Source organism: Rhizobium sp. P1_B8, from assembly GCF_056406515.1.
The window spans coordinates 1-89,214 of record NZ_JBFTZZ010000028.1 but is presented as its reverse complement, the minus strand read 5'-3'; the positions used below and the strand labels follow the sequence as shown (position 1 = coordinate 89,214).

The window sequence follows — 89,214 nt, the reverse complement described above, 5'->3', positions numbered from 1 at the left end:
GTGCTAACGCTTTCGGGTCGGTCCATGCCCTGAAAACCAGATCGCATGGGGCATCAAACCTTCGTACAAGAACCAGGTCGCGGGCGTTGTCGGTGTCGGTCTCTGGATTAGTCATTTTCGTATCCTTGTACCTTGGACAGATAGTCATCGAGACGATCAAAGCTTTGATCCCAGAAGCGTCTGTAATCGGCGATCCAATCAGCAATTGTCTTCAACGCAGCCGGCTCGAGGACGCGGGGACGCGAATTCGCTTCACGGCCGGAGCGGATCAATCCGGCCTGTTCCAGGACCTTGAGATGCTTTGAGATGGCAGGCTGAGACAACTCGAAGGGATCAGCGAGCTCGGCCACCGTCGCCTTGCCGTTCGCAAGCCGCCCAAGAATTGCTCGCCTCGTGGGATCGGCGAGTGCGGAGAAAATCGCATCGAGCTTGTCGTCCATATATCACCATGTAGCTATATAGCCAAATGGATATATTCTGTTCAGCGAAATGTCAACGGTTTTGCATGGGCGAAATCACGGGGCAAAAATCGGCGTTGATGACTCCCGATCATGTCGGGATACGTCGCTGTTCCTGCTGCAGACGCCACCCCGCGCTCCGTCCTCCTCGGGCTTGACCCGAGGATCCGCTCTGGCCTCCTCAATCAGCAGCGGGCATGGATCCCAGGCTCAGGGCCTGGGATGACGGAGGGTGGGGGCGGGTTTTCGATAACCAAAGCGGTATAGGGTGAGGCTTGAGGCTGATTACCGCTACAATCAGGTGGCGCCAGGAACCACATGATAGTGCTTCGCCCACGCCTGTCGGTGAAAGCGGCCGATCGTGCTCAAGTTGAGATCGCGGCAAGAGCAATCAAGGTGACAAAGACACTGAGCGGCGCCAGGTGCGCATGGTCGCGGTGGCGTAGAACCGTGAAAACCGCAGCCCCGATGATGACCGCCCCAAGCGCCACGCCGACAATGCGGCTGGCAGGAAGCGCAATCAGGACGGCGCTCGATATCTCCAGCCCACCCGTCACGATACCCCACCAGCGCGGGTAGCCCCACCGAGCGAATTCGCTTCGCGTCCCCGCCGTGCCGATGGCGTTGACGAGACCTGCGCCAGCGAAGGCGACAACCAGGAACCAGATGGAAAGAACGTGAACCATCTTAGTGCGCCCCGATCATCATGGGGATGGCGACCAGCACCATGATCACCGCCGTCAGGCCGTGAATGCCGAAGGCGCTTCTGGTGGAGCCTTTCGCTGCGAGAACGAGCAGCATGTCGCCCGCAGGGATCATCGCTTCGATCAAAAGCACGATGCCGACCTCCCGTTGGGAACCCCACACCATGAACGCCAGCACGAGTAATCCCGCGACGATATCGCGAACCCCCTTGAGGCGGAGCCACCAAGCGACGTTTGGGCCTTCTTCGGGAAGCGGCAGGCCGAAACTGCGCATCGTGGTCGTCGGGCTCGCAATCCGATCGCGATAATAGCGAGGGCGAGCAGCAACCCAGCCCCGTTGGCAAGCCAAAGCATGAGACAATCCTTCTATCGTTGATACAAAATCTAGCGCTGCTAGATAAAATGCCTTAGCATTGCTAGTTAGTCAAGCATTGGTATAATCTTTGATGGGTGCTGGCCCTGCATGGAGATTGAGCAATGGGGATCGCAGAGCGGAAAAGCCGGGAAAGGGCAGGGCGCGAAGAGCGCATTGTCGCGGCAGCACGTGCCGTCGCGGAGAATGAAGGATGGGATGCTGTGACGATCCGCCGCCTGGCCAAGGAAATCGAATACAGCCAGCCAATCCTCTATTCGCATTTCGCCAACAGGGACGCCATCGTTGCCGCGGTTGCAGTCGAGGGCTTCAAGGAGCTCGCAACCGTTCTTCGGGACGCGGCAGGCGGGGCGAACGGGCGACGAGAGGCCCTCATGGATGTCGCCATGGCCTATTTTGCCTTCGCACTCAGTCGCCCAGCACTCTACCAGGCCATGTTTATCCTGCCGACCCAACTGCAGTTCGCCGAGGCCGAAACGAGATCGGAACTTCGGGCCGGTTTCGACGCCATTGCAGCAGCCGTGTCTCCGTTCTGTGCGGATGTGGAGATCGTGACCGAGACCTTCTGGGCAGCCCTTCATGGGCTTGCCGAGCTCGAACGTTCAGGCCGCATTCGGCCCGGCATGCGTGACAAACGCATCGCGCTTGTGGTTCAGGCGATCGTGGATGCGGGAGGAAACGCGCCCCGTCGCGGCTGATGACATCAGTCGCTTGGTGCATCGGCTACCGGATGTGGACTGCGCATCTTCAACAGAGAGCTGTCGCCGATCATGTCCGGATCTGTCGCTGTCCTTGCTCCACACGCCACCCCACGCTCCGTCCTCCTCGGGCTTGACCCGAGGATCCACTCCCGTCTCGATCAGCAGCGGGCAGGGATCCCAGGCTCAAGGCCTGGGATGACGGAGGGTGCGAGGTGCCCAAAGGATGATTCTGGCTACGGATTTGCAAGGCGCACACCGGCAACTTCCGGCCCGATGCGGACATCTGTTCGTTGTCGAGGGATGCGGCTGCTTTGCGCCTTCATGTCGGCCATAGAGGGCGGCTTCGCAGCTTCCTGAAAGCAGATCTTTGCTGGCGATCACGCTGGAGGTCGTCGTTGCGCCGGCACTGGCTATTTCATCCTCTGTGCAAATAGCGGCAACACGTTCAAGATCGGAGATTAATCACCGTCATTGTACGACACCGGCCCTGCGTAGCCCCTCCACGACGAGCTCGAAATCGGCGGGGTTCTTGAAGGGCAAGACTTTGCGACGGTATTCCAGGGAGTAGTCGGGATTGACGCGCATCACCTCTTGCCACGTCGCGCGAGCCTCTTCGAAACGGCCGAGGTGCCCGTAACAGGCGGCCAGAAGCGCGCGCGAGACATCGGTGACGGGGTTGCGGCTCACGCGCTGCAGCAACAGTTCGACGGCCTCTTCGTACCTTCCCAGTGGAAACAAGGCCAAGGCCTGAAAGTGAAGAACGACATCCGGAAAGTACGGGTTCAGGACCTTCGCCCGATCGAAATAGGCGAGTGCCTCCTCGGATCTGCCTGAATAGATGAGTGCCTCGCCGAGGCCGACATGCCCTTCGGCGAAGTTCGGATTGAGGACGATCGCACGCTCGGCCTCGCTGATGGCTCTATCGTGCTGTCGCGAGTAAAGCTTGACCACACTCAGTGCCCAGTGCGCCACGGGATCGCTATCATCCTGCGCTACCGCCAGGGTCGCCGCCTCTTCGGCTTGCTCGATCGAGCGCTGCGGCAACGCGCTCCACCGGTTCAGGTAGTCGAGCCCGTGGGTAAGGGCGAGGAAGGCGTGCGCCGAGGCGAAGTTCGGGTCCAGTTCGACGGCACGTTGCAAAAGGTCGCGGGCGTCGCTGTTCGTTTGCTTCGTCAGTCGGTGCCACAGCTCCCGGCCACGCAAGAAGCAGTCATACGCCTCGGGGTGCCGCGTCTGCCCCGGCGCAAGTCTTTGCCGATCGCCCTCTGTCAGGTTGACCGCCAGCGCGCCGACGATCTGCTGCGTGACATCGTCCTGAACCGCGAATATGTCGGTGAGGTCGCGATCGAACCGCTCCGCCCATAAATGCCCGCCGGTGGTCGCGTCGATGAGCTGCGCGGTGATGCGTACCCTGTTCCCCGATTTGCGTACGCTACCCTCAAGCACATATCGCACGCCGAGCTTCGTGCCCACCTCCTGCACATGGACGTTCTTGCCCTTGAAAGTGAACGACGAATTGCGAGCGATGACGAAGAGCTGCGACAGCTTCGATAGCGCCGTGATGATGTCCTCCGAGATGCCGTCGGCGAAGTAGTCCTGTTCGGCGTCACCGCTCATGTTGGCGAACGGCAGGACGGCGATCGACAGCTTCGGTAACGCTGCCGTCGCCGGTCGGCTCGTCGCGGTTTCCGAGGTCGCGGCTAACTTGGTCGCTGCGCTGCCGACTTGCAGCGAATAGACCCGGATTGGCTCGGCGATGTTCTTGAGCTGCGTGCTGCCGAGATCGCTGACCGAGAGGTCGAGCCTCGCCTTGACTTGGCGATAGGCATCCTCGGACAGGCAGATCGCGCCCGCCGCGGCGACGCCCTCCAATCGCGAGGCGATGTTGACCCCGTCGCCCATCAGATCGCCGTCGCTTTCCTCGACGACGTCGCCCAAATGGATACCGATCCGGAACTCGATGCGACGGTCCTGCGGGACGCCGTCATTGCGCTCCACCATACCGTTCTGCACCTCAATGGCGCAGCGCACGGCGTCCACCACGCTACGGAACTCGACCAGCGCACCATCGCCGGTGCGCTTCACGACGCGGCCGTGGTGCACGGCGATCGTCGGATCGATGAGATCGCTGCGCAGTGTGCGCAACCTCGCCAGGGTGAGGTCCTCGTCAGCGCCGGCAAGCCGACTGTACCCGACCACGTCCGCGGCCAGGATTGCAGCCAGCTTTCGGTTCTCGCTCATGGCGCTGTCTCCTAACTTCCACGATAACAGGGAGACAGAGGGCAAGAAAGAAGTTTTAGCCGCTGCTCAGAGCGATCTTGGTTGGCCATGGTTCATGGGGACGCCGCCGACGTTACAGCCCCACGCAATGACTGCTCTGTCATGGGGCCGAACGGAAGATCCCGCCCCCGATCGGCTCAGGCCCGCTTCCGCCGCATCTCTGTGACGCTCCGCCAGGCGGCCGAGACCAGGAAATAGAAGGCGCCGAGGCCGGCATAGCCGGCGATGTTGGCAATGGAGGGTGGTTCCGGCATTTGCGCCTGGGCGATGAAGAAGGCGCCTGCCACCGCGGATTGGCCGCCGCTGAGGATCATCGCCCACTGGCCGCCATTGGTCTTCCAGCGCCGGACAGCGGTTCTAAGCTGCAGCAGGCCGGAAAAGATCGCCCAGAGGCCAAAGACGCCGAGAACCCAGTTCATGCTCATCGTCAGGGCGACGATCACGGCAGCTGTCGTCACCGCGCTGACGGCGACGTTGATCGCCTGGCTGCGGTTGTTTGCAAGGCCACCATTGCGCACTGCGTCGATGAGGTTGACGGCGGCATCCCAGGCCGGGTAGAGGATCAGCAAACCAGCCGCGACGGCAAGCGACTGGCGGCCGGCCGTCAAGGCGGCTGCGACCCAGATGGCGGAAAAGGCTGCGCGGGTGAAGTAATAGCGCGTCAGCCACTCTTCCCTGTCGCCAGACGCGACGGTGGTTTGATCGTTGGTCATCAAGATCTCTTTCCTGTGTGTGATGGTGTTGGTCCGATAGGGGCGGCTCACCGTCATCTGCGGCGTCATCCCTCATCGCGATTGGGTTTTTTTGGGCTTGCCGGGAGCCGCCCGGCACCGCCGGGCTGCTGCCGAGACGACATTCTCCGTCGTTCCAGTCCATCGGCTGCCGGTCAGGCAGCATTCCCTGGTAAATCGCCGGTCGAACCGGGGGCGGCCCAGCCGACCGGCGACGACGTGGTCACATGGGCGGCACCACGCCATTTTTGCCGACAAGCACCTGATGGGCGAGGGGACCCGAGGCAGCCTTCTCGGCGGGGATGAAGACGACGGCGCCGGGAACGAGATCGTCATTGCTGGCCGGAGCGATGGTGACGACCGGCGTGCCGTCCGGAATGGCGATCTTCTTTTCCTTGCCGTGATAGGAGACGGTGACGGTGCGGCCATCGACGCCCTTGACGGCGTCGGCCACGGTCGCGTTGGTCATGCTGCTGTTGGGCTTGAGGTCCCAGCCGTAGCTGCCTTCACCGGCACCCTTCATCGCCGGCGGGAAGATCAGCACTTCAAGCGCGCCGTCGCCACCGCCTTCACTCGGCAGCGATGCGATGCCGACGAAGTCGCCCGGCTTGATGTCGGTGACCGCAGCGTTTGCAACGCTCGCCAGTTTCCAGCCGTCGGCGAGGGTGACATCGACGGTCTCTCCCTCGCGGGTCTTCACCTTGAGAATGGAGCCGCTGTAATTGACGATGCTGCCCCTGACATGGATCTGCTCGGGCTTCTGGTCTTCGGCCTTCTGGTCTTCGGAATGGACAGGCGCCGCGGGCAGGGCCGCCGACGCGATGGCGGTGAGCCCCAGCATGAAGGCGGGGAGAATGTTCTTGATCATGTCGTTCTTCCTACTAGTTGGTAGTTTCACTGAACGTCGTTGTCACTCCGGGCTTTTATGCCGCCCGGAGCTCTATTGAGCGGCGGTCGGAGACAGCCGCTGCAAGGTGGGGGCCAGAATGGTGGCGAAGATCTCCGGGGCACCGTAAGCCCGGGCTGAAAGCATAGCGCCATGGACGGTGGCCATGAAGGCTTCAGCCTCGACGCGCGGTTCGCTCGACAGTTTCAAACTGCCGTCCTGAGCGCCCCGTTCCATCACCGAGGTCAGCCATGTCGACGCAAAGCGGAAGAAAGCCTTGACCTCGGCTGCGACCTCCGGCGGCAGCGCCGGCAGTTCGCTCGCCAGCAGGGCGCAGACGCAAAACGGTCGGCTGGCATCCTCGATGCACTGGGCCCAGTGGCCCGAATAGGCTTGGAGGAGCGCCAGGGGATTTCGCACCTGTTGCTCCAGGCCGGCGATGCCCGCCTCGGCATCCTCGCGATATCGCACGACAAGCGTGCGCACCAGGTCGGTCTTGCTGGGAAAATGGTGATGGATGCTGGCCTTGCGAATGCCGACGACGGCAGCAATATCGGCATAGCTGAAGCCGTTATAGCCTCCAGTCATGATCAGAGCTCGGGCGGAGGCCAGGATTTCGTCGGAGGTCGTCAAAACATTGCTCATGGGCTCCATCTACCTTCCAGTAGGAAGGCTGTCAAGCGGGAAGCAGATTTCTACCGTCAGCCGTCGTCGAGACGGTGACAGGCTTCACCTTGACTCTGGTGAAGCGATGGCGGCATCGGTTGTAGCGACCGGCCTTGACTCGCCTCGAATACCCAGAACATAATCAGAACATCTAATATGCGGGATGGAGTTCCGGATGTGCGGTCGCGTCTATATCAAGACATCGCTTGAGGAGTTGGTGCGCAATTTCGCCTTCGCAGAGCGGGGCGCGATCGATGCGCTCGGGAACCGATTTCCCCGCTATAACGGCGCGCCGACGCTGGATTATCCGATCATCATTCGCGACATGGTCCGCGAGCCTGATGTCATGGGGCCGGTGTTCGCCTCGGCGCGCTGGGGTCTGATGCCGGCATGGATGAAGCCGGGTGGGCGGCCGCCGCCGATCAATGCCCGCTGCGAGGGCATCAGTACCAACGGCCTGTTCCGCTCGGCCTACAGGTCGCGCCGCTGCCTGGTGCCGATCAACGGCTTCTTCGAGTGGAAGGATATCTTCGGCACGGGCAAGAACAAGCAGCCCTATGCGATCGCCATGGCTGACGGCTCGCCCTTTGCGCTCGCCGGCATCTGGGAGATTTGGCGCAGCCCGGAAGGTGTCGACATCAGAAACTTCGCAATCGTCACCTGCGAGCCGAATGCGATGATGGCGCAGATCCATGACCGCATGCCGGTCGTCCTGCACCGCGAAGACTACGAGCGCTGGCTATCTCAGGAGCCTGATCCGGCAGACCTGATGAAGCCGTTCCCGGCGGAGCTGATGACCATGTGGCCGATCGGCCGCAATGTGGGTTCGCCGAAGAACGATACGGCTGACATCATCGATCCGATCGACCCCGATCCGGAACCGACGCTGATCTGAATTCACCGGCTCGGGCGGGAGCCATCCATCAACCATGCGGTCAAAGAGATACCTCGCGAGAGGACAGGACGACGCATGCCAGAACAAATCACATGGAAATCGTGGGAACATGTCAGCGGCCGGGAGATCAAATACAAATGGCGGCACGCCTGGAAAGAGAAACCCGGCGACGATTACGTCGCTTTTGACGGCGATACCCAGATCGGCAGGATATTCCGCTCACAGGCGGGCGGAGGGATCGATAATCGATGGTTCTGGATCGTGGCGGCTGACGGCAGCCATCGATTGGATTGGCCATCGGCCGGATACGAGGACAGTGCCTATGTCGCCTCAAGACGGCTGGAAATGATCTATGAGAGCATCAAGAGCGGGAAACGGAGGACGCACCCATGAGCATCGAAGGCCATTCGAGCGCACCAGGCGCCAACGTGATCGTTGAACATTATTGCGAGCACCGGCTTGCTGACGGCACACGCTGCAAGGAGTGGGGAGGCTGGGGAAACAGCCCATCCCCGGCCGTGCCGACTCGCTGGTGGTGTTGGGAACACTTCCCGCACAAGACATTTGAACAGGAACAGGCGCTCCGGCGAAAGCAGGAGGCGGCCGGGGGCGAGAAAATCATCCAATAAGAGCGGGCTGATTATCTCGATATCGTTGAAGCGGCATACAGAGCTTCTGCTATCAGCCGTCGGTCGAGACGGTGAGGGATTTCCATGCCTCGATCTCCTGCTGGAGGCGAACAATCCTGTCCGACACGTGCTTGAGGGCGTCGCTGCCGAGCAGAAGCTGCGGCGGCGGATTATCGGATTCGATGAGCTCTAAAACCGCGGCGGCCAGTTTGGCGGGATCGCCGCGCTGCTTGCCGCTGACGGCCTGGCGCGCCTTACGGATCGGATCGAAGAGGGCATCATAATCGGCGATCGACCGCTCGGTGCGGACCATCGATCGTCCGGCCCAGTCCGTCCGGAAGGAGCCGGGGCAAAGGGTCGTCACACGGACGCCGAATGGGGCCATTTCCGCACGCATTACCTCCGATATGCCCTGGAGCGCAAATTTGCTGCCGCAATAATAGCCGATGCCCGGCATGGTGATCATGCCGCCCATCGAGGTGACGTTGACGATGAAGCCGCGGCGTCGTGCGCGAAACCCAGGCAGAAATGCCTTGGCAACGGCGACGGCGCCGAAGACGTTGACGTCGAACTGCCGCCGCATCTCTTCGATCGGCGACTCCTCGAGCACGCCCTCGTGGCCGTAGCCGGCATTGTTGATCAGCACGTCGACAGGCCCATGCTCGTCCTCCGCCTGGCGGACGACATCATCAATTCGGTCGAACTCGGTGACGTCGCAGACGACCGGCCGCAGGCCAGGCAGGGTTTTGGCGAGCGCTTGGCGCGACGCTTGCGAGCGCACGGTGCCGATCACCGTGTGGCCCGCCTGAAGGGCCGCAGACGCAATGGCGAGCCCGAAGCCGGAATTCGATCCGGTGATGAAGAAGGTCTTTCGTGACATCAGCGATATTCCTTGATTGAGGATGGGACTTGACAAATAGTATGGAGAAACCGGCGCATCGATTGCGGATTCTCTCAGAATGTTGCCAAATCCTATGAAGGCTGATCGCGGCCTATCCAGGCGAGAGGAGATGGTCGCGTTGGCCGGGCGTCTCGCCCCGCGTCACGGATACAATCCGACCGCGCTTGCTTCCGTCCGCATATTGCGCACGGAAGCCGTGCTCCACGACATCCCGGTGCTCTACAAACCGGGCGCGGTTTTCGTCTTGCAGGGCAGCAAGCAGGGCATCCTCGAAGGCGAAGTCTTCCTCTATGATGAGGAGCATTATCTGGCGGTGTCGCTGCCCGTTCCGTTTCGGATGACGTCGACGGCCAGTCCCGAGCGGCCCTTGCTTGCGGTCTATGTCGAGTTCGATATGCAGATGGCGGCCGAGATCGCACTGCAGGTGGAAAAACATGCCGAACTGCCAGGCGACGAGCCGAGAAGTCTCGTGTCGAGCAGCATGGCTGACGATATCGAGGATGTCCTGCTGCGCCTGCTGACGGCGCTTGGCAGCAGCGTCGAGACGGATGTGCTTGGCGCCGGCATTCTGCGCGAACTGCACTACCGCGTCCTGGTCGGTCCGCAAGGCGGCGCGATGATCGCCGCCCTCCAGCAGAAAGGCAGATCCGGAAAGATCATTCAGAGCCTCGCCTGGTTGCGGGAAAACTATGGCCTGGAGATCGCCGTCGCCGATCTGGCAAGAGAGGTGGGCATGAGCGTTCCCTCCTACCATGTTCAGTTCAAGGGGCTGACCGGCAACAGTCCGATGCAATACGTCAAAGCGATGCGGCTTCACGAAGCAAGATTGATGATCGCGCGCCAGACCAGAACGATTGCCGAGGTCGCGGTTTCCGTGGGCTATGCAAGCCCGGCGCAGTTCAGCCGCGATTTCAAACGGCATTTCGGGCGCACGGCATCGGAAGAGATCAAGTGGGTCCAGCGCCACCTTGGCGAACTGGGCGACGATCACGGTTAGGCCGCTTGGTCGGCCGCCTGCGCAGCCGTTGGCTTCGCCCATCGCGACGGGAGGGTCTCACGCGCCCGACGGTGCAACGGCCCGCAACGCGGTCCTGACGATCGCATCGCCGAACTCCGGCGAGACCGGGCGATGGCCGACCAGCAGCCGGAAGAAGACCGGTCCGTAGATCATGTCGAGCAGCGCCTCCATATCAAGCGGCGGAACGATCTCTCCCCGAGCCAGAGCCTCCTCCAGGATGACACGACCCGCGTTGCGGCTCGACAGGATCACCCGATTGCGGAAGGCCTTGGTGAATTCGCTTTCCGGGTCGGCGGCCGCAAGTGCCATAGTGATCTGCCGCCCGCGCGTGCTCGCAAAGGCAGTCACCAGTCCGCTCATCTGCGCGCCGAGAGCCGCCTGCGCCGTGCCCCCTCCAACCTCCGCTTCCGGTAGCCGGTTGACCAGAAGAGCGGCCATCGCCAGTTCCTGCGCATTGGCCCAGGAGCGGTAGATCGTCGGCTTGCCGACACCGGACCGCGCCGCCACGGCTTCGATCGTCATGCGGCCAAAACCTTCGGCCATCAGGATTTCATGGGCGGCCTCCAAGGCACGCTTCTGCGCGGCAGCGCTTGGCGGCCGCCCTCGTTTCTTCGGTATTGCATTACTCTCTTGACTCATATCTTTACGATACGTAACGTTAATATATAAACCAGTCAAGGAGATCATCCATGCCGAGTTTTGCCCGAAAAGTGAGCGCCTACTTCATCGTCAAGGATGCGGCACGGGCCATCGACTTCTACAAGGAGGCTTTCGGCGCCACGGAAGTCTTCCGCATGACCGATCCTTCGGATGGGCGGATCGGCCATGCCGAGCTGCGTTTCGGAGAGACGCTGATGATGTTGGCAGACGAATATCCGGACTTCGGCGCCCTGTCTCCCGATACCGTCGGAGGCTCGCCGGTGACCTTCCACATGGACACGGTGTCGACCGACGAAGCACTGGCGCAGGCGCTGTCGGCTGGGGCGACGATGTTGCGCCCGGCGACTGACCAGAGTTTTGGCGAGCGGGTGGCGCAGGTGCTTGATCCCTTCGGTCATCGCTGGATGTTGTCGCAAACCATCGAGCAGGTCACGCCTGAGGAGATGCAACGCCGCTGGAACGAGGACATGTCGGCGTGAGTGCCGGAGCGACGAGATCAGGCTCGGGAGGCATCGATCAGAGCCAGAAAATGACGGTTGTGGCGATACGGATCGCCGACTTGAATCTGATTTGCAGCCCCTTGGAAATCCCTCCGATTCAAGACAAACTCATCCCGCTCTAGCTGGGGGACTCTGATGGAAAACCACGAGCCGTTTTTACGCGAGGCGATTGCGCTCTCGAAATCCGCGATGGACCATGGCGACGAACCGTTTGGCTCGGTGCTGGTGAAGGACGGGGAAGTCATCTTGCGCGCCGAAAACAGCGTCTTCACCGGCCGCGATATGACGAACCATGCCGAGATGAACCTGGTTAAACTGGCGGCGCAGCACTACGACACTGCTTTTCTCGCGGAGTGCACGCTCTACACCAGCACGGAACCGTGCGCGATGTGCTCCGGGGCGATTTACTGGTCGGGCATCGGGCGCATGGTGTTTGCCTGCTCCGAAACGCGGCTTGGCGAGATCGCCGGGATCGGGTTGAACGTGCCGAGCCGGGCGGTGTTGCAAACCGGCGCGCGCAACGTCACCGTGGTTGGCCCAACGAACCTCGAAGACGAAGCCGCCGAAGTCCATCAGCAATTCTGGCCGAAGCATCTGGGCAAGGCTTAGAGCGCCGTGCGTCCTTTCGGACGCACAACGGAGGCACTCTAACACTTTCAATCCTCGCATCGGGCTTTCGGTCTCGACATATGCGGGGACGGTCACCGCCGGGCCAGGCGCGATCGTCTAGATGCCCAAGGGTGAAGCGGTGACCATCCGCTCGAACGAGGAGGGCGCGCTCACCGCCTATGTCACCTATCCGCATTGGCGGCCGGCGCACGACTAAGCCGCGGTCTGCGGATCAGCGCTTGTATTCGGGCTCGCTGCGATCGAGTGCGCGCTTGACGGACTCCAGATGGAGCCGGGCCGACTCCGGGTCTCCCTCGCGCATTTGCCGATACGCCGCTTCGGCGATCTCAGGCGCGACGGCAAGGACTTCGCGTCCGGTCGACAGGGCGAGCGTCTGCACCTCGCAGGCGCGCTCGAGGTAATAGAGGTCGTCCCAGGCCTCGGCGATATTAGGTCCACAGACCATCACGCCGTGGTGCTTCATGAAGACGATGTCGGCATCGCCGATGGCGGCCGCGATGCGATCGCCCTCGCGCGCGTCGAGCGCCAGGCCGTTATAGTTGCGGTCGACGGCCGTGCGTCCATAGAATTTCAAGGCGGTCTGCCCGGCAAAGATGAGAGGATCGCCCTCCGTCATCGAAAGGGCGGTGGCATAAGGCATATGGGTGTGGAACGCCGCCTTGGCGCGCGGAACGTTTTTATGAATCCTGGCGTGGATGTAAAAAGCGGTGGCCTCGGGCTGACCGCTGCCCGACACCACGTTGCCGTGAAAGTCGCAGATCAACAACATCGAGGCGGTCAGTTCGGCGAAAGCGTAGCCGTAGGGGTTGACGATGAACAGGTCATCATAGCCGGGAACGACGGCCGAGAAATGGTTGCAGATCCCTTCCTCCATGCCGAGCCTTGCCGCCATCCGGAAGCAGGCAGCAAGATCGACGCGGGCCTGCCAGATGTCGTCCGTATCAAGTTTCGGCTGGTTGGGGCCGCCGGCGGGCGATGGGGCTGTGTTGAGGGAGTGCGCCATGGGGTCGTTTCAAATTGGTGTCGAAGGAGAGGGTGGCTATCTATCCTGAACTACGCCCGGATTGGCTTGGCATCAAGCCGGCTGGCGGCAAACATGGTTCGGTCATTTGCATATTTTGGGCCGGTACGCGGCTCGGCGGCTGCGCCTTTCCGTACCCGCGAGCCTGGAACGGTGGTCACGGCGAGTGAGCTATCGGCGCGGACCATCGGGGCGGTCATGGATCCCAGACTCAGGGCCTGGGACTTAGACACCGTTCTCTGGCGATTGCACTGCAAGGTAGTTCACAGGAACGAGGCGGCTATGCAGATCGGGGCCGTCGGGTTGCCCCGGATCATAGAAGATGCCGTTATCGGCGTCATAGAGGATGAAGTGGTCTCCTTCGACATGGACGACCGCTACCCCGCAAACATCGCCCCAGCTCTCTGCCTTGCGTAATCCGCCAGTCTGCCAGCCCAACTCGGTCAGCACGCCGCGCAGTTCTGTCCACGTTGTGTAATGATTGGTCTGAGCGCCCCAATCGATCATGCCGGCAATCTGGTCGTAGGGTTTGCCCGTCAGCATCTGCAAGACGAATACGCCGCAGCCATCATCCCTTGGACATTGCGTGACAAATTGAAAGCGGACCCTGTCGGCTGCGGGTTGTGTCAATGTTCAGTTCCTCAGCGCTTCACCGAGACGATGGCGGTCGACGACGTCCTGATCATCCTGGAAGCTTGTCGAAAAACCCTTAACTTGCCAACTCAGTCGTGTTCCCGATCGACAGCAGATGAGCCATCGCATCGGTAATTGCGTGGTTGTCATAGGGTTTCGAGAAGGCCCTGCTTCCCGTGGGGAGATCGCTCTCTTCGAGGATGGCCGCGCCGGAGGCAACGATCAACCTGACTGGTGGCCACCGATCCCGGATGTAATGAGATAGCTTGATGCCGTCCATCGTGCCCGGCATCTGAACATCGGTGAAAACCAGATCGATGTCGTTTCGCGACTCAAGGATGCGAATAGCTTCATCGGCATCGCATGCCTCAAGCGCTTCATAGCCCGCAGAGAGTACCAGATCGACGGCACTCATCCGAATAATCGTGCTGTCTTCGACGACCAGGACGACCGCTTTGCCATATTTCATCGCTCACTCGGTCAATTTGGAGTGTGAGCCTCGCAGGCTCCGATGGGATAGCGTTTCGCAAGCCATTCGGTTCCTAAGCGGCCGTAGAAATGTCGGTTCGCAAACCGGCGCTTTCCCGGTGGTTGATTGTGACGACGGCGCCGGGACCCGCGTCGCTCAACTGAATGTCGCCATTCAGGCTCTTTGCGAGCGCCTCCACAATGCCAGTCCCGAGGCCCGCCTTTAGTGCTTCGCGACCAGCAGGCATGCCGATGCCGTTGTCGGTAACGGCGAGAGTCCAGTCCTTGCCGGATGAGTGATAGTCGATGACGATTGCGCCCGGTCGTTCATCGGGAAAGGCGTGCTTGAGGGCGTTGATGACAAGCTCGGTCACGACAAGCCCCAAGCGAACGGAAACATCCGCTTCCACGGCGCTGTCGTCGACCATCACCTGAATCGCAAGCCTGTCGGGGTCGGCGATCATCGACGCGCCGAGGCTTTGGCAAAGCTGAGTGAAATAGTGACGGAGTTCAACCTTGCCGCCGTTGGACATGGAGAGTTGGCGTTGCAGGGCCGCGATCGACATGACCCGGTGATGGGCGTTGTGGAGATGCCCGCGCGCTTCCTCCGACTGGACCCGCCGGGCGCTCTGCATGAGAACGCTGGCAATGATCTGGAGGCTGTTGGCGACCCTGTGCTGGACCTCCTGCAGCAGGATGGCATTATCGCGAACGAGATCATCTTTCAGCCGAGCCTCGGCGCGCGCATCGGTCACGTCGGTGATGGCGAGCAGCAGGCGAATATGATCGATGTCGCCGTCGTCGAGCGTCCGTGCGTTGACGACCAGGTGCCGTGTCTTCTGGTTTGGCCGTTGAAAGTCGATTTCGTATGCCTCGATGGTGGCGCTGCCCGAGGCGGTGGCCGTCAGCAGTGACGCAAGCTGGGGCATCGCCCATTCACCGTTTCCAATTTCGCTGAGGCTTTGGCCGCAAACCGTCTTGGGGTCGATGTCGAAGGCCCGGCAGAAGGATGCGCTCGCCGCGATGACCTTCTGGTCGTCGGATAGGTACAGCAACGGCTCATTGGACGATACCACCACAGCAAGAGTGCTCGCCGCTTCGAAACGCACTGTGGGTGTCTTTTGCATGGAGAGGCCCTCAAGGGCCGGAGACTCACGAAGCAAGTCATCACTCGGCAACAATGCCAACCGGCCGGAAGGCTCAGCTGGACAAAAAGACTTTAACACGCGTGACGCGCAATCGCTTCATGCTAAATATCGTGGGCTGCATGCCGGGCGACGCCGATGCCGAATGCATGCCCGCCCAAAAGTGTGCAGCAGTCTAGGGACAACGACATGCATCAAATAACAGACCTAAAGCCGATCGGCTGAATCCAATTCGATGCGACGCGCGACCGCAATTGGCGCGTTCCGGACGACGGCGGCCTTCCGCATTCGGCTCTTCGACCGGAAGGTTCGCGATCAAGGCGGAAAGTCGTTCGGCATCGCAAGTCGTGGACCTCTGGCTTAGTCGGCCGACAGTTCGCTAACTCCGTTAGTCCGCTTAGGCCGATCCTGGCCTTACGCTTGCCACCTGTCGACCCGAAGTGGTCGTTACATCGTTTGCGCTTACGTCGACCATTGATGCGCTAGACCACGTCATCGGCAGAGATGTGCTTAACTTCGGTAATTCTCACCAGCGGGATCTCTGCGCGTTCGTTTGCCTCCATCACATCTTGTTCCGACGAAGCGTCGAACAGACAGAATGATCGTTCCTCGGACGGTACGAATGTCGAGCGAAGATAGCGCACTGGCTTGCCCTGGCTGGTCATCTCTGCTGTGACGTTCTTCGCGCGGGACGCCGCCGCACTGAGTTGATCGGGAGTGATTCCAGGCAGGTGTCTTTCGACCATGTACTGTGGCATGATGGTTGTCCTTGGGTTGAGCGACGACAGCAACCGTTTGAACATGTTGCGCGATCGCTTTGAACTTCCGGCCGTTGCGAATGGACATCTACTTTGCCGCCGTATTCACAGACCTCGTCCGACACTCAGCGGTTTGGAACAGGGTTTCGCGCGATACGATCACAAGCGCAATTGCGGAATATCGATACCTGTCTCAGACGCTTGCCAGCCAATACGGGCGGCGGCACGAGAACTTTACAGGCGACGGGCATCTTTATCTATTCGAATCTGCTGATGTAGCCGTCCATTTCTCGTTGAAGCTAATCGCCTATTGGAAGCAACGGCGACGTCACTTGACATCCGACCAGGCGCATGACCTCCCAGTCCGGGTGGGCTGCCACTTCGGTGAGTGCTCCCGGATGCACGATGACGACGCCTGGATCGGTCGTGCCTTGAACATCGCGAAGCGCGTGGAAACATGTGCCGAGCCCGATACCCTCTTCGTCACGCAGACCGTACTCGATCTCATCGATCTGCCGGTCTATCTCTTCCACGAGGTTGACGTATTCGAACTCAAAGGCGACTACCTACCGAGGCGGCATCTCTATCGGGTCGTATCAGTGAACCACACGGCACTTGCTGCACGGTCCGAAGAGCGGATGACGGCCGAGGACTGGTTCTTAAAGGGGGCCGGGATCGCAAGTACGGATACACGGGAGCTGGCAAAGGAACTGCATTGCTACGAAAAAGCATTGGAGCTCCGGGCCGACTATCCGGAAGCGCACAACAACCTCGGTGTCATCCTGAAAGCCGCTGGTGACAGAACCGCCGCCGAAGCCCGCTACCTGGATGCCCTTCGCCTCTGGCCGCAGTATCCGGAAGCTCACTACAACTTGGCGATACTTCTTGAGGAAACCGACCGCCCTGATGAAGCTGCAGCACATTATCGGCAGGCTCTGAAGTGCCGACCAGACTACGTGGACGCCCTTCTGCGCCTCGCTGGTCTTTTCGACGAATGGGGCGATCGGTTCGAAGCGCATCATCACTTCCAAGAGGCGCTGCGACTTCGGCCGGGTTTTGCCGAAGCCCACAACAATTTCGGAGTCTTCCTCGAGAAACACGGCGATGCGGAAGAGGCTGAATCGCAGTACAGACAGGCGCTGCAGCTCAGGCCGGATTACGCTGAGGCTCACTACAACTATGCGATGCTTCTCGAAGGGCGAGACGTCGAGGCGGCAGAATCACACTATCGCGCAGCGCTGAGGTCGGCGCCGGAATACGCGGAAGCTCACAATAATCTGGCGGTGCTTCTTCACGAGAAGGGCGCTTTATCGGATGCAAAGTCACATTATCTCACCACCATAAGATTGCGTCCTGTTGACCCGCAGACGTATCGGAATCTCTCCCTTCTGCTGGCAGCGATGGGCGAGGAAGAGCAGGCTGATCGATATGCGCGGAAAGCAAGCGAGCTCTCTTCAGGTTGAGTTTATGCGGTGGCCGGAAGAGGCGACATCAAAATCAATCATGGCAACTGGGAGGTCCGCTCTTCGCGCGTTTGAGACCTCCGCGAAGTTTTTCATCGCCGAGCCACCTCCATGCAGCAACGATGTCGCAAGCCGTTTGTCGTAACGCCCGCATCCATCGATCCACCGTAATCGTCAATCCCTTGACTCTCGAAGGCGACCCAATAATCGTTGGCCTATGATCGTTCCGCGTTCCGCACACGCTTCACGCTCGCCAAGGATCTGGACAATCTCGGGATTTCCGCCGGCGACATGGTCATGGTGCATGCCGCGATGAAGAGGGTAGGGCATCCGCTCAATGGTCCTGATGAACTGATCGATGCGCTTCGTGACGCCGCAGGTTTCAGACGCTCCGAGCAACAGGGTTTCTTATGATAGGCAACCCCTTGCAAAGCGATATCCGGAAACACACGGTACGATCCGATGCAGAAAAAGCGCGCATATGTGCCGCTAACAATGCAGACCTGTATCAGGCGATGTTCCGTGCCCATGGACTGCCTGATCAGCGAACCAGTGCATTTTGGTCAAGCGATGCGATCGCACCTCCATACTATTCCAACATGACGACACTCGACCCGGACGCAACAGAGGAACAGCTGGTTGAAATCGGTCGGTTGACAGATCGGTTAGGACGGAGACCCGGTCTGAAAGATGGGTTTTCCAGGCTCGATCTCGTCAACAAAGGATTCCGGTTGTTGTTTTCCGCATCATGGATTTGGGCTGAACCTCACGGAATTGCAGCGCGTGCGCCTGAAGATTGGACACGCATTCGCGATGCGGCGGCACTGGATCGCTGGGAACATTCCTGGAAAGAGTCTGGTAGCCAGACCGATGCCAACGTCTTCACACCGGCCCTGCTTTCCGATCCCAACATACATATCTATGGCCGATTGGCCGGCGACGGCTTTGATGCGGGCTGCATCGTAAATCGATCACCCGAGGCTGTAGGGATTTCCAATATCTTTAGCTTGACCGGTACGCCGCAGGCCTTCCGGGATGCCATTTCGTTGGCCAACATCGCCTTTTCACCCGATGTGCCGCTAGTCGGATATGACAGTGGCGCCGCGCTAAACGAAATGACAAGGCTGGGCTTCAGGTCGGTCGGCAAACTGAGGATTTGGCTATCTGATGACGGTTCCTAAGCGTCTTTCTCTATTTGCTCCCCAATAGCATTGTTTAATGGGAGACCAACGCTACGCCCTCAATATTCGGCTGCGGATCGGCAGGGCAGAGATTCCTATCGAATGAATTGTCCGGTCGGGCTTTCTGCGAGCGTCAGAATATCTGTGGCGAGCGCAGCACCAGAAAATCGATGAAGGTGCGGACTTTGGCGGAAAGGTATTTCCGGCTCGGGTAGACGGCATGCAGAGTGTTGCTGATGCCGAGCGCCCCGGCAAGCACCACCTCCAGCCGGCCTGCTTTCAGATCCTCCTCCACCAGCCATTCCGGCAGGAAGACCAGCCCCATTCCCCGCAAAGCCGCCAGGTGCAGAAGCGTCTCGTTGGCACTCAGCAGCACATTGCGGAAGGTGACCTTACGCCGGTCGTTTTGGCGGCCCAACAGCAGGCTTTCGCTGACATTGATGCCATTATAGCGAAGCAGCGCATGGCCGTTCAGCTCGGCGATGCTCTGGGGTCGCCCGGCGCGTTTGAGATAATCCGGCGATGCCATCAGGCGGAATTCTATCTTCGCCAATGGGCGCGCAACGAGACCCGGATCGAGCCGCTCGGACGACATTGCCCGCAGCGCAAGGTCAAAGCCTTCCTCGACCAGATTGGCGATCCGGCCGCTCAGATCCATATCCAGGCTGACATCCGGATAACGCTGGTTGTATTCGGCCAGAATATTGACAAAGCCTGAACTGGCCGCCCACACGGGAGCACTGAATTTGAGCGTTCCGCGCGGCGCGACCGTGACATTGCCGATCGACGCTTCCACTTCGTCGAGCCCTTCGAGCATCTGCCTGGTCTGGTTGAAATAAAGCGCGCCGGCTTCGGTAAGGGTGACACTCCGGCTGGTGCGGTTCAAGAGCCGGCTTCCCAGGCGCGTCTCCAGATGCATCACGTGTTTGCTCACCATCGCCGGCGACAGATTCAAACGGCCTGCTGCCGCGGTGAAGCTCTTCAGCTCCGCGACCAAGCAAAATACCCGCAGGCTCATCATCGTATCCATGATCATCAACGTAGAGGAAATGATGCATGTTGGCAAAGCCGATTGATCAATCCAGGGAAAACCAAGACAGTCGCTGACAAGACCGGCGGACTGAGGTGATCGATCCGCCGGACGTTCAGCCGCAGCGGCGGTGCCGAAAAGGAATGGCGACGTGAAGACATCGAGACTGCCCACCTATTTCCTCAGCCATGGCGGCGGCCCCTGGCCCTATATGACCGGTGGCTTTCGCAGCAATTTCGACAAGCTCGAGCAATCCCTGATCGAGATGCGGGCCGAGCTTCGAGATCTGCCCAAGGCGGTGCTGGTCGTTTCGGGCCACTGGGAGGAGAGGGGCTTTGCCGTCTCTTCGGGCAGCAACCCGGGCATGGTCTACGACTACAACGGCTTCCCCGACTATCTCTATCAGATCAAATATGGCGCGCCGGGCTCCCCCGAGCTGGCGCGTCACGTGCAGGATCTGCTGCATTCCGCCGGCATCGACGCCAGGCCGGACCCCACCCGCGGCTTCGATCACGGCACGTTCAGCCTGATGAAGCCGCTCTATCCCAACGAAGACATCCCTGTGGTCCAGCTGTCGCTGGATGCCGGTTACGATCCGGCGCTGCATCTCAAGGTCGGCCGGGCGCTCGCGCCGCTGCGCGAAGAGGGCGTGCTGATCATCGGCAGCGGCCTCAGCTACCACAACCTGTCGGCCATACAGGGCACGGCCGGACATGGCCCCTCCCGTCAGTTTGACGCCTGGCTGCAGGAGACGCTGATCCGGTCGCCATCCGAAATGCGCACCGAGCGGCTTGTCGAATGGGAGAAGGCGCCCGCCGCCCGCGCGGCGCATCCGCGTGAAGACCACCTGATCCCCCTGATGGTGGCGGTGGGTGCGGCCGAGGACGAACCGGGCGCCGTCACCTATCACCAGAAAGACTTCGCCGGCGGCCTGACCGCATCGAGCTTCCGGTTCGGCGATGTCCCCTCTGCCCCTCAATCAAAAGGAGATGCGTATTGACCAGCGCAACGTTCAAACCGATCGTCTATCTCAAGGAAAACTGCCCCTTCTGCCTCAAGGTTCGCCTGTTCCTTCTGGAATCGGGACTGGCCTCGGACGTTGAAACCCGCGACTTCGTTCCCGACAGCGAGCAGGAGGCGAAGATCCGCGCCGAGCTTCAGCCGCATCTCGACAAGGTGAGCTTTCCCTCCGCGCAGCTTGAGCCCGGCCGATACGTCACGGAATCCGACGACATCGTTGCGTTCTTTGCAGCCAAGGCAGGCCGCGATCCGGCCGGCATGACGGTCTACCGCAACTATGTCGACGGCGTCTTCGCCATGTCGATGAAGCTCTGGAAAGAAAACCAGGAACTGAAGAAGGCGGCATCCGCCGCCTGATCTCCCATAACCAACATTGGAAAGCCTCGATGACCGATATCAGCAAATGGACGCCATACGTCCTCGCAATCCTGCGCATCATCACCGCGCTTCTCTTCCTCGAACACGCGACCATGAAATTCCTGCAATTTCCGGGTCCGATTCAGGGCGTGCCCTATCCGCTTCCGACGATCATGATCATCGCCGGCGCCATCGAGGTGATCACCTCGGCTCTGATGCTCATCGGCTTTCAAACGCGCATCGCCGCTTTCATCGCCTCGGGCGAAATGGCGGCCGCCTATTTCATGGGCCACATGCCCTATGGCTTTTGGCCGGCGCTGAACATGGGCGAAGTCGCCATCCTGTTCTGCTTCATCTTCCTCTACATCGCCTTTGCCGGTGGTGGCGCATGGACGCTGGACACCGCGCGTCGTCCGGCTACGGCTTAACGGCGGGAACCGGCCGAGACCGGGCTGCCGGCCGGCAGCCTGGTCTCACGCCCAAACGCGACGACAAAATCTGGAGACCACAATGAAAGCGGCCCTTCTCAAATCCTACGGCGATGTCGACCAGTTCGAAATCGGCGATATCCCGACGCCGACGCCCGGACCGGGCGAAATCCTGATCAAGATCGAGGCATCCGCCGTCAATCCTTTCGACCTCATTCTCCGCCAGGGCTTCATGGCCAAGTTCATCCCGCTTCCGCTGCCGGCCGTGCTCGGTGGCGACGCAGCCGGCACCATTTCGGCACTCGGCGACGGCGTCACCGGTTTTGCGGTCGGTGATCGGGTCGTCGCCGATTTCGCGGCAAACGGCAAAGGCGCCCATGCCGAATATGGTGTGCTTCCCGCCACCTCCGTCGCCAAGCTGCCGGCTGGCCTGAGCTTCGAAGCGGGCGCGTCGCTGGTCAAGGCCGGGCTGACCGGGCGCCAGGCCGTCGAGGCGCTTGGCGTCAAGGCTGGCGACCGGGTTCTGGTCTCCGGCGGCCTTGGGACCGTCGGCCGTTCGGCCATCCAATATCTCAAGCAGATCGGCGCCCAGCCGGTGGCCGGCGTCCGTCCCGAGCGGCTGAGCGAAGGCCAGGCCTTGGCCGGCGAAGCGCTTGACATCACGCTCCCTGCCGCAAGCCCCGACTTTGCCTATGGCATCAGTGCCGCCGGCCCGGTGGCAGCCAACCTCATCTGCCATATCAGTGATGGCGGCACGGTCGCCAGCATCGTTCCGGTGCCGGAAGGCGCCAATGCCGGAGACCGTGTCACCATCCATGAACTCTTCCACCGCACCGAGGCGGCGACGCTCGACGCCGTGCTGGATGCTGCCGTGCGCGGCCTGCTGGTCATCCCGATTTCCCATACCTTCACTCTGGAGGAGATCGGTGCGGCGCAGAATGCGGTCGCAGCCGGAGCCCCGGGCAAGGTTGTGCTCAAGCATTGAGGGTTCAAGACAGGGCCGAAGCGTGGTGCAGATCTCTCGATCATGCACCATTCTCCGGCGGTTGCCCGAAAGGTTGCTCACAGCAAAACATCCGTCTTGACACTCTTCGCTATCAGAACATAATAAGAACATCGGCGCGGCGGCCGCCATCTGAAGACCGAAGATGTGGAGAGCGGATATGCGTGAGCAGCCGATTTGCGAAGCCGTGGAAGATGATGCGTGGCCTGCAAGTGATGTGATGTGGCCGCCGGAGAAGGAGATTGGGGTCTCCGAGGCGCATGCAAGCCTGGTCAAGGCCGTGGCGGGGAGCCGCGGCGTGAGATTTTTCACCGCCTCCATCATCGACATCCCCAGCGATACCTATCTTGGCGATGTCCAGATGGCGATCGACGAGGCCGCCGGCGCGGCCTGCGGCATCCTGCTGACGAAACATGTCACCGGCCGTGACGCCGCAACCGGCGAGCCGGTTCTGACCGAGGAGGCCACGCGACCGTTCAAGTTTCCCTGCAGTGAGGGTGTCGCGAAAGCCATAGCGAGCTTCTGCGGCAAACTCAAAATGGCGGGCATCTTCTCTTGAGCGCCGCCATGGAAGCCGAAGCGTCGTCGCGGCCGGTCGAAAATGAGCTTGCCGAGGTGGTCGCCTATCACAATGGCGATATGCGGGCCGCAATAGGCACGCTGCTGGAGGACGTCCGACATTTGCGCCGGCAGTTGATATTGGCAGAGGGCGCCATGGGCGGCGGCATGACCCGCGGCTGGCGGCCGAGCTACGATCGGGACTAAAATGCCCGAAATGGGGCTGGACGCTCAGCCGACGGCTGCTCACCTATGGCAGGTCGGCATCGAGGATCTTGGATCCGGCGATGGGATGACAACTGCGGCGGGACGCGGCCGCTGACCGTCGCGGTTCCTCATTCGGCTTTTGCCGGTGCCGAAGCAGGTCGGTCGGCTCCGTCATCGATCCAGGCCAGCGTCTCCGTCAATATTTCCTTCGACAGGGCGGGATCGACTATGACGCGAGCGAGGATCGTTGCCCCGACCATCGCCGACCAGTTGGCGATTGCCCGGCGTCGGCGGTCGGCGTCCGGCCCTTCGTCCTTCTCGCTCATCCAGTCGATCTGCGCCCGCACACCCTCCGTCACCGCCGCACGGGCCTCAGGCGTCTGGCGCAGCGTGTCGGCGGCAAGTCCGGAAATCGGGCAGCCACCGGCCCTGTTGTCGCGATGGCGCGGCGACAGGTACTCTTCCATATAGGCGCCAAGCGGGAGTGACGCGCCATTGCGCTGGCCAAGCGCATGGGCGAGCGCCTGGACGATCAGGTCGTCCTTCGAGCTGAAATGACCGTAGAAGCTGCCATGCGTCAGGCCTGCGGCCTTCATCACCTCGGCAACGCCGACGGCCTCGAATCCTTTCTCCCGAAACAGCCGGCTTGCGACTTCCAGGATCCTTTGGCGGTTTTCGGCCATCTGCTCACGGCTGATTTTCATGTTGAGATTTCTCCCTCTCTGCCATTGACTTTTTTATGATAGCCATCACTTTAAACCCGTAATTAGGATCGCCATCATAATTATATAACGCTCATTCGAAAGAGAACAAGACAATGACTGACACTCCCACCGTCCTCATCACCGGCGCCTCCTCGGGTATCGGAGCGACCTATGCAGACCGTTTCGCCCGTCGTGGGCACAATCTCGTACTGGTCGCGCGCAATAAGGCAAGGCTGGAGGCTCTCTCGGCGCGACTTCGCGAGGAAACCGGCGTAACGATCGACATCCTGCAGGCCGATGTCACCAAATCCGATGAGCTTGCGGCGGTGGAAAACCGTCTGCGCGACGATCATCGGATCGGGATTCTCGTCAACAATGCCGGCACGAGCCTCGAAGGCACGTTCGTCAATCAGCCCGTCAATGATATCGCCCAGCTGATCGCGCTCAACGCGACGGCGGTTGCCCGCCTTTCCAGCGCCGTTGCGCCACGCTTCGTCGAAGCGGGCTCGGGCGCCATCATCAACGTCTCCTCGGTCGTCGGGCTCGTCCCGGAATTCGGAATGACGGTCTACGGGGCCACCAAGGCCTTCGTGACCTTCCTTTCCCAGGGGCTCAGCCTCGAACTCGGTCCCAAAGGCGTCTACGTCCAGGCAGTCCTGCCGGCGGCGACACGGACGGAGATCTGGGAGCTTTCCGGCATTGACGTCAACACGCTCTCCGGCGTGATGGAAGTGGGCGAACTAGTGGACGCCGCCCTGGCAGGCTTCGACAAGCGCGAGCCCGTCACCATCCCGCCTCTGCACGATGCCGCCCAATGGGACGCCTATCAGTCCGCGCGCCAGACGATGATCCCGGGCTTTTCGCAGTCTGAGCCGGCAGAGCGCTATCGCGCCGCCTCGTAGCGCTTCCCGCGGAAACGCGCCGTCACCAACACAGGCTGTGTCGCAAGGCCGGCCTGTGCCGTGTTCCGGCGCGAAACTCCGAGATGTGACAGAGACCCCCGAAATCCTGACGAAAGAAACGAAATGACTGACAACGCACTTTTTGAACCCTACACACTCGGCGCCCTGACGCTGGCGAATCGGATCGTGATGGCGCCCTTGACCCGCAACAGAGCCGGCGCCGGCTTCGTGCCGGGCGATATCGCCGCGACATATTATGCCCAGCGGGCGACAGCCGGCCTGATCATCTCGGAAGGCGCGCAGATTTCGCAGGAAGGGCAGGGCTACCAGGATACACCGGGAATTTATACGCAAGCCCAGATCGACGGCTGGCGGAAAGTCACCGACGCGGTGCATGCCAAAGGCGGACACATCTTCCTGCAGCTCTGGCATGTCGGTCGTATTTCGCATGTCGATCTGCAGCCGAATGCGCAGGCGCCGGTCGCGCCATCGGCCATCAAGGCCGAGACCAAGGTCTTCGTGAACAAAGCCTTCGTCGACGTGTCCGAACCTCGCGCGCTCAAACTGGATGAGATCCAGGCCATCATCGCCGATTTCCGTCGCGCCGCCGCCAACGCGATTGCCGCAGGCTTCGATGGTGTCGAAGTCCATGGCGCCAACGGTTACCTGCTGGAACAGTTTGCCAAAGACGGCGCCAACACCCGCACCGACGCCTATGGCGGCTCGGTCGAACATCGCGCCCGGATGATATTGGAAGTCGCTGCCGCCGTGGCTGCCGAGGTCGGCGCAGAGCGGACGGGAGTGCGGATTTCGCCGGTCAACAGCGTCACCTCGAGCGATCCGCAGGCGCAATTCAACTATATCGCCGAGAAGCTTGGCCAGATGGGGATTGCCTATCTCCATGTCGTCGAAGCTGGGCGCGGCGGACCCAATGAGGCTGCTGCCTTTGACTACGCGGAGCTCAGGGCCAAGTTCGCAAACACCTACATTGCCAATAACGGCTACGACCTCGACCGCGCAACGTTGCGATTGACGGAGGGCGCGGCGGATCTGTTCTCGTTCGGCCGGCCATTCATCGCCAATCCTGATTTCGTCGAGAGACTGAAGACCGCTGCTCCGCTGGCGGAGGTGAACCCGGCGACCATCTATGGCGGCGGCGCCCAAGGCTATACCGACTATCCCTCGATCGCCGCGTGACGCGCGCGTGACGCGCGCGTGATGCACCGGCGCCGTGCTGCTGCACGGCGCCTTTTCACCATGCCGAATGGGGGAGGCGGCGGGGCTAAGAACGCCCTTGCCTCAGGTTTCACCAGGACGGACTGCGCAGGCCGAGGCGAATTTCTGCATTACCAGCTGACACCGTCCGCCAGCTTTAGATGTTTAGACGCCGGATCATGTTCATTGGTGGGGCAATCGCCCGCATTGGCTCGACCTGGCCGAGCCGATCGAGCGTCTTGCCGGAAATTGAACTCTCCTGGCATCGCTTGCGCCAGGTCAGGTGGGCATGGGGTTCACTGACACACGGGGACCCAGCCGATCGCACCATTTTGCCAGGGCCGCTGCCCCAGTTTTACATCGGCGGCATCGTCTCGAATTTCGGCACCGCCGGATCGACCCGGTCCCAGGCGACGCCGCGCACGGTGTAGGTCACCATCTGCGGCTGGTATCGGGTGGGATCGTCGAGGCTGGCGGCGTGAATGGTGAAGAGATCGGGCATGGCAGAGAAGGTCAGATAGACGGGCGCGCCGCAGGCGGGGCAGAAGCCGCGCGTCTTGACGTTGCCGCTGTCGGCGACTATCTCCCAATGCGTCGCCTGGCCCTCGAGCTTCACCGCCTGCCGGCTCGGGAAGGTCAGGTAGGATCCGTGCCCGGTGCCGCTGGTCGCCTGGCAATCGCGGCACTGGCAGTCGTTCATCGCAATCGGCTCGGCCGAGATTTCATAGTGGATCGCACCGCAGGCGCATCCGCCGGTGTAAGGCTTGCTCATATCTCTCTCCTGATGAAGCGCCGCCGAATAAAACGCTGCGTCGGCAAGCGCGATGTCGGTCGCCTCAGTCCGTCTCGTCGACGATGGCGCCGATGTTCTTCACGACCTTCTTCCAGCCTTCGCCCATTTTCTGGAAGGCGGTTTCATTCCTCGGCAGGACGAAGCCGGAATGGATGAGGCGAAGCCGCGTGCCGGCTTCGACCTCGGACAGAATGAAGGTGACCACGGTGTTGAGCGGGGAGCCGTAGCCGGCGTTTCCCTCATGCCCGCCTTTCCAGGCATAGGAGAGACGCTCGTTCGGCCTCACTTCCAGCACCTGGCAGTGAATGGTGCCGTCCCAGGCGCCGGCCGGTGTCGTCTGGTAGGTGAAACGTTTGCCTTCCACCGGCTCGAAGCCCGCCGGCATCATCAGCCAGCGGCCCATCAGATTGGCCGTGGTCAGCGTTTTCCAGATCGTCTCCGGCCGATGCGGGAAGACCTCGTCGACCAAGATCTCTTGCGTGTCGGGCTTCAATGCGGCGTCGCTCATGGATCGATTTCCTTCAGCAATGTTCTGAGATTGGCAAAGCGGTCGCGCCAGAAGACGCCGTAATGGCTCATCCAGTCGACAAGGGGCTCCAGGCCTTCCGGCTCGGCGCGGTAATAGACCTTCCGCCCCTCGGGGCGCTCTGCGACCAGGCCCGCCTGTTTCAGCGCCTTGAGGTGCTGCGAAATGGCGCCCTGCGTGACGCTGCTTGCCCGGGTCAGTTCGACGACGGTGATCTCGTCGGAATTGACGATCTGCTCAAACACGGCCCGCCGTGTGGGATCGGCAAGGGCGCGCATGACGGCGGTGATGGAGGCGGCTTCGATCATGGGGTAATCAATAGCGTGGGCTAATTGATGAGTCAAGGCTAATTTGTTTGCTCGCGGTGCGCCACTCTGGCTTTGATAAGCTTCTGCTCAAGGCCAGGGCCTTCTTGTTGACAACATCGGCAACACAGGGTTGTCGTGAGTGTCGGCGCAGGAGGAATGCCCTCGGATGAACTTTATGAGATTTATTGGTTTTTTGGTTTCGGTGGCGTCGATTGTTTACGGGCCGTCGGCCAACGCTGGCTCCTTGGATCACGACGCTTTGAAAAGCATCCCAATTGGCAAAGCCACGGAATTTTCGAATCTATCGTCCTTTGATGCTCAGGCGGTTTGCCTGCTTCAGCCCTACCAGGATCGATTGTCGTCCAAAGATGCGTTGGCCGTCCGAGTGAACACGTATCTCGCGGCGAATAAGTATGTTTCGGATGAGGGCCATTTTGCATTTGTGTTGGTTGGGAAGGACGGTACCGAGATTGTACAGATCAAGCGGTCTCAAAACCTTGATGTCTTGGCCAAGCATGAGGTTTCTTCATCAGTCGATGAGCTGTTGCCGAAGGGTTTTGCCCCACATGACTGCGCCAGCGGTCAATCCGCAGTTTTTGTGAAGATTGGATTGCGAGCAAGAACCTATGTCGTGCTTGGTGAGATACGTTAGGCATTCCACCACTGCCGCGACTGAGATAGCCGGTGGCCATCTCCGCCGGAGACATGTTCGTCGGATGAAGCTATCGGCCGCCACCCTCCGCCATATGCTGATGAAGAAATGCTGTCGAAATGGAAAGCCAAAGTGACCAGGAAAAACCGTAGCAAACCGCGCTCGGGAAAGCCCATCTCCGACACTGCAGCGGTCAACGCGTTCACAAGCAGCGCACTCTCATCGGATCTGACGTGGCTGCCGGATATGATGGCTGTTGGAGAGCCACCGGTTACCGCTGAAGTCTATATACCGGCCTATCTCGCAGATCCCGGCGAATGGTATTGGTCGACACTATTGCTTCACGATCCGACAGAGATCGTCTTGAAACGCGTTCTCGCCATTATCGAGCAAGCCCAATTACCCGGCCACGAGGAAGCGCTCGGCCAATTGGGCGCCGGCCCGCTCGAAGACATGATGTCCGATGAATTGCTGGATCATTTGCAACATTGGCTGCCGTTCACGCCTGCCATGCGGTATGCGCTCGGTCAGGTTCGAATGTCTAGCGAACCTCCTGCCTTGCAACAGCGTCTCAATGCTATGTTTTTGCGGTAGTGCTCTCGGCGGTAGCGGGCATGGATACCAGGCATCGAGGCCCGGGACGGGGATGCTACAGCGGACAGACTTCGGGCTCTAGTTCGACAGGTACGTTTGAAGGAATGTTCGAACGCTGCGGATGGATTTTCCTGCGGCGTCCGGATTGTATTTTTCGATGTGACCAAACACCCGCCTTCCCACCTTAAACTCCGGAGCATCAAAATCGTGGTAAGTGCCCTTGTAGACATTGAGCTCGATGGGCGGGCCATTGTCACTCAGACGGGCAAGCCTCTTCTGGCATCGGTCAGCCGGGCTCCAATTGTCTCGTTCGCCGCTCAAAATCAGGGTCGGCACCGTCGCGTCACCCTGACTTGCCGCGCAGAGCGGATAGTAGGCAACCGCTGCCTTGAATTTGTGGTCCATGAGCTGTTCGTTGCCTTCGATTTTTGTTCCTTCCAGCGTCGCAGTGCCGCCGGTTGAAAAGCCCATCAAGGCAACGCGCCGCGCATCGACAAAGCTTTGTTTCGATAAAAAATTCAAAGCGCCATAGGCGTCGAAGAGGCGATCGGGGAGAGAACCCTGGCACGTGTCCTTGATGTTGCGGGTAGTGAAGCTATCGACGACCAACACGACGTAACCCCACGAAACCAGCCGTTTCGGCCAAAGGTCTTTGACGCTCAACCGCATGCCCTCGCATCCATGCAGGAGGACGACCGCCGGGAAGGGGCCATCACCCTCCGGGCGGGACAAATATCCCAGCAGGGGTGTGCCTTGCGGTTGAGAAATAATTTCTCCCTGTTCTCTAGCCTTGCTTATTCGAAACGGGCTGAGCTTGACGGGCGCGCTTTCGAAGTGAACCCGTTCGTCGGCATCAGCCGGGTTTCCAGCGAGCGTGACGCTGAGAAAAGCGACGAGGCACAGAAAAAGTCTCGTGGTTTTCACTGAACTTCTCCGCTATTTGATCAACAGCCTGCTCATTGTACGCCGGACCCGAAGGCTCGCAAAGCGGGTGAGGGTTTTGCCGCCGATTGGGTCGGGCAGATTATCTGCGCGCTGCGGTCAGAAGCGCTTGATCACCCCCTGGCAGGTCGTTTATGACTACCGTAAATCCAGGCTGCGAGATTTGAATCCAGAGGGGATGTCGGCCACGTCGGCACCGCCCGCCGACCAACGGTGACATGCCGAACCAGATCGCGAGACCGGCCAAGACCACGCCGATCGAGCCATAACATTCGTCAGCATCACCGAGCCATCACCTCGGATTTGACACAGAGCCTACCCCTTGCTCCGTCATCCTCGGCCTTGAGCCGAGGACCCATGTTGGCCTCTACCAGCAGTAACCCCTCAACCGGCGTCTATTCCAAGGTCATCGATCAGCTGCTTGCCTTCACGGCGGACACTGATCCGACGAAGTCGTCGGCCGCTGAAATGTTTCCGCTCGGAAGCGTCGTCGGGCATCCTGGAAATCAGGACGGCGTGACGACGTGGGACACGATCAAGCTGCCGGCTTCAGTGCCGGACGGCACCCGCATCATGTTCGAATATCAGCGTGGTCAATGGACTTCGAGAAACACCTATGGCCGCATCGACAATGGCGACGGGACGGCCGACTATAAGGTGCAAGAGATATTCGCCACCAACGTCCAGGACAATGCCGCGCTGCTGGCTCACGGCATGAACCTCGATACCACGTCTTATGTCCATCCGACGCTGCATGGGATCTTGCGATTTGTCGGCCGCTTGCCACAATCCGAAAAGCTGAAATTTTACCCCTAGTCGAGCGCTGAGAGATGACATCCAATGACGATATTCTCCGCGCTCTCGGGCGCGTCGAGGGAAGGCTGACAGGCATCGAGGACAACGTCGCGCCTCTGCGCAAGGAGGTCAGCGACGAAAAGGCCAATGCCCACAATAGCCGCGCCGTGATCCACCAGCGGCTCGACGAACAGGCCAGGCAGATCGCCCATCTCGATACCAGGGTGGCGATCAGCGGCGGTGCGGATGCGCAGATCCGCGAGGAAATCAAGACCCTCAAGGAGACCGTCGAGAAGAACCGGGAAGCAGTCGGGCCGTCGCTTGAAGAGTGGAAACGGATGAAATCGATCGGCTATGGGATATCGGGGCTTATCGCGTTTGCCGGCCTGACGATTGGCGGGATGATCTCCTATGCGAGCGACGGCGCGGTGGCGGCGCTTCGGCATTGGTTGAAGATCAATTGACGCGGGTGCCGGTCATTCCTCGGCCGGTCTTGGGTGTGCCGTGCGCAGATGCCTCTCGTGCTCTACAGATAGCCTACTATTGCGGCGGCGATGGCTTTGTTTCGTTTTATGAAAATGAACCCGTTGATGATCCCTTAACGCGCCGCCTTGGCGCCTGGCAGACCGATACTCATGCTCGCCCCAGAACCGAAGCAAACCAGACTCCTAAATTTTAGGCATCACTAACGAACAAAACGGCGGCCTGTTGGTTTTCCTCTCAGGAGGAAACGGTCATGAAAACCATGAGCAATCGCCAAGTTCGCATTCCCGGCCCGCGAGAGCACGATGTTGCGGAACATTGCCGCAAGTTTGGGATCGGCCCGGCCGAGGAGAAGAAGCTGAAGAAACTTCTCGGCTCCCGGGCGCCACTCCATGAAATCCAGGCCAATGCTCCGCCGCGGCAGCCGAGGTGGCGTTAGATGGCGAGGATCGCGGAAGACGTCGCAGGTGATCAATACACGCCACATTACGGCAATGATTCAAAGATTGAGCGGAACAGAGCAGCGCCGTGAACGCTCGCGAAAGAGGTGCTTTTGCCGGGTTTTGACATGATCGATCTTGTTTAAGACGTGGGCCGAATCTCCGGCTTGCTCCACTTGGACCTGCTGAAAGCCCTGCTCCGGCGGGGTTTTTCGTTGGCGTTCTAATGAGCCTGTCGGTTTTCGCCCGGCGGGAGCTTATCGGTGTGACGGTCGCAACGTGCCCGGGCAGGTTGTCGATGATCCCCGGCGGAATTTCCGGGATCGTGGCGTCGTATCTCTGCCGGGGAACTTCCGACAATATCAGGGGTTTTGCCGGCGGATCGCGCGGCAGGTCTCGTCTCCTGTACCTACTGCTACCCCTGCAGTTGCTGCGCGGTCCACTCATGCAAGTATGATGATAAGGCGCCCTGCTGTCGTCAGCGGGCAAAGTCATTTGTCGTTTGTCGACGTTGGAAGTTCACACGCTCGAAGACGCATCGATCCGAGTCGGCGCCAGCATCTGCGATGGATCAAGAAGGCACAGCTGCGCGCCAGGAAAGCCTGTCAATGCTGCAGTTGCCGCGAGAGCATGAGAATGTAATCGTCGGCGATATCGGCAACCACCATGGCGGCTTCCGCGGCCGTGTATCCCTTGCCGATGGCGTCGCTGACGATTTTCATCACGGCCGGTTCAAGCGCTTCCCGGCAGTCGGACAGACTTTCGTCATGCGGGCATTTTGGACGAAATTCCAAGACGTTGTTCATGGCATACCCTCCATTCGATCTAGCTCGGGGCCTCTGAAGGCAAGCCAGCCTCTCCAGGGAAAGGCGGGGCCACGGTTCCGGCGAGCTGCTTCAGGAACCAGAAGTGTTGTCGTTGAAGCTACGATGGCATAGGGGCGGATGTATTCAAGCGCATGCTGATATTAAGGTAAGCCAGTAGGGTTAATTCGTCCGCTGATGTTGCATCGTGGCATCGCAAGCAGATGCAAAGCCAGCCGCGGCCAATGCATGTCGCTCAAAAGTGTGCGCGGTTTTGGGATAATGACATGCATCAAATAAAGCATGTCGCCCAAAAGTGTGCGCGGTTTTGGGATAACGACATGCATCAAATACTGCATGTCGCCCAAAAGTGTGTGCGGTTTTGGGAAAATGACATGCATCCAATAAAGCCCTTAGAGTTTAGCACCTGCGAGGCTATTTTTTGCGCTAGACGCTGATACGGCGGCCGGCTTTATCAGCCTCTTTGCGATTGGCGCCGTGCTTCTCGATGATGTCCTTGGCATCCTCGTTGGAAATGCGATGTTTCTTGGCGAAATAGATGACTTCGTAGGGCGCCTCAGTGACGGCCTCTCTGGCGGGTTGGATCTTTTTCGTTTTGTCATTGGACATGATTTTTCCTTCCATGGAAATGTTGAGCTGGACGTGCCAACGCCGTCTCCCGGACAAAGGATCGGAGAACCGGCGTTCTCAAGTCGGCATCAATCGAAGAATGGGCTCCGTGCCGTCTTATCGATGCGCGCGGGCCGTCATATGTTTTTCCCAGATCTGCGTCGCCTGCGCTGCCGTGCCGGTCTTGTGGAAGCGCAGCAGGTGCAGTCCTTCCGCCCGTCGTTTTTCGTTAAAGGCGCTGTTTTCGTAGTCGGTGCCTTCGACAATGCTCTCGCTTTGAAGAACGGCCTTCAATTCCTGCACATAGTGTCCGGTGATGTTGAAAAGCGCTTCATTCTCAGGTGCGTCTGTCATCGTTTTCCCTATGGGTGGTCGCGTGGCATTCAACGCGGTGCCGGTTCGGCAGGCCACGTTGGTAAGATGCATCAAGCAATCCGCGCCCCTATGGGAAAGGCTGGTATCGGACAGCGTTTAGCTGGGGGTGTCTGTCTGGAGTTCCATATATCATGCAGCAGCGCCGCCTTGCGAATCAAGGATCAAGGCGCGGCCAGTCTGAACGCCCGCATATTAAACCACTTGCCTCCCCGATACCATCTCAATCGAAATACCGAAGAATATGGAGGGAGCAGGGCTGTCTTCGATTTCCGAATTTAAGGCAAGCGATCCGGGTTCCCACCAGAACGGTTGCTTCTGCAGGAGGGACCAGGCGTGGATGCGTTCGTCATGCCGGGCCGGCGTATCGGTCAGCTCATCATAGGTGCCCTGAACAAGCACGCTCTTCCACGTTCGGCTTTCGCCGAATTCTTCAACCTGAACGCAGGCTGGTGAATGGGCCCGCAACAGATCAATCTTCAGGCCCGGCATGGAAAATATGAAAAGCCGGCCTTTTTCATAGGCATACTGAATGGGAACGATATAGGGATATTTTTCGCCCAGGCATGCCAGATGGCCACGGGTGTGGCCTGCCAGAAAGGCGAGGCAGTCTTGTTCACCCATTTCTCGCAGTTGCATCGCGTTATCCAATTCCGTCAGCGTTTCAGCCCTTCGTTTGATAGGCAGCAAAGCGTCCTGGCTCGCCGCAACAGTCTTGCAGCGCCTACCAGAACACATCCTTGAGGATGATATAGACGATAAAGGCCAGACAGATGGCCGGTGTCGATTTCACCAGAAAGTCGATGTACCGGAACTTGCCGATATGCTGAGCCAGGCGTTTCCACGAATGGATGTTTACCGTGGAAGACATCATGCCCTCCTTTGGTTGGGGCCGGATAACTCTGATCACCCGGGAAGCAGCGCCCGTTCACAAACTGCCACTACACCAAATATGGGCGCCAATCCTCTGCGCTACAAGGCGTGGCGGATTGCCGGTCCGGCAGAGAAATCCCGCTGCTGTGCACGATCGCCAATGGCGGCGCGGAGGGGGCAGGATTGCGGGGCACGTCCATACAGGATTGCGCTTCGACCTCAACCATTGCTTCGATCAGTTTCAGTCGATCGAGTTTCCGCCGTTGATCGTCGTAGAGCCTGCTGAGCAGCGCATAGGCCGATCCGGAGGGTCTGCCTTTGCGCAATAGTTTCCTGATCAGCATTTCCTGATCGGCAACGCGATGCGCCGCCTTCACGATATGGCGACGCGCCAGCTTCAGGTCTTTCAGGCGGTATCGTGTGGCAACCATATGCTTTGCTCCCCCTGTCTCATCCGGCAGTAGCAGGATGGTGGCCGTTTCAGTTCACCGGCCATGAGCCTTCTCGCAATCAGCGAAAATCTGCAGCCGTGAGCGTGAAGTTGTTTCCGCGTCGATGCTGATAGACTCTCGATGCAGCCTCCTGAATGGAAGAACGCGCCGCATCGAAGGCATTGAGATAGGCGGCTTCGGAAGAATTCTGGGTGATCGCGCTGCCGAGGGCTGCTTCTTCGACCAGAAACCTGACCTCGAACATGCCGTCATAGCCGGTGAATCGGACACCTTTTCGCGCTTCGTCGAAGCTGCGGCTTCTGTTGGGAAAGATAAGTGCCATTGCGGTTGTCCTTGGAAGTGGGCGGGAGCCGCTGCGCGACCCTCGGACCCGGCGATGATTGTCGATGCACGGCTGGCCGGAACGGGCAGCTTGATGCCAGATGGTTGGCAACCAGCCTGCCGCCATGCCCGATCGTCGGCAGGTCTCAATGGATCGTCTGCACGATGACCCGGTCATCGAGCAAAGCCTGAGATGTCTTGATCAAGCGCACCGTACCAGTGATGATGTCGTCGGAATAGACCGGGTCCGCACGCGAAATTTCGTCCGTCATATCGCGGAGGACTTTGTTTATCTCAAGCAGAGGCGGCACAAGGTCCAGCAATCCATCGGCGGCCAGCCCGTGAGCCAGGCCTGCGATCACCTCTCTGAGGTGATCTATGAGCGCACGCCGTTCTGAAACCGCCAGTGCCGACGGCTTTGTGAGGGTCGCTTCACCGTTGAACTGCATGATGCGTATCCTCCTCTCTCTAAAATGGGTTCCGCCACGCCATTATCAATGGCTACCGCCGAATGAGGTTGCGGTCAGATGGCAAAGAGCGCAAGCTGAACTATCGGCGGGCACGATACGGGCACCGCTGCTTGGGGCGCGCCAGTAAGCCCTGGCGCCAGCGAACCCTAGCCCCAACGAAGGAGGACACAATGTCTTCCACATCAGATCAATTATTCGATATCCACAATTTGAGAATGCTGGACCGTATCCTCCGAAAGGCCGGCTTTCGCGGCGGCGAAACCTACGCGACCGATGATGGCGAGATCAGCGCCACAAGTTTCCTCATTCATTGTTTCCAGATGGGAATCGTCGATGAAGCCGCGTTGAAATCGGCTCTGAAAATGTATCTCGCGACACAGTTGAGCTCAGGCCCGCTTCCGCAGGCCATGGAAGACGGCTCCTTTGCCAGATGGCAGGATGACGGCGGCGCCCCGGTGAAAGCCTATCGGATCGCGCGGTATACGGCGTCTGGTCGCGCGGACGCACCGCTGCGGCCGCCAGCTTACCGCTTTCCCAAAACCAGGCTGCCTGAACGATTGTCCGAGATCCCGTGAACGCGCCTGCTGCGACGTCACCGGCAACGCCCGATCGATCGTCGCGATGACATGACGAACAAGGAAGAAGACATGTCTGGGATTCACGCCGATCAAAAGGATCGGGCCAGGAAACGCGAGACCATCGCCCCCGTGCGGAAAAACGCGACGTCAAGCTCGACTGCCGACGATCTGATAACGCAGGCTCGTCAAGCGCGCTCACCGTCGGCGGAGCAGGGGATCGATAGCGCTGATAAGCAAGCCTATGGTCTGGCGCGTCCACACAAAGGTCCGTTCGACAACGCGACGGCATTCAGCGCTGCCACCTACGACCATGATCTCCCGACGCGGCAACAATTGGAGGCCGCACAACGCAGCCAATCCGACGCGATAAAGCGGCAAGAGGCAAACCGCCAAAAGGGCAAATCCCGTATGCGCGCAAAGACAACGACGCTGAAATCTCCCTGAGCAGGAATAGAGGGGCGGACGGCGCCCTATAGATTTCTTGCTGACTGAGCGGTACTTGGCTCCAGGGCCTTTCCGCTCAGGCCTGTCGAAAAGCCCGCCTCAGGCGGGCTTTTCCTTGTTTGCGGCAAAAGCTCGGACGACCGTCAGGCCGCCCCAAACGGCACGGCGACGAAGGTTTTGTTGCCATCGCGTTCGACGAGCAGCAGCACCGACTTGCGGCCGGCCTTGCCGGCATCGGCGATCGCGGTCTTGACGTCGCGGGTGTTATGGACCGGTCTGTCGTTCACCGAGACGATGACATCGCCGGACTGAATTCCGGCGGCGGCGGCCGACTTGTCCGGGTTGACACTGGCGACCACCGCACCGTTGACAGAGCGCGGCAGGTTGAGCTGCTGGCGCACGTCGGGTGTCAGGTCGGCAAGGCCGATGCCGAGGCTCGGCTGGCCGCTGCTCTCGCCCTTGCTGGCGGGACTTTCGGCCGCGGCCTGTTTCTGGCCTTCCTCATTGGTGCCGACGGTAACGTTGAGATCGATCGTCTTGCCGTCGCGCCAGACGCTGAGCGCTTCCTTGGCGCCCGGCGAAAGGTCGGCGACCAGGCGCGACAGATCTTTCGGCGTCTTGACGGTCTCGCCGCCGACTGAGGTGACGATATCGCCCGGCTTCAGGCCGGCATGGGCGGCCGGCGTATCCGCCGTGACGGCGGCAACCAGCGCACCCCCTGTTTTATCAAGGCCGACGGCATCGGCGACATCCTTGGTGACCGGCTGGATCTGCACGCCGAGATAGCCGTGATCGATCGAGCCGTCCTTCTGCAGCTTGGCGACGATCGCCTTGGCCTCGTCGGAGGGAATGGCGAAACCGACGCCGACGCTGCCGCCATTCGGCGAATAGATGGCGGTGTTGATGCCGACGACATTGCCGCTGCGGTCGACGAGCGGGCCGCCGGAATTGCCATGGTTGATCGGCGCGTCGATCTGGATGAAATCGTCATAGGGGCCGCTGTGCAGGTCGCGGCCGCGCGCCGAGACGATGCCAGCCGTCACCGTGGTGCCGATGCCGAAGGGGTTGCCGATCGCCAGGATCTGGTCGCCGAGCTTCAGCCTGTCGGAATCGCCCCAGGCAATCGTCTGCAGCGGCTTGCCCGCCTGGATCTTCAACACGGCGACATCGGATTTCGGGTCGGTGCCGATCAGCTTGGCCGGCAGTTCCGTGCCGTCATCCAGCGTCACCTTGATGTCGACGGCATTGTCGATGACGTGGTTGTTGGTGACGATCACGCCGTCGGGGCTGATGATGAAGCCGGAGCCGAGCGCCATAGCCTGCTGCGAAGGCCGGTTTTTCGGCGCCTGGCGCGGCAGCGGGATGCCCTGGTCCTCGAAGAACTGGCGGAACTGCTCGTCCATCGGCGACTCCTGCTGGTCGGCACTGACATCGGTCGCCTTCATTGTCGTGGTGATGGTGATGACGGCCGGCTTGTCGGCATCGACGATGGACGCGAAGGAGCCGCTCGGCGCGAGAACGCCGCCGGCATCGGACGGCGCGGCAAAGGCGCTGGACGAATTGATCGTAAAGGGCAGGCATGCCGCGCCGGCGATGATGGCGGCTCCGACAAGCGCTACGGTGCGATGTTTGCGTAAGATGTGTGACATGGTGGTGATCCCTTGGGCGGTGGTCCCTTGCGAGAGCGTTGGCTTTGGATGGCGTCGTGGTTCCATGTCCTGGGACCTGGCGTCGATTGGCGTTTGGCGGCAATTCCTCTTGGGAACGCGCAGTCGTCGAGGGCGGCGACCGGGGGGAAGAGAAGAATTGGCGCTCGGGATTCATATGATCCCACCAAGCGGATTTACAAATTAAAGTTTGATCATGTTTATATTGCCGATTTGTAAGTTATGACGGGAATTTAATCTTCTCTGCCCGTGCGTTCCGGCCGGCTGCCCCGCTGCAGAACTTCCGGCCCGTTTTTGCTTCGCTTCGCGTCCTTCGCGATGTTTTCATTCGAAAATAAACGGACTTATTCCCGATGGCGGTGATCCGATCGCCGCAGACGCCCGTAATTTGCCGACAGACGATCCCGTGCTGTTTCTGGAAATTCTATTCCCGGATTCTGTTGCGAATATAAAATGTTAGTAGACTCTAAATTATTTCTTCTTCAGAAAGTAAAGATCGCGATTCGAGGGCAAGCGAGTCTCGCGGGCGAGATATAACGGGGCGGTGAGGACGGCAGTGGAGCGGGGGCGGAAGGCCAGGCGCGGTGCGCATGTGAAGTTGAGCGATGTGGCGAAGAAGGTGGGGGTCAGCCCCATCACCATTTCGCGCGCGCTTCGCAATCCTGAAATCGTCTCGGAGGATCTGCGCGAGACCATTCTGCGCACGGTAGACGAGATGGGGTACATCCCCAATCTTGCCGCCCGGGCGCTGGCCGGCCGCCACAACGGAACTGTTGGCGTCATCACGCCCGCTTTGCACCAGCACGGCTTCGCCGGCCTGATGATCGGTATTGAGGATCGCTTGCGCACCACCGAATTCGGCGTGCAGTATTCCAACACGCTCCACCATGCCGACGGCGAGGCCGGCCAACTCAGATCCTTTCTGATGCAGAAGCCGGCCGGCGTCATTATCGCGGGCGCCGAATCCTATCATGATCTTCTGCCGCTGATCGAAAACGCCGCCTGTCCGATCGCCCATATCACCGATCTCAGCCAGGAGCCGGAAAGGCTGGTCGTCGGCCTCGATCATCATGCGGCCGGCGCCGAACCCACCCGCTTCCTGCTATCGAGGGGTTATGAGAGGATCGGCTTCATCGGCCGCGGCACGGATATTCGCTCGCGTCGCCGGAAGGAAGGCTATGAGGCCGCGCTGGGCGAAGCCGGCCGTTTCGATGCTGATCTCGCCATTGGCGGAAATGAGGGAAGCAGCACCGGCCTCGGCAGGGAATTGTTTGCCCGCCTGTTGCAGCGCGTGCCGGATATCGATGCCGTCTTTGCTCAAAGCGACGATCTGGCGCTCGGCGTCCTCATCGAATGCGGTGTGCGCGGCATTCGCGTGCCGGAGGATGTCGGCATCTGCGGATTCAACGATCTGGAATTTTCGGCCTTCACCGAGCCGTCGCTAACGACGGTGCACATACCGCGCTACGATATCGGCTATCGCGTCGCCGACATGCTGCTGCGCGCCGTCCGCGACGAGCCGCCCGGCGAAGACAAGGTCGATTGCGGCTTCTCCATCATCCCGCGCGGCTCGACGCGCTAGTTCGGCACGATTCGCCAGCCTTTCGTCTGCCGATGCGGGCAGTCAAAAATGCCCTCAAAATATCGATATCAGCCCAGTGTTCCTGCAAATCGTTCCGGCCATCGCTCACGTTGAAAAACCTCCGTCAGGAAGTCGATGAACACCCTTGTCTTGGAGGGCAACAGGGTGCGGTTTGCATAATAGATCGAAATCGGGCCTGCGTCGGCATACCATGCCGGGATCAATCGGATCAGTTCTCCGCTCTCCAGATAGGCAAGAGCATCCGCCTTGGCGATCATCGCGACACCAAGGCCGAGAAGGGCGGCGGATCGCATGGCCGCGGGATCGTTGACGACGATCTTCTCTTTGAAGGCCGCAGGCTGCTCATCTCCAGCAAGATTGCGCATCTGCCGCTGGTGAATTCGACCGGTCCGCATCGAACGCATGACGATACCGTCGAGTTCGTGCAAGCCGGACGGATCATGAGGCGGAACCCGATCGCCCAGATATCCCGGTGATGCCACGGGGATAATATGAGCAGGGGCCAATGGCCTGGCGATGACACCAGGCGTCAACTCGAAACCCCCGCCGATCGCAGCATCATAGCCCTCGGCGATCAGATCGACCTGTCTGTTTTCGAACATCCATTCCGGCCGGATCATCGGATATCGCTGCATGAACTCCGGCAATAGCGGAAGGATGTAGCCTATGCCGAGTGTCGGGCTCATGCTGAGTTTCAGCACGCCGGATGGTTCGGACTGTTCGTTTGATGCCTCGGAGATCGCTCCCTGCAGGCTTGCCAGGTGGTCTCGGATTGAATGAAGAAAGCGCTCGCCTGCTTCCGTGAGCGTCAGACTTCGGGTGCTTCGTTGAAACAGCCTGAGCTTCAGGTTGCTTTCCAGTGCTGCGACATTCCGGCTGACCGCCGCCGGCGTCAGGCCGAGCCGCCGTGCCGCCGAGGAGAAGCTCCCAAGCTCGGCGCTGCGCACGAAGGATTCCAGGTTTGCAAGTGTCTCCATACCATCACTTTCAATGAATGCTTGAAATTGATAACAGGCAATACCGTCTAATCACAAGGGAATAACAAGGCGATATTCGCTCCATCGAAACCAAACAATGGAGTTATCGCAATGAACATCGGCATCATTGGCGCCGGCAATATCGGCTCCGCCTTCGCCCGAGCCCTTGCCCGCAACGGCATCGCCGCCACGATCTCGAACAGTCGCGGCCCCGACACATTGCAGGATCTGACCGAGGAACTGTCGCCGCACATTACGGCGGGGACGATCGAAGAGGCGGCGAAAGCCGACCTCGTCCTTGTCGCTGTCCCTTGGTCGAAGCTACACAAGGCATTGGCGGGTCTTCCCGACTGGGCGGGCCGCATCGTGATCGACGCCAACAATCCGATCGAAGGGCCGCTGTTCAAACCGGCCGAGCTGAACGGTCGTTTGTCGACTGAGGTCTTCGCCGGCCTGGTGCCGGGTGCTCGCGTTGTGAAGGCATTCAACCATCTCCAGGCGCATCTGGTTTCAACCGATCCCCGCGCCGAGGGCGGCAGCCGCGTGCTCTTCTATTCCGGCGACGATGCCCAATCGAAGGCCGAAGTGGGGGCGCTGATCTCCAAACTTGGCTTTGCCGGCATCGATCTCGGGCCGATTTCGATCGGCGGCAAGCTCGCGCAATTCCCCGGCGGGCCGTTGCCTGTCCTCAACCTAGTCAAATTCGGATGAACGACGATCGGCCGGATCAATCCGGCCGATTTTCTCGAACGACAGCGCCGCGCATTTTTTCAGCCGTGCAAAGGACGCTGTAACGCTTTGAATTGCTGCATAGTTTTATCCTTAAATCGGTTCCGATTTAAGGATAAAACTATGCAGTAGGCACAGTCCAGATTATTCCCTATATGGAATGAATGAGGATCACTGTGCTTAAAAATGGATAGTGCGGGACTGTCGCTGGACAGAATGCGCACCTTTGTCCGCGTCGCCGAACGCGGCAACCTGTCGATGGTCGCAAAAGAGCTGGGTGTCGGTCAATCCACCGTGACGCGGCACCTCAATGAACTCGAGGAGGCTGTCGGCGTACCGCTTCTCAGCCGAACCACGCGACGCGTCACCCTTACCGACGAAGGCAGCCGCTACTATACGAACTGCCTTCAGATATTACGCCTGGTCGAACAGGCTGCGGAAGAAGCGAGAGATGCCCGCGGGGCTCCTGCTGGGGCTGTTCGGCTTTCCTGTACGGCAGCACTCGGCGTGATGCACATCACCGGCCTCATCTTTGACTTTCAGGACAAGCATCCGGACATCCGGGTTGACCTCAACCTGACGGACGAGCGGATCGACTTGGTTCGCGAAGGCGTCGACGTCGCACTCCGTCTTGGGCCTCTCGCGGACAGCGCGATGAAACTTCATGCGCTCGGAGAAAGCCATCGGCTGCTGGTGGGCGCTCCGGCGTATTTGTCCTCCTACGGAAGGCCGGAACGCCCGGCCGATCTGTCACGCTACGAAACCGTCGTGATGTCCAATGTGGCGGGGAGCGATCAGCTCGTTCTGTCCTCTCCCGACGGCACAAGCCTGATGATCCCGGTCAGTGGCAAGCTGCGCGTCGATCACGGGCTCGCGGCGCGCGAAGCCTTTGCCGCCGGACGCGGCATTGGTCCTGCACATCTCTGGTTGGTCCACGATCTTCTGGACGACGGCCAGCTCGAGGTCGTGCTTGGCGACTATCGTCCTTTACCGGTTCCGGTGAGCTTGCTGATTGTTCCAGAGCGTGCAGCCATTGCCCGCGTTCGGCTTCTCGTCGACTTTCTTGTCGCCGAGGTTTCCAAATTGCCGGGAATTCGGCCATCATAAGCCCTTGTTTTCAAGCATCTCGTTATCGCAAAACTGTTACACACATTTGCGCGACATGCTTCAAAGTCCGAAAGACCGCTTATCGCCACGCCACCCCGTCGTCCTGAGATACTGCTCCCAGTTGAGTGTGTCGGGGTTCAGGCGACTGCTCCATTCGAGGTCGTGCTCCTTGCCGAAATAGCCATGGTCGACAGCATATTCGACCATCCCCAGAAGCTCTCGAACGAGAAGTTCGTTGGCGCCAAACTCCGGAAAATAGTGCAGCAGGCCATCCCTGGTGAAAGCGTTTCGATACGCGGCCTTGAGCCCGGTCACGCGCTGAAAGGTTTCGACCATCTCGCGCGGAGAAATGATATCGCCAACGATCGGCAGCGTTTTCCCGTTGTAGCGCTCGGGATTTGAGAAAATTTCAAGCACGACCGGCCCTGTCGCCGTCAGCGGATCGACAAAAGGCGCTCGGAAATCTTCAGGAAGATAAATCGGCAAGAGGAGCGTATCGCCCTCCATGCGTGGCACATAATATTCGAGAAGATTCGTGTAGAAGAATGCCAGCATGACGAAGGAATGAGAGACCGGCAGGCCGCGAATATGGTCTGCAACGCGCGCTTTGTCGGTAAAATGCGGCGCATATTTCGTCCCGTTGGTGATCTTGTCGACATTCTCAAGCGTGCTGAAAACAATATGCCCGACGCCGGCCTCAACGGCGGCATCCGCCAGTTGTCGGCCGAGAGGGGCCTCGATTGTCTCAGGCGGGGCGATCGGCGGCGTCATCAGAAATGCGCCATCCGCGCCTTTGAAGGCGGCGACGAGGTCCTTTTGACGGCCAAGTTCGAGAGGGACGGCTACGATTTCAGCGCCGCGTTCCTCCAGGCGCAAAGCTTCAGGCGAATCCTTTTTCCGGGTTAAAGCTCGCACCCGGAAACGTTGGCTCTGAAGGAGGGTCGCGGCGACGCTGCGCCCCTGTTTGCTCGTTGCACCGACAATCGCGATCAGTGGCTTTTCATGTGCAGACATAGGGCTTTAAACCTTTCCCTGTCATTGACGCCGCTACGGTGGCAGGCGTCGTTTTGCGGGAGAGCGGTCGGCCTGTGCCGAGAGCCCACTCGATGGCGGGCACCCTATCGCAACAGGTTCTATGGCTGTAGATATCTGAAATGCATAACGTAATGCCATTTTCTGGATAAATGGCGTCCCGGCTGGGCCTGGATACAAATCGGTTCGCCATCCATCGCGACGGCGCAAGTGTCGTTCTTGAAACCACTTCTCAAATGCCGGCGTTGGCTCAGACATCTCTTCGCCGATGGCGGCTCTGATGGACTAATGCTGAGAGCTGCATGGCAAAGACGCAAGTTCACCCTGCAGATCGTCAAATAAACCGATAGGGCCAAAGGTTTCGAAGTGCTGCCCAGTCGCCGCAAGATATTACTTTTATTGAATTCTTTTCAACGCAGACTCTTGGCCTGTCCGGCAGATGTATTAATCATTGTTAAGTACTATTGAATATGGTTATTATTATGTTAACCTTAAAGAGATCGGACAGTGTTCAGCGCTTTCAAAGCGGAAATTCGAAACATGAAGCTTTCGAAGATAATATCGCCAGAGATGCCTCAATATAGGTCGAGAATCGGTTCTCGCCTGCATCAAACAATACTGTGCATGGTGTTTGCAGCAATTGTTCCATTGACGTCGGCAGCGGAAGATTTACCTGCGTCCACAGGTTCGGCCCCGGTTGTGACCTCTGGCGAGACTTCGGCCCGGCAGCCTCAATCGCTGCGTGATGGTCTTCGCTCAGGCGATAAATTGAATCTCGCATTTTACGAAAGCTTGGCCTCTGTAGAAGATCGCTGGACGGGCTCACGGGGCACTGTTCCCTGGAACTTTTACCAGCGCCCCGAGCTCACTGGCGAATACGTCGTTGAAGCGGACGGAACCATTTCGCTTCCGCTTTTGGGACGCTTCCCGGTTCGAGGGCTTCCTCCGGCGGATGTTGAGGCGATAATTCTTCCTTCGTACGAAAGTCTGGTCGGCAGAAAGGGGTTCGTCAACATCGTCAGGATTGAGCACCAGCCGATTTACATTACCGGCCCGGTTCGTAATCCAGGCTCGTTTCAATATGTTGATGGCATGACTGTTCTGCATGCCGTTGCGCAAGCGGGTGGCATGACGGCGAAGACTATCGAGCCATGGCAGAGTGTGGAGATTACACGCCAGATCGAGCGGTTGAAGGCTGGGCTGGCCGATCTGAAGCGGCTTGCGTCGCGAACCGAGGTGCTGAGGGCGAAGCGCGATTCCGTGCAAATTGCCAGCATTGGCACACCTGTTCTTGGTCCCGATCCCGATGCTCAACAGTTGTTGGATGATGAGACATGGCAGCGCCAATTGGTAACGACGAGCAAGGATGCGCAGAGCAGTGCTTACGCAAAATCTGTTACCGATGCTCAGGCCGATCTCGATCTGCGTCAGGCCCGCGTCGGCAATTATGATGCCACAATTCGGGTCCGTCAGGATCGGCTGGCAAGTATCGAGAATTTGGCCAAAAACAAGCTTGTCACCAGCATCGAGTTGACCCGGGCGCAAAGCGAACTGACTGAGTCTGAAGATCGAAAGCAGCAGGCCGTCATCGATGTCGAGAGCGCAAAGCAACGGTTGGCGGCAGCGAAACAGGACGTCGAGCGCGATCGTATCGAACGCAAGATCGAGATCGAAAAGTCAGCAGCGGATGCCGAAAGAGGCCTATCCACGGCGTTGAAGACGACCGAGAGCGATCTTGAAATTTTCCGGTCCATGGTATCGTCGGAGGATACCGCCGATGTTGAATTCGAAATCGTTCGGCCTGGACCGAACGGTGTCATCGTCGAACCTGCGACCGAAGAAACGGTCTTACAGCCTGGCGATCTGATCAAAGTCCATTGAGACTTAGCCGCATACTCCTCCCGACTGGGAGAGTTTAGTCCTCCTCTCGGCCCAAGAGCTCAGGGGCATCGTTGATTTGCGATTTGTCACGCGGTCCAAAACGCCATGGAGAGCTTATGTCTACAATCGAAGCTTTAGAATCCTCGCATTCCTCAATGCCGGTCCAGGGTCCGATGTTCAATTTGCCAAGGACCTCGCTCGTCATTCCAACCTTGAACGAAGCGGAAAACATTAAGCTGCTTTTGCCCCGCATACCGACCTGGGTGCATGAAATCATCATCGTCGATGGGCGATCGACAGACGGAACGCCTGACATAGCGCGAAGCATGCGCGACGATGTCAAGATCGTGCTCCAGCCCAAGAAGGGCAAAGGCATCGCATTGCGGACCGGCTTCGAAGCCGCATCGGGTGATATGATCGTGATGCTTGATGCTGACGGGTCGATGGATCCCTACGAAATCATCTTGTTCGTCGCGGCTCTTGTTGCAGGTGCGGATTTCGTCAAGGGTTCTCGTTTTATGCAGGGTGGCGGCACCAGCGACATGACGGTCATCCGCCGTTTCGGCAATCTCGGCCTGACCCTCCTGGTCCGGATGCTCTATGGCAGCTCTTTCAGCGATTTGTGCTACGGCTACATGGGCTTTTGGAAACGGCATGTTCCCTTGCTGCGTGCCGATTGCGACGGCTTCGAAATTGAGACGCTGATCAATTTGCGGGCCCTGAAGAACAAGCTCAAAATCATGGAAGTCGCGAGCTTTGAATCGGAGCGTATCTACGGCGTCAGCAATCTGCGTGCCCTTCCGGACGGCTGGCGCGTGCTGAAGACGATCTTCCGAGAACGCGTCAGCACGCCGACGGGCGTCCAAGTCCTCGAGCAGGGCATGTCCTGAGGTCTGGATTTAATGGGCGAGGCCGCATGATGCGCATATTGATGCTCAGCGCGAGATACCTGCCTTTTGCCGGAGGAACGGAAACCCATGTAAGCGAGGTCGCAACCCGGCTCGTGCACAAGGGGCATGCGGTGACGGTCTTGACGGGCAATCCCGACGGCCTTCTTCCGGCAGCGGAAAGCCGAGACGGCGTGCAGATTGTCAGGCTGAAGACCTTTCCCCGTGGGCGGGATTGGTGCTTCGCCCCCGGCGTCTTCAGTGCGGTCGCCGACGGTGATTGGGACCTGATGCATGTTCAGGGCTACCACACCTTCCTGGCACCGCTGGCAATGGCCGCCGCATCGCGGAACGGGCTTCCTTTCGTGGTTACCTTTCACAGCGGTGGCCATTCGTCACGATTTCGGTCCTCGATCCGGCGTTTCCAACATAGAATGCTTGCGCCTCTGGCCGCCAGAGCAGCGCAACTCATTGGCGTGTCGCGGTTCGAAGCGGATCTGTTCAGCCATAATATGGCAATCGCGAGAGACCGGTTCATCGTTATCCCCAATGGCGCGCGCCTGCCGGAAAAGTCCGGGCGGCGAACGGCTTCACCTCACGACAGGCCGCTGATTGTCTCGCTCGGCAGGCTGGAGCGCTACAAAGGTCATCATCGGGCGCTTGCTGCATTTAATGTGCTGGCAACGAAATTCCCCGATATGCGCCTTCGGATCCTGGGAGAGGGCCCCTATGAGGCGAAGCTGCGTCAGCAGGTGTCCGAGCTCGGGCTCGGCAACCGTGTCGAGATCGGGGCAATTCCGCCGACCGACCGGTCCGCAATGGCCGATCTTTTGTCTTCGGCCGCTCTTGTCGTGCTCCTCAGCGATTATGAAGCTCATCCCGTGGCGGTTATGGAGGCGCTTTCGGTCAAGGCTCCCGTACTGACCACCGACACATCCGGCTTTCGGGAGCTGGCTGAGGAGGGCCTCGTGCGATCCATTCCGCTCAACGCTTCGCCAGACTTCACCGCGCGTGAAATGCTCGCCGCCATGGAGGCGGGGCCGATCTCGGTTGAGACGAGCTTGCCGGACTGGGACGATTGCACGGACCGGCTGCTGAAGGTGTACAGACGCGTACTTTCGCATCCGCAGCCTGAACTGCGAACCGGTCCGGCACTGCTTGGAGATTTGAAGCACGATGACCGTTGTTGAGGGGCGGACGTCTCCAGACCAGCAGAAGGCCTACCAGGACGGAGCTTATCGTCATGGCTATACGGTAGGGATTTCCATTCCACGCGTCGATCTTTGGATCGCCGCATTTCTGGGCCTGCGCAGGCAGGACAGCGCGGTCGGGGGTGTTGCCGATCCTTCGTCGCTGGGGATGTCGCCGGCCTTTGCCTTCCTGTGCAGTTGCGCCCTTATTGTGGCCGCTCTTGCTGCAAATGCCAGTCGGCTGGGAGAGGGCTGGGCGGTTCCCACGTTCTATACCGCCATCGCCGCGATCTTTCTCCCCGCTGCGGCGCGAATCATCCATCCGGGGGCCAGCCGCCTGGAGCGGTTGGCGCTCATCGTGATCGTGACCTCAGCCCTCTTCGTGGTACGCCTGATCCGCGCGCCCGTCGCCTTCATAGACCATGACGAATTCCTGCACTGGGCGACGGTTAACGACATTCTGGAGGCGGGGCGACTGTTCCTGCCCAATCCCCTTTTGCCGGTCAGCCCCCTCTATCCCGGGCTAGAGCTCGTAACGTCCGCCTTGGTTAACCTGTCCGGACTGTCCGTCTTCGCGGCAGGCCTCATCGTGTTGGCGGCAGCACGGATGATGCTGATGCTCACGCTATTCCTGCTCTTTGAGAAGATCACGAATTCTGCACGGATCGCCTCCATCGCCTGCCTGATCTACATGGGTTCGTCCACGTTTTTGCTGTTCGACGTCCACTACTCGTATGAAAGCCTGGCGATCCCCATGCTTGCGGCGGTGCTGTTGGCTTCCGAAAGCCGACGCCTGGAGCGAGGCGACACGGCAGGCTGGCCGACGGTCGTCGCCACCATGGTCCTGATCGTGGCGCTCGCAGCTACTCATCATCTCACCTCCTATTTTTGCACGGCCCTTTTGTGCGGCACGGCGGTGATGGAATGCCTGAGGCAGGGCGCTTCCGCTATGCAGAGGCGGCAGGCGATCCTGCTGGCCTCGATCGCCGTGATTGCTCCGGTCGCCTGGTCGAAGATCGTCGGGAACCCCACCGGCAGCTACATCCTTCCCGTACTGGCAGGCGGCATACACGAGGTAGCGCAACTCGTATCGAGTTCGACCTCGACGCGTAAGCTTTTCGTGTCGGACACGGGAGCCCTGGCGCCTGCTTGGCAACGTTACCTGACGATGGCGGGCGTCGCGCTGATCTGCCTGGGACTTCTCACCGGCTTTCTCCGCTCGCTCGTTTTCAATGGGCAGCACCCGAATGCGAGCATCCTCTGGCCGCCGACCAGATGGCGCCTATGGCGGTCAAGCCTTCTCGAGATCCTCGTTTTGGTGACGCTGGCCTATCCCGTCAGTATCATCTTCCGGCTGACGCGCAGTGGGTGGGAGATCGGCAACCGCATCGGCTCGCTATCTTTCCTCGGCGTCGCAATCGTCGTCGCGGTGGCCGTCGCGGCATTCTGGCACGGCACCTCGCGTGGCTGGCTGCGCGCAACGTCGCTTGCCGCCGCCGCAACGACGGTGCTGATCGCTGGCGTCATCAGCTCCGAGGGGCCACGTATCCTGGTTCCGGCCGGCTATGAAGTTTCGGCCGACTCCTCGTCGATAGAACCGATGGGGATCAGCGCCGCAAAGTGGACCAGGGAATGGCTGGGCGGCGAGCAGCATTTCGCAACCGACCGGATCAATCGCCTGCTCCTGTCCACCTACGGCCGGCAAAAGGTCTCGACCACGCTTGAGAGCGGGCAGGATACAGGCATGGCCATCACCGCTGCCGATCTCGGCCCGATGGAACGCAAGCTGCTGATCGACTCGGGCGTCGGTTTCGTCATGGTCGATCTGCGCATGACCACCGGCCTGCCCGGCGTCGGCGTCTATTTCGACGGCGGCGCGCAGGACCGAAACCACACGGTCCCCCTCCAGGCGTCGTCGCTGCTCAAGTTCAATTCCGAGCCCGATGTCGACCGCACCTTCGACAACGGCTTCATGGTCATTTTCGATGTCGAGCGGCTCGGGAAAACACGGCAGCCCGCCGCCCCTCCTAGGCGGACCGGAGAGCCGGTGCAATCCCTGGGACGACCAGACGGAGATTTACAATGATCGATAGCCGTATCGACGCTTTCATGTGCGTCCATTCGCGGGACATCGAATATTTGCTCGAAGCGTCCCTTCGCTCCTACCAGCAGCATTTCCCCGACAAGGGAAACCTAACCATGGTCACGGACAACCCGGTCGCTTTGAGAGCCTTCCTCGACGGGAAGGGTCTCGTGCCTGGCGCCGCCGTCACCGGCGACAACGACTGGCTTTCAGCCAGCGAACTGGAACTTCCCGGCTGGTTTCGGCAGCAGATCATCAAGCTGCGCGCCTTCGAATTCTGCCGCACCGAGCATTTCTGCAATCTCGGTGCGGATACACTGCTGCTGCGGCCCATCGCGACGACCGATCTGATCGACCGGCGCGAACCGGTTCTCTATTATTCCAGCCACAGGCTTCCCGATCTTCACTACCGTTTCGAGAAGAAGCGGTTGCGCAATGTCGCAAGGATCCTCGGCGTCGAGCCGGCCCGGTCTTTCCGCTATGTCGATTTCATCAACGATTTCTTCTGCTTCAAGCGTGAATGGCTCATCGCGCTGAATGACTACATCGCGTCGAAATACGGCTCAACACCCTACGTCGAGCTGCTCAAGGGTCTGAGTGCGTCAAAAGACCAGACGCGGTTCGGAGAATGGACACTCTATTCCGTCTTTCTGCTCGATGTGATGCACCTGTCGCCGACGATGCGCGATGCGCGCGGGGCCTATCTGACGCAGATCCATAGCCGCCTCGGCCTCACGCTGAGCCGGCTGGACAGCAAGATCGTTCATCTCGTCCAGAAATCCTTCGACCCGAACGTGATCCGTCAGAAGCTCGTGAAGGTGAACCCGGGCGCCGCTCAGATCATCGGCGCGACGGCATGGGCGAATGCAGGAGCTCGTCCCCGATGATGGCCCGCCGTGTCTTTCTGGGAATCATTCCGCTGTGGGTTCTTGCCGCTGCGTTGGCCGTAACGTGGCTGCCCGAAACCTTTTCGACCTGGGAGAAGCTGGTCCGTCTGGCGCTCTGCGCGCCGCTGATACTGTATTTCCCGGGCCGCATGCTGGTGGACACCCTGCGCATCGAGGGCGATGGGGTCACCAGGGGGACGTTCGCGGTGTTCCTGAGCTTCGCGACCTGCATTTTTCTGGGGCTTCTGCTGCATGTCGTCGGGCATCTCGATGCGCGAGGCTGGGTCTACGCGCTGGGCCTGACGACTATCGCCGTTCGGTGGCTGAATGTCGTTTTGCAGCTCTCAAGGCCGGTTCCAGCCATTCCCTGGGCTTGGCCCGGCCGCCGTTTTGCGATCTTCGCAGCTTCCATGATCTTGGCGGCGAGTTCCGTCCTCGTGGCGCGCCCGGTCGCGCTTGAACGCAAGCCGTTTCATTTCACCGAGCTTTGGATGGTGCCCAAATGGAACTGGACGAACAATGTGGTAACGGTCGGCGTGCGCAATTCGGAAGACGCCAAAACGCTTTACAGTTTTGACCTTGTTCTGGGCGGCACGTTGATTGGAAAGATGCCAACCTTCGAACTGGCGCCTTCCTCCAGCCAAACCTTCGAATTCTCCGTACCCACAAAAACGCGCCCACCCGCACGGCTGGAAGCCTGGCTCTACAAGGGCGGCGACAGGGGAACGATCTACCGCAAGGTCTGGATGACCATCGACACGCTCCAGTCCCCGGCACCGACCGGAATAACCCTTCAGTTCGCTCCGGAGACGAAAAATGGATAATTTCCAGCACCCCGTGCTCGGCAAGCTCACGACGGCAATCGTCATCTGCTGTTATTCCGACAAGCGTTGGGACATTCTCAACAAAGCAATCGCGGCGGCAGCGCGCCAGGTTCCGGCCGCGGACGAGATCGTCGTCATCGTCGATCACAATCCGGCACTGGCGCTGCGTCTACGGGTCAAGCGCTTCGAAACCCCGGTCAGGATCGTCGAGAATATTCATCCGCCCGGCCTCTCCGGTGCCCGCAACACCGGGATTTCAGTCAGCCGCGGTGAGGTCATCCTGTTTCTCGACGACGACGCCGTGTCGGATCAAGATTTGCTGGCGACCTTGGTGCGGCAACTCGAGGATCCCTCGGTGCTGGGCGCCGTGTCGGCTATCCGCCCGTTGTGGGAAACAGACCGTCCGTCCTGGTTTCCCGACGAATTCCTGTGGACTCTCGGCTGCACCTATCGCGGTCTTCATCCAGGGCCGGTGCGCAACCTCATCGGCGCGTCGATGTGCATCCGCCGCTCCGTCTTCGATCATACCGGCGGCTTCGATTCCGTCCTGGGCCGAACGGCCAAGGCTTTGCCGCTCGGATGCGAGGAAACCGAACTCTGCATCCGTGCAACCAAAGCCCTGCCACATGGCCGTTTCGTCTTCGAGCCATCGAGCGGCAGCGATCACGCCATACCCGCCGATCGCGCGACGTGGAAATATTTCCTCCACCGCTGCTGGGCCGAAGGGCTTTCAAAGGCCTGCCTATCGTTGATGGCGGGCTCCGGCGAGGCGCTGGCGTCGGAAAAGACCTATATGACGAGGACGTTGCCCCAAGGGGTTATGCGGGGATTCGCTGATGTGCTGCTTGGCCAGCCGAGCGGCCTTCTTCGGGCCGCCGCGTTGGGCGCCGGCCTGGCGGTCACCGCGGCGGCCTTCGCTCTCGGCAGGATCCGCGCTGCGCTTACGCGACCGTTCACCTCCGTTCCTGCTCGCGCGCTCGAACCGGTGGAATAGGCATGATGACCGTCAGCGCCGCCATGACCAAGGTCCGCAGCCTCCTGATGAATCAGGCGGTCTTGCTCCTCAATGCAGGCATGTTGGGGCTTGGAACGTTGATGACGGCCATTCTCGGCTTCGTCTACTGGTGGTTCGCGGCGCGTTCCTTCTCGGCCGAGGCTGTTGGGCTCGCCGCCGCCGCCATATCGTTGATGAACCTCCTCGCGAATCTCGGGGAAGTCGGTCTCGGACCCTTCCTGATGGGCGAGATAGGCCGCCAGAAAAGAGCAGGTCCTTTTTTGACGGGCGCCCTCCTGGCCTCGTTCAGCGCCTCCATCGTGGTGGGGCTGATCTATCTTGCTATCGCTGCCTTCACATCGACGCAGCTTGGCTCGATCGTCGGCTCCTCCGCGACCGATCTCTTCTTCGTTGCTGCTTGCGCTCTGACGGCCGTGACCCTCGTGCTCGACCAGGCCCTGGTCGGCCTTCTGCGCAGCGGCCTTCAACTGGCCCGAAATGTCGTCTTCGCCGCCAGCAAGCTTCTTCTACTGATCGCTCTCGGCCTGACACTTGGCCGCGCAAGCAGCGAATTGGCGATCTTCACCACCTGGTTTACCGGGCAGCTTGTCTCGCTGGTCGTCGTGGCCGGGCTTCTTGTTTATGCCGGTGGGCGCGTTTTCCACCGGCCAGACATCCACGCCTTTCGCCCGGCGCTCGGACAGGTTTTAGGCCATCATGCGCTCAGCATGGCTGTTCAGGCGCCGGCGCTGCTGCTGCCCTTCGTCGTCACGGTGATGCTGTCCGCTGAGATCAACGCCGCCTTCTATGCCGCCTGGACGGTGCTGAACGTCGCGCTTCTAGTCCCTGCGTCACTCGCCTCGGTGTTGTTTGCCATCGCTGTGCGGGAGCCGGAGCTGTTTCCCGCGCGCCTGCGCCTGTCGCTCGGCTTGTCGATGCTGGTTTGCGCGGCGACCGCCTTGGCGTTCCTGTTTCTGTCGCGCTTCATGCTCTGGATATTCAATCCGGCCTATGCGGTGATTGCAGGAAATAGTCTCCAGTTTCTTGGCTTTGCCGCTTTCGGTATGGCGTCCAAGTATCATTATCTCGCGGTTCAACGTGTCCGGCGGCGCCTGGGTTTTGCCACGCTCGTTCTGATCGGCGGTGCGGTGCTGGAGATCGTGGCCGCTGCCGCCGGTGCGCAATTCGGGATCGCAGGCACAGCCAACTTCTGGGTCATTGCTGTTTCGCTAGAAGGCCTCCTTCTGTGCCCGGCATTGTATTGGGCTGCATGGCGCACTGCGACGCCGTCCACTACCGCGCCATCAGCGGCTGCCGGTGTCTCGACATATGGCAATTCCCTCGACCAGACCGACCAAATCGGAATTGCGTCACGGGCTTGAAAGGGAGTTCTTCGCATGAGGCCTATTCAACGCTTCCGGAATTTCGCTGTCGGCGCTGCGGCTCTGGCGCTTTTTTGGTCTGCTCAGGTCGGATCTACGGCCGCGCAGTCATCTGGGCAGCAATCTTTCGTCACGACGAAAGGGGAGGGCTTCCTGCTGGACGGCAAGCCATTTCGCGTGGCCGGCGTCAACAACCATTATCTGACATTTGGCTCACCAGGCGAAGTCACCCGCGTGTTGGACGATGCCACGGCAATGGGTGCCAATGTGGTGCGCACCTTCCTCCAACCGGTAATAGGGTCGCTGGACGGCCGGGTGCCGACGATCTGGAACTCAAAAAGCACGTCCGATTCCAGCAATCTGGGTACCAAGGGCATCTATATGATGAGTTGGGATCCGACAACCAAACGGATGGTTCCCAACGATGGACCTGACGGCCTGCAAAAGGTCGATTACCTCATCGCGGAAGCGGCGAAGCGCAGACTTAAGCTGATTCTCGCATTCGTCGATTTCTGGGCCTATACGGGCGGTGCCCAACAGATGAACGCCTGGTACGGGAGTTCGGACAAATACACCTTTTTTGCCGCTGATCCGCGAACCCGACGCGATTACAAGGAATGGATTCGGCATGTTTTGTCGCGCGTCAACACGATTACTGGTGTCCGCTATTCCGATGACCCCACCATATTTGCCTGGGACCTGGCCAACGAACCTGACATTCATCCCATACCGCTCCTTCACGACTGGGTGTCGGAAATGTCAGCCTATGTCAAAACCCTGGCACCGAAACAGCTCGTAACGACGGGCCATGGGAACATGGATCAGAAGCTGTCGGATATGAACATTCCGAGCGTCGATTTCGGCACATGGCATGGCTACCCATCCTACGTCAAAATCAGCCATTCCGATTTCGATGCTCGCATTCGCGAATACTGCGAGATCGGACGAAATATCGGGAAACCGGTGATCCTGGAGGAATTTGGAGTTCCGCGATCCGATCCCGATCAGGCAAATGCCTATCAAACTTGGCTGAACACGATCGCCACGTCGGATTGCGGAGGCTGGGTGGTTTGGCGGCTTGTCAGCACACAGGACTCAGGCCTCTATCCCCAGGACGACTACGACAAATTCGACATTCATAACGATGGAGGCCCTGCTTGGCAGGCTCTGCGCGCCGCCGCCCTCAAGTTTCAATAATCAGGGCTCGCTCGAAGGCGGAAACCGATTTCAAGAAGACAATATGCGTGACACGAAGATCGGAAGCGCTCCTGCGGACCGGAACGGTTGCGCGTTCTTTACCCTGGAGCAGGATGATTTAGGCCGGTCGGCACGAAATCTGAATCCGGTTTTTATGCAGCATGATGTCTTCCGAATACTGCGGGCACTTTTCGGCATCATGCTCCGGAGGCTTTCCACCCTCCACAATCGTCGCATACCGATAGACGAGTGATAGCGATCTCGACACGCCAGAGTATTGACTTAAAGCTTTCATATTTTGTTGCGATCTAAACTGGCTTTCCAGCTTCGCCAAATATTCGCGGTCTATCCAGGATATCGGGGACAAGCCGGAGATTTTCGAAGGTCAGCATTCGTTAATATGAATAATGCGGACGGCTCGCACGCAGAAGCGGTATCGTATAATGAAACCTCATCGGGCTACCCCGATTCGAAATAGGGATTGCGGCAGTGAACTCTTCACGCTTTCTTCAATCAATCGTCGAAGCCGAATCCCATGATACACGCTTGAATTTCGCCCGCGCCGCGATTTTCCAGCTTTATAGTGCTTGCCTGCCAACCGGTTCTGCGCCGGCTCAGTTTTCAGTCAAACTCTCTTTATCTGAAGAAGACGCGGTCACGCTTGTCGTGCGGCCGTTCGTCAATAAGGTCGAAGCCCTCGGCGGGCTTGTGAAATCCCTGTTTTCGACAAACGCGGAGACCGTACTGAGAGCCCTGCCGTGCAGGGTGGAGGATAAGGTCGGATCCGGCATTGGATTGATACTTTTCGTCGACGATGAGCCGATGATTACCATCGGATCTCTTGCAGATGATAGCGGACTGTTTCTTCGCCAAATCGAGCCTGCATCCAGGAATACGTCCGGGGTTGCCACAATCGGTACCGTGGTAGGCCAACGACTTGCCAGTGTGGTTCCTATTCCGACAGGATCTCTCCATCTGCGCAAACCGAAATAACGGACGCTGACCGATCAAGGTATCAGCAGGATACTGCCGGCCGAGCGTCCGGATTCCATCTCTTCGTGCGCCTTGGCAACATCGGCCAAACGATATTCGGCACCGATCTGCGAAACGATCCCCGCTTCCATCGCCCCGACTGCAGCGAGAGCAGCCTCGCGATATTGTCCGACGTCAGCGCACCAGGCCATGATGCTCGGATGGCAGAGCGCCTTGCCCGGTCGAAGTTCCTCGACAGGCACCGGTGGAATAGCACCGGCGGCCTGACCGATGGTGACAGCCATGCCGAATGGGCGGACAGAACGAATGCTTTTGAGAAGCGTGTCGCCGCCTATCCCGTCATAGGCGACGTCGACGCCAAGCCCGTTCGTGAGCCGCTTCACGTCCGCAACGATATCGGCGCCTCGTCCAACAATAAGGTGATCGGCGCCATAAGATGCGGCGAGGGCTGCCTTTTCGGAAGAGCCGACCGTCCCGATCACGGTGGCATCGAGCGACCTGGCCCAACGCACGAGGATGCTGCCAAGCCCACCGGCGGCCGCATGGATCAGAACCTGAGTGCCTGCACGCACATTATAGGTCTTTTTCAACAGCATGTAGGCGGTCATGCCTTTGAGCAGCGAACTCGCTGCCGTCTTTGCTGAAACGGCATCCGGAAGCTTGATCGCCCTTTCAGCGGCAATATTCCTCGTGGAGCGATAGGCTCCAACCGGAGGCCCGGCATAGGCAACGCGGTCACCCTTTTGGAACAGGGAGACACCAGGACCGACATCGTCGACGATGCCCGCCGCCTCCGCACCGATCACCGCGGGGTAGGAGGGCATGGGGTAGATGCCCTTTCGATGATAGACATCGAGAAAGTTGGTTCCGATCGCCTGATGACGGATTTTTATCTCGCCATCACCGGGAGGCTCACAATGGTGATGCTCAACGCGGAACTGGGTGATGTCACCAGGGGCGTTCAGCCATATGATTTGGTCGGTCATCTCGTGCTCCTTCATGGGCACAAATTAAGCGATGGCATGATGTGTGAAAATTCCCTATTGCTTCACAATGATTGGGAGAGAATTCACAAAGATCGACTGGGACGACCTTCGGCATTTCCTGGCACTCGCGCAGTCCGGAACATTGCTTGGTGCCGCAAAGCAGCTCGGCGTCGAACACGCCACGATCAGTCGGCGGGTCTCGTCGCTTGAAGCCAGCCTGGGGCGTAAACTCATAGACCGCCGCGGACGGCGCATCATGTTAACCGCGGACGGAGAGCAGGTTGCCAGGCACGCAGCTCTTGTCGCGGCGCAAACTGCGGCAATCGAGCAGCTTGGTCGCAGCAGCGCCACGGAATTGCGTGGCCATGTGAGGATCAGCGCGCCTCCCGCTCTCTCAAGCGTGCTCCTGGCAAAGCCGATCGCGGCCGTCAGGCGAGACCATCCGGGTGTTCAGATCACGCTTGTCGGAGAAAAGCGCCTCGCGTCCCTGAACAGACGAGAGGCGGATATTGCGGTGCGAATGTCGCGTCCCGAGGACGGCGATTACGCCATCGTCAAGCTCGGCGAGACAAGCTTCCATCTCTACGCATCCAAGACCTATCTCGAAACGGTTCCACCGCCGGACTGGACCTTCATCGGTTACGACGAAACCATGAACGCCTCGCCGCAACAGTTGCGGTTGATCGAATTGGCCGCCGGCCGGCCGATCGCTGTGAGGTCATCCGTTCTGGAGTTTCAGGCCGCAACCGCAAGCCTTGGCGCAGGTGTCGTCATGCTCCCCGATTTCGCTGTCCCGGAGTCCAGCGGTCTCCAGCGCATTGAGAACGAATATGCTTTGACAAGAGAGGTCTGGCTGGTTGTCCATTCGGACATCAAGGACATCCCCTCCGTTCGCGTCGTCGTCGAGGCGCTGAAGAATGCTCTGGGGAAGTAGTCCGTTCAGTTGGCTAGGGCCGCAAAGCGGCAGAGGCAGTCATTGAACTGATCGCCACAAAGAGGCATTCTGCAAGCCTTCACAAGCTATCGAGAGATCGTTGCATGCTCCGAAAAGCGGTTGCGAGTGACCTCATGGCGCTCAAAGTTGTCCGTTCTTCAGTCGTCGAAAACGTATTGGCTGACCCCTCTAAGGTCACCGATCACGATTATGAATGGTATGTAAGAAATCCGGGAGTGGCCATTTGGGAAGAGAACGGCAATGTGGTCGGCTTTTCCGCGGCTGACCCACGCAACGGAAACATTTGGGCGCTCTTTATCGCTCCCGGATTTGAAGGAAAAGGGATTGGCTCGATTCTGCTGGCCGAAGCCTGCGCCTGCCTCAAATCTGCGGGCATCGAACGCGCGTGGCTCACCACCGATCCAAACACCCGAGCCGAGAGATTTTATCGAGCGGCTGGTTGGGAGCATGTCGGCGAAAAGGAGAATGAGCTTCTTTTCGAACGATCACTCTGAGTTTTGCGCGACTATCTGCCGAGAGGGCTCGGTCCGGAGGCAACGGTGTTGTCAGCGATCAATGGTCTGCGCGAAAGGGTTATCTAGCAGGCAGCGAAAGAGCTTCCGCTGCCGATGATCCAAAGTCCGCTTCAGGCCGAAAGCCCGTGTCGATTCATTCCAATTGGCTGATTGGATGGCTCTGAAAGTGCTCTACCGCTTCGTCAAGCTTAACCCACTTATGTTTCGATTGTTCGAAGACTGATATGGCAGGAGGGGCGAAGGCCGGGTCGGCAAGGGAACCTACCGCCACCCCGATCCAGAACGGCGCAGCATCGGCCTTCCAATAGACGGTCGAGCCGCACGTTGGGCAAAAATGCATGCGGACCTTGCGACCGCTCTCGGCAGTGCGAATGAATTCTGTAGACGTTCCAGATATTTCGACGCAGCCGATCGAATAGAAAGCATTTGCGCTGAACGGCGCACCGGTTCTGCGCTGGCAGGCCAAACAGTGGCAGAGAGCTGTCAATTGTGGCGGCTCGCTGAGCATCAGTCTCAGAGCGCCGCAGGCGCATTGGGCATCGGCCATGGAAACTCCTCCCGCTTGCACGGTGAAATTACGTTGAATGGGGGGTGAAGCGCAGGCCCGAACCGCAAATGGTGAGGGTGGGCGATGCGAATGGGCTGAGAGCTGATATAATTCCAGGCTCACAGAAGCTCAAATGTAGATCGCGGAAATGCCGAAGTCTAGAGGAACGCCATCTGACCGCTTCGGGCCGGAGCGGATGTGGAGCCCTGATCGCAAAGTCTCAGGTTCTGACCAGTCCTGTAGCCAGCGGGTTCGGTGAGCCCGCATTTCGGTGAGGGGCCAGTCTTGCTGGCCCCCCTATCCTTTATCCCTTGTCAGATATCGCTTGCATTGCTCGACCAGAGGTCTGCCGCTTCGGCGGCCGTCGTGCACCGCACCGGCAGGCCGAATGCGGCTGGTGTCGTCGAGTTTTTTCGTTGTTAATGTACGACTTGGGAAGCTACCGACATCAATTCCTCGGAATTCGGTGCCTTGAATGTCTGGAGCCCAGCCTCCAGAACTTCAGTGAAGCTCCAGCGTACGATGCCCTCCCGGTCGATTAGGAACTGACCGACAAGCTGCCCGTGGTCGGCAGTCATCATCTGCTGATCGGCTTCCGTAATCTGATATCCTTCCTTCTCGTTGATGAACTCGTCCATTGCCATCACGCCCATCGGCTCGGGCAACTCGCCCGGAAGATCGATCCGTATCGCCATGACCGTGTCGATCCCGACCTCGCGTAAGCCGAAGGCTTGGTGCGAAGCCCGTACCGGGTCGGAAGCAGCAAGAAGATCGGGTATCGGATGGTAACGGAAATAGAGCCGCGCGCGTTCGACCGGGGTGTTGACCACCGCCAGAGATTGGACGCCTTTCTCACGCAGCATCGGGTTGAGATATGCCATGGCCGCGACATGGCGCCGGCAGAACGGACAATGCAGGCCTCGAAACAAACCGATCAACAATGGGCTGCGGCCGCGAAAATCATCAAGAGCGATCTTCCCCTCGCGCGAGATCGCATCAAACACAACGTTCGGGACCCGGTCGCCCGGTTGTAGCGGATGGTCGACAAAGTGCGTGGACATGGACAACCTCCTCGCTCGGGGATCAGTCGAGAAAAGGCGCCACGTGCTTCGAGGTCGAGATTGAGCGTTGCAAGGCCTGACCTCTCGTCTTACCGCACCGCCAGGATCCGATCTAAGAATGGCCCCACATTGGCCTGCGGGCAAGCGTTAAACAGCGAATCGTGAATTGAAAAAGTCCGTTTTCTGCAAACTCTGATTTTTTTAGCGGCCGTAGAGGCGGACACAGAAAATTGAGCGGGGGGACCTGCCGATTTTGCGTTCAAGCAGCGTGGGGCCGCGTAGTGGAGAGCCCCTATCGCAAAGTCTCAGGTTCTGATCGGTTCTTTGCCGCTCGACAGGGAATCCGCCGGCCCTGCAGCCAGCGGATTCGGTCTCGGTGAGGGGCCAGACTTGCTGGCCCCTTATCCCTTAGATATCGCTTGCAGCGCTCGACCAGAGGTCGGCCGCTTCGGCTGCCGTCATGCGCCGCACCTCGGCCTCGTGGCTGCGGCTGGCGAAGAGTTCGCTTGCCATGATCTGCTCGGCAAGATCGGCCGGAAGCGAGAGGATGACGCGGGCTTCGCCATTGTGCAGGCCGCCGAGTTCCGTGCGTTTGCCGGTGACCATGCCGCCGGCAACAGTGTTGTTGGTCTCCGGATCGATCAGGATGAAGGAGCCGGAAAGCCGGTTCTGCTCATAGGGGTCGAAGATCGCCGCTTCGTCGAAGACGAGCCGGACTTTGCCGATCGCGTTCATGTAGAGCCGCTGGGCGGCGTTCCAGGTGCCGGTCTTCAGCTCCAGCTGGCTGAGTGGCTGCACCTGCACGCGCTGGCGGCGGCTGCCGCTCTTCAGCCAGTAGCGCTTGCCGGGCTCGATACCCTCAGGCTGCAGCGCCACGATCTGCGCGTCGAAGGCAAGGCCGACCTGCGGCTGGGCGTCGATCGAGACGATCATGTCGCCGCGCGCCACGTCGACCTGGCGGTCGAGCACCAGCGTGATCGCGTCGCCGGCAACGGCGGCATTGCGGACGAGATCGAAGGTGACGATCTTGGAGACGTTGGCGACCATGCCGGACGGCAGGATCATGACGCTGTCGCCCGGCTTGACCGAGCCGCCGGCAACCGTGCCCTGATAGCCGCGGAAGCTTTCGCCGGGACGCGAGACGCGCTGGACGGACAGGCGGAAGCCGACCGTCTGCGACGAGCGCACGGTGGCAAGCTCCAGTGTCTCCACCAGCGTCGGGCCGCTGTACCAGGGCATGGCGGCCTGGCCGGAATAGACGACGTTTTCGCCCTTCAGCGCCGACATCGGAATGGCGGTGATCTGCTTGACTCCGAGCGACAGGGCAAATTCCCGGAAGTCATGGCTGATCTTGTCGAAGCCGGCGCGGTCGTAGCCCGTCAGGTCGATCTTGTTGACGGCGAGCACGAACTGCTTGATCCCGAGCAACGAGGCGATCGTCGCGTGACGGCGCGTCTGCTCGAGAATGCCGAAGCGCGCATCGACCAGCAGGATAGCGAGATCGGCGGTCGAGGCGCCGGTTGCCATGTTGCGGGTATATTGCTCGTGGCCGGGCGTGTCGGCGACGATGAAGGAGCGCTTGTCGGTCGAGAAATAGCGATAGGCGACATCGATGGTGATGCCCTGTTCGCGCTCGGCCTGCAGGCCGTCGAGCAGCAATGCGAAGTCGGGCAGGCCGAGATCGTTCTGCTTGCCGGTGGAATCGCGCTGCAGGGTGGCGGCCTGGTCTTCCTTAACGGCCTTGGTGTCCCAGAGCAGGCGGCCGATCAAGGTCGACTTGCCGTCATCGACGCTGCCGCAGGTAATCAGGCGCAGCGGGCGCGAGTCGCGCAGAGCTTTCTGCTGCTCGGCGGCGGGCAGGCTGACGACGGTGGCGGCCGAGACGGCGGTTTGGGCTGCGGTCATCTCAGAAATATCCTTCACGCTTCTTCTTTTCCATGGAGCCGGACTGGTCGCGATCGATGGCGCGGCCCTGGCGTTCGGACACCGTTGCAATTTCGAGTTCGGCAATCACCTCTTCGAGGGTGGTGGCCTGTGAGCGGATGGCGCCGGTCAGCGGGAAGTCGCCGAGGGTTCGGAAACGGATCATGCCTTCCTGGCGGACTTCACCGGGCAACAGTTCCAGGCGCGGATCCTCGGCGAGGATCATCATGCCGTCGCGCTCCACGAAGGGCCGTTTCTTTGCGTAGTAAAGCGGCACCAGCGGAATGTCCTCGGCCTGGATGTAGCGCCAGATGTCGACCTCAGTCCAGTTCGACAGCGGGAAGGCGCGCACGCTCTCGCCCTTGCGGATCATGCCGTTGTAGATGTTCCAGAGTTCGGGCCGCTGGTTGCGCGGATCCCAGCGATGGTCCGGCGTGCGGAAGGAATAGATGCGCTCCTTGGCGCGGCTGGCTTCCTCGTCGCGCCGCGCGCCGCCGAAAGCGGCATCGAACTGGCCGGCATCGAGCGCTTGACGCAGGCCTTCGGTCTTCATGATGTCGGTGAAAGCAGCCGATCCATGCGTAAACGGCGTGATGTTTTCGGCCTTGCCGCGCGGATTGATGTGCTCGATCAGATCGAGATCATACTTCTTCGCGGTCTCGTCGCGGAAGGCGATCATCTCGGAAAACTTCCAGCCGGTATTCACATGCAGCAGCGGGAAGGGCACGCGGCCGGGATAGAAGGCCTTGCGCGCCAGATGCAGCAACACCGAGGAGTCCTTGCCGATCGAATAGAGCATGACGGGACGCTCGAATTCGGCCGCAACCTCGCGGAAGATGTGAATGGATTCGTTTTCCAGCGCTTTCAGATGCGGGTCGAGCGGCGCCTTGGCGCTCTGCGGATTGCTGAGTTCCGTATCCGGACGGCTGTCGGGCATGTTTTACTCCAGGCTATCGGTCGTTTACGGCTCGCCGCAAAACAATTCCTTGATGTTGGCTCTCCCCGGGAATGTTGGCTTTCCCAGGGAATGTTGACTTTCCCAAGGCTGCGGCGGTCGCCGCGCCCCGATTGGGAAAGCCGTGGGGTGATTTACTGTGCGGCGATCGCTGCGGCCTCTTCGGCGACGTGCAGGCCGCATTCGCGCGTTTCGTCCTGCTCCCACCACCAGCGGCCGGCGCGTTCCGGCTCACCGGGCTTGATCGCCCGGGTGCAGGGCTCGCAACCGATCGAAGGATAACCACGCTGATGCAGCGGATTGACCGGCACGCCATTTGCGGAAACGAAGGCCTTGATCGCCTCCAGGTCCCAGTCGGCGAGCGGATTGACCTTCAGCAGGTGCCGTTCGGCGTCATACTCGGCAAAGGGCGTTTCGGCGCGATTGGCCGATTGGCCGCGACGCAGGCCGGTGATCCAGATCGCAGCACCTTCGAGCGCCCGTGCAAGCGGCTTCAGCTTGCGCACGCCGCAACAGGCATGCCGGGCCTCGACGCTCTCGTAGAAACCGTTGAGGCCGTATTGTGCCGCATAGGCGTCGATATCGGCCTTCTCGGGCTCGTAACGATGAATGCGGATGTCGTACTGGCTTTCGGTCTCTTCGATCAGTGCCAGCGTTTCGGCAAACAGCCGGCCGGTCTGCAGCGTGGCGACATCGATCGGCAGGCGGTGCGTGCCGATCTCGGCGGTGATCACCTGGTCCTCGACGCCGAGTGACGTTGTGAACACCACGCGACCGCCGAGGCCTGAGACCAGCGACAGGCGTCCGGCAAGGTCGAGGCCTGCCAGTCTGTCATTCAGCGCCTTGGCTTCCGCAATCGGATTGATAGCAGTCATGAGAATCCTGTCCTTTGTTGACCGGAGTATCGCAGTTCACACAGGGATCGGACAGAAAAAGGGATTTCGAAAGCTGCGGCCGGAAGAGCAAATATCTCTCCGAAGCTGCCGCGATGCAGAAAAGCAGCCGCCTGCGGATGAAAATCCACATCGGCAGCTCGAATGTCTATAGAAATAGTAGAGTTACACGCAGCCTGTCAATCCGAAATCTGAAGTGATGCCGAAAATGGTGCAGAAGGCGCAGTTTTGGCATAGATTAAGAGAGCTTGGCCGAGAGCAAAAAACAAGGCCAAAACGCTTGTCTCTCAAGGCTTTCTCCGGCGCGTTCAAATTCCGTTCATGCTGGTTGTGCCATAGAGGTGAAAGTACTTCCGTAGCAGTGCGGAAATTCGCACTGCCTGTGTGTGTCGATGGTCAAAAATGATTACGCAAAAGGCGAAATATGCGCTGCGGGCGCTCACGGTCTTGGCTGATGCCGATGCCGACGAACCGGTGATGATTTCCGATATCGCGGCGCAGCAGAAGATCCCGAAGAAGTTCCTCGAACAGATCCTGCTCGACCTGAAACATCACGGCGTCGTCGCCAGCCGCCGCGGCAAGCAGGGCGGTTATCTCCTCCTCAAGCCCGCCCACACCATCACCTTCGGCGAGATCCTGCGCATCATCGACGGCCCGATCGCCCCGCTTCCATGCCTCTCGATCACCGCCTACCGCCGGTGCGACGATTGCGACGGCGAACAGAACTGCCAGATCCGCCACGTCTTCGCCAAGGTGGCGGACGCCACTCGCAAGGTGCTGTTCTCGACGACCATCGCCGATGCCGTCGCCCCAGCGCACAGCGCCGAAGTCACCCGTCTGCTGGCCTGAGCATCAGGGTGAACTGACGCCCGCATCTTTCTTCAAGATTTGGTGAAATCCCTTTTCTTCCGGTTCTCATGCTCCACCTGCCCGTCAATACGGGTAGGGAGGATATGATGTTTAGAATTTCAGCGCAGCGGCTAGAGCAATTCCAGCAAAAGTGCAGCGCGGTTTTGCGTCCGGAATTGCGTGAAAACAAAGAGATAGAGCATTTCCGTGGTGCGAAGAAAAACGGAAATACTCTAGTGGCTGCAGCCATGCTTTCTGTGGCTTTCGCCACCGGCGCAATGGCCCATCACGGCTGGTCCTGGGCAGAGGCGGATCAGATCGAGCTTCGCGGCACCATCGAGAAGATCTCCATGGGCGGGCCGCATCCGACCCTTAACGTCGCGACCGCCAATGACGGCGTCTGGCTCGTCGAGCTCGGTAATCCGCGCCAGACGGAACGCTCCGGCTTCGTCGAAGGTGTCGCCAAGCCCGGCGACCAGGTGGTGGCCCTTGGAAACCGTTCGCAGGATCCAAAGGAGAAGCGGATGAAGGCGGTGCGCCTCACCATCGGCGAGAAGCGCTACGATATCTATCCCGACCGCATCAAGACGAACTGACCTCTGGGCGAAGCGAGCTGTGATCGACATTCTCGAATGGCTGTCAGCCACCACGCCTGCGGCCGCGCTCCGGCGCTCCGGAACACTCTACATGTTCGTCAACGCAGCCCATATCCTGGCGATCGGTCTTCTCATCGGCGCCATCCTGCCGCTCGATCTCAAGCTCGCCGGCTTCTTCCGCAAGCTGCCTGTTGAAGTCGTTGCCCCGTTTCTCTCCCGCTCCGCCGGCGTCGGCCTTGCCGCGGCTATTCTAACCGGCTTCTGTCTCTTCAGCGTCCGGGCGGTCGAATACGCCGCCAATCCCGCCTTCCTCGCCAAGCTCGGGCTGATTGCCTTCGGATTACTCAACGTGCTGGTCGTGCACGCTGGGCAGGGTTGGCGAACGGTAACCACGGTCGGCATTCTTCGCCCTGCCATAAGAGTTTCGGCGGCTCTTTCGGCGGCGACATGGATCGCCGCACTTGTGGCGGGACGCTGGATCGGATTTCTCTGATGGGATCGCTCCCGATTTTCTCAACCGCGGCGCATATGAATTGCGTCAGGTGGAGGGGAGTTGAATATAACACGATGATCCATCATATTGCATTGCAATTGCAACGCATGAGGAACGTCATGAAAACGGCATCTCTCCCGTCCCTTCGCGTGGATCCTGAATTGCGCGCTGCCGCCGAAAGCGTTCTCAAAGAAGGCGAGAGCTTGTCGTCGCTGATAGAGGACTCTCTTCGCCGCCAGATCGATTACAGAAAGACCCAAGCGGAGTTCATCGCGCGGGGTCTGGCTGGCTTGGCGGACGCAGAGCGCACCGGTGTGTTTTACACAACGGACGACATTCAGGAGTTGATGCGCAAAAAGCTTGAAAAGGCGAAAGCTCGTAAAGCTGCACAGCAAAAATGACCTTCGAGCTAAAGTATACCCAGACCTTCTATGAAGATCTGGACCGGCTCGCCGATTTTCTGATCGAACGTGATCCGGATTTGGCGGAACGTGCCATCAACGCCATCCAAAAAGCTCTGATGATACTTCAGGATTTCCCGCTGATGGCCAGACGCGCCTCTGCGGATGATCCCTTGCTGCGCGAGCTCGTCGTACCATTCGGCTCAGCCGGACATGTCATTCTTTTCAAAGTGATGAGCGAAACGAGCGTCATTGTCATCGCCGTCCGTCACCAGCGCGAAGAAGACTACCACTGACTATCTGTCGCTGACCGCCGCGCGCGGGTTGACCCAGGGTTCCTGGTTCGAGCGCGCCAGCGGCTGTTTGCCGAGGATATGGTCGGCCGCCTTCTCTCCGGTCATGATCGAGGGTCCGTTCAGGTTGCCGTAGGTGACGTGCGGGAAGATCGAGCTGTCGGCGACACGCAGGCCATCGACGCCGATCACCCGCGTTTGCGGGTCGACCACCGCCATCGGATCGTCCTTGGCGCCCATCCGGCAGGTGCCGCAAGGGTGATAGGCGCTTTCCAGATGTTCGCGCAGGAAGGCGTCGATCTCTTCGTCGCTTTGCACGCCTTCGCCCGGCTGGATCTCCGGCCCGCGATAGTCGTTGAAGGCGCTCTGGCCGAAGATCTCGCGGGTGAGGCGCACACAGTGGCGGAACTTCTCCCAATCCTCGGCATGGCTCATATAGTTGAAGCGCAGCACCGGATCGGCCTTGGGGTCGGCCGAACGCAGCGTCACGCTGCCGCGCGACTTCGACAGGTTGTAGCCGACATGAACCTGGAAGCCGTGGCTCTTCGCCGCCGCCTTGCCGTCATAGCTGATCGCCACCGGCAGGAAATGGTATTGGATGTCGGGCTGCTTCAGCCCCGGCGCCGAGCGCAGGAAGGCGCAGGCCTCGAACTGGTTGGAGGCGCCGAGCCCGCCGCGCGAGAGCAGCCATTGTGCGCCGGCCACGCCCTGCCAGAACCACGGTAGCCAGGAATAGAGCGACACCGGCTTGGTGCTCACCTGCTGGAAGTAGAATTCCATATGGTCCTGCAGATTGGCGCCGACGCCCGGCCGGTCGGCCTTCACCTCGATGCCCATGTCGTTCAGATGTTCGCCGGGGCCGATGCCGGAGAGCATCAAGAGCTTCGGCGAGTTGAAGGAGGAGGCCGAGACGATCACTTCGCGGTTCGCCTTCACCACCTCCACTTTGCCGTTGCGTTCGATCTCGACGCCGGTCGCCCGCCCGTCCTCGATCACGATCTTGCGGGCGAAGCCATAGACGATCCCGACATTTTGCCGCTTCAGCGCCGGCTTCAGATAGGCATTGGCGGCAGACCAGCGGCGGCCGCCGAAGATGGTCTGTTCCATCAGCCCGAAGCCTTCCTGCTTGCTGCCGTTATAATCCTCCGTCGTCTCGAAGCCCGCCTGTTTGCCGGCCTCGACGAAGGCGCGAAACAGCGGATTGGTGAAGCCGCCACGCTGGACATGCAGCGGCCCATTGGTGCCGCGCCAGCCTTCTTCGCCGCCATGCGAATGCTCCATCCGCTTGTAATAGGGGAGCACGTCGGCATAGGCCCAGCCGCTGGCGCCGAGCTCCTCCCAGCGATTGAAGTCCTCGGCATGACCGCGCACATAGACCATGCCGTTGATCGACGAGGAGCCGCCGATCACCTTGCCGCGCGGCGCGGTGATGCGCCGGTTATTGAGGTTCGCCTCCGGCTCGGACAGATAACCCCAGTTATATCGCTTCATGCTCATCGGCCAGGCAAGCGCTGCCGGCATCTGGATGAACGGCCCGAAATCGCTGCCACCCGCCTCGATGACGAGGACACTGTTCTTGCCGTCTTCCGACAGACGGTAGGCGAGGGCGGAGCCGGCGGAGCCCGAGCCGATGATGACGAAATCTGCTTGTTGCATGACGTTCCCTTAGATTCTTTTGCAACGGTGCCAAAGACCCCGCCCCAAACCCCTCCCCAAAAGGGGGAGGGTCTTCACTTCCTCAATAAGGCGCCACCACCGGCCCCATGCCCACGTAAACCGTCTTCAGCTCGGAATAATGCTCCAGCGCGGCCAGCGAATTCTCGCGGCCGAAGCCGGATTGTTTCGAGCCACCGAAGGGGATTTCCACCGGGCAGAGATTGTAGGTGTTGATCCAGAGCGTGCCCGCCTCCAGCCGGTCGACGACGCGGTGGGCGCGGGTGAGGTCGGCGGTGAAGACGCCGCCGGAAAGGCCGAATTCGCTGGCATTGGCCCGCGCGATCACCTCGTCCTCATCGTCGAAATCGAGCACCGACATGACCGGCCCGAAGATCTCCTCGCGGGCGATGCTCATGTCGTCGGTGACATCGGCAAACACCGTCGGCTGCACATAATAACCCTCGCCGGAGACGTTGTTCGGAATGCCACCGCCAGCAATCAGTGTTGCGCCCTCGGCCTTGCCCTTCTCGATGTAGGAGATCACCTTGTCGCGCTGCGCCCAGGAAACCATCGGGCCCACCTGCGTCGCCTCGTCCATCGGATCGCCGATCAGCATCGCCTCGGTGCGGACCTTCAGCCGCTTCAGGAATTCGGCCTTAACAGCCTTCTGCACGAAGACGCGTGTGCCGTTCGAGCAGACTTGCCCGGTCGAATAGAAATTGCCGAGCATCGCGCCGCCGACCGCCGAATCGAGATCGGCGTCGTCGAAGACAACAAGCGGCGACTTGCCGCCGAGTTCCATCGTCACATGCTTGAGGTTGCCGGCGGCGGCCGCCGCCACCCTGCGGCCGGTCGGCACCGAGCCGGTCAGCGACACCTTGGCGACATCGGGATGGTTGACGAGCAGCGGCCCGGTGTCGCGGTCGCCCTGGATCACATTGAAGAGGCCCTTCGGCAGTCCTGCCTCATGCAGGATCTCGGCGATCTTCAGCGCCCCGAGCGGCGTGTTCTCGGACGGTTTGAACACCATGGCATTGCCGCAGACAAGCGCCGGCGCAGCTTTCCAGCAGGCGATCTGCTGCGGATAGTTCCAGGCGCCGATGCCGACGCAGACGCCGAGCGGCACCCGCTTGGTATAGGCAAAGTCCTGGCCGAGCGGGATCTGCGAACCGTTGAGACCGGCCGGCGCAATGCCGCCGAAGAATTCGAAGGCATCGGCACCCGAGGTCGGGTCAGCGACAACAGTCTCCTGGATCGGCTTGCCGGTGTCGAGCGTCTCGAGTTCGGAAAGCGCCCGGTTTCTCTCGCGCATGATGTCGGCTGCCCGCTTCAGGATGCGCCCGCGCGCCATCGGGCTCATCGCCGCCCATTCCGGCTGGGCGCGCTTGGCCGCCGCGATCGCCCGTTCAACGATCGCGGGCGTTGCGGCATGCAGCCGGGCGATCACCTCGCCGGTCGCGGGATAGAGGCTCTCGATGACGGTGCCGTCGGTATCCTCGACATATTCGCCGTCGATGAAGTGCGAGGCTTTCGGCTGGGCTTTCATGTCATTTGTCCTTGGGTGGTTCGATGTGGTCGTCCCTTCTCGCTCCGGGGAGAGGGGGAGGCGGTGGCCAAAAGCGCATTCAGATAATCTTCCGTCAGCGCGATCGAGGCTTCAATGCCGATCGGCGCGGATTTCAGACTTTGCCTGATATAAAGCCCGTCGATCATCGCCGCAGCGCCTTCGGCGATGCGTTCTGCGGCGTCAGCTGGCAACAGCGCCTTGAGGTCGGCCAGCAGATTGGAGCGCAGCCGCCGCGCATAGATCACCAGGAAGCGTCGCGTCTCTTCCGAGCGCTGCGCTTCGGCGTAAAAGGCAAGCCAGGCGGCAATCGTCTCCGGCGCGAACTGGTCGGCGTGGAAGCTGACGCGGATGATGGCGGAAAGCCGCGCCCGCGGCGTCCTGGCGGCCTTAAGTGCCGCCACCGTATCGCTGCGCAGTTGTCGGAGAAGCGAGCGGATCGTCTCGATCAGCAATTGTTCCTTGCTGCCGAAATAATGATGCGCCAGGGCTGGCGACACGCCGGCCTGCCGGGCGATATCGGACATGGTGACGGCAAGCGAGCCGTGATCGCCGATCACCCGCAGCGCTGCATCAACAAGCGCCTTGCGGCGCACCGGCTCCATTCCGACTTTCGGCAACAAACCACTCCTTGAAATCAGCGGCAGGTTATTTTTGATTGACTGATCAATCAATAAAAATCTTTCGCTATTTGACTGGGCGCGGATCTTTCCCTGTCAAATTGCTGCAACATATTCAGAATCTCAGGAGGTGCATCATGACCGATGTCTTCGAGGGAACGCCGACATCTTCGCTACAGTCGAAATGGATCTGGTTTGCCGGCCTCGGCGTGTTGTTGCTCGTCTGCGGTCTGATCGCGCTCGGCAATCTGATGCTCGCCACCGTCGTTTCGGTCTATTATGTCGGCATGCTGATGCTGTTCGGCGGGGTGATCTATCTCGTCCATGCCTTCCAGGTGCGCGGCTGGGATCATGTGCTGTTCTGGATACTGAGCGGCCTGCTCTATGTGCTTGCCGGCATCTGCGCTTTCGTCAATCCGATCCTGACCTCGGCGGCGTTGACGCTGTTTCTCTCGCTCGCACTGGTCATCGCCGGCGTCTTCCGCACCTGGGTCGGCATGCGCATGAAGCCCACCAAGGGCTGGCGTTGGATCGTCGCAAGTGGCGTCATCACCGCTCTTGCCGGTTTCGTCATCGCGCTCGGCTGGCCGGTGAACAGCCTGTGGATCCTCGGCCTGTTCCTCGCCGCCGATCTCATCGTCCAGGGCTCGACAATGATTGCCTTCGGCCTCGGCATCCGTGGCTGAAACTGATGCCGCTGACCGTTCTTTTTTGACAAGACTATGACGGGGGATTAGACTTAACGGGTTACAGACCGGTCCTAAGCCAAGTGAACGGTCTGAGTGCGAATGCACCAAGGCACCGGCGAGATCGCCGAGAATGCTGAAAATGGTCATGCGTCCCCCAGAGGCAGGGTTCTGCCTGATCAGAAAAGGGAGGAAGTTCATGCCGATGGTCACCGTTTCCATCTCTCCGCAACAGGCAGCGGGCATCCGCGCCGCCGTCGACAATGGCGGCTATGCCTCGAGCAGTGAGGTTGTTCGCGAGGCGCTCCGCCTCTGGGATACCGCCCGCAAGCTCAATGAGTTCCGGGACGATATTCTTGACGACGGCGCTCCATCCGGCGGCAGATGCGTCGCCGACATGTTCGCCGATCACGAGGCGGAGCGCCGTCGCTCCGCCTGAGCAAGCATTTGATTGCATTGGAAAAATTGAATGAACGCGGAACGCGCAGGATGCTCTTGCGCGTTTCATAAAACTTTCACACTGGCGAAAGAGTTCATTGACCCTTCTGCGGCATGTTCCGGACGAAAAGAACAAGTCACAGTGGAGATCAGCCACAATGAAGACCGGCCACGTGAAGACTGGGGTGTCCTTGGCTGCCACCGTCGCGCCGGATGTCCTGCGCCGCTACGCCAGCGATCAGATCGTCACCCTTGCCAAGCTCGTCGTCGAGAATGCCTTCCAGCCGATCGTCGAAGCCGGCACCGGCACGGTTTTCGGCTACGAATCCCTGATGCGCGGCCAGGAACGCATCGGCTATGATACGCCCCTCGAGATCCTCGACGAGGCTCACCAGGCCGGCCAGCTGCTGCAGCTCGAACAGATGGTCGCCAGCCGCGCGCTTGCCAAATTCGCGACGCTGTCGAATTTCTCCACCTCGACGCTGTTCCTCAATCTCGATGTCCGGCTGATCCCACATGGCGAACACCTGGTCGAGAGCCTGCTGCAGCATCTGCGCAAGGCGAATATTCCGCCGTCTTCCGTCTGCTTCGAATTCTCCGAGCGTTTCGACAATACCAGCGTGCCGGAATTTTCCGGCCTCGTTTCCAGGCTTCGCAAGGCCGGTTTCAAACTGGCGATCGACGATTTCGGCGTCGGTCATGGCGAGATGAAGCTGCTCTGCGATTATGCCGTCGATTATCTCAAGATCGACCGCCATTTCGTCGCCGAGATCGACCGCAGCCCGCGCAAGCGCCATCTCTTGAAGAGCATCGTCAACATCGCCCATGTGCTGGGCACGCGCGTCATCGCCGAAGGCATCGAGACCGAGGCCGAATTCATCACCTGCCGCGAATATGGCGTCGACCTCGTCCAGGGATGGTTTATCTCCCGTCCGACGACGCATATATCCGAGCTGGCGCCGTCCTTCCCGCATCTGCAGGAGCTCGGCAAGAGCAAGCGGGGCAGCCAGTCGCTCGACGAAATCCTCATCCGCAAGCAGATCGAGCTGCTGCCGACGGTCTATGAGAATGACAGCATCGACAGCGTCTTCGAACTCTTCCGGCGTAATCCGCGCCAGGCCTTCTTTCCTGTCCTGAACGCCAATGACGAGCCGCGCGGCATCATCCACGAGCATCACCTCAAGGAATATATCTACCAGCCCTTCGGCCGCGATCTCCTGAAGAACAAGATGTACGAGCGCAGCATCTCGCATTTCGTCGAGATGGCGCCGATCGTCGGCCTCGACAGCGACGCCGAGCAACTGATGGCCATCTTCGCCAATATGGAAGGCAGCAACTGCCTGATCCTGACCGACAATATGCGCTATGCCGGCGTCGTCTCCGCCGCGTCGCTGATCAAGGTCATCAACGAGAAACAGCTGAAGACCGCGCAGGACCAGAACCCGCTGACCGGCCTGCCGGGAAATCGCGCCATCCGCGATTTCATGCGCCAGTCCGGCCGCGACGGCGATGCGCTTCGCCACTTCTGCTATTGCGATTTCGACAATTTCAAGCCGTTCAACGATGCCTATGGCTTCCATCTCGGCGACCACGCGATCTCGCTGTTTGCCGCGCTGATGCGCCGCTATTTCTTCGCCGAACGCCATTTCCTCGGCCATGTCGGCGGCGATGATTTCTTCATCGGCGTCGTCGGCTGGACCAAGGAAGAGCTGACGGAAATCCTCGAGCGGCTGATCAGCGATTTTCATGACGACGTGCGGGATCTCTATTCCGACGAGGACCGCGCCGCCGGCCGCATCCTCGGTCACGACCGCACCGGCGCCGAAGCTTTGTTCCCGCTGATGCGCTGCTCGATCGGCGTCATCGAACTGCCGGAGGGCCTCGTCATCGACGATATCAACCGCGTCAGCGCCGAAATCGCCATCATCAAGTCGGCCGCCAAGGACAGCGAGGAAGGCCTGGTCTTCCATCTCCTGCAGCGCCGCGCGTCATTTTAGACGCGCAAAGGACGCTGTAGCACTTATGCAGTGGGCGAGGCGAATTGACGCCTCTGCCACATCAAGTCTTCCCAAGCCTGCGGGGCTGATTTACTTCCTGTGTTTTAGACAAAAAGCCAGAGCGGTTCCGCGCACTTCCACCAAAAGCTGAACTGCTCCAGGGAGGAGCCGGGTCATGCCATTGCCTCAGGAAATGCGTTTCGTCGATCTGCCGTCCTTTGGCGGGCCGGAGGTGATGACGATCGGCAAGCGACCGCTTCCCGTACCGCAAGACGGGCAGGTTCTGGTGCGCGCCGAGGCAATCGGCGTCAACCGCCCCGATATTGCCCAGCGCCAGGGCAGCTATCCCCCGCCCAAGGATGCGAGCCCGATCCTCGGTCTGGAGCTATCAGGCGAAATCGTTGCCGTCGGCCCCGGCGTCAGCGGCTATGGCGTCGGCGACAAGGTCTGCGGGCTCGCCAATGGTGGCGCCTATGCCGAATATTGCCTGCTGCCGGCAGGCCAGATCCTGCCGTTCCCTAATGGCTATGACGCGGTGAAGGCGGCAGCTTTGCCCGAGACCTTCTTCACCGTCTGGGCGAATCTCTTCCAGATGGCTGGGCTGACGGAAGGCGAAACCGTGCTGATCCATGGCGGCTCCAGCGGCATCGGCACGACGGCGATCCAGCTCGCCCGCGCCTTCGGCGCCGAGGTATACGCGACGGCGGGTTCGAAGGAGAAATGCGAGGCCTGTGAGAGGCTCGGCGCCAAACGCGCGATCAACTACAGGACCGAGGATTTCGCCGAGGTGATCAAGGCCGAGACCGGCCACGGCGTCGATATCATCCTCGACATGATCGGCGCCTCCTATTTCGAGCGCAACATCGGCTCGTTGGCCAAGGACGGCTGCCTGTCGATCATCGCCTTCCTCGGCGGCGCGATCGCCGAAAAGGTCAATCTCTCGCCGATCATGGTCAAGCGGCTGACGGTCACCGGCTCCACCATGCGGCCGCGCACGGCAGAAGAAAAACGCGCCATCCGCGACGACTTGCTCTCCGAGGTCTGGCCGCTGCTGGAAGCCGGCACCGTTGCGCCCGTCATCCACAAGGTCTTTGCCTTCGAAGAGGTTATCGAAGCCCACCGGCTGCTGGAAGACGGCAGCCATGTCGGCAAGGTCATGCTCACCGTCTGAGGTCAGCTTCGGACCAGCATTTGTGCGCAAGGTGAAGCTGATCCTGGCCGTTTGTGAGTCTCCCCGGGTCGTTGAACAGTCGTCTGATCGAAACCCGGCCCCGAAACTGCGCATCTTGATGTGGTGTTGCTTGCGCAATGTACGGTCCCTACGAGGAATGCAATGGCTCTATTCCACGCCTGCCCCATCTGCCGCAGCAGAATTCCGCATTTCATACCGCTTCCGCGCTACTACATCGACAAGGCGGTCGAGCACGGCTTTCCCTATCGCGTCGATGAATTCGAGACGATCAACCATCAGGCCTATAGCTGCCCCAATTGTCATTCGTCCGATCGCGACAGGCTCTACGCGCTGTTCCTGACGCCAGTGTTCCAGCGCCTCAACCAGGCGCATCCCTTCCGGTTCCTGGACATTGCGCCGGGACGGGCCTTGAGCTTCTGGCTCAAGAGCCACCCGCATATCTTCTACCGCAGCTGCGACATGTATATGCCCGAGGCAGACGACAAAGCTGATATCCACAACCTGCCCTACGCCGACGAGAGCTTCGACTTCGTGCTTTGCTCCCATGTGCTCGAACATGTCGAGGATCCGGTGCGTGCCACCGCCGAAATCCGGCGTGTTCTCAAGGAGCACAGCATCGCCATCCTGATGGCGCCGATCTGCCTGTCGATCGAGGACAACTATGAAAATCCCGAAGTGACGACGCCGGAAGGCCGCTGGGCGCATTTCGGCCAAGACGACCATGTGCGCCTCTTCTCAAGGTCCGGGTTCATCGATGTGATCCAGCGCGCCGGTTTGGCGGTGCAGCAAGTTCCGGTCACCGAATTCCTGACGCCCGAGGTCTGCGATACCTATGGCATCGGCCGCAGCTCCGTCCTCTATCTCGGCGTGAAGCAGCAGGCCGTCCAGCAGGAGCCGGAACCGGAGCGCAACGTCGCCTAATGCATGTCGCCCGGAAGTGTGCAGCGGTTCCGGGACAACGACATGCATAAAAACAAAGAGCTAAAGCGTGTTGCATGAAGCAAATTTGATGCGACGCGCTTTAGAGCATGATGTCGTCCGAAAAGTGTGAGTGGTTTTCGGACGACATCATGCTCTAACTCTTGAATTGAGAACAGGATTCGGACCTTAGGCCGATAGGGCCTAAATCATCCTGTTCTAAGAGCGCAGCAAGCATTCAGTTATGAAAAGGCGCCCCGAACCCGAGGCGCCCTTTTTAATTTCGGCTGTCTCTCAGCGTCATCGCCGCCACAATCGCGACGATGCCGGGCAGCGCCATCGCGACATAGAGCCAGTGGGCCGCCGAGATGCTGCCTGCAACGCCGCCCGGATCGACGAGGCCGGCGCCATTGGCCGCTGCAGCGCTATCGGCAGGAACTCAGCGAGGCGCATGACCTTGCCTCGCGCATCGAGGCCCTTGCCGGCATCCGCACCCGCGAGGGCTATATGGCCGATCACTGGCAGGAGGCGGACGGCTCCTTCATGCTGGTCGAAAACCACTGCCCGATCTGCGCCGCCGCAACCGTCTGCGCCGGCTTCTGCCGCTCCGAACTCGAAACCTTCCGCGCCGTCCTCGGCGCCGATATCGAGCGCAGCGAACACATCCTCGCCGGCGCCCGCCGCTGCGCCTACCACATCATGCCGCGTTGACCGATATCGCTCGCAACCGGCTGGCGCTTCACGCCGGCTGCCGCGCCTGCCGCCAGTTGCTTTCGAGATAGAGCAGCACTCCGATCGATGCGAGACCCGCGGCCGCGCCGACAAAGGCGGTGCCGGAATAATCGGTGATCGCGGTGCCGAAAGCGAAGAGGCCGGCGCTGATGCCGGTCCCAATGAACGTGTTCAGCGAGATCAGCGAGGTTCCAAGCCCCGGTCGGTCCGCGATCAGGTCCTGCAGATAGGTGATCGGCACGCTGAGGATCGCTGCCGCCCCGCAGGCATTGAGGAGGAGTAGTGCATAGATGTGCCAGGGCGCGGAAGCAAAACCAAGCAGCAGCAGATAGACGCAATAGATCAGCGCGCCGAAGGCGAGCACATGCACGGTGCGGAAGCGGCGCTGCGCAAAGCCCCACATCATCATGAACGGCATCTCGAGCAAGGCCGTCAAACCTGCCATGAAGCCGACATCGACGACGGTGCCGCCGGCCGCATGGGTGATGATCAGCGGCAAGAGCATGCTGTTCAGCCGCTGCAGCCCGAACAGCATCGCCATGACGATAACGCGCGACAGCACATGCGGCACAAGAATCCGTTTCAGCGAAGCAAAGAACCCGGCGTGATCGGGGGCAGGGCCGGCGGCGCCATTTCGGGGTGCGAAGAAGAAATACAGGCAGAAGCAGGTGCAGCTTGCCAATGCCGCGATCCCATAGGCCGGCGTCATCGACGGCGAACTGACGAGATAGAGGCCGATCAACCCCGGCGCCAGCGCCCATGAGCCGGAAAAGAGCGCCCGCACGGTTGCGGTGATCGCCGCCCCCTGGCCACGGTCCATCTGATTGGTCCTGGCGCGCAGGCTGGCGAACAGCAGCGAATAGGTGGAATTGCTCATCGGTACCAGCAGCAGCGTGGAGAAGATGAAGACCATGGGGCTATGAAAGATCGCGATCGACCCGAAGCCGAGCATGCCGGCGACGCAAAGCCCCAGCACCAGCGGCCGGCGCTCTTTCAGCCTGTCCGACCAGATGCCGAGCGTCAGGCTTGTCGTGACGTTGACGATTGCCGAGAAGAACACCAGCGCCGAATAGGCGCCATTGCTCAAGCCGAGTTCGTTGATCCCGATGATCGACTGGTAGGGCGCGGTCGAAGCATAGGTGAAGGCGAGCGCGACGAGTGTCACGGTCGGAATACGGATCCTGTTGTCGCGAAGGATCAAGGAAAAGGTGGATGGCATGGGGGCGGTTCCTGATGCACCACTCTTAGCTGCATCGGACCTATCAGAGAAACGATAGTTTTAGATCGTCTCCATCAATTTTTGTGATGAATGTTTGGACGATGTGATCGCGTCCAAGCCTGCAAGGGGGCTGAATGCCTATTTCAGAATTTCGCGACCAGATGTCTCGAGGCGTCCAAACTCGAGGCTTGGGAGGGGCGCACTTCGGCTCCGATTCCCTCTAACGTTGCTGTACTGGCCACAAAGCTCACCCCACTCTCCGTCATCCTCGGCCTTGAGCTGAGGATCCATGCCCGCTACCAGTCGAGGCCAGCGTAGATCCTCGGGTCAAGCCCGAGGATGACGGAGGGTAGGGTGACGTCCTGCCATACATAGAGCCGGCACTATCAGCAGGCACCCGCCTAGCCACCTAAACCTGGCAAAACGTCAACCCCGTTGGCTTTCGCCGCGTGACGCGTTATGGACTGCGCAACCCCGCCAGCATCCGGATGAGAGCTCATGACCAATCCCGTCACCGTCGAAGTCACCCGCGGCCTGCTCGTCGAAAGTCGCCATCGCGGCGCGGTGGCTGTCGTTGATGGCGACGGCAAGCTTGTCTTCTCGTTGGGCGATATCGAGGCGGCCATCTTCCCGCGCTCGTCCTGCAAGGCGATGCAGGCGCTGCCGCTCATCGAGAGTGGTGCGGCCGATGCCTACGGCTTCGGCGACAAGGAATTGGCGCTGGCCTGCGCCTCGCATAGTGGCGAGGACGAGCATGTGGCGCTGGCCGCTTCCATGCTGTCGCGCGCCGGTCGCGACGCCGAGGCGCTGGAATGCGGCGCCCACTGGTCGTTCCATCAGAAGACCCTGATCCATCAGGCCCGCACGCTCGAGGCGCCGACCGCGCTACACAACAATTGCTCGGGAAAACATGCCGGCTTCATCTGCGCCTGCTGTCATCAGGACCTCGATCCGAAGGGCTATGTCGGCTATCAGCACCCGCTGCAGGTCGAGATCCGCGCGGCGATGGAAAGCCTGACCGGCGCCGTGCTTGGCGCCGAGAGCTGCGGCACCGACGGCTGCTCGATTCCGACCTATGCCGTGCCGCTCAAGAGCCTTGCTCACGGTTTTGCGAAAATGGCGACCGGCAACGGCTTGGAACCGCTGCGCGCCAAGGCCTCCCGCCGCCTGATCGAGGCCTGCATGGCCGAGCCCTTCTATGTCGCGGGCTCCGGCCGCGCCTGCACGGAACTGATGCAGATCGCCCCCGGCCGCATCTTCTGCAAAACAGGCGCCGAAGGCGTTTTCTGCGCCGCCATCCCGGAAAAGGGCATTGCCATCGCGCTGAAATGCGAGGATGGCACGACCCGCGCCGCCGAAGCCATGGTGGCGGCGACCCTCGCCCGCTTCTTCGAGACGGAGAGCGAGGTGCATGCGGCCCTGATCGCCCATACCACGAAGCCAATGCGCAATTGGAACGGCATCCATGTCGGCGATGTCAGGGTTACTTCCGCCTTGGCGGATGAGTCGAGCTTGCTTACATAAGTTATTAGAAAAATAAGAATTGCCTAATATAAAAGGGGTACGTCCTGCGATCGCGGATGCACCCTTTCGCGGCGACGTGAGCACAGTCCTGGAAGCCGTGAGGGCAGGGCATGTTTGCAGGCCGCTATCTCTGGTGGATGCTGATGGGCATCGGCATCTTCATGTTCGCTACGTTGAGCCTCGATTATATCACCTGGCTCACGATCCAGCTGTCCGGCTGCGGCGAGATGGCCGGGACCTGCGAGCCGGCCCTGCGGCTGATATCGGGCGTGCTCAAACCCGCCTGCATCTGGACCGCGATCGGCGTGCTCTTCATGGCGACGCTGCTCCGTCTTCACGCTCTCTCGCTCATCTGGTTCTGGGGGCCGATCGTCGCCATCTGGTTCGTCGCTTCCACGCCGATCCTGCTCTTCCTGGCGGCGGATGCGGCGGCGCTGACGCAATCCGCTACCCTGGCCGCACTGCCCGTCGCCTTCCTGTTTCTGGCGGCTTTCGCAGCCTATCTCATGTTTGCCCTCGAGGATGGCGACATGCTGCCGCTTGCAGCCTCGGTGCCGTTGCGCCTTACACTCCGCCTGACGGCGGTTTACGGCGCGCTTGCTGGCGCAGCCTTCATGCCGGAACTCTCGCGGATCGCCGGGACCCTGCTCGACATGCCGGCACTTTCCATCGTCATCGCGTTGGCGCAGCCATATCTGCAGACGGTGCTCACCATTGGAACCGGCAGCATGGCGCCGGCCTATGCCGTGTTGGCGGCCTTCATCGCGGCCCTTGCCGCAAGTCTCTTGCCGCATGCTGCAGCACCGCAGCCCTCCCGCAGCACCATCATGCTGCGGCGATTGCGCCGTTGAGATCGCGATAGGGTTTCAGCCGTTCGGCGGTCACCTCCATGGGCACGATCAGCCCCGCCACCTCGGAAATGCCAAGCACCGGGCAGGGCGAGACGAGGTCGAACTTCTCCTCAGTCAGCAGCACATGCGTTTCGGCCGAGCAGCGGGCAATGTGCCGCTTGATCGCCGCTTCCTCGAAATCGCCGGTGGAAAGCCCGTGCACCGGATGCGCCGCCGTCACCCCGAGGAAGAAGAGGTCGGGGCGAAGCTGCGAGATCGCCGCTGCCGCCGCTGCGCCCGTCGCCACCATCGAATGTTTGTAGAGCCGTCCGCCGGTCAGGATCACCTCGGCTGTCGGGTGGTGCTCCAACTCGGCGGCGATCGTCGGGCTGTGGGTCGCAACCGTCAGCGGCATGTCGCGCGGCAAATGCCGGGCGATCTCCGCCGTGGTCGTGCCGCCATCGAGGAAGATCATCTGGTCGGGCTTGACCATCGCCGCCGCCGCTGCTCCCAGCCGTGCCTTGATCTGTGACGACACGCTGCGCCGGGCGGTGAAGTCAGGCAGGTCAGGCGCCAGCGGCATCGCCCCGCCATGCACCCGTTTCAGCAGCCCCTCCGCCGCCATTTCCCTGAGGTCGCGCCGGATCGTGTCTTCCGAAAGGGCGAAATCCTCGGCGACGCGCTTGGCGATCACCTGGCCGTCACGGCGCAGGATGTCGAGAATGAGGGTCTTGCGTTGCGTTGTCAGCATCGTCTCTCTGCACGAAATTAAACATAATAGCCCGATATTGCACGAAACGACTCGACATTCAAGAAATATCGTGCATTTTCACGAAATCCCGTGCATGATGCCGGGAGTGCTCACGCAGATGCGGAGCGAAGGAGTGGATCATGTTGATTTTGATTGCCGGGCCCTATCGGTCCGGAACGGGCGACGACCCGGAAAAGATGGCCGCCAACCTGAAGCGGCTGGAAGAACCCTCACACGCGCTGTTTGAAGCCGGCCACGTGCCGATGATCGGCGAATGGGTGGCACTGCCGATCTGGCACGCCGCCGGCGGCCGGTCGGTCGGCGATGCGCTCTACGAAGAGATCTTCCACCCGGTCGCCGGTCGGCTGCTGCAGCTCTGCGAAGGCGTGCTGCGCCTGCCGGGCGATTCCAAGGGAGCTGACAACGACGTGCGCATTGCCAGGGAACGCGGCATCCCGGTCTGGAACCGGCTGGAAGACGTGCCGGGCTGCGGCTGAGCGGATTGCTGCGCCCGCGCTTTGCCCTTCCTTACACTCAGCGCATTCGCAGCTTTGCCGCTCACCCCCTCAACCGACCCGTCGGATGAGGGGGCCACACGGCACACCGATCATGTCCTCACACTCGCACCCACCTTGTCCCGATGGACGATCAAAACCCAATCTCCCCAGTTCCGGCCCACCGACCGCTGCGCTATAACCCTTGCCGAAAGGGAGTCGAGAACCATGCTGACACTGTATTACGCGCCGGGAACCTGCGCGCTCGCAAGCCTTATTGCCCTGGAAGAATCCGGCCTGGCCTTCGAAACGAAGAAGATCAGCCTCCGCGATGGCGAGCAGCGTTCGCCGGACTATCTGAAGATCAACCCGAAGGGCCGGGTGCCGGCACTGGTCACCGATTATGGCGTGCTGACGGAAACGCCGGCGATCCTGGCCTATATCGCCCAGAGCGCGCCGGCCGCCAAGCTGGCGCCGCTTGACGATGCCTTCGAATTTGCCAGGCTCCAGTCCTTTAACAGCTATATCTGCTCGACCGTGCATGTGAACCATGCCCATCGCCCGCGCGGCTCGCGCTGGGCCGACGAGCCGGCGGCAATCGAGGCAATGAAGGCCAAGGTGCCCGAGAACATGGCCGATTGTTTCACGCTGATCGAGCAGACGATGTTCGAAGGCCCATGGGTGATGGGTGAGGCCTATTCGCTCGCCGATCCCTATCTCTTCGTCATGACCGATTGGCTGCCATCGGACGGCGTCGATCCCGCCCGGTTCGAAAAGGCGAGCGACCACCACGCCCGCATGCTGCTGCGCCCCGCCGTCCAGCGGGCGCTGGCCTACGATCGGGCCTGACCGTTAAAACCTGCGGCAAGCTTCTTCGGCGCCCGGAACAGCCAGGCGCCGATCAGTCGCAACCGCAGTTCTTCGTCGCCGATCACGGCGGCGCGCACCGGCAGATGCGGCCAGCCGACATAATGATCGGTTTGAAAATAGACGTCAGGCGCCATTTCCAGCAGGTGATCCTTGTCGTCGAGCGAAATCGAGATCACGATCGTCTCGGCATTCTTCACCGCGACAAAACTCTTGCCGCCGACCTTCAGCGCCGGATTGCCATAGGAGGTGCTCTCCTCGACATCAGGCAGGCCGGCTTCCGCCGCCAGCCGCTTCAGGCGTTCGAAGATCGCATCGACGTCGTCGGCCATTGCTCCGCCCTTTCGGTTAGGGCGAACCTACCATATCTTCACGCGCATTTCGCCAGCGGCGGCTTGGTCTCTTTGGGAAAGCCGGCCGGCATCCCGAGCGGCAGATCGGCGATTTCGCGCATTGACATGCGCTCGACCTCGGGATGTCGCAGGGGATCATCCTTCCAGGCTGGGGCAATTTCCGCGCTTGCCACCTGCCGAACAGGGGTGAAGAAAAACTTCAACAAAGACATGGCATGCCTCGCTTTCTCAGTAGCGCAGAAGGATGATCAATGGCGGCTGGCGCCTGCTGAACCATCCCATCCGCTCGCGTCCTGCGTTTGAATGGATTGCCTGTGCTTGCAATGTCGGCCTCAGCAGGTAGATTTTCAATTGAGATTAATGCGGCGGCGCTATAGAAAAACTATATGAAGAACTTGAACATGGTCCATCTCAACGGCCTGCGCGCGTTGGAGGCCGTCGGTCGTCTCGGCTCGCTCCAGGCGGCGGCCGACGAACTCGGCGTCTCGGTTGGCGCCGTCAGCCAGCAGGTCATCAAGGCAGAAGCCCAGCTTGGTCAGGTGATCTTCGAGCGCACCGCCAGGGGCATGATCGCCACCGAAGCCGGCCAGCCGGTGCTTCTGGCGCTCGACGAGGGGTTCGCCCGTCTTTCGGCGGCGGTGTCGATCGCCAGCCGCAAGGACGATACGATCCTGACCATCTCGGTGGCGCCGGTTTTCGCCGCCCGCTGGCTGGTCTGCCGGCTGGATCGCTTCGCCGAGCGCCATCCCGACATCAAGCTGCGGCTGGATGCAACCACCAATCTCGTCAATCCGGCCCTCTGCGACGTCGATATCGGTATCCGCGTCGGCACCGGCAAATGGCCGGACGTGAAGGCAGAGCTGCTGTTGGAGCAGGAGGTCTTTCCCGTCTGTTCGCCCGAGATGGCGGCAAAATTGAAAGAGCCTGCCGATATTCTCGAGCTGCCTGCCATCATCGATGGCCATGCCATGTTCACCTGGGAGGTCTGGATGCGCGAGGTCGGACTATCCGGTGCTACGCTTTCGACCCGTCACATCTTCAACGACGCCTCGCTCTGCCTCGATGCGGCGATTGCAGGGCAGGGCGTCATGCTGGCCTGGCAGACCCTTGCCGCCTTTGCGCTCGCCGAAGGCCGGCTCGCCGCCCCCTTCGGCATTCGCGCGCCGACCGGCTTCGGTCATTATTTCGTCACGGCCGAAGGCACGCGCGAGCCGAAGAAGGTGAAGGATTTCAAGGCCTGGATCCGTGAGGAAATGGCCGGCACGCTGGCGCTCTTTCGGTAATCCTCAGGCCGAGGCCGTGAGTTCATGAGGTGATTTTCCCCCGACCAGGATGGACTTCAATCTCGCGGAGCGCCAGAACTCCGGGCCGTTCGCTGCCATCGAACCGGACGACTTCATCATTGCCGGCAACTGGTGACAGGCGGGCAAGCAATGGACTATCCTTAATCAGGGCGAGTGTGGCCTCCGGAATTGGAGAAGATCGGCTTCGATAACCAAATCTTGTTCTAATTCAACGGATTGAACCACATCCACCAGCCTCAATGAATGTTTCAGATTGGGAGAAACGCTCATGGCGCATGTGAACAAAGTGCTGCGCTCGATCAACGATCAGGGCGCGGACCGCTGCGTCGATATATTTCGGCGGCCGGATGGAACCGTCGGCTTCGAGGAATTCCGTCGAGACGTCGAGGACGCGCGCGGCTGGTTTCCGATCGGTGGTCACTCCGATCGTGTCTTTGCCGGTGAAGCCGAAGCGCTGGCGGCTGCCTTGATCGATGTGGCTTGGCTGAGACCCGCGATCGGCAACGCTTGAAGCAGCGCGGACGTTGTCAGAAGCCGGACGACACCACCTCGATATTCATACGCAGCGTCGAGGATGCTCTAAAATTCGTTCGATCATAGACGACATCCACTTTAAGGCCTCGTGGCCCCGTATCCAATGGACGCAATTCGGTGCGCCGCGCTTTAGATCGGCTCCTTGCTGCGTGTTGCTTGCATCGCCTTATAGGCCGGGCGCGACTGGCAGCGCTCGATCCAGGCTTTGATATTCGGATGCGCCTGGAAAAGCGCCTCTTCGCTCTGGGCGTAGCGCAGCACCTCGGCGATGTTGAGATCGGCAACGGTGAAACGGTCGCCGACGATCCATTGCCGGCCGGCGAGGTGGCCTTCGAGAACCGCCAGCGGCCTGCGCAGCGAGCGGCAGGAAACCGCGATCGTCTGTTGGCCACCTTCGCTGTTTTCAAGCCCGTTATCATAGGTGAGTACGATCTTCACCGTGTGCGGTTCGACCTCCGCAGCCGCCCAGATCGTCCACATCGTCAGCAATCCGTCTTCTTCGACGGTTTGGCCGGAAAGCGGTCCGCCATGTTTACGGGCGAGGTAAAGATTGATCGCCAGTGACTCGTGCATGACGAGGTCGCCGTCCCGAATGCTGGGGATCTGCGCCATCGGGTTGACGGCAATGAATTCAGGCGAATGCGTGTTGAGCGGCGCATCCTGAGCTAGCGGATCTGCGAGCCGCCTTGCCTGCAGCACCGGCACCGAGCGGAATTCGAGCCCGAGTTCCTCCGCCATCCAGTAGACGCGTGAGGCGCGCGATCGATAGACTCCGTAGATTGTCAGCATGTCCATATCCCCTCGATGTGTCCGAGAGACCGTAAATGCCGGATCGGCGTGGGAAAAGTCCTTGTGGCTGATGGGATGATGAAAGCTTTTGATGGCCTTCAGGAGATACGGTTTCGCTCCACGGTCAGCTGCGCATAGGGCGAGCCGCCGCCTGCCATCTCGCCGGACACCTTCTTCTCCCACTGGAAGCCTAAAACCGCGCCTTCGGTGATCTCCTGGAAGATGTTGTCGGTGATGACCGCGGTCCCGGCGCCGTCGGCGACCGAGACGGCGCAACCGACCGGGGCCTTGCGCACCACATTGCCTGTCACAACGACGTTGCGCAGATAGGGACCCCAGCCGATCTGCAGCCCCCAGCGCGGCGCGCCCTCGATCACATTGCCTGAAATCAGCGTGTCGGCCTCTGCCGCGATGCCGATGCCGAAACCGACCTCATGCTGGTATGGGCCGCGCAGCGTCAGGTTGCGCACGACGTTGCCGGTGACGCTCGCCAGCCTGCCGCCTTCGTCGAAATTGGCGATCGAGATGCCGTTTGCCGCCCCGTCGATCATGTTGGCGGAAACGACGGCGCCTTCGAAGGCGAATTCGACATATATCGCCGTCTCGCCGGAGCGCCGGCACTGGTTGCTGCTGATCTGGATATCCGAGGCCGAATTGGCGCGGATCGCCGTAAAGGCGCAGTCGGAGATGTGGTTGTTCACCACCATCACCCCGTCGGCGCGGAAAATATTGATGCCGTTGCCGTTTTGGCCGGTGCCGCCGTCATTGGCGCGGATGTTGGAGATGCGGTTGCCGGATACAACCGTGCCGTCCTCCGCCTTCTTCCAGCGATGCACCAGGATGCCGCCATTGCCGCAATCCGAGACCGTATTGCCGGTGACCGAAAGGTTGGTGGAATCCACCGCGTAAAGTCCGGATTGGGCAGCCCCCGAAATGTGGCTGCGCTCGATCCTGCCGCCGCAGCGCTCCAGCTGCAGGCCATGTTTGCGGCTGCCGCCGATCTCGCAATTGTCGATCAGCACCTCGTCGACGCCGGTAAATTGCAACAGCCCGCCGGCATCGTCGCCAAGCCTGCGGTTGCCGCCGTCGATGACGAGATTGGAAAGCTCGATCCGCCGCACGTTCTCGGCCGAAAACAGATGGCCCTCGCCGGTATAGATGATCCGCGAGGCGCCGGGCACGCCTGATATGCGGGTATTGTCGGGCAAGGTGAGGTTGGAGACCCGGTAGGTGCCGGGCGGCAGGAACACCGGCACGTTCTCGCGCGCCGCCTGTTTGATCATCTGCTCAAGGTTGCGGGTCTTGCGGTCGCCATTTTCGGGAATGGCGCGATATTCCACCGCGTCGATTGCCCCACGCAGGTCGGGCTGAGCGGCCGCCGTCAGCGGCGAGGCGACGGCGCGTGATGTCCCTCCCGCAACGGCCGAGGCCGCGAGGAATAGAAGCATGTCGCGGCGTGAGGGCATCCGGGGATCACTTGTCATAACGCGCCCGTAGCAGGAAACGTGCCAGGCGGGCATGTATTCTTTTGGCACAAGCTTGGCGAAGGCGGACGAAATTGCCGTCGTGGCGAGCGCGACGGCAGGATATCGCCGCTTATATTGTCGTCTTGTTCACCCTTTCATTTAAGCAAGCCGAAGGAAATGAGGACTACTTTTAAGGGAAATTCTATGATGACGGGTGTGGGATACGGCCTTCGGCCGGCGGGGAGAATGGCGGCATGCACGAACCGAGTGCCAGGCGATGGGAATCAGCCGATGCCCTGACGGCCGAAACGCGGCGCATCGTCGCCGCGACGGAGGCAATGATGGCATCGACCGCCCACCACTTTTCCGAGGGTATCGAGAACCTCCGCCTCAAGGAAATCGTCCACGAGCTTCCGGATTTTCTCTACGTCAAGGATCGTGACAGCCGCTTCGTCTTTGCCAATGCCGTCACCGCCAGCAGCCTTGGCCTGGAGAGCGCTGCGCTGATGACCGGCAAGCGCGATTTTGACCTGTTCGATTTCGAGACGGCGCTCCACCATTTCGATATCGAGCAGCAGATCATGACGACGGGCGAAGCCCGCATCGACATGGAGGAATCCTACGTCCTTCCCGGCAGTAGAAGACCGATATGCCGGCTGACCTCGAAGATCCCGCTGCGCAACGATCGCGGCGAAATCGTCGGCCTGATCGGTGTTTCCCGTGATATCACCGAACGCAAGCGCCAGGAGGATCTGCATCGCGGCCAGGCGAGCCTGCTCGAAATGATTGCCCGCAACGAGCCGTTGCCGATGATCCTCGAGGCGCTTGTGCTGATGATCGAGGCGCAACTGACCGGGATCGACGGATCGGTGCTGCTGCTCGACAGCGAGGGCACCAGGCTCTATCACGGCGCCTCTCCCAATCTGCCCGGCGGCTACAGCCGCCTCATCGATGGTGTCACGATCGGTCCGAAGGTCGGGTCCTGCGGCACCGCCGCGTGGCGCGGTCAGACCGTGATCGTCGAGGACGTGATGAGCGATCCGCTCTGGGAGGATTTTCGCGCGTTGATTGCCCCGTTCGGGTTCCGCTCCTGCTGGTCGACGCCGATCGCCACATCGCAGAACAATGTGCTCGGCACGTTCGCGCTCTATTCCAGGGAAGTCCGCCGTCCCACCGAGCACGAGATGACGCTGGTGGCGCTCGCCACCCATATCGCCGGCATCGCCATCGAGCGCAAGCGTGTCGACGACCGCATTCATTTCATGGCCCATCATGACGATCTCACGGGCCTGCCGAACCGCGCCTTCCTGAAGGAGCGGCTGGCGAGTATCCTCGACCAAGCCCGGCGCAACAACCGCAAGGTGACCGTCGCCTATATCGATCTCGACAACTTCAAGGACATCAATGATGGCCGCGGCCACGCCGCCGGCGACGAGGTGCTGAAGGAGATTGCCGCCCGCATGGCCAATAGCGTCAGGGCGTCAGATATGGTGGTGCGTCTCGGCGGCGACGAATTCCTCGTGGTGCTCGTCCACCAGTCGAGCCACGATGCCGGCATCACGCGCCGTCTTCGCGAGCTGCAGAAGGCGATCAACCGGCCGATCCGCGGCGCGGACGGCGAGATCACCGTCACCTCGAGCATCGGTGTCGCTGCCTTCCCCTTCGATGGCGCAACCTCGGAAGAGCTTCTCGCCAATGCCGACCGCGCCATGTACCGCGCCAAGGAACTCGGCCGCAACACATTGCAACATCACGAGGGCGGCAGCACGCCCCTCGGAATGCCGCTCGGCGAGCACGAGGAACTGCACCTGGCGATCGCCGGCGACCAGCTGTTCCTGCAATATCAGCCGCAGGTCGATGTCGCCACCGGCCGCATCACCGGGCTCGAGGCGCTGGTTCGCTGGAACCATCCGGCCAAGGGCAGGCTGCCGCCGGTCAATTTCATTCCGCTCGCCGAAGAGACCGGCCTGATCGTCTCCCTCGGTCTCTGGGTGCTGAACGAGGCCTGCCGCCAGGCGCGCAACTGGCAGGATATGGGCCTGCCGCCGCTGACGATCGCCGTCAACGTCTCCGCCAAGCAGTTTGCCGACCCGGATTTCGCAACCCATGTCACCGAAGCGCTCGAGCGCCACCGCCTGCAGTCGCGCTGGCTGGAGCTGGAGGTCACCGAAAGCGTGGTGATGCACGATGCCGAACGCGCGCTCGCCATGATGGAATCGCTGCGGGCGCTGGGTGTTCGCCTGTCGATCGACGACTTCGGCTCCGGCTATTCCAGCCTCGCTGCACTGAAGACCTTCCCCTTCGACCGCCTGAAGATGGACCGTTCGCTGGTCGAGGCCCTGCCGGGCGACAAGACCGCCGTCGCCATCGCCTCGGCCGTCATCTCGCTGGCGCAGACGCTGAAGCTTTCGGTTCTCGCCGAGGGTGTCGAAACCGACGCCCAGATGGATTTCCTGCGCCAGGCGCGTTGCGAGGAGGCGCAAGGCTACCGCTTCTCGAAACCCGTCTCCCCGGAGGAGATCCCGGCATTGCTGCGGGCGCGGAGCCTCTAGAGCCTTTCCGGGTTAGATTGAAGCATTCTGCCGGAGCAGGTTTTCGTCAGGGCAAAGGCGATTGGCGACGGGCATACCCCAAGGTACGTCCGAGCCGATCGCCTTTGATCCTGGCGGAAAGATGCCCGGCCCTTCGGGTTGGCTGAAACGGGCCGGCTGATCGACCGGCCGGCTTGGCCGTAGAGCCGGGCTACGACGCGCGCCGGCCGGTCGACCATCCGACTCCG

General features: G+C 60.4%; 103 protein-coding genes and 5 pseudogenes. 60 read left to right on the top strand and 48 right to left on the bottom strand.

Annotation, left to right across the window (positions count from 1 at the left end):
• The 4 genes and pseudogenes from AC1D2N_RS27830 to AC1D2N_RS27815 all read right to left on the bottom strand — a co-directional run.
• A partial coding sequence (locus AC1D2N_RS27830; protein WP_477982406.1) for an SRPBCC family protein occupies positions 1 to 115 on the bottom strand: 115 nt, incomplete at its 3' end.
• Positions 108 to 440: an ArsR/SmtB family transcription factor gene (locus AC1D2N_RS27825; protein ID WP_018241069.1), complete on the bottom strand. Its 333-nt coding sequence runs from the start codon at positions 438 to 440 to the stop codon at positions 108 to 110. The genes AC1D2N_RS27825 and AC1D2N_RS27830, both read right to left, overlap by 8 nt.
• 383 nt (positions 441 to 823) lie before the next feature.
• The gene (locus AC1D2N_RS27820) at positions 824 to 1,144 is read right to left on the bottom strand and encodes a DoxX family protein (RefSeq protein ID WP_130651958.1); all 321 of its coding nucleotides are present in this window, start codon (positions 1,142 to 1,144) and stop codon (positions 824 to 826) included.
• Between the two features lies 1 nt (position 1,145).
• Positions 1,146 to 1,516 (bottom strand): annotated as a pseudogene (locus AC1D2N_RS27815) (DUF4267 domain-containing protein).
• A gap of 123 nt (positions 1,517 to 1,639) precedes the next feature.
• On the opposite strand from AC1D2N_RS27815, the gene AC1D2N_RS27810 reads away from it, so the two are divergent.
• Positions 1,640 to 2,233: a TetR/AcrR family transcriptional regulator gene (locus AC1D2N_RS27810; protein WP_130651959.1), complete on the top strand. Its 594-nt coding sequence runs from the start codon at positions 1,640 to 1,642 to the stop codon at positions 2,231 to 2,233.
• Positions 2,234 to 2,704: 471 nt separating this feature from the next.
• Here AC1D2N_RS27810 and AC1D2N_RS27805 read toward each other — a convergent pair whose 3' ends face one another.
• From AC1D2N_RS27805 to AC1D2N_RS27790, 4 genes are all read right to left on the bottom strand, one after another.
• A complete protein-coding gene (locus AC1D2N_RS27805) occupies positions 2,705 to 4,477 on the bottom strand; it encodes an adenylate/guanylate cyclase domain-containing protein (RefSeq protein ID WP_130651960.1) in 1,773 nt (590 codons plus the stop codon).
• 176 nt (positions 4,478 to 4,653) lie between these two features.
• Positions 4,654 to 5,286, bottom strand: coding sequence for a DUF308 domain-containing protein (locus tag AC1D2N_RS27800; RefSeq protein ID WP_130651961.1), 633 nt, complete (start codon positions 5,284 to 5,286; stop codon positions 4,654 to 4,656).
• Between the two features lie 184 nt (positions 5,287 to 5,470).
• Positions 5,471 to 6,115, bottom strand: a complete 645-nt coding sequence (locus AC1D2N_RS27795) for a hypothetical protein (protein ID WP_130651962.1) — start codon at positions 6,113 to 6,115, stop codon at positions 5,471 to 5,473.
• A 72-nt stretch (positions 6,116 to 6,187) separates the two neighbouring features.
• Positions 6,188 to 6,778, bottom strand: coding sequence for a TetR/AcrR family transcriptional regulator (locus AC1D2N_RS27790; protein WP_130651963.1), 591 nt, complete (start codon positions 6,776 to 6,778; stop codon positions 6,188 to 6,190).
• Between the two features lie 196 nt (positions 6,779 to 6,974).
• Between AC1D2N_RS27790 and AC1D2N_RS27785 the strand changes: the two genes are divergently transcribed.
• The 3 genes from AC1D2N_RS27785 to AC1D2N_RS27775 all read left to right on the top strand — a co-directional run bounded on the left by AC1D2N_RS27785 (position 6,975) and on the right by AC1D2N_RS27775 (position 8,323).
• The gene (locus tag AC1D2N_RS27785; protein WP_018241078.1) at positions 6,975 to 7,694 is read left to right on the top strand and encodes an SOS response-associated peptidase; all 720 of its coding nucleotides are present in this window, start codon (positions 6,975 to 6,977) and stop codon (positions 7,692 to 7,694) included.
• Between the two features lie 75 nt (positions 7,695 to 7,769).
• On the top strand, positions 7,770 to 8,087 hold the full coding sequence (locus AC1D2N_RS27780) for a hypothetical protein (RefSeq protein WP_018241079.1): 318 nt from the start codon (positions 7,770 to 7,772) through the stop codon (positions 8,085 to 8,087).
• Positions 8,084 to 8,323 carry a hypothetical protein gene (locus AC1D2N_RS27775; RefSeq protein WP_130651964.1) on the top strand — a complete coding sequence of 80 codons (240 nt, stop codon included), beginning with the start codon at positions 8,084 to 8,086 and terminating at the stop codon, positions 8,321 to 8,323. The genes AC1D2N_RS27780 and AC1D2N_RS27775 overlap by 4 nt, the downstream gene beginning before the upstream one ends.
• A gap of 52 nt (positions 8,324 to 8,375) precedes the next feature.
• Here the strand turns inward: AC1D2N_RS27775 and AC1D2N_RS27770 are convergent, their stop codons facing one another.
• Positions 8,376 to 9,203, bottom strand: coding sequence for an oxidoreductase (locus tag AC1D2N_RS27770; protein ID WP_028734197.1), 828 nt, complete (start codon positions 9,201 to 9,203; stop codon positions 8,376 to 8,378).
• 79 nt (positions 9,204 to 9,282) lie between these two features.
• Between AC1D2N_RS27770 and AC1D2N_RS27765 the strand changes: the two genes are divergently transcribed.
• Positions 9,283 to 10,221: an AraC family transcriptional regulator gene (locus AC1D2N_RS27765; RefSeq protein WP_113542596.1), complete on the top strand. Its 939-nt coding sequence runs from the start codon at positions 9,283 to 9,285 to the stop codon at positions 10,219 to 10,221.
• 57 nt (positions 10,222 to 10,278) lie between these two features.
• Here the strand turns inward: AC1D2N_RS27765 and AC1D2N_RS27760 are convergent, their stop codons facing one another.
• On the bottom strand, positions 10,279 to 10,881 hold the full coding sequence (locus AC1D2N_RS27760) for a TetR/AcrR family transcriptional regulator (protein ID WP_113542597.1): 603 nt from the start codon (positions 10,879 to 10,881) through the stop codon (positions 10,279 to 10,281).
• Positions 10,882 to 10,931: 50 nt separating this feature from the next.
• Between AC1D2N_RS27760 and AC1D2N_RS27755 the strand changes: the two genes are divergently transcribed.
• From AC1D2N_RS27755 to AC1D2N_RS27745, 3 genes and pseudogenes are all read left to right on the top strand, one after another.
• A complete protein-coding gene (locus AC1D2N_RS27755) occupies positions 10,932 to 11,381 on the top strand; it encodes a VOC family protein (protein ID WP_018241084.1) in 450 nt (149 codons plus the stop codon).
• Positions 11,382 to 11,537: 156 nt separating this feature from the next.
• Positions 11,538 to 12,011 (top strand): nucleoside deaminase, encoded by a 474-nt coding sequence (locus tag AC1D2N_RS27750; protein ID WP_113542599.1) that lies wholly within the window; start codon positions 11,538 to 11,540, stop codon positions 12,009 to 12,011.
• A 64-nt stretch (positions 12,012 to 12,075) separates the two neighbouring features.
• A pseudogene (locus tag AC1D2N_RS27745) lies at positions 12,076 to 12,228 on the top strand (ethanolamine utilization protein); the annotation flags it as partial.
• A gap of 15 nt (positions 12,229 to 12,243) precedes the next feature.
• Here the strand turns inward: AC1D2N_RS27745 and AC1D2N_RS27740 are convergent.
• The 5 genes from AC1D2N_RS27740 to AC1D2N_RS27720 form a co-directional block, all read right to left on the bottom strand.
• Positions 12,244 to 13,035 carry an aldolase gene (locus AC1D2N_RS27740; protein WP_130651965.1) on the bottom strand — a complete coding sequence of 264 codons (792 nt, stop codon included), beginning with the start codon at positions 13,033 to 13,035 and terminating at the stop codon, positions 12,244 to 12,246.
• Between the two features lie 243 nt (positions 13,036 to 13,278).
• Entirely contained in the window at positions 13,279 to 13,683 is a 405-nt protein-coding gene (locus AC1D2N_RS27735; protein WP_245484447.1) for a hypothetical protein, read from the bottom strand.
• 79 nt (positions 13,684 to 13,762) lie between these two features.
• Positions 13,763 to 14,155, bottom strand: a complete 393-nt coding sequence (locus tag AC1D2N_RS27730) for a response regulator (RefSeq protein WP_047619422.1) — start codon at positions 14,153 to 14,155, stop codon at positions 13,763 to 13,765.
• Between the two features lie 73 nt (positions 14,156 to 14,228).
• On the bottom strand, positions 14,229 to 15,281 hold the full coding sequence (locus AC1D2N_RS27725) for a sensor histidine kinase (protein ID WP_130651966.1): 1,053 nt from the start codon (positions 15,279 to 15,281) through the stop codon (positions 14,229 to 14,231).
• A gap of 500 nt (positions 15,282 to 15,781) precedes the next feature.
• On the bottom strand, positions 15,782 to 16,057 hold the full coding sequence (locus AC1D2N_RS27720; protein WP_024322782.1) for a DUF4242 domain-containing protein: 276 nt from the start codon (positions 16,055 to 16,057) through the stop codon (positions 15,782 to 15,784).
• A gap of 80 nt (positions 16,058 to 16,137) precedes the next feature.
• On the opposite strand from AC1D2N_RS27720, the gene AC1D2N_RS27715 reads away from it, so the two are divergent.
• The 3 genes from AC1D2N_RS27715 to AC1D2N_RS27705 all read left to right on the top strand — a co-directional run bounded on the left by AC1D2N_RS27715 (position 16,138) and on the right by AC1D2N_RS27705 (position 18,701).
• Positions 16,138 to 17,520 carry a tetratricopeptide repeat protein gene (locus AC1D2N_RS27715; protein ID WP_130651967.1) on the top strand — a complete coding sequence of 461 codons (1,383 nt, stop codon included), beginning with the start codon at positions 16,138 to 16,140 and terminating at the stop codon, positions 17,518 to 17,520.
• A 210-nt stretch (positions 17,521 to 17,730) separates the two neighbouring features.
• Entirely contained in the window at positions 17,731 to 17,934 is a 204-nt protein-coding gene (locus tag AC1D2N_RS27710; RefSeq protein WP_245484448.1) for a hypothetical protein, read from the top strand.
• Positions 17,931 to 18,701, top strand: a complete 771-nt coding sequence (locus tag AC1D2N_RS27705; protein WP_130651968.1) for a hypothetical protein — start codon at positions 17,931 to 17,933, stop codon at positions 18,699 to 18,701. Before AC1D2N_RS27710 ends, AC1D2N_RS27705 begins: the two co-directional genes overlap by 4 nt.
• Positions 18,702 to 18,834: 133 nt before the next feature.
• Here the strand turns inward: AC1D2N_RS27705 and AC1D2N_RS27700 are convergent, their stop codons facing one another.
• On the bottom strand, positions 18,835 to 19,731 hold the full coding sequence (locus tag AC1D2N_RS27700) for a LysR family transcriptional regulator (RefSeq protein WP_026188307.1): 897 nt from the start codon (positions 19,729 to 19,731) through the stop codon (positions 18,835 to 18,837).
• A 151-nt stretch (positions 19,732 to 19,882) separates the two neighbouring features.
• Here AC1D2N_RS27700 and AC1D2N_RS27695 point away from each other — a divergent pair, with 151 nt between their 5' ends.
• The 6 genes from AC1D2N_RS27695 (at position 19,883) to AC1D2N_RS27670 (ending at position 23,304) form a co-directional block, all read left to right on the top strand.
• On the top strand, positions 19,883 to 20,731 hold the full coding sequence (locus tag AC1D2N_RS27695; protein WP_477982394.1) for a DODA-type extradiol aromatic ring-opening family dioxygenase: 849 nt from the start codon (positions 19,883 to 19,885) through the stop codon (positions 20,729 to 20,731).
• Positions 20,728 to 21,108 (top strand): glutathione S-transferase N-terminal domain-containing protein, encoded by a 381-nt coding sequence (locus AC1D2N_RS27690; RefSeq protein ID WP_018241093.1) that lies wholly within the window; start codon positions 20,728 to 20,730, stop codon positions 21,106 to 21,108. Before AC1D2N_RS27695 ends, AC1D2N_RS27690 begins: the two co-directional genes overlap by 4 nt.
• Before the next feature lie 29 nt (positions 21,109 to 21,137).
• Complete coding sequence (locus AC1D2N_RS27685; RefSeq protein WP_113542606.1) at positions 21,138 to 21,536, top strand: DoxX family protein; 399 nt, start codon at positions 21,138 to 21,140, stop codon at positions 21,534 to 21,536.
• 82 nt (positions 21,537 to 21,618) lie between these two features.
• Entirely contained in the window at positions 21,619 to 22,521 is a 903-nt protein-coding gene (locus tag AC1D2N_RS27680; protein ID WP_130651970.1) for an NADP-dependent oxidoreductase, read from the top strand.
• A 178-nt stretch (positions 22,522 to 22,699) separates the two neighbouring features.
• Positions 22,700 to 23,098: a hypothetical protein gene (locus tag AC1D2N_RS27675; RefSeq protein WP_130651971.1), complete on the top strand. Its 399-nt coding sequence runs from the start codon at positions 22,700 to 22,702 to the stop codon at positions 23,096 to 23,098.
• A gap of 8 nt (positions 23,099 to 23,106) precedes the next feature.
• On the top strand, positions 23,107 to 23,304 hold the full coding sequence (locus AC1D2N_RS27670; RefSeq protein ID WP_130651972.1) for a hypothetical protein: 198 nt from the start codon (positions 23,107 to 23,109) through the stop codon (positions 23,302 to 23,304).
• A 128-nt stretch (positions 23,305 to 23,432) separates the two neighbouring features.
• On the opposite strand, the gene AC1D2N_RS27665 is transcribed toward AC1D2N_RS27670, so the two are convergent.
• Positions 23,433 to 24,008, bottom strand: a complete 576-nt coding sequence (locus tag AC1D2N_RS27665) for a TetR/AcrR family transcriptional regulator (protein WP_018449523.1) — start codon at positions 24,006 to 24,008, stop codon at positions 23,433 to 23,435.
• A 113-nt stretch (positions 24,009 to 24,121) separates the two neighbouring features.
• Here AC1D2N_RS27665 and AC1D2N_RS27660 point away from each other — a divergent pair, with 113 nt between their 5' ends.
• Together AC1D2N_RS27660 and AC1D2N_RS27655 are read left to right on the top strand one after the other, a co-directional pair.
• Positions 24,122 to 24,910: an SDR family NAD(P)-dependent oxidoreductase gene (locus tag AC1D2N_RS27660; protein WP_112906241.1), complete on the top strand. Its 789-nt coding sequence runs from the start codon at positions 24,122 to 24,124 to the stop codon at positions 24,908 to 24,910.
• Positions 24,911 to 25,033: 123 nt separating this feature from the next.
• Positions 25,034 to 26,107, top strand: coding sequence for an alkene reductase (locus tag AC1D2N_RS27655; protein ID WP_130651973.1), 1,074 nt, complete (start codon positions 25,034 to 25,036; stop codon positions 26,105 to 26,107).
• Between the two features lie 373 nt (positions 26,108 to 26,480).
• Here the strand turns inward: AC1D2N_RS27655 and AC1D2N_RS27650 are convergent, their stop codons facing one another.
• The 3 genes from AC1D2N_RS27650 to AC1D2N_RS27640 all read right to left on the bottom strand — a co-directional run bounded on the left by AC1D2N_RS27650 (position 26,481) and on the right by AC1D2N_RS27640 (position 27,752).
• Entirely contained in the window at positions 26,481 to 26,897 is a 417-nt protein-coding gene (locus AC1D2N_RS27650) for a GFA family protein (protein ID WP_130651974.1), read from the bottom strand.
• A 64-nt stretch (positions 26,898 to 26,961) separates the two neighbouring features.
• Complete coding sequence (locus tag AC1D2N_RS27645; RefSeq protein ID WP_130651975.1) at positions 26,962 to 27,426, bottom strand: SRPBCC family protein; 465 nt, start codon at positions 27,424 to 27,426, stop codon at positions 26,962 to 26,964.
• Entirely contained in the window at positions 27,423 to 27,752 is a 330-nt protein-coding gene (locus AC1D2N_RS27640) for an ArsR/SmtB family transcription factor (protein WP_018449519.1), read from the bottom strand. Before AC1D2N_RS27640 ends, AC1D2N_RS27645 begins: the two co-directional genes overlap by 4 nt.
• Positions 27,753 to 27,918: 166 nt before the next feature.
• On the opposite strand from AC1D2N_RS27640, the gene AC1D2N_RS27635 reads away from it, so the two are divergent.
• Both AC1D2N_RS27635 and AC1D2N_RS27630 read left to right on the top strand, forming a co-directional pair.
• Positions 27,919 to 28,404 (top strand): hypothetical protein, encoded by a 486-nt coding sequence (locus AC1D2N_RS27635; RefSeq protein WP_028734176.1) that lies wholly within the window; start codon positions 27,919 to 27,921, stop codon positions 28,402 to 28,404.
• Between the two features lie 108 nt (positions 28,405 to 28,512).
• Entirely contained in the window at positions 28,513 to 28,998 is a 486-nt protein-coding gene (locus AC1D2N_RS27630) for a hypothetical protein (RefSeq protein WP_197728311.1), read from the top strand.
• 78 nt (positions 28,999 to 29,076) lie between these two features.
• On the opposite strand, the gene AC1D2N_RS27625 is transcribed toward AC1D2N_RS27630, so the two are convergent.
• Positions 29,077 to 29,922 (bottom strand): dienelactone hydrolase family protein, encoded by an 846-nt coding sequence (locus tag AC1D2N_RS27625; RefSeq protein ID WP_130651977.1) that lies wholly within the window; start codon positions 29,920 to 29,922, stop codon positions 29,077 to 29,079.
• Between the two features lie 375 nt (positions 29,923 to 30,297).
• On the opposite strand from AC1D2N_RS27625, the gene AC1D2N_RS27620 reads away from it, so the two are divergent.
• The 3 genes from AC1D2N_RS27620 (at position 30,298) to AC1D2N_RS27610 (ending at position 31,657) form a co-directional block, all read left to right on the top strand.
• Positions 30,298 to 30,756 carry a hypothetical protein gene (locus AC1D2N_RS27620; protein ID WP_245484449.1) on the top strand — a complete coding sequence of 153 codons (459 nt, stop codon included), beginning with the start codon at positions 30,298 to 30,300 and terminating at the stop codon, positions 30,754 to 30,756.
• A gap of 14 nt (positions 30,757 to 30,770) precedes the next feature.
• Positions 30,771 to 31,199, top strand: coding sequence for a DUF1515 domain-containing protein (locus AC1D2N_RS27615; RefSeq protein WP_130651978.1), 429 nt, complete (start codon positions 30,771 to 30,773; stop codon positions 31,197 to 31,199).
• Positions 31,200 to 31,471: 272 nt separating this feature from the next.
• On the top strand, positions 31,472 to 31,657 hold the full coding sequence (locus AC1D2N_RS27610) for a hypothetical protein (protein ID WP_018241117.1): 186 nt from the start codon (positions 31,472 to 31,474) through the stop codon (positions 31,655 to 31,657).
• Between the two features lie 606 nt (positions 31,658 to 32,263).
• On the opposite strand, the gene AC1D2N_RS27605 is transcribed toward AC1D2N_RS27610, so the two are convergent.
• From AC1D2N_RS27605 to AC1D2N_RS27570, 8 genes are all read right to left on the bottom strand, one after another.
• The gene (locus AC1D2N_RS27605; RefSeq protein WP_112906251.1) at positions 32,264 to 32,464 is read right to left on the bottom strand and encodes a hypothetical protein; all 201 of its coding nucleotides are present in this window, start codon (positions 32,462 to 32,464) and stop codon (positions 32,264 to 32,266) included.
• Positions 32,465 to 32,908: 444 nt separating this feature from the next.
• On the bottom strand, positions 32,909 to 33,091 hold the full coding sequence (locus AC1D2N_RS27600; RefSeq protein ID WP_130651980.1) for a DUF3606 domain-containing protein: 183 nt from the start codon (positions 33,089 to 33,091) through the stop codon (positions 32,909 to 32,911).
• Positions 33,092 to 33,208: 117 nt separating this feature from the next.
• Entirely contained in the window at positions 33,209 to 33,445 is a 237-nt protein-coding gene (locus AC1D2N_RS27595; RefSeq protein WP_018241121.1) for a hypothetical protein, read from the bottom strand.
• A 213-nt stretch (positions 33,446 to 33,658) separates the two neighbouring features.
• Positions 33,659 to 34,102 carry a pyridoxamine 5'-phosphate oxidase family protein gene (locus AC1D2N_RS27590; RefSeq protein ID WP_130651981.1) on the bottom strand — a complete coding sequence of 148 codons (444 nt, stop codon included), beginning with the start codon at positions 34,100 to 34,102 and terminating at the stop codon, positions 33,659 to 33,661.
• Between the two features lie 85 nt (positions 34,103 to 34,187).
• Positions 34,188 to 34,334, bottom strand: coding sequence for a hypothetical protein (locus tag AC1D2N_RS27585; RefSeq protein WP_165403080.1), 147 nt, complete (start codon positions 34,332 to 34,334; stop codon positions 34,188 to 34,190).
• 70 nt (positions 34,335 to 34,404) lie between these two features.
• Positions 34,405 to 34,767, bottom strand: coding sequence for a hypothetical protein (locus tag AC1D2N_RS27580; RefSeq protein WP_018241123.1), 363 nt, complete (start codon positions 34,765 to 34,767; stop codon positions 34,405 to 34,407).
• Positions 34,768 to 34,846: 79 nt separating this feature from the next.
• Positions 34,847 to 35,110 (bottom strand): DUF1488 family protein, encoded by a 264-nt coding sequence (locus AC1D2N_RS27575; protein WP_018241124.1) that lies wholly within the window; start codon positions 35,108 to 35,110, stop codon positions 34,847 to 34,849.
• A 145-nt stretch (positions 35,111 to 35,255) separates the two neighbouring features.
• Positions 35,256 to 35,558 (bottom strand): hypothetical protein, encoded by a 303-nt coding sequence (locus tag AC1D2N_RS27570; RefSeq protein ID WP_130651982.1) that lies wholly within the window; start codon positions 35,556 to 35,558, stop codon positions 35,256 to 35,258.
• 191 nt (positions 35,559 to 35,749) lie between these two features.
• On the opposite strand from AC1D2N_RS27570, the gene AC1D2N_RS27565 reads away from it, so the two are divergent.
• Both AC1D2N_RS27565 and AC1D2N_RS27560 read left to right on the top strand, forming a co-directional pair.
• Positions 35,750 to 36,154, top strand: a complete 405-nt coding sequence (locus AC1D2N_RS27565; protein ID WP_018241126.1) for a hypothetical protein — start codon at positions 35,750 to 35,752, stop codon at positions 36,152 to 36,154.
• Positions 36,155 to 36,226: 72 nt separating this feature from the next.
• The gene (locus AC1D2N_RS27560) at positions 36,227 to 36,601 is read left to right on the top strand and encodes a hypothetical protein (RefSeq protein ID WP_047619498.1); all 375 of its coding nucleotides are present in this window, start codon (positions 36,227 to 36,229) and stop codon (positions 36,599 to 36,601) included.
• Between the two features lie 143 nt (positions 36,602 to 36,744).
• Here the strand turns inward: AC1D2N_RS27560 and AC1D2N_RS27555 are convergent, their stop codons facing one another.
• Positions 36,745 to 38,250, bottom strand: a complete 1,506-nt coding sequence (locus tag AC1D2N_RS27555) for a DegQ family serine endoprotease (protein ID WP_130651983.1) — start codon at positions 38,248 to 38,250, stop codon at positions 36,745 to 36,747.
• A gap of 610 nt (positions 38,251 to 38,860) precedes the next feature.
• Here AC1D2N_RS27555 and AC1D2N_RS27550 point away from each other — a divergent pair.
• The gene (locus AC1D2N_RS27550) at positions 38,861 to 39,850 is read left to right on the top strand and encodes a LacI family DNA-binding transcriptional regulator (protein WP_182565408.1); all 990 of its coding nucleotides are present in this window, start codon (positions 38,861 to 38,863) and stop codon (positions 39,848 to 39,850) included.
• Between the two features lie 68 nt (positions 39,851 to 39,918).
• Here AC1D2N_RS27550 and AC1D2N_RS27545 read toward each other — a convergent pair whose 3' ends face one another.
• Positions 39,919 to 40,848, bottom strand: coding sequence for a LysR family transcriptional regulator (locus AC1D2N_RS27545; protein ID WP_130651985.1), 930 nt, complete (start codon positions 40,846 to 40,848; stop codon positions 39,919 to 39,921).
• A 111-nt stretch (positions 40,849 to 40,959) separates the two neighbouring features.
• On the opposite strand from AC1D2N_RS27545, the gene AC1D2N_RS27540 reads away from it, so the two are divergent.
• Both AC1D2N_RS27540 and AC1D2N_RS27535 read left to right on the top strand, forming a co-directional pair.
• Positions 40,960 to 41,559, top strand: a complete 600-nt coding sequence (locus AC1D2N_RS27540; protein ID WP_130651986.1) for an NADPH-dependent F420 reductase — start codon at positions 40,960 to 40,962, stop codon at positions 41,557 to 41,559.
• A 204-nt stretch (positions 41,560 to 41,763) separates the two neighbouring features.
• Positions 41,764 to 42,684: a LysR family transcriptional regulator gene (locus AC1D2N_RS27535; RefSeq protein ID WP_130651987.1), complete on the top strand. Its 921-nt coding sequence runs from the start codon at positions 41,764 to 41,766 to the stop codon at positions 42,682 to 42,684.
• Positions 42,685 to 42,744: 60 nt separating this feature from the next.
• Here AC1D2N_RS27535 and AC1D2N_RS27530 read toward each other — a convergent pair whose 3' ends face one another.
• Positions 42,745 to 43,698, bottom strand: coding sequence for an NmrA/HSCARG family protein (locus tag AC1D2N_RS27530; RefSeq protein ID WP_130651988.1), 954 nt, complete (start codon positions 43,696 to 43,698; stop codon positions 42,745 to 42,747).
• A 228-nt stretch (positions 43,699 to 43,926) separates the two neighbouring features.
• Between AC1D2N_RS27530 and AC1D2N_RS27525 the strand changes: the two are divergent.
• From AC1D2N_RS27525 to AC1D2N_RS27475, 11 genes and pseudogenes are all read left to right on the top strand, one after another.
• Positions 43,927 to 44,055, top strand: a pseudogene (locus AC1D2N_RS27525) (IS5/IS1182 family transposase); the annotation flags it as partial.
• A gap of 201 nt (positions 44,056 to 44,256) precedes the next feature.
• Entirely contained in the window at positions 44,257 to 45,597 is a 1,341-nt protein-coding gene (locus tag AC1D2N_RS27520) for a polysaccharide biosynthesis/export family protein (protein WP_245484450.1), read from the top strand.
• A gap of 116 nt (positions 45,598 to 45,713) precedes the next feature.
• On the top strand, positions 45,714 to 46,487 hold the full coding sequence (locus AC1D2N_RS27515; RefSeq protein WP_018241135.1) for a glycosyltransferase family 2 protein: 774 nt from the start codon (positions 45,714 to 45,716) through the stop codon (positions 46,485 to 46,487).
• Positions 46,488 to 46,513: 26 nt separating this feature from the next.
• Positions 46,514 to 47,674, top strand: coding sequence for a glycosyltransferase family 4 protein (locus AC1D2N_RS27510; protein ID WP_130651989.1), 1,161 nt, complete (start codon positions 46,514 to 46,516; stop codon positions 47,672 to 47,674).
• The gene (locus AC1D2N_RS27505) at positions 47,661 to 49,760 is read left to right on the top strand and encodes a hypothetical protein (RefSeq protein ID WP_130651990.1); all 2,100 of its coding nucleotides are present in this window, start codon (positions 47,661 to 47,663) and stop codon (positions 49,758 to 49,760) included. The genes AC1D2N_RS27510 and AC1D2N_RS27505 overlap by 14 nt, the downstream gene beginning before the upstream one ends.
• Entirely contained in the window at positions 49,757 to 50,644 is an 888-nt protein-coding gene (locus tag AC1D2N_RS27500; RefSeq protein ID WP_130651991.1) for a DUF6492 family protein, read from the top strand. Before AC1D2N_RS27505 ends, AC1D2N_RS27500 begins: the two co-directional genes overlap by 4 nt.
• Positions 50,641 to 51,468, top strand: coding sequence for a hypothetical protein (locus AC1D2N_RS27495; RefSeq protein WP_130651992.1), 828 nt, complete (start codon positions 50,641 to 50,643; stop codon positions 51,466 to 51,468). The genes AC1D2N_RS27500 and AC1D2N_RS27495 overlap by 4 nt, the downstream gene beginning before the upstream one ends.
• The gene (locus AC1D2N_RS27490; RefSeq protein WP_130651993.1) at positions 51,461 to 52,462 is read left to right on the top strand and encodes a glycosyltransferase family 2 protein; all 1,002 of its coding nucleotides are present in this window, start codon (positions 51,461 to 51,463) and stop codon (positions 52,460 to 52,462) included. The genes AC1D2N_RS27495 and AC1D2N_RS27490 overlap by 8 nt, the downstream gene beginning before the upstream one ends.
• Before the next feature lie 2 nt (positions 52,463 to 52,464).
• Positions 52,465 to 53,844 (top strand): polysaccharide biosynthesis protein, encoded by a 1,380-nt coding sequence (locus AC1D2N_RS27485; protein ID WP_130728923.1) that lies wholly within the window; start codon positions 52,465 to 52,467, stop codon positions 53,842 to 53,844.
• A gap of 15 nt (positions 53,845 to 53,859) precedes the next feature.
• Positions 53,860 to 55,041: a glycoside hydrolase 5 family protein gene (locus AC1D2N_RS27480; protein ID WP_130651995.1), complete on the top strand. Its 1,182-nt coding sequence runs from the start codon at positions 53,860 to 53,862 to the stop codon at positions 55,039 to 55,041.
• Between the two features lie 489 nt (positions 55,042 to 55,530).
• Positions 55,531 to 56,034, top strand: coding sequence for a hypothetical protein (locus tag AC1D2N_RS27475; RefSeq protein ID WP_020572948.1), 504 nt, complete (start codon positions 55,531 to 55,533; stop codon positions 56,032 to 56,034).
• A gap of 14 nt (positions 56,035 to 56,048) precedes the next feature.
• Here AC1D2N_RS27475 and AC1D2N_RS27470 read toward each other — a convergent pair whose 3' ends face one another.
• Positions 56,049 to 57,020, bottom strand: a complete 972-nt coding sequence (locus tag AC1D2N_RS27470; RefSeq protein WP_130651996.1) for a quinone oxidoreductase family protein — start codon at positions 57,018 to 57,020, stop codon at positions 56,049 to 56,051.
• 67 nt (positions 57,021 to 57,087) lie between these two features.
• Between AC1D2N_RS27470 and AC1D2N_RS27465 the strand changes: the two genes are divergently transcribed.
• On the top strand, positions 57,088 to 57,954 hold the full coding sequence (locus AC1D2N_RS27465) for a LysR family transcriptional regulator (RefSeq protein WP_197728236.1): 867 nt from the start codon (positions 57,088 to 57,090) through the stop codon (positions 57,952 to 57,954).
• A gap of 134 nt (positions 57,955 to 58,088) precedes the next feature.
• A complete protein-coding gene (locus AC1D2N_RS27460) occupies positions 58,089 to 58,469 on the top strand; it encodes a GNAT family N-acetyltransferase (RefSeq protein WP_245484451.1) in 381 nt (126 codons plus the stop codon).
• Positions 58,470 to 58,623: 154 nt separating this feature from the next.
• Here the strand turns inward: AC1D2N_RS27460 and AC1D2N_RS27455 are convergent, their stop codons facing one another.
• The 5 genes from AC1D2N_RS27455 to AC1D2N_RS27435 all read right to left on the bottom strand — a co-directional run bounded on the left by AC1D2N_RS27455 (position 58,624) and on the right by AC1D2N_RS27435 (position 63,851).
• Positions 58,624 to 59,037: a GFA family protein gene (locus tag AC1D2N_RS27455; protein ID WP_165403081.1), complete on the bottom strand. Its 414-nt coding sequence runs from the start codon at positions 59,035 to 59,037 to the stop codon at positions 58,624 to 58,626.
• Positions 59,038 to 59,456: 419 nt separating this feature from the next.
• Complete coding sequence (locus tag AC1D2N_RS27450) at positions 59,457 to 60,098, bottom strand: peroxiredoxin-like family protein (protein WP_018241147.1); 642 nt, start codon at positions 60,096 to 60,098, stop codon at positions 59,457 to 59,459.
• 408 nt (positions 60,099 to 60,506) lie between these two features.
• Complete coding sequence (cysN, locus tag AC1D2N_RS27445) at positions 60,507 to 62,003, bottom strand: sulfate adenylyltransferase subunit CysN (RefSeq protein WP_028734142.1); 1,497 nt, start codon at positions 62,001 to 62,003, stop codon at positions 60,507 to 60,509.
• A 1-nt stretch (position 62,004) separates the two neighbouring features.
• The gene (gene cysD / locus AC1D2N_RS27440) at positions 62,005 to 62,958 is read right to left on the bottom strand and encodes a sulfate adenylyltransferase subunit CysD (RefSeq protein WP_003546395.1); all 954 of its coding nucleotides are present in this window, start codon (positions 62,956 to 62,958) and stop codon (positions 62,005 to 62,007) included.
• A gap of 152 nt (positions 62,959 to 63,110) precedes the next feature.
• Positions 63,111 to 63,851 carry a phosphoadenylyl-sulfate reductase gene (locus AC1D2N_RS27435; protein WP_130651999.1) on the bottom strand — a complete coding sequence of 247 codons (741 nt, stop codon included), beginning with the start codon at positions 63,849 to 63,851 and terminating at the stop codon, positions 63,111 to 63,113.
• 420 nt (positions 63,852 to 64,271) lie between these two features.
• Here AC1D2N_RS27435 and AC1D2N_RS27430 point away from each other — a divergent pair, with 420 nt between their 5' ends.
• The 5 genes from AC1D2N_RS27430 to AC1D2N_RS27410 all read left to right on the top strand — a co-directional run bounded on the left by AC1D2N_RS27430 (position 64,272) and on the right by AC1D2N_RS27410 (position 66,504).
• On the top strand, positions 64,272 to 64,718 hold the full coding sequence (locus AC1D2N_RS27430) for an RrF2 family transcriptional regulator (RefSeq protein ID WP_018241150.1): 447 nt from the start codon (positions 64,272 to 64,274) through the stop codon (positions 64,716 to 64,718).
• A gap of 248 nt (positions 64,719 to 64,966) precedes the next feature.
• Positions 64,967 to 65,314, top strand: a complete 348-nt coding sequence (locus AC1D2N_RS27425) for a DUF6152 family protein (protein WP_050565096.1) — start codon at positions 64,967 to 64,969, stop codon at positions 65,312 to 65,314.
• 19 nt (positions 65,315 to 65,333) lie between these two features.
• Positions 65,334 to 65,807, top strand: coding sequence for a DUF6644 family protein (locus tag AC1D2N_RS27420; RefSeq protein WP_130652000.1), 474 nt, complete (start codon positions 65,334 to 65,336; stop codon positions 65,805 to 65,807).
• Positions 65,808 to 65,926: 119 nt separating this feature from the next.
• A complete protein-coding gene (locus AC1D2N_RS27415) occupies positions 65,927 to 66,208 on the top strand; it encodes a YlcI/YnfO family protein (RefSeq protein ID WP_003546405.1) in 282 nt (93 codons plus the stop codon).
• On the top strand, positions 66,205 to 66,504 hold the full coding sequence (locus AC1D2N_RS27410) for a type II toxin-antitoxin system RelE/ParE family toxin (protein ID WP_130652001.1): 300 nt from the start codon (positions 66,205 to 66,207) through the stop codon (positions 66,502 to 66,504). Before AC1D2N_RS27415 ends, AC1D2N_RS27410 begins: the two co-directional genes overlap by 4 nt.
• On the opposite strand, the gene betA is transcribed toward AC1D2N_RS27410, so the two are convergent.
• The 3 genes from betA to betI all read right to left on the bottom strand — a co-directional run bounded on the left by betA (position 66,505) and on the right by betI (position 70,326).
• A complete protein-coding gene (betA, locus tag AC1D2N_RS27405; RefSeq protein ID WP_130652002.1) occupies positions 66,505 to 68,157 on the bottom strand; it encodes a choline dehydrogenase in 1,653 nt (550 codons plus the stop codon). It lies immediately after the preceding gene.
• An 82-nt stretch (positions 68,158 to 68,239) separates the two neighbouring features.
• A complete protein-coding gene (gene betB / locus AC1D2N_RS27400) occupies positions 68,240 to 69,703 on the bottom strand; it encodes a betaine-aldehyde dehydrogenase (protein WP_130652003.1) in 1,464 nt (487 codons plus the stop codon).
• Positions 69,700 to 70,326, bottom strand: a complete 627-nt coding sequence (gene betI, locus AC1D2N_RS27395) for a transcriptional regulator BetI (protein WP_032981483.1) — start codon at positions 70,324 to 70,326, stop codon at positions 69,700 to 69,702. Before betI ends, betB begins: the two co-directional genes overlap by 4 nt.
• 152 nt (positions 70,327 to 70,478) lie before the next feature.
• Here betI and AC1D2N_RS27390 point away from each other — a divergent pair, with 152 nt between their 5' ends.
• From AC1D2N_RS27390 to AC1D2N_RS27370, 5 genes are all read left to right on the top strand, one after another.
• On the top strand, positions 70,479 to 71,027 hold the full coding sequence (locus AC1D2N_RS27390; RefSeq protein ID WP_130652004.1) for an HdeD family acid-resistance protein: 549 nt from the start codon (positions 70,479 to 70,481) through the stop codon (positions 71,025 to 71,027).
• A 199-nt stretch (positions 71,028 to 71,226) separates the two neighbouring features.
• The gene (locus tag AC1D2N_RS27385; RefSeq protein WP_018241158.1) at positions 71,227 to 71,466 is read left to right on the top strand and encodes a ribbon-helix-helix domain-containing protein; all 240 of its coding nucleotides are present in this window, start codon (positions 71,227 to 71,229) and stop codon (positions 71,464 to 71,466) included.
• Positions 71,467 to 71,623: 157 nt separating this feature from the next.
• Positions 71,624 to 73,462, top strand: coding sequence for a bifunctional diguanylate cyclase/phosphodiesterase (locus AC1D2N_RS27380; RefSeq protein ID WP_130652005.1), 1,839 nt, complete (start codon positions 71,624 to 71,626; stop codon positions 73,460 to 73,462).
• Between the two features lie 175 nt (positions 73,463 to 73,637).
• Positions 73,638 to 74,633, top strand: coding sequence for an NAD(P)H-quinone oxidoreductase (locus tag AC1D2N_RS27375; RefSeq protein ID WP_130652006.1), 996 nt, complete (start codon positions 73,638 to 73,640; stop codon positions 74,631 to 74,633).
• A gap of 162 nt (positions 74,634 to 74,795) precedes the next feature.
• Positions 74,796 to 75,575: a class I SAM-dependent methyltransferase gene (locus AC1D2N_RS27370; protein ID WP_018241160.1), complete on the top strand. Its 780-nt coding sequence runs from the start codon at positions 74,796 to 74,798 to the stop codon at positions 75,573 to 75,575.
• A gap of 274 nt (positions 75,576 to 75,849) precedes the next feature.
• On the opposite strand, the pseudogene AC1D2N_RS27365 reads toward AC1D2N_RS27370, so the two are convergent.
• A pseudogene (locus AC1D2N_RS27365) lies at positions 75,850 to 76,005 on the bottom strand (MFS transporter); the annotation flags it as partial.
• On the opposite strand from AC1D2N_RS27365, the pseudogene AC1D2N_RS27360 reads away from it, so the two are divergent.
• Positions 75,990 to 76,283 (top strand): annotated as a pseudogene (locus tag AC1D2N_RS27360) (helix-turn-helix transcriptional regulator); the annotation flags it as partial. The pseudogenes AC1D2N_RS27365 and AC1D2N_RS27360 overlap by 16 nt on opposite strands.
• Positions 76,284 to 76,311: 28 nt before the next feature.
• Here the strand turns inward: AC1D2N_RS27360 and AC1D2N_RS27355 are convergent.
• On the bottom strand, positions 76,312 to 77,523 hold the full coding sequence (locus tag AC1D2N_RS27355; RefSeq protein WP_130652007.1) for an MFS transporter: 1,212 nt from the start codon (positions 77,521 to 77,523) through the stop codon (positions 76,312 to 76,314).
• A gap of 498 nt (positions 77,524 to 78,021) precedes the next feature.
• On the opposite strand from AC1D2N_RS27355, the gene AC1D2N_RS27350 reads away from it, so the two are divergent.
• Both AC1D2N_RS27350 and AC1D2N_RS27345 read left to right on the top strand, forming a co-directional pair.
• Positions 78,022 to 79,047: an asparaginase gene (locus AC1D2N_RS27350; RefSeq protein ID WP_130652008.1), complete on the top strand. Its 1,026-nt coding sequence runs from the start codon at positions 78,022 to 78,024 to the stop codon at positions 79,045 to 79,047.
• Positions 79,048 to 79,157: 110 nt separating this feature from the next.
• On the top strand, positions 79,158 to 79,898 hold the full coding sequence (locus AC1D2N_RS27345; protein ID WP_018241166.1) for a hypothetical protein: 741 nt from the start codon (positions 79,158 to 79,160) through the stop codon (positions 79,896 to 79,898).
• Here AC1D2N_RS27345 and AC1D2N_RS27340 read toward each other — a convergent pair.
• Complete coding sequence (locus AC1D2N_RS27340) at positions 79,873 to 80,628, bottom strand: DeoR/GlpR family DNA-binding transcription regulator (RefSeq protein WP_130652009.1); 756 nt, start codon at positions 80,626 to 80,628, stop codon at positions 79,873 to 79,875. The two genes, AC1D2N_RS27345 and AC1D2N_RS27340, sit on opposite strands and share 26 nt — an antisense overlap.
• 140 nt (positions 80,629 to 80,768) lie before the next feature.
• Between AC1D2N_RS27340 and AC1D2N_RS27335 the strand changes: the two genes are divergently transcribed.
• Both AC1D2N_RS27335 and AC1D2N_RS27330 read left to right on the top strand, forming a co-directional pair.
• Complete coding sequence (locus tag AC1D2N_RS27335) at positions 80,769 to 81,125, top strand: hypothetical protein (protein ID WP_018241168.1); 357 nt, start codon at positions 80,769 to 80,771, stop codon at positions 81,123 to 81,125.
• A 225-nt stretch (positions 81,126 to 81,350) separates the two neighbouring features.
• Complete coding sequence (locus tag AC1D2N_RS27330; protein ID WP_028734131.1) at positions 81,351 to 81,971, top strand: glutathione S-transferase family protein; 621 nt, start codon at positions 81,351 to 81,353, stop codon at positions 81,969 to 81,971.
• Here the strand turns inward: AC1D2N_RS27330 and AC1D2N_RS27325 are convergent.
• Together AC1D2N_RS27325 and AC1D2N_RS27320 are read right to left on the bottom strand one after the other, a co-directional pair.
• Positions 81,956 to 82,321, bottom strand: coding sequence for an MmcQ/YjbR family DNA-binding protein (locus AC1D2N_RS27325; RefSeq protein WP_018241170.1), 366 nt, complete (start codon positions 82,319 to 82,321; stop codon positions 81,956 to 81,958). The genes AC1D2N_RS27330 and AC1D2N_RS27325 overlap by 16 nt on opposite strands.
• 38 nt (positions 82,322 to 82,359) lie before the next feature.
• Positions 82,360 to 82,554, bottom strand: coding sequence for a hypothetical protein (locus tag AC1D2N_RS27320; protein WP_028734130.1), 195 nt, complete (start codon positions 82,552 to 82,554; stop codon positions 82,360 to 82,362).
• Between the two features lie 174 nt (positions 82,555 to 82,728).
• Here AC1D2N_RS27320 and AC1D2N_RS27315 point away from each other — a divergent pair, with 174 nt between their 5' ends.
• On the top strand, positions 82,729 to 83,625 hold the full coding sequence (locus AC1D2N_RS27315; RefSeq protein ID WP_028734129.1) for a LysR substrate-binding domain-containing protein: 897 nt from the start codon (positions 82,729 to 82,731) through the stop codon (positions 83,623 to 83,625).
• 289 nt (positions 83,626 to 83,914) lie between these two features.
• On the top strand, positions 83,915 to 84,157 hold the full coding sequence (locus AC1D2N_RS27310) for a hypothetical protein (protein WP_028734128.1): 243 nt from the start codon (positions 83,915 to 83,917) through the stop codon (positions 84,155 to 84,157).
• Positions 84,158 to 84,309: 152 nt separating this feature from the next.
• On the opposite strand, the gene AC1D2N_RS27305 is transcribed toward AC1D2N_RS27310, so the two are convergent.
• Both AC1D2N_RS27305 and AC1D2N_RS27300 read right to left on the bottom strand, forming a co-directional pair.
• Positions 84,310 to 84,969 carry a glutathione S-transferase family protein gene (locus AC1D2N_RS27305; RefSeq protein WP_130652010.1) on the bottom strand — a complete coding sequence of 220 codons (660 nt, stop codon included), beginning with the start codon at positions 84,967 to 84,969 and terminating at the stop codon, positions 84,310 to 84,312.
• A gap of 98 nt (positions 84,970 to 85,067) precedes the next feature.
• A complete protein-coding gene (locus AC1D2N_RS27300) occupies positions 85,068 to 86,435 on the bottom strand; it encodes a TIGR03808 family TAT-translocated repetitive protein (RefSeq protein ID WP_130653515.1) in 1,368 nt (455 codons plus the stop codon).
• Between the two features lie 254 nt (positions 86,436 to 86,689).
• Here AC1D2N_RS27300 and AC1D2N_RS27295 point away from each other — a divergent pair, with 254 nt between their 5' ends.
• Positions 86,690 to 88,987, top strand: a complete 2,298-nt coding sequence (locus AC1D2N_RS27295) for a sensor domain-containing protein (RefSeq protein ID WP_477982370.1) — start codon at positions 86,690 to 86,692, stop codon at positions 88,985 to 88,987.
• Positions 88,988 to 89,214 lie beyond the last annotated feature (227 nt).

Coding starts and splice junctions, on each gene's coding strand:
- AC1D2N_RS27825 (WP_018241069.1), bottom strand. CDS start 440: ATGGACGACAAGCTCGATGCGATTTTCTCCGCACTCGCCGATCCCACG.
- AC1D2N_RS27820 (WP_130651958.1), bottom strand. CDS start 1,144: ATGGTTCACGTTCTTTCCATCTGGTTCCTGGTTGTCGCCTTCGCTGGC.
- AC1D2N_RS27810 (WP_130651959.1), top strand. CDS start 1,640: ATGGGGATCGCAGAGCGGAAAAGCCGGGAAAGGGCAGGGCGCGAAGAG.
- AC1D2N_RS27805 (WP_130651960.1), bottom strand. CDS start 4,477: ATGAGCGAGAACCGAAAGCTGGCTGCAATCCTGGCCGCGGACGTGGTC.
- AC1D2N_RS27800 (WP_130651961.1), bottom strand. CDS start 5,286: ATGACGGTGAGCCGCCCCTATCGGACCAACACCATCACACACAGGAAA.
- AC1D2N_RS27795 (WP_130651962.1), bottom strand. CDS start 6,115: ATGATCAAGAACATTCTCCCCGCCTTCATGCTGGGGCTCACCGCCATC.
- AC1D2N_RS27790 (WP_130651963.1), bottom strand. CDS start 6,778: ATGAGCAATGTTTTGACGACCTCCGACGAAATCCTGGCCTCCGCCCGA.
- AC1D2N_RS27785 (WP_018241078.1), top strand. CDS start 6,975: ATGTGCGGTCGCGTCTATATCAAGACATCGCTTGAGGAGTTGGTGCGC.
- AC1D2N_RS27780 (WP_018241079.1), top strand. CDS start 7,770: ATGCCAGAACAAATCACATGGAAATCGTGGGAACATGTCAGCGGCCGG.
- AC1D2N_RS27775 (WP_130651964.1), top strand. CDS start 8,084: ATGAGCATCGAAGGCCATTCGAGCGCACCAGGCGCCAACGTGATCGTT.
- AC1D2N_RS27770 (WP_028734197.1), bottom strand. CDS start 9,203: ATGTCACGAAAGACCTTCTTCATCACCGGATCGAATTCCGGCTTCGGG.
- AC1D2N_RS27765 (WP_113542596.1), top strand. CDS start 9,283: ATGTTGCCAAATCCTATGAAGGCTGATCGCGGCCTATCCAGGCGAGAG.
- AC1D2N_RS27760 (WP_113542597.1), bottom strand. CDS start 10,881: ATGAGTCAAGAGAGTAATGCAATACCGAAGAAACGAGGGCGGCCGCCA.
- AC1D2N_RS27755 (WP_018241084.1), top strand. CDS start 10,932: ATGCCGAGTTTTGCCCGAAAAGTGAGCGCCTACTTCATCGTCAAGGAT.
- AC1D2N_RS27750 (WP_113542599.1), top strand. CDS start 11,538: ATGGAAAACCACGAGCCGTTTTTACGCGAGGCGATTGCGCTCTCGAAA.
- AC1D2N_RS27740 (WP_130651965.1), bottom strand. CDS start 13,035: ATGGCGCACTCCCTCAACACAGCCCCATCGCCCGCCGGCGGCCCCAAC.
- AC1D2N_RS27730 (WP_047619422.1), bottom strand. CDS start 14,155: ATGAAATATGGCAAAGCGGTCGTCCTGGTCGTCGAAGACAGCACGATT.
- AC1D2N_RS27725 (WP_130651966.1), bottom strand. CDS start 15,281: ATGCAAAAGACACCCACAGTGCGTTTCGAAGCGGCGAGCACTCTTGCT.
- AC1D2N_RS27720 (WP_024322782.1), bottom strand. CDS start 16,057: ATGCCACAGTACATGGTCGAAAGACACCTGCCTGGAATCACTCCCGAT.
- AC1D2N_RS27715 (WP_130651967.1), top strand. CDS start 16,138: ATGGACATCTACTTTGCCGCCGTATTCACAGACCTCGTCCGACACTCA.
- AC1D2N_RS27705 (WP_130651968.1), top strand. CDS start 17,931: ATGATAGGCAACCCCTTGCAAAGCGATATCCGGAAACACACGGTACGA.
- AC1D2N_RS27700 (WP_026188307.1), bottom strand. CDS start 19,731: ATGGATACGATGATGAGCCTGCGGGTATTTTGCTTGGTCGCGGAGCTG.
- AC1D2N_RS27685 (WP_113542606.1), top strand. CDS start 21,138: ATGACCGATATCAGCAAATGGACGCCATACGTCCTCGCAATCCTGCGC.
- AC1D2N_RS27680 (WP_130651970.1), top strand. CDS start 21,619: ATGAAAGCGGCCCTTCTCAAATCCTACGGCGATGTCGACCAGTTCGAA.
- AC1D2N_RS27675 (WP_130651971.1), top strand. CDS start 22,700: ATGCGTGAGCAGCCGATTTGCGAAGCCGTGGAAGATGATGCGTGGCCT.
- AC1D2N_RS27670 (WP_130651972.1), top strand. CDS start 23,107: ATGGAAGCCGAAGCGTCGTCGCGGCCGGTCGAAAATGAGCTTGCCGAG.
- AC1D2N_RS27665 (WP_018449523.1), bottom strand. CDS start 24,008: ATGAAAATCAGCCGTGAGCAGATGGCCGAAAACCGCCAAAGGATCCTG.
- AC1D2N_RS27660 (WP_112906241.1), top strand. CDS start 24,122: ATGACTGACACTCCCACCGTCCTCATCACCGGCGCCTCCTCGGGTATC.
- AC1D2N_RS27655 (WP_130651973.1), top strand. CDS start 25,034: ATGACTGACAACGCACTTTTTGAACCCTACACACTCGGCGCCCTGACG.
- AC1D2N_RS27650 (WP_130651974.1), bottom strand. CDS start 26,897: ATGAGCAAGCCTTACACCGGCGGATGCGCCTGCGGTGCGATCCACTAT.
- AC1D2N_RS27645 (WP_130651975.1), bottom strand. CDS start 27,426: ATGAGCGACGCCGCATTGAAGCCCGACACGCAAGAGATCTTGGTCGAC.
- AC1D2N_RS27640 (WP_018449519.1), bottom strand. CDS start 27,752: ATGATCGAAGCCGCCTCCATCACCGCCGTCATGCGCGCCCTTGCCGAT.
- AC1D2N_RS27635 (WP_028734176.1), top strand. CDS start 27,919: ATGAACTTTATGAGATTTATTGGTTTTTTGGTTTCGGTGGCGTCGATT.
- AC1D2N_RS27630 (WP_197728311.1), top strand. CDS start 28,513: ATGCTGTCGAAATGGAAAGCCAAAGTGACCAGGAAAAACCGTAGCAAA.
- AC1D2N_RS27620 (WP_245484449.1), top strand. CDS start 30,298: ATGTTGGCCTCTACCAGCAGTAACCCCTCAACCGGCGTCTATTCCAAG.
- AC1D2N_RS27615 (WP_130651978.1), top strand. CDS start 30,771: ATGACATCCAATGACGATATTCTCCGCGCTCTCGGGCGCGTCGAGGGA.
- AC1D2N_RS27610 (WP_018241117.1), top strand. CDS start 31,472: ATGAAAACCATGAGCAATCGCCAAGTTCGCATTCCCGGCCCGCGAGAG.
- AC1D2N_RS27605 (WP_112906251.1), bottom strand. CDS start 32,464: ATGAACAACGTCTTGGAATTTCGTCCAAAATGCCCGCATGACGAAAGT.
- AC1D2N_RS27600 (WP_130651980.1), bottom strand. CDS start 33,091: ATGTCCAATGACAAAACGAAAAAGATCCAACCCGCCAGAGAGGCCGTC.
- AC1D2N_RS27595 (WP_018241121.1), bottom strand. CDS start 33,445: ATGACAGACGCACCTGAGAATGAAGCGCTTTTCAACATCACCGGACAC.
- AC1D2N_RS27590 (WP_130651981.1), bottom strand. CDS start 34,102: ATGCAACTGCGAGAAATGGGTGAACAAGACTGCCTCGCCTTTCTGGCA.
- AC1D2N_RS27585 (WP_165403080.1), bottom strand. CDS start 34,334: ATGTCTTCCACGGTAAACATCCATTCGTGGAAACGCCTGGCTCAGCAT.
- AC1D2N_RS27580 (WP_018241123.1), bottom strand. CDS start 34,767: ATGGTTGCCACACGATACCGCCTGAAAGACCTGAAGCTGGCGCGTCGC.
- AC1D2N_RS27575 (WP_018241124.1), bottom strand. CDS start 35,110: ATGGCACTTATCTTTCCCAACAGAAGCCGCAGCTTCGACGAAGCGCGA.
- AC1D2N_RS27570 (WP_130651982.1), bottom strand. CDS start 35,558: ATGCAGTTCAACGGTGAAGCGACCCTCACAAAGCCGTCGGCACTGGCG.
- AC1D2N_RS27565 (WP_018241126.1), top strand. CDS start 35,750: ATGTCTTCCACATCAGATCAATTATTCGATATCCACAATTTGAGAATG.
- AC1D2N_RS27560 (WP_047619498.1), top strand. CDS start 36,227: ATGTCTGGGATTCACGCCGATCAAAAGGATCGGGCCAGGAAACGCGAG.
- AC1D2N_RS27555 (WP_130651983.1), bottom strand. CDS start 38,250: ATGTCACACATCTTACGCAAACATCGCACCGTAGCGCTTGTCGGAGCC.
- AC1D2N_RS27545 (WP_130651985.1), bottom strand. CDS start 40,848: ATGGAGACACTTGCAAACCTGGAATCCTTCGTGCGCAGCGCCGAGCTT.
- AC1D2N_RS27540 (WP_130651986.1), top strand. CDS start 40,960: ATGAACATCGGCATCATTGGCGCCGGCAATATCGGCTCCGCCTTCGCC.
- AC1D2N_RS27535 (WP_130651987.1), top strand. CDS start 41,764: ATGGATAGTGCGGGACTGTCGCTGGACAGAATGCGCACCTTTGTCCGC.
- AC1D2N_RS27530 (WP_130651988.1), bottom strand. CDS start 43,698: ATGTCTGCACATGAAAAGCCACTGATCGCGATTGTCGGTGCAACGAGC.
- AC1D2N_RS27520 (WP_245484450.1), top strand. CDS start 44,257: ATGAAGCTTTCGAAGATAATATCGCCAGAGATGCCTCAATATAGGTCG.
- AC1D2N_RS27515 (WP_018241135.1), top strand. CDS start 45,714: ATGTCTACAATCGAAGCTTTAGAATCCTCGCATTCCTCAATGCCGGTC.
- AC1D2N_RS27510 (WP_130651989.1), top strand. CDS start 46,514: ATGATGCGCATATTGATGCTCAGCGCGAGATACCTGCCTTTTGCCGGA.
- AC1D2N_RS27505 (WP_130651990.1), top strand. CDS start 47,661: ATGACCGTTGTTGAGGGGCGGACGTCTCCAGACCAGCAGAAGGCCTAC.
- AC1D2N_RS27500 (WP_130651991.1), top strand. CDS start 49,757: ATGATCGATAGCCGTATCGACGCTTTCATGTGCGTCCATTCGCGGGAC.
- AC1D2N_RS27495 (WP_130651992.1), top strand. CDS start 50,641: ATGATGGCCCGCCGTGTCTTTCTGGGAATCATTCCGCTGTGGGTTCTT.
- AC1D2N_RS27490 (WP_130651993.1), top strand. CDS start 51,461: ATGGATAATTTCCAGCACCCCGTGCTCGGCAAGCTCACGACGGCAATC.
- AC1D2N_RS27485 (WP_130728923.1), top strand. CDS start 52,465: ATGATGACCGTCAGCGCCGCCATGACCAAGGTCCGCAGCCTCCTGATG.
- AC1D2N_RS27480 (WP_130651995.1), top strand. CDS start 53,860: ATGAGGCCTATTCAACGCTTCCGGAATTTCGCTGTCGGCGCTGCGGCT.
- AC1D2N_RS27470 (WP_130651996.1), bottom strand. CDS start 57,020: ATGACCGACCAAATCATATGGCTGAACGCCCCTGGTGACATCACCCAG.
- AC1D2N_RS27465 (WP_197728236.1), top strand. CDS start 57,088: ATGATTGGGAGAGAATTCACAAAGATCGACTGGGACGACCTTCGGCAT.
- AC1D2N_RS27460 (WP_245484451.1), top strand. CDS start 58,089: ATGGCGCTCAAAGTTGTCCGTTCTTCAGTCGTCGAAAACGTATTGGCT.
- AC1D2N_RS27455 (WP_165403081.1), bottom strand. CDS start 59,037: ATGGCCGATGCCCAATGCGCCTGCGGCGCTCTGAGACTGATGCTCAGC.
- AC1D2N_RS27450 (WP_018241147.1), bottom strand. CDS start 60,098: ATGTCCACGCACTTTGTCGACCATCCGCTACAACCGGGCGACCGGGTC.
- cysN (WP_028734142.1), bottom strand. CDS start 62,003: ATGACCGCAGCCCAAACCGCCGTCTCGGCCGCCACCGTCGTCAGCCTG.
- cysD (WP_003546395.1), bottom strand. CDS start 62,958: ATGCCCGACAGCCGTCCGGATACGGAACTCAGCAATCCGCAGAGCGCC.
- AC1D2N_RS27435 (WP_130651999.1), bottom strand. CDS start 63,851: ATGACTGCTATCAATCCGATTGCGGAAGCCAAGGCGCTGAATGACAGA.
- AC1D2N_RS27430 (WP_018241150.1), top strand. CDS start 64,272: ATGATTACGCAAAAGGCGAAATATGCGCTGCGGGCGCTCACGGTCTTG.
- AC1D2N_RS27425 (WP_050565096.1), top strand. CDS start 64,967: ATGCTTTCTGTGGCTTTCGCCACCGGCGCAATGGCCCATCACGGCTGG.
- AC1D2N_RS27415 (WP_003546405.1), top strand. CDS start 65,927: ATGAAAACGGCATCTCTCCCGTCCCTTCGCGTGGATCCTGAATTGCGC.
- AC1D2N_RS27410 (WP_130652001.1), top strand. CDS start 66,205: ATGACCTTCGAGCTAAAGTATACCCAGACCTTCTATGAAGATCTGGAC.
- betA (WP_130652002.1), bottom strand. CDS start 68,157: ATGCAACAAGCAGATTTCGTCATCATCGGCTCGGGCTCCGCCGGCTCC.
- betB (WP_130652003.1), bottom strand. CDS start 69,703: ATGAAAGCCCAGCCGAAAGCCTCGCACTTCATCGACGGCGAATATGTC.
- betI (WP_032981483.1), bottom strand. CDS start 70,326: ATGGAGCCGGTGCGCCGCAAGGCGCTTGTTGATGCAGCGCTGCGGGTG.
- AC1D2N_RS27390 (WP_130652004.1), top strand. CDS start 70,479: ATGACCGATGTCTTCGAGGGAACGCCGACATCTTCGCTACAGTCGAAA.
- AC1D2N_RS27385 (WP_018241158.1), top strand. CDS start 71,227: ATGCCGATGGTCACCGTTTCCATCTCTCCGCAACAGGCAGCGGGCATC.
- AC1D2N_RS27380 (WP_130652005.1), top strand. CDS start 71,624: ATGAAGACCGGCCACGTGAAGACTGGGGTGTCCTTGGCTGCCACCGTC.
- AC1D2N_RS27375 (WP_130652006.1), top strand. CDS start 73,638: ATGCCATTGCCTCAGGAAATGCGTTTCGTCGATCTGCCGTCCTTTGGC.
- AC1D2N_RS27370 (WP_018241160.1), top strand. CDS start 74,796: ATGGCTCTATTCCACGCCTGCCCCATCTGCCGCAGCAGAATTCCGCAT.
- AC1D2N_RS27355 (WP_130652007.1), bottom strand. CDS start 77,523: ATGCCATCCACCTTTTCCTTGATCCTTCGCGACAACAGGATCCGTATT.
- AC1D2N_RS27350 (WP_130652008.1), top strand. CDS start 78,022: ATGACCAATCCCGTCACCGTCGAAGTCACCCGCGGCCTGCTCGTCGAA.
- AC1D2N_RS27345 (WP_018241166.1), top strand. CDS start 79,158: ATGTTTGCAGGCCGCTATCTCTGGTGGATGCTGATGGGCATCGGCATC.
- AC1D2N_RS27340 (WP_130652009.1), bottom strand. CDS start 80,628: ATGCTGACAACGCAACGCAAGACCCTCATTCTCGACATCCTGCGCCGT.
- AC1D2N_RS27335 (WP_018241168.1), top strand. CDS start 80,769: ATGTTGATTTTGATTGCCGGGCCCTATCGGTCCGGAACGGGCGACGAC.
- AC1D2N_RS27330 (WP_028734131.1), top strand. CDS start 81,351: ATGCTGACACTGTATTACGCGCCGGGAACCTGCGCGCTCGCAAGCCTT.
- AC1D2N_RS27325 (WP_018241170.1), bottom strand. CDS start 82,321: ATGGCCGACGACGTCGATGCGATCTTCGAACGCCTGAAGCGGCTGGCG.
- AC1D2N_RS27320 (WP_028734130.1), bottom strand. CDS start 82,554: ATGTCTTTGTTGAAGTTTTTCTTCACCCCTGTTCGGCAGGTGGCAAGC.
- AC1D2N_RS27315 (WP_028734129.1), top strand. CDS start 82,729: ATGAAGAACTTGAACATGGTCCATCTCAACGGCCTGCGCGCGTTGGAG.
- AC1D2N_RS27310 (WP_028734128.1), top strand. CDS start 83,915: ATGGCGCATGTGAACAAAGTGCTGCGCTCGATCAACGATCAGGGCGCG.
- AC1D2N_RS27305 (WP_130652010.1), bottom strand. CDS start 84,969: ATGCTGACAATCTACGGAGTCTATCGATCGCGCGCCTCACGCGTCTAC.
- AC1D2N_RS27300 (WP_130653515.1), bottom strand. CDS start 86,435: ATGCCCTCACGCCGCGACATGCTTCTATTCCTCGCGGCCTCGGCCGTT.
- AC1D2N_RS27295 (WP_477982370.1), top strand. CDS start 86,690: ATGCACGAACCGAGTGCCAGGCGATGGGAATCAGCCGATGCCCTGACG.